The sequence below is a fragment of the Pseudomonas gorinensis genome (assembly GCF_042015035.1).
In the GTDB taxonomy this organism is placed as follows: domain Bacteria; phylum Pseudomonadota; class Gammaproteobacteria; order Pseudomonadales; family Pseudomonadaceae; genus Aquipseudomonas; species Aquipseudomonas gorinensis.
On record NZ_CP167125.1, the window covers coordinates 5,326,418 to 5,439,753 of the forward strand.

General features: G+C 61.2%; 112 protein-coding genes and 1 riboswitch (2 of these 113 running past the window's edge). Of the genes, 31 read left to right on the plus strand and 81 right to left on the minus strand.

The window, feature by feature from the left end:
• The 42 genes from AB7933_RS24040 to AB7933_RS24245 form a co-directional block, all read right to left on the minus strand.
• Positions 1-91, minus strand: the 5' portion of a protein-coding gene (locus AB7933_RS24040) for a chemotaxis response regulator CheY (protein WP_160385018.1). It extends 284 nt beyond the left edge of the window; 91 of the gene's 375 nt are visible here — the first part of the coding sequence; it begins with the start codon at positions 89-91; the stop codon falls past the left edge of the window.
• A gap of 167 nt (positions 92-258) precedes the next feature.
• Entirely contained in the window at positions 259-999 is a 741-nt protein-coding gene (gene fliA / locus AB7933_RS24045; RefSeq protein ID WP_024076694.1) for an RNA polymerase sigma factor FliA, read from the minus strand.
• Entirely contained in the window at positions 996-1,829 is an 834-nt protein-coding gene (gene fleN / locus AB7933_RS24050) for a flagellar synthesis regulator FleN (protein WP_003192912.1), read from the minus strand. The genes fliA and fleN overlap by 4 nt, the downstream gene beginning before the upstream one ends.
• Before the next feature lie 105 nt (positions 1,830-1,934).
• Positions 1,935-3,251, minus strand: a complete 1,317-nt coding sequence (gene flhF / locus AB7933_RS24055; RefSeq protein WP_024076695.1) for a flagellar biosynthesis protein FlhF — start codon at positions 3,249-3,251, stop codon at positions 1,935-1,937.
• A gap of 11 nt (positions 3,252-3,262) precedes the next feature.
• Complete coding sequence (flhA, locus tag AB7933_RS24060) at positions 3,263-5,377, minus strand: flagellar biosynthesis protein FlhA (protein WP_041160990.1); 2,115 nt, start codon at positions 5,375-5,377, stop codon at positions 3,263-3,265.
• Positions 5,378-5,846: 469 nt separating this feature from the next.
• Positions 5,847-6,050 carry a transcription antiterminator/RNA stability regulator CspE gene (cspE, locus tag AB7933_RS24065; RefSeq protein WP_024076698.1) on the minus strand — a complete coding sequence of 68 codons (204 nt, stop codon included), beginning with the start codon at positions 6,048-6,050 and terminating at the stop codon, positions 5,847-5,849.
• 44 nt (positions 6,051-6,094) lie between these two features.
• On the minus strand, positions 6,095-6,295 hold the full coding sequence (locus AB7933_RS24070) for a cold-shock protein (RefSeq protein WP_024076699.1): 201 nt from the start codon (positions 6,293-6,295) through the stop codon (positions 6,095-6,097).
• Between the two features lie 349 nt (positions 6,296-6,644).
• A complete protein-coding gene (gene flhB / locus AB7933_RS24075) occupies positions 6,645-7,781 on the minus strand; it encodes a flagellar biosynthesis protein FlhB (protein ID WP_024076700.1) in 1,137 nt (378 codons plus the stop codon).
• A 3-nt stretch (positions 7,782-7,784) separates the two neighbouring features.
• A complete protein-coding gene (fliR, locus tag AB7933_RS24080; RefSeq protein WP_024076701.1) occupies positions 7,785-8,570 on the minus strand; it encodes a flagellar biosynthetic protein FliR in 786 nt (261 codons plus the stop codon).
• 4 nt (positions 8,571-8,574) lie between these two features.
• A complete protein-coding gene (gene fliQ, locus AB7933_RS24085) occupies positions 8,575-8,844 on the minus strand; it encodes a flagellar biosynthesis protein FliQ (RefSeq protein ID WP_003214552.1) in 270 nt (89 codons plus the stop codon).
• Between the two features lie 4 nt (positions 8,845-8,848).
• On the minus strand, positions 8,849-9,592 hold the full coding sequence (gene fliP, locus AB7933_RS24090) for a flagellar type III secretion system pore protein FliP (RefSeq protein WP_024076702.1): 744 nt from the start codon (positions 9,590-9,592) through the stop codon (positions 8,849-8,851).
• Positions 9,592-10,026, minus strand: coding sequence for a flagellar biosynthetic protein FliO (gene fliO / locus AB7933_RS24095; protein ID WP_024076703.1), 435 nt, complete (start codon positions 10,024-10,026; stop codon positions 9,592-9,594). Before fliO ends, fliP begins: the two co-directional genes overlap by 1 nt.
• A 1-nt stretch (position 10,027) precedes the next feature.
• Entirely contained in the window at positions 10,028-10,495 is a 468-nt protein-coding gene (gene fliN, locus AB7933_RS24100) for a flagellar motor switch protein FliN (RefSeq protein WP_024076704.1), read from the minus strand.
• Between the two features lie 56 nt (positions 10,496-10,551).
• Positions 10,552-11,520, minus strand: coding sequence for a flagellar motor switch protein FliM (gene fliM, locus AB7933_RS24105; RefSeq protein WP_024076705.1), 969 nt, complete (start codon positions 11,518-11,520; stop codon positions 10,552-10,554).
• Positions 11,521-11,529: 9 nt separating this feature from the next.
• Entirely contained in the window at positions 11,530-12,036 is a 507-nt protein-coding gene (fliL, locus tag AB7933_RS24110; protein ID WP_024076706.1) for a flagellar basal body-associated protein FliL, read from the minus strand.
• Between the two features lie 223 nt (positions 12,037-12,259).
• Positions 12,260-13,651: a flagellar hook-length control protein FliK gene (locus AB7933_RS24115; RefSeq protein WP_024076707.1), complete on the minus strand. Its 1,392-nt coding sequence runs from the start codon at positions 13,649-13,651 to the stop codon at positions 12,260-12,262.
• 118 nt (positions 13,652-13,769) lie between these two features.
• Entirely contained in the window at positions 13,770-14,114 is a 345-nt protein-coding gene (locus AB7933_RS24120; RefSeq protein WP_024076708.1) for an Hpt domain-containing protein, read from the minus strand.
• Between the two features lie 30 nt (positions 14,115-14,144).
• Positions 14,145-15,863: an ATP-binding SpoIIE family protein phosphatase gene (locus tag AB7933_RS24125; RefSeq protein ID WP_024076709.1), complete on the minus strand. Its 1,719-nt coding sequence runs from the start codon at positions 15,861-15,863 to the stop codon at positions 14,145-14,147.
• Positions 15,860-16,165 carry an STAS domain-containing protein gene (locus AB7933_RS24130; RefSeq protein WP_024076710.1) on the minus strand — a complete coding sequence of 102 codons (306 nt, stop codon included), beginning with the start codon at positions 16,163-16,165 and terminating at the stop codon, positions 15,860-15,862. Before AB7933_RS24130 ends, AB7933_RS24125 begins: the two co-directional genes overlap by 4 nt.
• A gap of 108 nt (positions 16,166-16,273) precedes the next feature.
• On the minus strand, positions 16,274-16,723 hold the full coding sequence (gene fliJ / locus AB7933_RS24135; protein WP_024076711.1) for a flagellar export protein FliJ: 450 nt from the start codon (positions 16,721-16,723) through the stop codon (positions 16,274-16,276).
• 3 nt (positions 16,724-16,726) lie between these two features.
• The gene (gene fliI, locus AB7933_RS24140; RefSeq protein WP_024076712.1) at positions 16,727-18,085 is read right to left on the minus strand and encodes a flagellar protein export ATPase FliI; all 1,359 of its coding nucleotides are present in this window, start codon (positions 18,083-18,085) and stop codon (positions 16,727-16,729) included.
• Positions 18,075-18,839 carry a flagellar assembly protein FliH gene (gene fliH, locus AB7933_RS24145; protein WP_024076713.1) on the minus strand — a complete coding sequence of 255 codons (765 nt, stop codon included), beginning with the start codon at positions 18,837-18,839 and terminating at the stop codon, positions 18,075-18,077. The genes fliI and fliH overlap by 11 nt, the downstream gene beginning before the upstream one ends.
• Before the next feature lie 10 nt (positions 18,840-18,849).
• Positions 18,850-19,869 (minus strand): flagellar motor switch protein FliG, encoded by a 1,020-nt coding sequence (gene fliG / locus AB7933_RS24150; protein WP_010563975.1) that lies wholly within the window; start codon positions 19,867-19,869, stop codon positions 18,850-18,852.
• Entirely contained in the window at positions 19,862-21,640 is a 1,779-nt protein-coding gene (fliF, locus tag AB7933_RS24155; protein ID WP_024076714.1) for a flagellar basal-body MS-ring/collar protein FliF, read from the minus strand. Before fliF ends, fliG begins: the two co-directional genes overlap by 8 nt.
• Positions 21,641-21,656: 16 nt before the next feature.
• The gene (fliE, locus tag AB7933_RS24160; RefSeq protein WP_024076715.1) at positions 21,657-21,986 is read right to left on the minus strand and encodes a flagellar hook-basal body complex protein FliE; all 330 of its coding nucleotides are present in this window, start codon (positions 21,984-21,986) and stop codon (positions 21,657-21,659) included.
• Positions 21,987-22,114: 128 nt separating this feature from the next.
• A complete protein-coding gene (locus tag AB7933_RS24165; protein WP_024076716.1) occupies positions 22,115-23,491 on the minus strand; it encodes a sigma-54-dependent transcriptional regulator in 1,377 nt (458 codons plus the stop codon).
• A 6-nt stretch (positions 23,492-23,497) separates the two neighbouring features.
• Entirely contained in the window at positions 23,498-24,709 is a 1,212-nt protein-coding gene (locus tag AB7933_RS24170; protein ID WP_041161276.1) for a sensor histidine kinase, read from the minus strand.
• A 110-nt stretch (positions 24,710-24,819) separates the two neighbouring features.
• Positions 24,820-26,295 (minus strand): sigma-54 dependent transcriptional regulator, encoded by a 1,476-nt coding sequence (locus AB7933_RS24175; protein WP_024076718.1) that lies wholly within the window; start codon positions 26,293-26,295, stop codon positions 24,820-24,822.
• A gap of 168 nt (positions 26,296-26,463) precedes the next feature.
• Complete coding sequence (gene fliT / locus AB7933_RS24180) at positions 26,464-26,760, minus strand: flagellar protein FliT (RefSeq protein ID WP_024076719.1); 297 nt, start codon at positions 26,758-26,760, stop codon at positions 26,464-26,466.
• Between the two features lie 25 nt (positions 26,761-26,785).
• Entirely contained in the window at positions 26,786-27,190 is a 405-nt protein-coding gene (gene fliS, locus AB7933_RS24185) for a flagellar export chaperone FliS (RefSeq protein WP_024076720.1), read from the minus strand.
• A 139-nt stretch (positions 27,191-27,329) separates the two neighbouring features.
• Complete coding sequence (gene fliD / locus AB7933_RS24190) at positions 27,330-28,739, minus strand: flagellar filament capping protein FliD (protein WP_024076721.1); 1,410 nt, start codon at positions 28,737-28,739, stop codon at positions 27,330-27,332.
• An 81-nt stretch (positions 28,740-28,820) separates the two neighbouring features.
• Positions 28,821-29,171 (minus strand): flagellar protein FlaG, encoded by a 351-nt coding sequence (locus AB7933_RS24195; protein WP_024076722.1) that lies wholly within the window; start codon positions 29,169-29,171, stop codon positions 28,821-28,823.
• Between the two features lie 74 nt (positions 29,172-29,245).
• A complete protein-coding gene (locus AB7933_RS24200) occupies positions 29,246-30,661 on the minus strand; it encodes a flagellin (RefSeq protein WP_024076723.1) in 1,416 nt (471 codons plus the stop codon).
• A 274-nt stretch (positions 30,662-30,935) separates the two neighbouring features.
• Positions 30,936-31,865: a ketoacyl-ACP synthase III gene (locus tag AB7933_RS24205; RefSeq protein ID WP_024076724.1), complete on the minus strand. Its 930-nt coding sequence runs from the start codon at positions 31,863-31,865 to the stop codon at positions 30,936-30,938.
• Positions 31,866-32,142: 277 nt separating this feature from the next.
• The gene (locus tag AB7933_RS24210) at positions 32,143-33,744 is read right to left on the minus strand and encodes a flagellar hook-associated protein 3 (RefSeq protein WP_024076725.1); all 1,602 of its coding nucleotides are present in this window, start codon (positions 33,742-33,744) and stop codon (positions 32,143-32,145) included.
• 14 nt (positions 33,745-33,758) lie between these two features.
• Positions 33,759-35,804, minus strand: a complete 2,046-nt coding sequence (flgK, locus tag AB7933_RS24215; protein ID WP_024076726.1) for a flagellar hook-associated protein FlgK — start codon at positions 35,802-35,804, stop codon at positions 33,759-33,761.
• Between the two features lie 13 nt (positions 35,805-35,817).
• Positions 35,818-37,083 carry a flagellar assembly peptidoglycan hydrolase FlgJ gene (flgJ, locus tag AB7933_RS24220; RefSeq protein ID WP_024076727.1) on the minus strand — a complete coding sequence of 422 codons (1,266 nt, stop codon included), beginning with the start codon at positions 37,081-37,083 and terminating at the stop codon, positions 35,818-35,820.
• 4 nt (positions 37,084-37,087) lie between these two features.
• The gene (locus tag AB7933_RS24225; RefSeq protein WP_162163609.1) at positions 37,088-38,176 is read right to left on the minus strand and encodes a flagellar basal body P-ring protein FlgI; all 1,089 of its coding nucleotides are present in this window, start codon (positions 38,174-38,176) and stop codon (positions 37,088-37,090) included.
• A 27-nt stretch (positions 38,177-38,203) separates the two neighbouring features.
• Complete coding sequence (gene flgH, locus AB7933_RS24230; protein ID WP_024076729.1) at positions 38,204-38,899, minus strand: flagellar basal body L-ring protein FlgH; 696 nt, start codon at positions 38,897-38,899, stop codon at positions 38,204-38,206.
• Between the two features lie 53 nt (positions 38,900-38,952).
• Positions 38,953-39,738 (minus strand): flagellar basal-body rod protein FlgG, encoded by a 786-nt coding sequence (gene flgG / locus AB7933_RS24235; protein ID WP_024076730.1) that lies wholly within the window; start codon positions 39,736-39,738, stop codon positions 38,953-38,955.
• Between the two features lie 66 nt (positions 39,739-39,804).
• A complete protein-coding gene (locus AB7933_RS24240; RefSeq protein ID WP_024076731.1) occupies positions 39,805-40,545 on the minus strand; it encodes a flagellar basal body rod protein FlgF in 741 nt (246 codons plus the stop codon).
• Positions 40,546-40,773: 228 nt separating this feature from the next.
• Complete coding sequence (locus AB7933_RS24245) at positions 40,774-42,336, minus strand: sigma-54-dependent phenylalanine hydroxylase transcriptional regulator PhhR (protein WP_024076732.1); 1,563 nt, start codon at positions 42,334-42,336, stop codon at positions 40,774-40,776.
• Between the two features lie 257 nt (positions 42,337-42,593).
• On the opposite strand from AB7933_RS24245, the gene phhA reads away from it, so the two are divergent.
• The 3 genes from phhA (at position 42,594) to AB7933_RS24260 (ending at position 45,038) form a co-directional block, all read left to right on the plus strand.
• A complete protein-coding gene (phhA, locus tag AB7933_RS24250; RefSeq protein ID WP_024076733.1) occupies positions 42,594-43,385 on the plus strand; it encodes a phenylalanine 4-monooxygenase in 792 nt (263 codons plus the stop codon).
• Between the two features lie 103 nt (positions 43,386-43,488).
• Positions 43,489-43,845, plus strand: coding sequence for a 4a-hydroxytetrahydrobiopterin dehydratase (locus AB7933_RS24255; RefSeq protein WP_024076734.1), 357 nt, complete (start codon positions 43,489-43,491; stop codon positions 43,843-43,845).
• Complete coding sequence (locus AB7933_RS24260) at positions 43,845-45,038, plus strand: amino acid aminotransferase (RefSeq protein ID WP_024076735.1); 1,194 nt, start codon at positions 43,845-43,847, stop codon at positions 45,036-45,038. The genes AB7933_RS24255 and AB7933_RS24260 overlap by 1 nt, the downstream gene beginning before the upstream one ends.
• Positions 45,039-45,174: 136 nt before the next feature.
• Here AB7933_RS24260 and AB7933_RS24265 read toward each other — a convergent pair whose 3' ends face one another.
• Positions 45,175-45,984, minus strand: coding sequence for a UDP-2,3-diacylglucosamine diphosphatase (locus AB7933_RS24265; protein ID WP_024076736.1), 810 nt, complete (start codon positions 45,982-45,984; stop codon positions 45,175-45,177).
• A gap of 137 nt (positions 45,985-46,121) precedes the next feature.
• Between AB7933_RS24265 and AB7933_RS24270 the strand changes: the two genes are divergently transcribed.
• The 3 genes from AB7933_RS24270 (at position 46,122) to AB7933_RS24280 (ending at position 48,266) form a co-directional block, all read left to right on the plus strand.
• Positions 46,122-46,889: an AraC family transcriptional regulator gene (locus AB7933_RS24270; protein ID WP_024076737.1), complete on the plus strand. Its 768-nt coding sequence runs from the start codon at positions 46,122-46,124 to the stop codon at positions 46,887-46,889.
• Between the two features lie 82 nt (positions 46,890-46,971).
• Complete coding sequence (locus AB7933_RS24275) at positions 46,972-47,856, plus strand: DMT family transporter (RefSeq protein WP_024076738.1); 885 nt, start codon at positions 46,972-46,974, stop codon at positions 47,854-47,856.
• Positions 47,857-47,984: 128 nt separating this feature from the next.
• Positions 47,985-48,266 carry a hypothetical protein gene (locus tag AB7933_RS24280; RefSeq protein WP_024076740.1) on the plus strand — a complete coding sequence of 94 codons (282 nt, stop codon included), beginning with the start codon at positions 47,985-47,987 and terminating at the stop codon, positions 48,264-48,266.
• Between the two features lie 41 nt (positions 48,267-48,307).
• On the opposite strand, the gene AB7933_RS24285 is transcribed toward AB7933_RS24280, so the two are convergent.
• Complete coding sequence (locus AB7933_RS24285) at positions 48,308-48,595, minus strand: SelT/SelW/SelH family protein (protein ID WP_024076741.1); 288 nt, start codon at positions 48,593-48,595, stop codon at positions 48,308-48,310.
• 84 nt (positions 48,596-48,679) lie between these two features.
• On the opposite strand from AB7933_RS24285, the gene AB7933_RS24290 reads away from it, so the two are divergent.
• Positions 48,680-50,869 (plus strand): patatin-like phospholipase family protein, encoded by a 2,190-nt coding sequence (locus tag AB7933_RS24290; RefSeq protein ID WP_041160991.1) that lies wholly within the window; start codon positions 48,680-48,682, stop codon positions 50,867-50,869.
• A gap of 78 nt (positions 50,870-50,947) precedes the next feature.
• On the opposite strand, the gene AB7933_RS24295 is transcribed toward AB7933_RS24290, so the two are convergent.
• Both AB7933_RS24295 and recQ read right to left on the minus strand, forming a co-directional pair.
• The gene (locus AB7933_RS24295; protein WP_024076743.1) at positions 50,948-51,382 is read right to left on the minus strand and encodes a MarR family transcriptional regulator; all 435 of its coding nucleotides are present in this window, start codon (positions 51,380-51,382) and stop codon (positions 50,948-50,950) included.
• Positions 51,383-51,503: 121 nt separating this feature from the next.
• Complete coding sequence (gene recQ / locus AB7933_RS24300; RefSeq protein WP_024076744.1) at positions 51,504-53,630, minus strand: DNA helicase RecQ; 2,127 nt, start codon at positions 53,628-53,630, stop codon at positions 51,504-51,506.
• Between the two features lie 274 nt (positions 53,631-53,904).
• On the opposite strand from recQ, the gene AB7933_RS24305 reads away from it, so the two are divergent.
• From AB7933_RS24305 to AB7933_RS24315, 3 genes are all read left to right on the plus strand, one after another.
• On the plus strand, positions 53,905-54,492 hold the full coding sequence (locus tag AB7933_RS24305; protein WP_024076745.1) for a YecA family protein: 588 nt from the start codon (positions 53,905-53,907) through the stop codon (positions 54,490-54,492).
• Between the two features lie 20 nt (positions 54,493-54,512).
• A complete protein-coding gene (locus AB7933_RS24310) occupies positions 54,513-54,896 on the plus strand; it encodes a YbaN family protein (protein WP_041160992.1) in 384 nt (127 codons plus the stop codon).
• A 147-nt stretch (positions 54,897-55,043) separates the two neighbouring features.
• Positions 55,044-58,514, plus strand: a complete 3,471-nt coding sequence (locus AB7933_RS24315) for a hybrid sensor histidine kinase/response regulator (RefSeq protein ID WP_024076747.1) — start codon at positions 55,044-55,046, stop codon at positions 58,512-58,514.
• 104 nt (positions 58,515-58,618) lie between these two features.
• On the opposite strand, the gene rmuC is transcribed toward AB7933_RS24315, so the two are convergent.
• Together rmuC and AB7933_RS24325 are read right to left on the minus strand one after the other, a co-directional pair.
• Positions 58,619-59,983 (minus strand): DNA recombination protein RmuC, encoded by a 1,365-nt coding sequence (gene rmuC, locus AB7933_RS24320; RefSeq protein ID WP_168233204.1) that lies wholly within the window; start codon positions 59,981-59,983, stop codon positions 58,619-58,621.
• 174 nt (positions 59,984-60,157) lie between these two features.
• Complete coding sequence (locus AB7933_RS24325) at positions 60,158-60,481, minus strand: hypothetical protein (protein WP_024076749.1); 324 nt, start codon at positions 60,479-60,481, stop codon at positions 60,158-60,160.
• A gap of 459 nt (positions 60,482-60,940) precedes the next feature.
• Between AB7933_RS24325 and AB7933_RS24330 the strand changes: the two genes are divergently transcribed.
• The 4 genes from AB7933_RS24330 (at position 60,941) to AB7933_RS24345 (ending at position 64,106) form a co-directional block, all read left to right on the plus strand.
• The gene (locus tag AB7933_RS24330) at positions 60,941-61,246 is read left to right on the plus strand and encodes a hypothetical protein (protein WP_041161277.1); all 306 of its coding nucleotides are present in this window, start codon (positions 60,941-60,943) and stop codon (positions 61,244-61,246) included.
• Positions 61,247-61,689: 443 nt separating this feature from the next.
• Positions 61,690-61,911: a hypothetical protein gene (locus AB7933_RS24335; protein ID WP_024076751.1), complete on the plus strand. Its 222-nt coding sequence runs from the start codon at positions 61,690-61,692 to the stop codon at positions 61,909-61,911.
• Positions 61,912-62,190: 279 nt separating this feature from the next.
• Complete coding sequence (locus AB7933_RS24340) at positions 62,191-62,673, plus strand: hypothetical protein (RefSeq protein ID WP_024076752.1); 483 nt, start codon at positions 62,191-62,193, stop codon at positions 62,671-62,673.
• Positions 62,674-62,819: 146 nt separating this feature from the next.
• Positions 62,820-64,106 carry an OmpP1/FadL family transporter gene (locus AB7933_RS24345; RefSeq protein ID WP_024076753.1) on the plus strand — a complete coding sequence of 429 codons (1,287 nt, stop codon included), beginning with the start codon at positions 62,820-62,822 and terminating at the stop codon, positions 64,104-64,106.
• 64 nt (positions 64,107-64,170) lie between these two features.
• Here the strand turns inward: AB7933_RS24345 and AB7933_RS24350 are convergent, their stop codons facing one another.
• The 13 genes from AB7933_RS24350 to cobO all read right to left on the minus strand — a co-directional run bounded on the left by AB7933_RS24350 (position 64,171) and on the right by cobO (position 75,367).
• Positions 64,171-64,719, minus strand: a complete 549-nt coding sequence (locus tag AB7933_RS24350; protein WP_024076754.1) for a glutathione peroxidase — start codon at positions 64,717-64,719, stop codon at positions 64,171-64,173.
• Positions 64,720-64,869: 150 nt separating this feature from the next.
• On the minus strand, positions 64,870-66,069 hold the full coding sequence (locus AB7933_RS24355) for an MFS transporter (protein ID WP_162163611.1): 1,200 nt from the start codon (positions 66,067-66,069) through the stop codon (positions 64,870-64,872).
• A 63-nt stretch (positions 66,070-66,132) separates the two neighbouring features.
• Positions 66,133-66,537, minus strand: a complete 405-nt coding sequence (locus tag AB7933_RS24360) for a MarR family winged helix-turn-helix transcriptional regulator (protein ID WP_024076757.1) — start codon at positions 66,535-66,537, stop codon at positions 66,133-66,135.
• Positions 66,538-66,579: 42 nt separating this feature from the next.
• A complete protein-coding gene (locus tag AB7933_RS24365) occupies positions 66,580-67,308 on the minus strand; it encodes an adenosylcobinamide-GDP ribazoletransferase (RefSeq protein ID WP_024076758.1) in 729 nt (242 codons plus the stop codon).
• 2 nt (positions 67,309-67,310) lie between these two features.
• The gene (gene cobC, locus AB7933_RS24370) at positions 67,311-67,886 is read right to left on the minus strand and encodes an alpha-ribazole phosphatase family protein (RefSeq protein ID WP_024076759.1); all 576 of its coding nucleotides are present in this window, start codon (positions 67,884-67,886) and stop codon (positions 67,311-67,313) included.
• A complete protein-coding gene (gene cobT / locus AB7933_RS24375; RefSeq protein WP_024076760.1) occupies positions 67,883-68,938 on the minus strand; it encodes a nicotinate-nucleotide--dimethylbenzimidazole phosphoribosyltransferase in 1,056 nt (351 codons plus the stop codon). The genes cobC and cobT overlap by 4 nt, the downstream gene beginning before the upstream one ends.
• Positions 68,935-69,456, minus strand: coding sequence for a bifunctional adenosylcobinamide kinase/adenosylcobinamide-phosphate guanylyltransferase (cobU, locus tag AB7933_RS24380; RefSeq protein ID WP_024076761.1), 522 nt, complete (start codon positions 69,454-69,456; stop codon positions 68,935-68,937). Before cobU ends, cobT begins: the two co-directional genes overlap by 4 nt.
• Positions 69,444-70,910 (minus strand): cobyric acid synthase, encoded by a 1,467-nt coding sequence (locus tag AB7933_RS24385; RefSeq protein ID WP_024076762.1) that lies wholly within the window; start codon positions 70,908-70,910, stop codon positions 69,444-69,446. The genes cobU and AB7933_RS24385 overlap by 13 nt, the downstream gene beginning before the upstream one ends.
• Entirely contained in the window at positions 70,907-71,896 is a 990-nt protein-coding gene (gene cobD / locus AB7933_RS24390; RefSeq protein ID WP_024076763.1) for a threonine-phosphate decarboxylase CobD, read from the minus strand. Before cobD ends, AB7933_RS24385 begins: the two co-directional genes overlap by 4 nt.
• The gene (cbiB, locus tag AB7933_RS24395) at positions 71,889-72,797 is read right to left on the minus strand and encodes an adenosylcobinamide-phosphate synthase CbiB (RefSeq protein WP_024076764.1); all 909 of its coding nucleotides are present in this window, start codon (positions 72,795-72,797) and stop codon (positions 71,889-71,891) included. The genes cobD and cbiB overlap by 8 nt, the downstream gene beginning before the upstream one ends.
• The gene (gene bluB, locus AB7933_RS24400; protein ID WP_024076765.1) at positions 72,794-73,444 is read right to left on the minus strand and encodes a 5,6-dimethylbenzimidazole synthase; all 651 of its coding nucleotides are present in this window, start codon (positions 73,442-73,444) and stop codon (positions 72,794-72,796) included. The genes cbiB and bluB overlap by 4 nt, the downstream gene beginning before the upstream one ends.
• Complete coding sequence (locus AB7933_RS24405; protein WP_024076766.1) at positions 73,437-74,759, minus strand: cobyrinate a,c-diamide synthase; 1,323 nt, start codon at positions 74,757-74,759, stop codon at positions 73,437-73,439. The genes bluB and AB7933_RS24405 overlap by 8 nt, the downstream gene beginning before the upstream one ends.
• A complete protein-coding gene (gene cobO, locus AB7933_RS24410) occupies positions 74,756-75,367 on the minus strand; it encodes a cob(I)yrinic acid a,c-diamide adenosyltransferase (RefSeq protein WP_010208674.1) in 612 nt (203 codons plus the stop codon). Before cobO ends, AB7933_RS24405 begins: the two co-directional genes overlap by 4 nt.
• A 79-nt stretch (positions 75,368-75,446) precedes the next feature.
• A riboswitch (cobalamin riboswitch) is annotated at positions 75,447-75,695 on the minus strand.
• Positions 75,696-75,794: 99 nt separating this feature from the next.
• On the opposite strand from cobO, the gene AB7933_RS24415 reads away from it, so the two are divergent.
• On the plus strand, positions 75,795-77,108 hold the full coding sequence (locus AB7933_RS24415; RefSeq protein ID WP_024076767.1) for a PQQ-dependent sugar dehydrogenase: 1,314 nt from the start codon (positions 75,795-75,797) through the stop codon (positions 77,106-77,108).
• Between the two features lie 71 nt (positions 77,109-77,179).
• Here the strand turns inward: AB7933_RS24415 and AB7933_RS24420 are convergent, their stop codons facing one another.
• From AB7933_RS24420 to AB7933_RS24440, 5 genes are all read right to left on the minus strand, one after another.
• Entirely contained in the window at positions 77,180-77,722 is a 543-nt protein-coding gene (locus AB7933_RS24420) for a C40 family peptidase (RefSeq protein WP_024076768.1), read from the minus strand.
• Between the two features lie 144 nt (positions 77,723-77,866).
• Positions 77,867-78,496, minus strand: coding sequence for a C40 family peptidase (locus AB7933_RS24425; RefSeq protein WP_041160993.1), 630 nt, complete (start codon positions 78,494-78,496; stop codon positions 77,867-77,869).
• 214 nt (positions 78,497-78,710) lie between these two features.
• Positions 78,711-79,415, minus strand: a complete 705-nt coding sequence (gene hda / locus AB7933_RS24430; protein ID WP_024076770.1) for a DnaA regulatory inactivator Hda — start codon at positions 79,413-79,415, stop codon at positions 78,711-78,713.
• 204 nt (positions 79,416-79,619) lie between these two features.
• On the minus strand, positions 79,620-80,693 hold the full coding sequence (locus AB7933_RS24435; RefSeq protein WP_024076771.1) for an AI-2E family transporter: 1,074 nt from the start codon (positions 80,691-80,693) through the stop codon (positions 79,620-79,622).
• Between the two features lie 54 nt (positions 80,694-80,747).
• Positions 80,748-81,788 (minus strand): DUF2066 domain-containing protein, encoded by a 1,041-nt coding sequence (locus tag AB7933_RS24440; protein WP_024076772.1) that lies wholly within the window; start codon positions 81,786-81,788, stop codon positions 80,748-80,750.
• 356 nt (positions 81,789-82,144) lie between these two features.
• Between AB7933_RS24440 and purM the strand changes: the two genes are divergently transcribed.
• The 7 genes from purM (at position 82,145) to AB7933_RS24475 (ending at position 90,787) form a co-directional block, all read left to right on the plus strand.
• The gene (gene purM, locus AB7933_RS24445; RefSeq protein WP_024076773.1) at positions 82,145-83,203 is read left to right on the plus strand and encodes a phosphoribosylformylglycinamidine cyclo-ligase; all 1,059 of its coding nucleotides are present in this window, start codon (positions 82,145-82,147) and stop codon (positions 83,201-83,203) included.
• A complete protein-coding gene (purN, locus tag AB7933_RS24450) occupies positions 83,203-83,853 on the plus strand; it encodes a phosphoribosylglycinamide formyltransferase (protein ID WP_024076774.1) in 651 nt (216 codons plus the stop codon). Before purM ends, purN begins: the two co-directional genes overlap by 1 nt.
• A gap of 8 nt (positions 83,854-83,861) precedes the next feature.
• Entirely contained in the window at positions 83,862-84,575 is a 714-nt protein-coding gene (locus AB7933_RS24455) for a DUF3108 domain-containing protein (RefSeq protein ID WP_024076775.1), read from the plus strand.
• Between the two features lie 384 nt (positions 84,576-84,959).
• Entirely contained in the window at positions 84,960-85,148 is a 189-nt protein-coding gene (locus AB7933_RS24460) for a hypothetical protein (protein ID WP_003175379.1), read from the plus strand.
• A gap of 380 nt (positions 85,149-85,528) precedes the next feature.
• Complete coding sequence (locus AB7933_RS24465; protein ID WP_024076776.1) at positions 85,529-87,454, plus strand: IucA/IucC family protein; 1,926 nt, start codon at positions 85,529-85,531, stop codon at positions 87,452-87,454.
• On the plus strand, positions 87,444-88,655 hold the full coding sequence (locus tag AB7933_RS24470) for an MFS transporter (RefSeq protein ID WP_024076777.1): 1,212 nt from the start codon (positions 87,444-87,446) through the stop codon (positions 88,653-88,655). Before AB7933_RS24465 ends, AB7933_RS24470 begins: the two co-directional genes overlap by 11 nt.
• 11 nt (positions 88,656-88,666) lie before the next feature.
• Positions 88,667-90,787: a TonB-dependent receptor gene (locus AB7933_RS24475; protein ID WP_024076778.1), complete on the plus strand. Its 2,121-nt coding sequence runs from the start codon at positions 88,667-88,669 to the stop codon at positions 90,785-90,787.
• Between the two features lie 65 nt (positions 90,788-90,852).
• On the opposite strand, the gene AB7933_RS24480 is transcribed toward AB7933_RS24475, so the two are convergent.
• The 7 genes from AB7933_RS24480 to AB7933_RS24510 all read right to left on the minus strand — a co-directional run bounded on the left by AB7933_RS24480 (position 90,853) and on the right by AB7933_RS24510 (position 98,769).
• Positions 90,853-91,398 carry a DUF2058 domain-containing protein gene (locus tag AB7933_RS24480; protein WP_024076779.1) on the minus strand — a complete coding sequence of 182 codons (546 nt, stop codon included), beginning with the start codon at positions 91,396-91,398 and terminating at the stop codon, positions 90,853-90,855.
• Between the two features lie 25 nt (positions 91,399-91,423).
• Positions 91,424-92,257: a nucleoside triphosphate pyrophosphohydrolase gene (gene mazG, locus AB7933_RS24485; protein WP_024076780.1), complete on the minus strand. Its 834-nt coding sequence runs from the start codon at positions 92,255-92,257 to the stop codon at positions 91,424-91,426.
• Positions 92,258-92,410: 153 nt separating this feature from the next.
• Positions 92,411-94,654 (minus strand): GTP diphosphokinase, encoded by a 2,244-nt coding sequence (gene relA / locus AB7933_RS24490; RefSeq protein WP_024076781.1) that lies wholly within the window; start codon positions 94,652-94,654, stop codon positions 92,411-92,413.
• Positions 94,655-94,777: 123 nt separating this feature from the next.
• On the minus strand, positions 94,778-96,130 hold the full coding sequence (gene rlmD, locus AB7933_RS24495) for a 23S rRNA (uracil(1939)-C(5))-methyltransferase RlmD (protein WP_024076782.1): 1,353 nt from the start codon (positions 96,128-96,130) through the stop codon (positions 94,778-94,780).
• Positions 96,130-97,032, minus strand: a complete 903-nt coding sequence (gene cysM, locus AB7933_RS24500; protein WP_024076783.1) for a cysteine synthase CysM — start codon at positions 97,030-97,032, stop codon at positions 96,130-96,132. Before cysM ends, rlmD begins: the two co-directional genes overlap by 1 nt.
• 231 nt (positions 97,033-97,263) lie before the next feature.
• Entirely contained in the window at positions 97,264-97,869 is a 606-nt protein-coding gene (locus AB7933_RS24505; RefSeq protein WP_024076784.1) for a tRNA-uridine aminocarboxypropyltransferase, read from the minus strand.
• A gap of 6 nt (positions 97,870-97,875) precedes the next feature.
• On the minus strand, positions 97,876-98,769 hold the full coding sequence (locus AB7933_RS24510; RefSeq protein WP_024076785.1) for a LysR family transcriptional regulator: 894 nt from the start codon (positions 98,767-98,769) through the stop codon (positions 97,876-97,878).
• Positions 98,770-98,949: 180 nt separating this feature from the next.
• On the opposite strand from AB7933_RS24510, the gene speB reads away from it, so the two are divergent.
• The 5 genes from speB to AB7933_RS24535 all read left to right on the plus strand — a co-directional run bounded on the left by speB (position 98,950) and on the right by AB7933_RS24535 (position 103,791).
• On the plus strand, positions 98,950-99,900 hold the full coding sequence (gene speB, locus AB7933_RS24515) for an agmatinase (RefSeq protein ID WP_017845302.1): 951 nt from the start codon (positions 98,950-98,952) through the stop codon (positions 99,898-99,900).
• Complete coding sequence (locus AB7933_RS24520; RefSeq protein ID WP_024076786.1) at positions 99,900-100,322, plus strand: YybH family protein; 423 nt, start codon at positions 99,900-99,902, stop codon at positions 100,320-100,322. The genes speB and AB7933_RS24520 overlap by 1 nt, the downstream gene beginning before the upstream one ends.
• Before the next feature lie 21 nt (positions 100,323-100,343).
• Positions 100,344-101,855: a purine-cytosine permease family protein gene (locus tag AB7933_RS24525; RefSeq protein WP_024076787.1), complete on the plus strand. Its 1,512-nt coding sequence runs from the start codon at positions 100,344-100,346 to the stop codon at positions 101,853-101,855.
• Positions 101,856-101,889: 34 nt separating this feature from the next.
• The gene (locus AB7933_RS24530) at positions 101,890-103,272 is read left to right on the plus strand and encodes a sodium:solute symporter (protein WP_024076788.1); all 1,383 of its coding nucleotides are present in this window, start codon (positions 101,890-101,892) and stop codon (positions 103,270-103,272) included.
• Between the two features lie 207 nt (positions 103,273-103,479).
• Positions 103,480-103,791, plus strand: a complete 312-nt coding sequence (locus AB7933_RS24535; RefSeq protein ID WP_024076789.1) for a hypothetical protein — start codon at positions 103,480-103,482, stop codon at positions 103,789-103,791.
• A gap of 72 nt (positions 103,792-103,863) precedes the next feature.
• Here the strand turns inward: AB7933_RS24535 and AB7933_RS24540 are convergent, their stop codons facing one another.
• Positions 103,864-103,986: a PA1414 family protein gene (locus AB7933_RS24540; protein WP_003193089.1), complete on the minus strand. Its 123-nt coding sequence runs from the start codon at positions 103,984-103,986 to the stop codon at positions 103,864-103,866.
• 142 nt (positions 103,987-104,128) lie between these two features.
• Positions 104,129-105,022, minus strand: coding sequence for a putrescine utilization regulator PtrR (ptrR, locus tag AB7933_RS24545; RefSeq protein WP_024076790.1), 894 nt, complete (start codon positions 105,020-105,022; stop codon positions 104,129-104,131).
• 103 nt (positions 105,023-105,125) lie between these two features.
• Here ptrR and AB7933_RS24550 point away from each other — a divergent pair, with 103 nt between their 5' ends.
• Positions 105,126-106,334: an MFS transporter gene (locus tag AB7933_RS24550; RefSeq protein ID WP_024076791.1), complete on the plus strand. Its 1,209-nt coding sequence runs from the start codon at positions 105,126-105,128 to the stop codon at positions 106,332-106,334.
• Here the strand turns inward: AB7933_RS24550 and AB7933_RS24555 are convergent.
• The 3 genes from AB7933_RS24555 to AB7933_RS24565 form a co-directional block, all read right to left on the minus strand.
• Positions 106,246-107,688 carry an NCS1 family nucleobase:cation symporter-1 gene (locus AB7933_RS24555; protein ID WP_024076792.1) on the minus strand — a complete coding sequence of 481 codons (1,443 nt, stop codon included), beginning with the start codon at positions 107,686-107,688 and terminating at the stop codon, positions 106,246-106,248. The genes AB7933_RS24550 and AB7933_RS24555 overlap by 89 nt on opposite strands.
• Before the next feature lie 199 nt (positions 107,689-107,887).
• Positions 107,888-108,286, minus strand: coding sequence for a DUF2177 family protein (locus tag AB7933_RS24560; RefSeq protein WP_024076793.1), 399 nt, complete (start codon positions 108,284-108,286; stop codon positions 107,888-107,890).
• Positions 108,287-108,399: 113 nt separating this feature from the next.
• A complete protein-coding gene (locus AB7933_RS24565) occupies positions 108,400-109,236 on the minus strand; it encodes a CvfB family protein (RefSeq protein WP_010208634.1) in 837 nt (278 codons plus the stop codon).
• A 322-nt stretch (positions 109,237-109,558) separates the two neighbouring features.
• On the opposite strand from AB7933_RS24565, the gene AB7933_RS24570 reads away from it, so the two are divergent.
• From AB7933_RS24570 to AB7933_RS24580, 3 genes are all read left to right on the plus strand, one after another.
• The gene (locus tag AB7933_RS24570) at positions 109,559-109,738 is read left to right on the plus strand and encodes a hypothetical protein (RefSeq protein ID WP_003193095.1); all 180 of its coding nucleotides are present in this window, start codon (positions 109,559-109,561) and stop codon (positions 109,736-109,738) included.
• 206 nt (positions 109,739-109,944) lie between these two features.
• Positions 109,945-110,667 carry a TorF family putative porin gene (locus AB7933_RS24575; protein WP_024076794.1) on the plus strand — a complete coding sequence of 241 codons (723 nt, stop codon included), beginning with the start codon at positions 109,945-109,947 and terminating at the stop codon, positions 110,665-110,667.
• Between the two features lie 67 nt (positions 110,668-110,734).
• On the plus strand, positions 110,735-111,601 hold the full coding sequence (locus tag AB7933_RS24580; RefSeq protein ID WP_024076795.1) for a DUF6279 family lipoprotein: 867 nt from the start codon (positions 110,735-110,737) through the stop codon (positions 111,599-111,601).
• Here the strand turns inward: AB7933_RS24580 and copD are convergent.
• The 3 genes in view from copD to AB7933_RS24595 are tightly spaced (at most 50 nt apart) and all read right to left on the minus strand, a layout consistent with a single transcriptional unit that may run on beyond the window.
• Positions 111,598-112,479 carry a copper homeostasis membrane protein CopD gene (gene copD, locus AB7933_RS24585; RefSeq protein WP_024076796.1) on the minus strand — a complete coding sequence of 294 codons (882 nt, stop codon included), beginning with the start codon at positions 112,477-112,479 and terminating at the stop codon, positions 111,598-111,600. The genes AB7933_RS24580 and copD overlap by 4 nt on opposite strands.
• Positions 112,476-112,862 carry a copper homeostasis periplasmic binding protein CopC gene (copC, locus tag AB7933_RS24590; RefSeq protein WP_024076797.1) on the minus strand — a complete coding sequence of 129 codons (387 nt, stop codon included), beginning with the start codon at positions 112,860-112,862 and terminating at the stop codon, positions 112,476-112,478. The genes copD and copC overlap by 4 nt, the downstream gene beginning before the upstream one ends.
• Positions 112,863-112,912: 50 nt before the next feature.
• A protein-coding gene (locus AB7933_RS24595) for a copper resistance protein B (protein ID WP_041161278.1) crosses the window boundary here: on the minus strand, positions 112,913-113,336 show its 3' portion. The gene runs 404 nt beyond the window's last position; the window shows 424 of its 828 coding nt (coding positions 405-828); the start codon falls outside the window, past its right edge; it ends in the stop codon at positions 112,913-112,915.

A 113,336-nucleotide genomic window follows, 5' to 3' on the forward strand; every position in this document is an offset into this window, starting at 1 on the left:
CCTCGACCGTGTTTGTGAACCCAAGGTCACGCAACAGGTTTTTTATGATCCGCCGCATCGTTGAGAAGTCATCAACGATGAGGATTTTCATGTTCTTGTCCAATTCGACCTCCAAGCAGTCTTAAACGCGCCCAGCACCTGGACGCGCCATTTCAATCAACAGGCGTTACACAAAAAGGACTGCCCAGGGCACCACGGTTAGCCCCCGCGGCGGCCAAGGCCCTCGCGGTTGCGTCTGCAGTGTCCCCACACTGCCTGTCAGCGCGCGCGCCACTCTCCCAATCGCCCCCGCAAGCGGGCCGCGCACTGGCTGTGCAGCTGGCTGACACGCGATTCGCTGACCCCCAGGACCTCACCGATTTCCTTGAGGTTCAGCTCTTCGTCGTAGTACAGCGCCAACACCAGTCGCTCACGCTCCGGCAAATTGGCAATTGCGTCGGCCAATGCGCCCTGGAAGCGTTCATCCTCCAGGTCACGCGACGGCTCCATATGCGTACTCGCGCCGTCCTCGTGCAACCCTTCGTGTTCGCCGTCCTGCAACAGGTCGTCGAAACTGAACAGGCGGCTGCCCAAGGTATCGTTCAAAATCCCGTAATAATCGTCGAGACTCAATTGGAGTTCGGCCGCAACTTCATGATCTTTAGCGTCGCGACCGGTTTTTGCTTCAATTGACCGAATTGCGTCACTGACCATGCGCGTATTGCGGTGTACCGAACGCGGCGCCCAATCGCCTTTACGCACCTCATCGAGCATCGCGCCACGGATACGGATACCCGCATACGTCTCGAAACTCGCGCCCTTGCTCGCGTCGTATTTGGTCGACACTTCGAGAAGGCCGATCATGCCGGCCTGGATCAGGTCTTCGACCTGGACACTGGCGGGGAGGCGTGCCAGCAAGTGATAGGCGATGCGTTTGACCAAAGGCGCGTAACGCTCGATCAACTCACCCTGACTGTCACGGGCGGACTTCTTGTAGGCGTTGTAGCCGGTCGCTGTCATAGCACGGGTCCTGCGCTCGTCTGATGCACCAATCGCTCGACGAAAAACTCCAGATGCCCCCGAGGGTTAGCGGGCAACGGCCAAGTATCGACCTTCTGAGCAATAGCCTTGAACGCCAAGGCGCATTTCGAACGAGGGAACGCTTCGTAGACTGCACGCTGCTTTTGCACAGCCTTGCGCACACACTCGTCATAGGGAACTGCGCCGACGTATTGTAGGGCGACATCGAGAAAGCGATCCGTGACCTTGGTCAACTTGGCGAACAGGTTGCGGCCTTCCTGCGGGCTTTGGGCCATGTTGGCCAGCACGCGGAAGCGGTTCATGCCGTAGTCGCGGTTAAGCAGTTTGATCAGGGCATAGGCGTCGGTGATCGAGGTTGGTTCATCGCAGACCACCAGCAACACTTCCTGCGCGGCGCGCACGAAGCTGACCACCGACTCGCCGATCCCGGCGGCGGTGTCGATCACCAGCACGTCGAGGTTGTCGCCGATATCGCTGAACGCCTGGATCAGACCGGCATGCTGCGCCGGGCTCAGGTGCACCATGCTCTGGGTGCCCGAGGCGGCCGGTACGATACGGATCCCACCGGGGCCCTGGAGCAGCACATCACGCAGCTCACAGCGGCCCTCGATCACATCGGCGAGGGTATGTTTGGGCGTCAGTCCCAGCAGAACGTCGACATTCGCCAGCCCCAGGTCAGCATCCAGCAGCATGACGCGACGGCCAAGCTCTGCCAGCGCCAGGGACAAATTCACTGACACGTTAGTTTTCCCGACGCCACCTTTGCCGCCGGTCACCGCGATCACCTGTACGGGATGCATGCTGCCCATTTTATTTCTTTACCTTGTCTTGCTTAGACGCAGGCTACATGGCTTGGCCGCGTGAATCGCTTGCAGACCATCGATGTAGATACATTTCACGGTGTTCATACTGACTCAACCCACCCGTTTTGCCGGGTTGTGGTAGAGGTCAGCGAACATGTCGGCCATCGCTTCCTCGCTAGGCTCTTCTTGCATTTGCACGCTGACGGCACGGCTGACCAACTGATGACGGCGCGGCAGATGCAGGTCATCCGGGATCCGCGGCCCGTCGGTCAGGTAGGCGACCGGTAGTTCATGACTGATGGCCAGGCTCAACACCTCGCCCAGACTCGCCGTTTCATCAAGCTTAGTCAGGATGCAGCCGGCCAGCCCGCAGCGCTTGTAGCTATGGTACGCAGCGGTAAGAACTTGTTTTTGGCTGGTGGTTGCAAGCACCAGGTAATTTTTAGACTTGATGCCACGCCCGGCCAGGCTTTCCAGTTGCAGGCGCAAGGCCGGGTCGCTGGCTTGCAGCCCCGCGGTGTCGATCAGCACCACGCGTTTACGCAGCAACGGGTCGAGCGCGTTGGCCAGCGACTGGCCCGGGTCGACGTGGGTCACCGACACATTGAGGATGCGACCCAGGGTCTTGAGTTGCTCCTGGGCGCCGATACGGTAGCTGTCCATGCTCACCAGCGCGATATTCGAAGCGCCGTATTTGAGCACATAACGGGCCGCCAGCTTGGCCAGGGTGGTGGTCTTGCCCATGCCGGCAGGGCCGACCATGGCGATCACGCCGCCCTCTTCCAGGGGTTCGATTTCCGGGGTGGCGATCATCCGCGCCAGGTGGGCCAGCAACATGCGCCAGGCCTGGCGAGGTTCTTCGATTTCGGTGGTCAGCGCCAACAGGTCGCGGGACAACGGGCCAGACAGGCCGATGCGTTGCAGGCGACGCCAGAGGTTAGCCTGGTGCGGTTTGCTGCCTTGCAACTGGGTCCAGGCCAGCGAGCCCAACTGCACTTCCAGCAATTCACGCAGGCCGTTGAGTTCAAAGCGCATCGAATCGAACACGCGCTGGTCGACTGCGGCAGCCGGCGCGGGCGCTGCAGGACGTGGCGGTTCTTTGAACGTAGGTTCGACCAGCGGCTCGGCAGCGGTCAGCGGCAAGCCGGCGAACAACTGGCGATTGGTGGTGGCATCGCTGTCACCCCGCATGCTCAGCTCAGCCTGGGCCGACACAATGCGCGAGGCGGTCTTGCGCAGCTCGTCTTCGAGTTCCATGTTCGGCACGCGCGGGGCCAGCGCCGAAGGGGTGTAATCCAGGGCAGCCGTCAGCTCGACACCGCCAGCAATACGGCGGTTACCGATAATCGCAGCGTCGGCGCCCAGCTCATCACGGACCAGTTTCATGGCCTGACGCATATCGGCGGCGAAAAAACGCTTTACTTGCATAACCCACTACCTCAGCCGTTGGGCCCAACTGTCGCGACGATGGTCACTTGCTTATTGTCAGGAATTTCCTGGTAAGCCAATACGTGCAAATTCGGTACTGCCAGGCGTCCAAACCGCGACAACATCGCTCGGACCGGGCCTGCTACCAACAGAATCACCGGCTGGCCCTGCATTTCCTGGCGCTGCGCCGCGTCGATCAACGAACGCTGCAGCTTTTCAGCCATGCTCGGCTCCAGCAGGACACCCTCTTCCTGGCCAAGTCCGGCCTTCTGAATACTATTGAGCAATATTTGTTCCAACCTTGGTTCCAAGGTGATCACAGGCAGCTCGGAGTCAAGCCCCACAATGCTTTGCACGATTGCGCGGGACAATCCGACACGCACCGCAGCCACCAGCGCGGCAGTATCTTGACTCTTGGCGGCATTGTTGGCGATAGCCTCGGCGATGCTGCGAATATCGCGTACCGGCACCTGTTCGGCGAGCAACGCCTGCAGCACTTTGAGCAGCTGCGACAGCGACAGCACGCCCGGCACCAGCTCTTCGGCCAGTTTTGGCGAGGCTTTGCTGAGCAACCCCATCAATTGCTGGACTTCTTCGTGGCCGATCAGCTCGTGTGAGTGCTTGTACAGAATCTGGTTGAGGTGGGTGGCGACCACGGTGCTGGCGTCCACCACGGTGTAACCCAGCGACTGCGCCTGGCTGCGTTGGCTGATTTCGATCCACACCGCTTCCAGGCCAAAAGCCGGATCTTTGGCGGTAATGCCGTTGAGCGTGCCGAACACCTGGCCGGGGTTGATCGCCAGTTCGCGGTCGGGGTAGATCTCGGCTTCCGCGAGGATCACGCCCATCAGGGTCAGGCGGTAGGCGCTGGGGGCCAGGTCGAGGTTGTCGCGGATGTGTACGGTGGGCATCAGGAAGCCCAGGTCCTGGGACAGCTTCTTGCGCACCCCCTTGATCCGCGCGAGCAATTGCCCACCCTGGTTGCGGTCGACCAGCGGAATCAGGCGGTAGCCGACTTCCAGGCCGATCATGTCGATCGGGGTCACGTCGTCCCAGCCCAATTCCTTGGTTTCCTGGGCACGGGCCGGGGATGGCAGCAGTTCCTGCTGGCGCGCGATCTCTTGCTGGGCCTTCACCTTGATCGTGTTCTGTTTTTTCCAGAACAGGTAGGCGCCACCCGCAGCCATGGCCGCCATGCTGAGGAACGACACATGGGGCATGCCGGGCACGAGCCCCATGATCGCCATGATGCCCGCCGCCACGGCCAGCGCCTTGGGCGAGGCAAACATCTGCCGGCTGATCTGCTTGCCCATGTCTTCGGAGCCCGACGCACGGGTCACCATGATCGCCGCAGCTGTAGATAACAACAGTGATGGCAATTGCGCCACTAAACCGTCACCGATGGTCAGCAAGGCATACACCTTGCCGGCATCGCCGAAGGTCATGCCGTGCTGGAAGATCCCGACCGCCATGCCGCCGATCAGGTTGATGAACAGAATCAACAGGCCCGCGATGGCGTCACCGCGTACAAACTTACTGGCGCCGTCCATGGAGCCATAGAACTCGGCTTCCTGGGCCACTTCCAGGCGGCGCGACTTGGCCTGGTTCTGATCGATCAGGCCAGCGTTGAGGTCGGCGTCAATGGCCATTTGCTTGCCGGGCATGGCGTCGAGGGTAAAGCGCGCGCTCACCTCGGAAATCCGCCCGGCACCCTTGGTCACCACCACGAAGTTGATGATCATCAGGATCGCGAACACCACGATACCGACCACGTAGTTACCGCCGATCACCACCTCACCGAAGGCCTGGATCACCTTGCCTGCGGCAGCATGGCCGTCCTGGCCGTGGAGCATCACCACCCGCGTGGAGGCCACGTTCAGCGCCAGCCGCAGCAGGGTCGCAATCAGCAGGATCGTCGGGAACACCGCGAAATCCAGCGGCCGCAGGGCATACACGCAGACCAACAGGACGACGACGGACAAAGCGATGTTGAAGGTGAAGAACACATCGAGCAGGAACGGCGGCATCGGCAACATCATCATTGCCAGCATCACCAGCAACAACAACGGCACACCCAGGTTGCCCCGTGACAAATCAGTCAGGGTGCCACGGGCCGTGCTGAGCATTTGAGAGCGATCTACCACCGGTATTCCCCGTATCCCTTAAAGCAAACTTTTGACGCCAGTTGGCGACTTGAAGGCGGTATTGCAAGAAGCCTTCCAACTTTGCTTTTGAGGGTATGGATCGCTACAGGCGCCCGAGTTCTACCGGATATACACCGTTCAAATGTGGGAGGGGCGGTGCGACGATTCGACTTGCCCCCGATTGCAGTGTGTCAGGCCAAGAACAGGTGACTGATGCGCCGCTATCGGGGGCAAGCCCCCTCCCACCTATCGGAGGTGCATCCATCCGTTGCCACCTGGGATATGCCGGGGTCATTGAATTGGGCGGGGCAAAACGCGAAGGTGCGCTGGGCGTTGCGCAGTTGATCGGGCTGGCAAAGCTGCTGGCTGACAGAGTGCTGGAGGACAGCGAGCACTTGATGGCCTGATGGCTGATCGTTCCTGCAGCACCCTGCAGGAACGATCATCAAGCTCATAGGACACGTACGTTGGCAGCCTGCGGGCCCTTTTGGCCTTGAGTGACCTCGAACTCGACCTTTTGATTCTCCTCAAGGCTTTTGTAACCCGCAGACTGAATCGTCGAGTAGTGGACAAAAAGATCCGGACTGCCGTCGTCGGGAGTGATGAAGCCAAACCCCTTCTCTGCGTTGAACCACTTCACAGTACCCGTAGCCATAGCCGTTCTCCGAACACTTCAATTAAGGACCTGCACAGGTGTCGTCAGATCAGTTTTACGTCATAGGCATAGATGCCATCCGGTCGATGGATCATCAGGAACGAGACTTTCTGCCCCTTCGAAAGCCTGTGTCCACCCGAGCCGCGCCGATCTACTGACACGTCGTCCCCGCCTTCATCCGGCGCAATAGAGCCCTTGCCGGTCTTCTGGTTATAAGCTTTGACTCTGCCTGTAAATGGCTTCATCACTTCACATCCTGCATCTTGTTGCGCAGTGCCTGAGGCAATAGAAACGCGATAAGGCGATGGTGGCTACTGTCAAAGTTGACAGGTTGAGGGGTGTTTGCGATGAGCGGTCATAGGGGAAGGAGAGCACATTTGTGGCGAGCGGGCTTGCCCCGCGTCGGGCTGCGAAGCGGCCCCAAAAACAGACACTGAGTTGCGCCTGAAGGACTGCAGTGTTCCTGCCGGGGCTGCTTCGCAGCCCGACGCGGGGCAAGCCCGCTCGCCACAGTCAACCTGCTTGCCACAGCCAACCTGCTTGCCACGGTCAGCCTGCTTGCCACAATAGGCCGGCTTGCCACAGAGAATGTGATCAAGAATCCCGGCGCAGGTCTGGCGGGATCGGCAGGTCCTTGAGCGGATCAGGGCGCTTGCCCTTGCCTGCGCGGTATTGGCGGATCTGGTAGACATACGCCAACACCTGCGCAACGGCCAGGTACAACCCGGCGGGGATTTCCTGGTCGAGGTCGGTGGAGTAGAAGATCGACCGCGCCAGCTCCGGCGACTCCAGCAGCAGGATGTCGTTGGCCACGGCGATTTCGCGGATTTTCAGCGCGGTAAAGTCGCTGCCCTTGGCCAGCAGCATCGGCGCGCCGCCTTTCTCCGGGTCGTACTTGAGCGCGACGGCGTAGTGGGTCGGGTTGGTGATGACCACGTCGGCGTCGGGCACCGCGGCCATCATCTTGCGCTGGGACATTTCGCGTTGCAGCTGGCGAATACGTTGCTTGACCTCAGGACGGCCCTCCTGGTCCTTGTGCTCGTCGCGCACTTCCTGCTTGGTCATCAGCAGTTTCTTGTGGCTTTCCCACAACTGGATCGGCGCATCCACCGCGGCGATCAGGATCAACCCTGCGGCCATCCACAGCGCGCTCCAGCCCACCACTTGCACGCTGTGAATGATCGCGGACTCCAGCGGTTCATGAGCAATGCGCAGCAGGTCGTCGATGTCGGAGGACAATACCACCAGCGCCACGAACAGGATCAGGATGAACTTGGCCAGGGCCTTGAGCAGTTCCACCAGGGCCTTGCTGGAAAACATGCGCTTGAGCCCGGCTGCCGGGTTCATCCGGCTGAACTTGGGCGCCATGCTGCTCGCGGCGAACAGCCAGCCGCCCAGGGCGACCGGACCGATCAGCGCAGCCAGCAGCAACGTGATCAGGATCGGTTGCACCGCCAGGATCGCGATCTTCCCTGAATGCAGCAGGTATTGCCCCATGGCACCGGGGCTAAGGAGTACTTCACGGGGCAAGGTGAAGTTGAGTTTCATCAGCTCCATCAGGTCCAGCGCCAGGCCGCCGCCATAGATCAGCAAGGCGCCGGACCCGGCCATCATGGTCGCAACGGTGTTGAGCTCCTTGGAACGGGCAATCTCGCCCTTCTCCCTGGAGTCCTTTTTGCGCTTCTCCGTGGGGTCTTCTGTTTTGTCCTGGCCACTCTCGCTCTCGGCCATAGCTCAGCGCGCCCGTGCCAGATCACGTAAGAACTGCAGGGCGTCGGTCGCCAGCGGTTGATACTGATTGAGAATGTCAGCCATGCCGACCCAGAAAATCCCCATGCCCAGCACCAGGGTCAACGGGAAACCAATCGAAAAGATGTTCAGTTGCGGCGCCGCGCGGGTCATCACGCCGAACGCGATGTTGACCACCAGCAGCGCGGTGATGGCCGGCAACACCAGCAGCAGCGATGCGCCCAACACCCAGCTCAGGCGCCCCACCAGTTCCCAGAAATGATTGACCACCAACCCCGAGCCCACCGGCAAGGTGGTGAAGCTTTCGGTCAGCACCTCGAACACCACCAGGTGGCCGTTCATGGCCAGGAACAGCAAGGTCACCAGCATGGTCAGGAACTGTCCGATCACCGCCGCCGACACGCCGTTGGTGGGGTCGACCATGGAGGCGAAGCCCATGCCCATCTGGATCGAGATGATTTGCCCGGCAATCACGAACGCCTGGAAGAACAGTTGCAGGGAGAAGCCAAGCAGCGAGCCGATCAGGATCTGTTCGGCAATCAGCATCAGCGCACTGAGGTCCAACGCATTGACCGGCGGCATCGGCGGCAGGCCGGGTACCAGCACCACGGTAATCGCCACGGCGAAATACAGGCGGATGCGGCGTGGCACCAGGGTAGTCCCGAACACCGGCATGCTCATCAGCACCGCCGTGACGCGAAACAGCGGCAGGATGAAGGACGCCACCCAGGTACTGATCTGGGTATCGGTCAAGGCCAGCAGCGATTGCATGGGCTCAGCCGATCAACTGCGGAATACTGCCATACAGCTGCAGGATGTATTCCATGAAGGTTTGCACCAGCCACGGGCCGGCGACGATCAGCGTGATCAGCATCACCAGCAGGCGCGGCAGGAAGCTCAAGGTTTGTTCGTTGATCTGGGTCGCGGCCTGGAACATCGCCACCAGCAGGCCAACCAACAGGCTCGGCACGACCAGCACCGCCACCATCATGGTGGTCAGCCACAGCGCTTCACGGAACAGGTCGACCGCTACTTCTGGAGTCATGTCGCTACACTCCGCCGAAACTGCTGGCCAACGTGCCGATAATCAGCGCCCAGCCGTCCACCAGCACAAACAGCATGATCTTGAACGGCAACGAAATAATCAGCGGCGACAGCATCATCATACCCATGGCCATCAGCACGCTCGCCACCACCAGGTCGATGATCAGGAACGGGATAAAGATCATGAAGCCGATCTGGAACGCAGTCTTCAGTTCAGAGGTGACGAACGCCGGCACCAGGATGGTCAGCGGCGCCTGGTCCGGGGTGGCGATGTCGGTCCGCTTGGACAGGCGCATGAACAACTCCAGGTCGCTGGAGCGGGTCTGCGACAACATGAAGTCCTTGATCGGGCCCTGAGCCTTGTCGATCGCGTCCTGGGCGGTCATTTTCTCCGCCAGGTAGGGCTGCAGGGCTTGCTGGTTCACTTTGTCGAACACCGGGGCCATGATGAACAGCGTGAGGAACAACGCCATGCCGGTGAGGATCTGGTTCGAAGGGGTCTGCTGCAGGCCCAGGGCCTGGCGCAGGATCGAGAAGACGATGATGATCCGCGTAAAGCTGGTCATCAGCATGACAAACGCCGGGATAAAGCTCAGCGCGGTCATGATCAGCAGGATCTGCAGGCTGACCGAATACTCCTGGGCTCCGGCCGCGTTGGTACCCAGGGTGATCGCCGGGATCGACAACGGGTCGGCGGCCAACGCCAGTGGCGCGACCAGCCACAGCATGAGCGTCAATAAAACGCGCATTACTTCTTATCCTTCTGATCCTTGCCCAGCAACTCCATCAGGCGCTGGGCGAATTCTGGCGTGGCGGGCTGGGACGCGTCCACGTTCACCGGGGTCTTGAGCACATGCAGCGGGGTGATGCGGCCGGGGGTTATACCCAGCAGAATCTGCTCCTCGCCCACCTGCACCAGCACCAGCCGATCACGTGGGCCGAGGGCGCGCGAGCCGATCATCTCGATGACCTGGGCATTGCCCGGGCCGATGTTCTGCACACGGCGCATCAGCCAGGCCAGCACAAAGATCAAGCCGACCACCAGCAACAGGCCCAGCACCAGCTGGGTCAGTTGCCCGCCGACGCCACCGCCCACCGGCGCAACGGCGGCCTGGGCCACCGGCTCGGCGGCCCAGGCCGCCAATGGCAGCGCGACTAACAGTCCCACCATCAGCCGTTTCATATCAGCGCAACTTCTTGATGCGTTCGCTCGGGCTGATCACGTCGGTCAGGCGGATGCCGAACTTTTCGTTGACCACCACCACTTCGCCATGGGCGATCAGGGTGCCGTTGACCAGCACGTCCAGCGGCTCGCCGGCCAGGCGGTCCAGCTCGATCACCGAGCCCTGGTTGAGTTGCAGCAGGTTGCGGATGTTGATGTCGGTGCTGCCCACTTCCATGGAGATCGACACCGGGATATCGAGAATCACATCCAGGTTCGGGCCATCGAGGGTCACCGGCTCGTTGTTCTTCGGCACGCTGCCGAACTCTTCCATCGGCAGGCGCTTGCCGGCCGGCGCGGTGGCGGCGTCAGCGGCCAGCAATGCGTCAATATCGTCCTGGCCGACATCACCGGTTTCTTCCAGGGCCGCGGCCCATTCGTCGGCCAGGGCCTGGTCTTCGGCGGAAGTGCTTTCGTGTTCGGTAGCCATTACATGTCCTCGGCGAAGCAAACATTCATAAATGGGGGTGCATCAATCGGGGTGGCTCAGCGACGGTTGATCGCCTCGACCACTTGCAGCGCCAGGTTGCCCTTGTGGGAACCGAGCTTGACCTTGAACGACGGCACGCCATTGGCGCGCATGATCATTTCTTCCGGCAATTCCACTGGAATCACATCGCCTGGCTGCATGTGCAAAATATCGCGCAAGCGCAACTGGCGACGGGCCACGGTGGCGCTCAGGGGAACGTCGACGTCGAGCAGGTCTTCGCGCAGGGCCTTGACCCAGCGTTCGTCCTGGTCGTCCAGGTCGGACTGGAAACCGGCGTCGAGCATTTCGCGCACCGGCTCGATCATCGAGTACGGCATGGTCACGTGCAGGTCGCCGCCGCCGCCATCGAGTTCGATGTGGAAGGTGGACACCACAATGGCTTCGCTGGGGCCGACGATGTTGGCCATGGCTGGGTTCACTTCCGAGTTGATGTACTCGAAATTGACTTCCATGATCGCCTGCCAGGCTTCCTTCAAGTCGATGAAGGCTTGCTCCAGCACCATGCGCACCACCCGCAGTTCGGTCGGGGTGAATTCACGGCCTTCGATCTTGGCGTGACGGCCGTCGCCGCCGAAGAAGTTGTCCACCAGCTTGAACACCAGCTTGGCGTCGAGGATGAACAGCGCGGTGCCGCGCAACGGCTTGATCTTGACCAGGTTGAGGCTGGTGGGCACGTACAGCGAATGCACGTATTCACCGAACTTCATCACCTGCACGCCACCTACCGCCACGTCCGCCGAGCGGCGCAGCATGTTGAACATGCTGATACGTGTGTAGCGGGCAAAACGTTCGTTGATCATCTCCAGGGTCGGCATGCGTCCACGGACGATGCGATCCTGGCTGGTCAGGTCATAACTTTTGACGCTGCCGGGCTCGGCAGCCGTTTCGGTCTGTACCAGACCATCGTCCACGCCATGCAACAGCGCATCGATTTCATCCTGGGACAGCAGGTCTTGCACGGCCATGTCGTGATCCTACTGCAATACGAAATTAGTAAAGAGCGCCTGCTCGATCACCACTTTGCCGAGCTCCTTCTGGGCCACTTCCTGCACGCTGGCGGTGACCTTCTGGCGCAGCATTTCCTGGCCCACCGGGGTGGCCAGGGCGTCGAAGCTCTGCCCGGAGAACAGCATGACCAGGTTGTTGCGGATCACGGGCATGTGCACCTTGAGGGCATCCAGGTCGGCCTGGTTGCGCGCCAGCAAAGTGATGCTCACCTGCAGGTAGCGCTGACGGCCGTTCTGGTTGAAGTTGGCGACAAAGGCCGGAAGCATCGGCTCGAAGATTGCCGGTTGCTTGACGTTACTGGCGGTTTCGGCGGCGGGTGCCGGTTTGCTTGCACTGCTGTGCATGATGTACCAGGTGCCGCCCACAGAGGCGCCAATGGCCAGGAGCAGGCCCAGGACAATCACCAGGATAAGCTTGAGCTTGCCCTTACCCTTGCCTGCGGGTGCTGTTGCTGCGTCGTCGCTCTTCGCCATGCCAATAATCCGTCACTATTCGGGGATTCATAGATCTTCGGAAAGGCAAGAGCAAGTGTTATGCCAGAGTTGTCTGGCTGGACGCAGACGAGGGAACACCACAAATCAAGTGTGGGAGGGGGCTTGCCCCCGATAGCGGTGTATCAGTCAACTGATGGATGAACTGACACACCCTCATCGGGGGTAAGCCCCCTCCCACATTTTGTCCTATGCCAGACTTACATCAGGCGTAGTAATCGACGGCGCTGGAGCCGACCACGGTCTGGGTCACCGGCGCGACGGCCGCGGCCACCTCGGCGTGATCCGTCAAGTCACCGCCGTCACCCCGGCCGCCGCTGCCGCTCACGCCGCGCGCCTGGTTCTGCTGCTGTTGTTCCTGGCCCTGGCCCTGCCAGCCACGGGACTGGTCGGACACGTTGACGTCCACCTGGCCCATGCCCTGCTGGGCAAACATCTCCCGCAGACGGCCGGACTGGCTTTCCAGCGCCTCACGCACCACGGCGTGACCACTCATGAACGTCACTTGGGCCTGCTGGTCCGCCGTCATGTTGACCTTGATATCCAGGCGCCCCAGCTCAGCCGGCTGCAACTGGATTTCCGCCGACTTGAGGTTGGCGCTGGACAGGTACATCACGCGGTTGACCACTTCTTCTGTCCAGCCGCTCTGATGCATGGCCAACGGTGCGTTGGCCACCGGCGGCAAGGCGTTGGCGGTTTTCGGCGTGGCAGCCTGGGTCAGTGCGGCCAGGCGGTTGGCAAAATCATCGACACGCGTATCGCTGCTGGCGTTCTTCAGGTCCTTGAGGCCGCCTTCGATGAGCCCGCTGAAGGCTTTGTCGCCCCCCTGGTCGGTGCTGTCCTTGGTGGCTTGCTGGTCGACCATATTGGCCATGCCAGCGGCAAAGCTCTGTGCAGCGGTCGGTTGATCCTGAGTCGTAGTCGGTGCGGTTTTCGCCGGTGTCTGGCTGCTGGCCGACACATGACCGCCCTGCTCCATCGCCAGGCGCACGGCCGGCATGGCGTCGAGGGGGTCGGCTTCGGGGTCGAAAGCCGGTGGCTGGGGCTGATCGGTGGCGGCGACGGGTGCGGCGACCACGGGCTGGGCCTTGTCATCCTTGGCAGCGGCAACAGGCGCCGGTGCTGGCGTTTCCACCGGCGCCACTACCGGTACCGGCACCACAACCGGGGTGACCGTGGCGATCAAGGCCGGGTCGACCACGGGGTCGACTGGAGGCTGCTGCGCCAGTGTCGGATCAGTGGGCTTGTCGCCTTCACTGCTCGCGCTGTCACTGGACTTGGCCGGTACGCTGGCAGGCAAGGAATTGCCGCTATCGGCAACCGCTGGCGTGCTGGCGGCAGGTTTGTCGTTGTTGGCGGCAGGCTTATCGTTGTTCGCGACCGGTTTGGCGCTGTTGTCAGAAGGCTTGTCCCGCGTGGATTTTGGCGCGTTATCGTCGGCCTTGACCGTCGGTTTCGACGCCTGGCTGGCGAACACTTGAGCGAAGCCAGGGCCCTTGTCCCGTGGGTCCGCAGCCACTGCCGGTGGATTGGCGGCGGGCGCTTGAGCCTTGGCCGCAGGGGCAGCCTGTAGGAGCGAATTAGGGGCGACTGGCATAGGTAAAGGTCTCCACTGCATGGGGATCGGAGATGCAGTAAAAGACATACAGCAAGAGTCGGGCCAGGTTTGCAAAGGACGCCTTGATCGTTCCCCTCACCCTGGGCAACAACGCTCATCACATCTGAAAACGCTGGCGCTCCGACTCATACAGCGGCTTGACCAGCGCAAACTCATGATCGATCTGGTCGACCAAGGCCCCCAGGTCCGCCGCGGCCTCGACGGACTCGGCCTCCAGCCGCTGGCACAACTGCGCCAAGCGTACCGCCCCCAGGTTGCCGCTGCTGCCCTTGAAGCTGTGGGCAATGCGGCCCAATGCCTTGGCATCATCGCGTGCCTTGCGCAACGCTTCGACGCGCTTTTGCGAATCGTCAAGAAAGGTATCGAGCAGCTTGGGATAGTCGCCTTCCATGATTTCCTGCAAACCCGACAACACGTCTGGGTCCAGATGAACCTCAACCACTTGTTCGCTCCTTGATCAAGAATCGGCGGATTATGCCAGAGCCTCCCAGGAAAACTCCACGCAGACACTGCGCCCGCCATCGGACCAGCCTATCGCGCTGCTCAACTGGCGCACCAGGCTCAGGCCACGGCCAGACAGACGGTCGAAATCCAGCGGCCGCGCCAGCACCTGCTCCACATCGAACCCAGGGCCACTGTCTTCGACGCGCAGGGTCATCTTGCCCCCCGCGGCGGTGGGCGACACTTGTACATGCACACGCACGTAGCCGCTGTTGAGGTGCGCCAAGCGCTCATTGCGCTGGCGATAATACTGCGCAAACCCCTGGGCATCGCGCTTGAGCCGCGAGTCCAGGCCCAGCACGCCGTGCTCCAGTGCGTTGGAATACAACTCTGCCATCACCGTGTAAAGCGCCCCGCTCCGCTCCCGCAGGCCGTGGATCTCCAGCAACAGTTGCAGCAGATAGGGCAAGGGGTTGTAGCGCTTGAGGGTCTCGGCGCGAAATTCAAAACTCACCGACCAGTCCAACGGGCACGATTGGCCGCTGTCGGCATATAACAGCCCCGTCGCACGCAACGGCGGATCCGCTTGCAGGGTAATTTCCACCAGGCTGACGTCGTCCCGCGCCTCTCCGCGAAACGCCGCCAACGCCTGCTCGATGTCTTCGAACAGCCGCTCGGGCTCGCGATTGGACGCGAACACCTGCTGCAATCGCTCGACACCGAACAATTGTTCATTGGCATCGGCGGTATCCAGCACGCCATCCGACAGCAGAAACACGCGGTCGCCCAGGGCCATGGGCCAGACTTCAGTGCGATCATCAAACGCCTGCGCTGACAGCACCCCCAGCGGCAAATGCCGGGACAGCAGTGGCGTGCGCCGCCCAGTGGCGATGTCGTGCACATAGCCTTCGGGCATGCCGCCGTTCCACACCTCCACCGCCCGCCGCTGCGTGCTCAGGCACAACAGGGTGGCGCAGCAGAACATGTCCACCGGCAGGATGCGTTTGAGCTTGGCGTTCATCTCGCGCAGGATCTGCGCCAGGCCGTAGCCCTTGGCGGTCATGCCATAAAACACCTCGGCCAACGGCATGGCGCCCACCGCCGCCGGCAAGCCATGGCCGGTAAAGTCGCCGAGCAGCACATGCATATCACCCGACGGCGTATACGCCGCCAGCAGCAGGTCACCGTTGAACAGCGCGTAAGGCGATTGCAGGTAGCGAATATTCGGCGCGGCATTGATGCAGCCGGAATGGGCGACTTTATCGAACACCGCCTTGGCCACCCGCTGCTCGTGCAACAGGTACTCGTGGTGCCTGGCGATCAAGTCGCGCTGCTGCAACACCGTGGCTTGCAGGCGGCGCAGGCGGTCCATGGCGTTGATCTTGGCCGACAGGATCAACGGGTTGTAAGGCTTGGGCAGGAAGTCGTCGCCGCCCGCATCCAGGCACTGGGCCAGGGCTTCGCTCTGGCGCAGGGAAGTGAGGAAGATGATGGGCACCAGTGCTTCGCCGGCCAGCTGCTTGATCCGGCGCGCCGCTTCAAAGCCATCCATCACCGGCATCAGTGCATCCATCAACACCAACTGCGGGCGGTCGCGGTTAAACACCGCGACCGCTTCCTCACCATTGCTGGCCGTGAGGACTTGATGGCCCTGGCGCCGAATGATGGTCGACAGCAGCAGCAGGTCGGCGGCGCTGTCCTCGGCGATCAGGATAGTCAGCGCCTCGAGGACGGGGGCCAGGACACTCAACTGATATCGAACAGTTTGTCGAAATTGGAAATGGCGAGGATCTTGCGCACATCGGAGTTGATGTTGATCACCTGGACTTCCGCGTCGTCGCCGCCGGCATGGTCCCTGAGCAGCAGGAGCATGCCCAGTGCCGAGCTGTCCATGTAGGTGGTGTCTTTCAGGTCGACCACATACAGCTCAGGCACCTTGTAGAAACGCTCATAGGCGTCACGAAACACCTGATGGCTGCCGAAATCGAACCGGCCCTTGATAGCGATCGTCAACTTCTTCCCATCCAGGGATACTTCTGACATGACTGACATACGACTGCTTCCTTGTCATTGGCATAGACACAAGGTGTAGCAGGTGAACCGGATGTGGGCAACATTGCCAATCAAATGTAGGAGGGGGCTTGCGCCCGATGGCGACCGTCAGAATGGTGATTGGCGGGGAAGGCGCTGGGACAACTCATCGAGCAGCTTCTGCTCGCGCTTGTCTTCAATGGCCCGCGCTTCATCGATATAGCGCTGCACCAGCTTGCGCAACCCTTCTACCCGGGCATAGGCCGCTTGCCAGCTCTCGCGGGCCTTGTCGAGGTTGTTCTGGTGCCAGGCCAGGCTCTGGCGCTGCTGGCCGACGGCGGTTTCAAGCTGGTTGAGAAAGCCCTGGTAGCCCATCAGCCACTGCCCGGACACGCCCTTGGTGCCGCGCTCGATCCACTGCTGCTGGTACTCGCCGCGAAAGCGCTCCAAGTCGCCCAGTTTGCTTTCCGCCAGGCGCACCTGGCCCTGGAAGTAACCCAGGCGCTGCACGGCGGTTTTCTCGGCTTTTTCAGCCATCTCCACCACCGGGGCCAGACGTGACGAGCGACTACTGGCCATGGCTTAGCCGCCTGGCGCGGGGGCGAAGATGGATTGCAGGTGCGCTTCGCTTTCGCCCATGCTGATGTTGTCGTTGAGGCCCTGGCGCAGGTAGGTCACCAACTGCGGCTGCAGGGCGATCGCCAGGTCGGTCTCACGATCGCCGCCGGCCACGTAGGCGCCGACGCTGATCAAATCACGGCTCTGTTGATAGCGCGACCACAGTTGCTTGAACTGCTGGGCGCGCGCCATATGCTCCGGCGTGACCACCGACGGCATCACCCGGCTGATCGACGCTTCGATATCGATGGCCGGGTAGTGCCCCTCCTCCGCCAGGCGCCGCGACAGCACGATGTGGCCGTCAAGCACGCCCCGCGCCGAGTCGGCAATCGGGTCCTGCTGGTCATCGCCTTCGGACAATACGGTGTAGAACGCGGTGATTGAGCCCCCGCCCGCTTCGGCGTTACCGGCGCGCTCCACCAGCTTGGGCAGCTTGGCGAACACCGACGGCGGATACCCCTTGGTGGCCGGCGGCTCGCCGATGGCGAGGGCGATTTCCCGCTGGGCCTGGGCGAAACGTGTCAGCGAATCCATCAGCAACAGGACATTCTTGCCCTTGTCGCGAAAATACTCGGCGATGCGCGTGCAGTACATGGCGGCGCGCAAACGCATCAGCGGCGCATCGTCCGCAGGCGAGGCGACCACCACTGAGCGCTTGAGGCCCTCTTCACCGAGGCTGTGCTCGATGAACTCCTTCACTTCCCGGCCCCGCTCGCCGATCAACCCCACCACGATGATGTCGGCCTCGGTAAAGCGGGTCATCATGCCGAGCAACACCGATTTACCCACGCCGGTACCGGCGAACAGACCCAGGCGCTGGCCGCGACCGACCGTCAATAAACCGTTGATGCTGCGAATGCCCACGTCAAGCGGCTGGCTGATGGGGTTGCGGTTGAGCGGGTTGATGGTGGGGCCGTCCATCGGCACCCAGTCCTCGGCTTTCATACCGCCCTTGCCGTCCAGCGCGCGACCGGCACCGTCGAGTACGCGGCCGAGCATGCTCATGCCCATGGGCAGGCGACCGGTATCGGCCAGCGGCACCACGCGGGCGCCGGGGGCAATGCCCGCCAGGCTGCCGACAGGCATGAGGAAAATCTTGTTGCCGGAGAAGCCCATCACTTCAGCTTCGACCTGCACCGGGTGGTAGCTGTCGTCGTTGATCACCAGGCAGCGGCTACCCATGGCGGCCCGCAGGCCCTCGGCTTCGAGGGTCAGGCCGACCATGCGCAACAGGCGCCCTTCAAGGATCGGTTGGCCGGGCAACTCGGTGGCCTCGGCATAACCGCCGAGGCGCTTGGCGAAGCTGGTGCGATCAAGGCGCATCGGAGGCGTCCAGCTCAACACTCAGGTCAGGCTCGGCCGGGTGCAGGGCTTGTTCGTGGAGTTGATCGAAGAGCTTGGCCATGATCTGGCTGATGCGGGTTTCCACCGTGGCATCGATGCGGCTGTGCTCGGTCTCGACACGGCAACCACCGGGCAGCAACGCCGCATCTTCGACGATGCGCCAGGTTTCTTCGTGGCGCTCGCGCAGGGCTTTGACCTGCTCGAAATCCTGCGGGTTGATGTACAGCCGCACATTGCCGACGCCCAGGGGCAGCAGCTTGAGGGCTTCGCGCATCACACCCTCGATCTGGCTGGAGTCCAGCGCCAGTTCGCGCTGGATCACCTGGCGGGCGATGTGCTGCACCAGGCCGACCATGGCTTTTTCGATCTGCGAATCCTGCTCGGCGATGGGGTCGAACAGGCTGCCCATCAGGCGTTCCAGGCTGGTCAACTTGACGCTCAACGCGGCCTCGGCTTCCTGGCGCACCTTGAGGGTGGTGCTGCGAAAGCCGTCTTTTTCGCCGGCGGCAAAGCCTTCGTTGTAGGCTTCCTGGCGGATGCTTTCCAACTCTTCCAGGGTCAGCGGCTGGACTTCCTCCAGCGGCACTTCTTCCATTTCCGCCGGCAGTTCCTCGACCGGTTCAGGCTCGGGTTCCGGCACGTGCGGGTCGAAGCTGGGCAACGACCAGATGTCGAACCCGCCCACGTCCCGCGCGCGAATCAGATCGCTGGGCGTCTCATCTTTGCTCGACATGTGGGGCGCCTTAGATCATTTCTTCGCCGCCCTTCCCGCCGAGAACAATTTCTCCGGCTTCGGCCATACGGCGGGCAATCGTGAGGATTTCCTTCTGGGCGGTTTCCACGTCGCTGACGCGCACCGGGCCCTTGGCTTCCAGGTCGTCGCGCAACAGTTCGGAGGCGCGCTTGGACATGTTCTTGAAAATCTTCTCCTTGACGCCTTCGTCCGAGCCCTTGAGGGCCAGCACCAGCACGTCGGAGGAGACTTCACGCAGCAACGCCTGGATGCCACGGTCGTCGACATCGGAGAGGTTGTTGAACACGAACATGAGGTCTTCGATCTGGCCGGACAGGGTGTCGTCGATCTCGCGGATCGAGTCCATCAACTGGCCTTCGACCGAGCTGTCGAGGAAGTTCATGATGTCGGCCGCGCGCTTGATACCACCCAGGGTGGTGCGCGAGGCATTGGAGTTGCCCGAGAACTGCTTCTCGAGAATCGTGTTGAGTTCTTTCAGCGCCGCTGGCTGCACGGTGTTCAACGACGACACGCGCAGGATGATGTCCAGCCGGACCTTGTGGTCAAAATGGCCGAGCACTTCACCGGCCTGGTCCGGGTCGAGGTACGCCACCACGATCGCCTGGATCTGCGGGTGCTCGTAGCGGATCACGTCAGCCACGGCGCGCGGCTCCATCCACTTGAGGCTGTCGAGGCCGCTGGTGTTGCCGCCCAGCAGGATGCGGTCGATCAGGCCGTTGGCCTTGTCTTCGCCCAGGGCCGAGGTGAGCATCTTGCGGATGTAGCTGTCGGAACCGACGCCCAGGCTGGTCTGGTCGCCGACGATCTCGACAAACTCGCTCATCACCTGTTCGACTTGCTCACGGTGCACATTGCGCATCTGCGCCATGGCCACGCCCACGCGCTGAACCTCTTTGGGCCCCATGTGACGCAACACTTGGGCGGCGTCGGTTTCACCCAGGGACAGCAGCAGGACTGCGGCTTTGTCGACTTTGGTGAGCTTGGCAACGGCGGCTCGATTATCACTCATCTGCGTTAATCCACTCTTTCACGACCTGGGCCACACGGCCCGGGTCTTCTGCCACCAGACTCTTGATTGCGTTCAACTGAGCGTCATAGCCTTCGCTCGGGCTAGGCAACAGGATGCTTTGCGGGCCGCCGAGGCTGACACGGTCGTTGGCCAGTTCACCATCCAGGCCGCCCATGCCACCCAACTCGACGTCGCTGCCACCGAAGGCGGCCAGTTGTTTCTTGCCATGGCCGGTGATGTTGTTGAGCACCGGACGCAGCACACCGAACACCAGCACCAGGATGAACAGCACACCCAACACTTGCTTGACGATGTCCCAGAACCACGGCTGGGTGTAGAACGCCGGGTCGGCGATGACTTCGCCGCGCTCGGCAGAGAACGGCATGTTGATCACGCTGACGCTGTCACCCCGGCTGGCGTCGAAACCGACAGCGTCCTGCACCAGGCGAGTGAAGCGCGCCAATTCGTCGGCGCTCCACGGCGCGCGAGTCACAGCACCGTCAGCGGCGTTGACCTTGACCTGGTCATCCACGACCACCGACACCGACAGGCGATTGATCCGGCCCTGCTGTTGCTTGGTGTGGCTGATGGAGCGGTCGAGTTCGAAGTTCTTGGTGGACTGGTTACGCTTGTCCGCCGGGTAAGGCGCGAGCATTGGCTGGCCGGTGGCCGGGTCCATGATCTGTTGGCCATTGGCGTCCAGCAGTGGCTGGCCTGGGGCGATGGCGCCCGCGGTCGCCGCAGCGCCGCCCGTGGTTTGCGGCGCCGAGGCCGGGGATGGCGGTTGGTTGCTCAGGGCCCCCGGCACACCTTGCGGGCCATTGCTGGCGGTGCGTTGTTCGCTGGTGGACTGCTCGCTGCGCAGGGCCGGCTGGTCCGGGTTGAACTGCTCGGAGGTCGACTCGACGGCACTGAAGTCCACATCGGCCGACACTTCAGCCTTGTAGCGGTCGTTGCCCAGCACCGGCTGCAGAATATTGTGCACGCGCTGGGTGAGCATGCTCTCCATGCGGCGGCTGTAGTCAAACTGCTTGCCGGCCTGGGTCAGCGCGGAGTTTTCCGCCATGTCGGACAGCAGGTTGCCCTTCTGGTCCACCACGGTGATCTGCGACTTGCTCAATTCGGGAACGCTGGTGGCCACCAGGTTGATGATCGCCAGCACCTGGCCAGGCTCCAGGGAGCGGCCGGAGAACAGCTCGACCAACACCGAGGCACTGGGCTTGCGTTCGTCACGCACGAACACCGAGCTCTTCGGGATCGCCAGGTGCACGCGGGCACCCTTGACGTTATTCAGGCTGGAGATGGTACGCGCCAGCTCGCCTTCCAGGCCACGACGGTAGCGGGTGGCCTCCATGAACTGGCTGGTCCCCAGGCCCTGGTCCTTGTCGAGGATTTCAAAACCGATATTGCTGTCGGACGGGGTCACGCCGGCGGCGGCCAGCTTCATGCGCGCACGGGCCACGTCATCGGACTTGACCAGCAAGGCGCCGGAGTTGGGCTCGACGGTGTAGGCGATGTCGGCGGCGGCCAGGGTTTCCATGATCTGCTTGGAATCCATGCCGGCCAGGCTGCCATACAGCGGACGGTAATCAGGTTGCTGCGACCACAACACCACGGCAAAACCAATCGCCACGCTGGCTGCCAGGCCGACCATCAGGCCCACCTGACGCAACATGGTCATTTCGGAGAGGTTTTCCAGGAACGACAGGCCAAACAGCGGCGGTTTGCCGTCTGCCTTGGCGGGTACGTTGTCCACGACTGCTTCTGCCATGACTTAAATCTCGTCCTTAAACCGGCATCTGCATGATGTCTTGATAGGCTTGCACCAGCTTGTTACGGACCTGGGTCAACGCCTGGAACGAAACGCTGGCCTTTTGCGAGGCGACCATCACATCGGTGAGGTCCACGCCGCTCTTGCCGATCTCGAACGCGGTGGCCAACTGGTTGGAGGCTTGCTGGGTATCGCTGACTTTATTGATTGCCTTGCCGAGCATATCGGCGAAACTGCTTTGGCCCAATTCCGGCGCTGGCGCGACGGATTTCGGCTGAGCCATGGCATCCATTTGCATGGAGCGCATATCCAACATCAACCGATTGAACTCAATACCCTGGCTCATGACCTTCTCTCCGACAACCCGCAATTTTTTGACACTACGCAGCGATTACTGGGGAGGTAGCAACAAGGGTGCCAGCTCTGTAGCAACTCGTAAGAAAAGGCGACAAACCTTGTCAGTCTCGTTACGGATCAGGTGGCAAAAAGATACGCTTCCACGTCCATACCAGCATCGCGCATCTGCGCCAGCTTGTAGCGCAGGGTGCGCGGGCTGATGCCCAGGCGTTCGGCAGCCTCCTTGCGACGGCCGCGCTCGGCACGCAGGGTGTCGATGATCATCTGGAATTCGCGGCGCCGCAGGTCGTCACCCAGGGCACCGGCAGACTCGGCTTCGGCGACGACCGGAGCGGGCGCCAGGCTCGGCAGCGGCGCGGCGCCACTGCCCATGGCCAGGCAGAAATCCTGAGGCTGGATCAAGCCGCCCTGCTGCAAAATCAGCGCGCGCTGGATTGCGTTGTCCAATTCCCGCACGTTGCCGGGCCATGGGTAGCTGATCAAGCAGGCCTGGGCATCGGCCGACAGCCGCGCCTGGGCGTGCTTCATTTTTTTGACGTGGTTGTTCAGCAGCCGCTCGGCCAGCGGGAGGATGTCTGCCGGGCGTTCGCGCAACGGGCGCCAGGCCAGGGGGAACACCGAAAGCCGATAGAACAAGTCCTCACGGAAACGCCCTGCCGCCACTTCGCCCGCGAGGTCGCGGTTGGTCGTGGCGATCACACGGATATCCAGCTGGATCGGCTTGCGTGCGCCGACCCGCTCCACTTCACGCTCCTGCAACACCCGCAGCAACTTGGCTTGCAGGCCCAGGGGCATTTCGGAAATTTCGTCGAGCAGGAGGGTGCCGCCGTCGGCTTGCTCGAACTTGCCGGGCTGGGCCGCGATGGCGCCGGTGAACGAGCCTTTTTCATGGCCGAACAGCGTCGCTTCGAGCATGTTGTCGGGGATCGCGGCGCAGTTGATGGCGATAAACGGTTGCTTGGCGCGGCTGGATTGCTGGTGGATATAGCGCGCCAGTACCTCCTTGCCGGTGCCGGACTCGCCGGAAATCAACACCGTGGAGTCACTGCGCGCCACGCGGGCCGCCAGCTCCAGCAATTGGGCACTGGCCGGCTCGAAGGCAATCGGACCTTCGCCGTCGGTGGCCGGGATCACACCCAGGGCATGCCGGGCGACCAGTTCGATCAGCGCCTTGGGTTCGAATGGTTTGACCAGGTAGTCCGCCGCCCCTTGGCGCATGGCGTCCACCGCCCGCTCCACCGCGCCATGGGCGGTCATCAGCAACACCGGCAACTGCGGCTGACGCGCACGCAGCAGGCCGAGCAACTGGTGGCCATCCATGCCAGGCATGTTCACGTCGCTGACCACCAGGCTGAAGGACTCCTGCTCGACGGCCTCCAAGGCGTCCTCGGCAGAACCGACCGCCCGGTAGTCATGGCCCGCCAACAGCAGCGTGTCAGCCAATGCCTCACGCAGGGCGCGATCGTCTTCCACCAATAAAACCTTGATAGCCATTGCTCTTTACTCCGCGCTTGCCGCGCTGACAAACAGCGGCAAGGTCATCAATGCACAGGTGCCGCGCCCCAGGTGGGAACGCAGCTGCAATTCTCCCTGATGAGCCCGCGCCACTGCCTTGACCACGGTCAGGCCGAGGCCCGTGCCGTTGGTCTTGGTGGTGAAAAAAGGTTCACCCAGGCGCCGCAGCACCGCCGGCTCGATGCCACTGCCGCTGTCGCTGATACACAGGCGCAGGGTTTGCTCGCGCGTATACAAGTGCACCTTGAGCCGTGCGCCGGGGCCGCTGGCCTGGGTGGCGTTTTCGATCAAGTTGAGCAAGGCGCCCACCAGGGTGTCGCGATTGCACAGCAACTCGCCGAGGTGGCTGTCGCACTGCCAGCGCACATTGGCTTCCTGGATATGGGTGGCTGCCGCCGCCTGCAACGACTGCATCAACCCCGACGGCGTGATGCGGTCGGTCAGCGGCAATTCGCCGCGGGCAAACACCAGCATGTCGCGCACCTGGTGCTCCAGTTCATGCAAGCGTTCCTTGAGGCGCCCGGCAAAACGCTGCTGGGTGGCCGCGGGCAATTGCTCATCAGTCAAATGGCTGGCGTAGATCAACGCGGCCGACAACGGCGTACGGATCTGATGCGCCAAAGAAGCGACCATCCGCCCCAGGGACGACAACCGCTCATGCCGCGCCAACTGGTCTTGCAGGTGACGGGTTTCAGTCAGGTCGTTGAGCAGCACCAGCTGGCCGGGCTCCGCGTCCAGGGAGCGGGTGGCAATGGACAGGCGGCGCCCGTCCTTGAGGGAGATTTCATGACCGTCGTCTTCGCGCGGCGCGAAGCAGCGGGTGATCACTTCACGCCACAGCTCGCCCTCCAGCGGCAGGCCTAGCATGTCGCAGGCGGCCGGGTTGGCTTCGCGCACGCGACCCTGGTCGTCAATGACGATCACGCCGCCGGGCAACAGGTCGAGCAGGTTTTGCAGACGGTTGGCCAGGCGCTCTTTCTCGGCCAGCTCTTCCATGCGCTGGGCACTGACCACGGCCAGCTCACCCTTGAGCTCGGAGACCCGAGCCTCCAGCAGGCTGTAGGAATCAGTCAGTTGGCTGGACATCTGGTTGAACAGCGAAAACGCCTGCTCCAGGCCCTGGCGGCTCTGTTGCTCTACAGACGGGACAAGTCCCTGGAGATCAGGGACCGAAGTTAGTTGGGCGGCGTGGGGCATCATGCTCTCTCGCTTGGCTGACCGTCAGTTAAACGGAACGTTGCGAGGGCTGTAGCAATACCCGTGCCTAAAAAAAACCACCTATAAAACAGTGGCTTGAAAAACAGGCGTCAATCATCTGCCTGTTCATCACCTTCTCGACGACTCATACCGTACTTGCGCATCTTCTCCACCAGGGTGGTTCGGCGGATGCGCAGGCGCTCGGCGGCACGGGCGACGATGCCGTTGGCGTCGTCGAGGGCCTGCTGGATCAACCCTTGTTCCAGGTTGCCCAGGTAGTCCTTCAGGTCCAGGCCTTCCGGCGGCAACATGGCGGTAGCACCGAAGTCCGGGGTATGCCCGTTGATGGCGACCCGTTCTTCCAGGTCACTGCGCAGGCTGTCCACCAACTGCTCGTCTTCATCGTCGACGTAACGGAATTTTTTCGGCAGCTCGACCACGCCGATCACACCGTAGGGGTGCATGATCGCCATGCGCTCCACCAGGTTGGCCAGTTCGCGGACGTTGCCCGGCCAGCCGTGGCGGCACAGCGACATGATCGCGGCGGAGTTGAAGCGAATCGAGCCGCGCTTTTCGTGCTCCATGCGCGAGATCAGCTCGTTCATCAGCAACGGGATGTCTTCCACGCGCTCACGCAACGGGGCCATCTCGATCGGGAAGACGTTGAGGCGGTAGTACAAGTCTTCGCGGAAGCTGCCGACCTCGATCATGCTTTCGAGGTTCTTGTGGGTGGCCGCGATGATGCGCACGTCCACGCTCTGGGTCTTGTTGCTGCCAACGCGCTCGAAGGTGCGTTCTTGCAGCACGCGCAGCAGCTTGACCTGCATCGGCAGTGGCATGTCGCCGATTTCGTCAAGGAACAGGGTGCCGCCGTTGGCCAGTTCGAAACGCCCGGCACGGCTGGTGATAGCCCCTGTAAAGGCGCCCTTCTCATGGCCGAACAGTTCGCTTTCGAGCAGCTCTGCAGGAATTGCCCCGCAGTTGACCGGCACGAATGGCCCGTCGCGGCGCTTGGAGTGATAGTGCAGGTTGCGCGCGACCACTTCCTTGCCGGTGCCGGACTCGCCGAGGATCAGCACGCTGGCGTCGGTATCGGCCACTTGCTGCATCATCTGGCGCACGTGCTGGATCGCACGGCTGGTGCCGACGAGGCTGCGGAACAGGTTGGGCTCACGGTGGCGACCGCGTTCGCGGGCCTGGTCGTACATCTCGCGATAGACCTGGGCGCGGTGCAGGGAATCGAGCAATTTGCTATAGCTGGGCGGCATTTCCAGGGTGGAAAGTACACGGCGGCGCTGGTCTTCCGGCAGGTCGACAGAAGAAATATCGCCCATTAGCAACACCGGAAGGAACTCATCCCAGGTTGACAGTGTCTTTAACAAGCCCAGAACTGCACCAGGAGCGTTTACCGTCCCGATCAGCACACAAATGACTTCACGGCTCGATGACAATGAGCTGACCACCTGCTGCCAATCGTGGCTACCGCAGGGCAGATTTTCTTCGCCAAGAAAATTCAAAATCACCGCCAGGTCGCGGCGACGGACGCTATCGTCATCAATCAGCAGAATTTTGGTTTCACGCCACATGCAATAGCAACTTCCCTAGTAAACGCTCTGCCCCAGAGTGAGGGCAATCTAGACGCTTGTAAGACTTCTTACTTACTAGACGTCTGAAATCTGAAAACAGCACTAGTTAAGTCAAAAATGCTGGCACAGTCAAATATATGACGCGCCGTTCGGATTAACTGCGCCCGTTCAACCGAACAGATGGTAAACCTTTGACGCCTTTTTCGCTTGGTTGATCTGCGACATCTCTTCGAAAATCGCCTGGCGTTCGCCGGTCGTCACTTCCAGCAACTGCTGATAAACCGCGAGCAGGCTCTCCAGTTTCTCTCGCAACGCATCCTCGTCCACCGGCGCTTCGCTCAGCACCTCCTCGATCACACTGCGACAGCCCATATCCAGTTCGCCGATGGCGTCCCAGTTACGTTCCGCCAGCGCGTCGATCAAGGCGTCGCGGGTTTCATCAATGCGTTGCAGTGCTTGGCTCATGACGAGTTCCTCAAGGCCGATGGCCTTATTGTGCGGCACCCTGCGGTGCGGCAATGGCATCCCAGCCTTCTTTTACGGTAATCAGCAGACGAGCGACTTCGTCGATCATCTCGGCATCGTTGTGCAGGTTGGCCTGCATCAAGCGGTTGGTCATGTACACATACAGACCTTCCAGTTGCTGGACGTATTCCTTGTTGTCGCTTTTTTCCGCATCGAGGCCATCACGCAGGCCGATCAGGATGTCGGTGGCCTTACCCAGCATCAGGCCCTTCTGAGCGATATCGCCACGCGCCAGCGCCCCCTTGGCTTGCGCCATGCGGTCCAGGCCGCCTTCCATCAGCATCTGCACCAGGCGATGCGGGCTGGCTTCGGAGATCTGGGCATGGGAATTGACCTTCTGGTATTGGCGAAGGGCTCTCATGGGATTCATTTTCTACCTCGTGACAGGCAACAGCTGGAAGGATTGCAGTAACCATTATGTCGACCGGGTCGCAAAAAACTTTAACCCAGCGGCTCTACAAAGAACAAAGCCCAGGTCAACGGACCCGGGCTTTTTCAGGCGCAGTCAATCAACTGCTGCTGCTTTTTGAGCCACTGATTGCATTGAGCGTACCGAGAATACTGGTGCTCTGCTGACGCAACTGCGCTACCAGCGTATCCATGGCGGTGTACTTGCGGGTCAAGGCGTCCTGCATGGTGGTGAGACGGTCATCCAGATCGGTCTGCTGCTTGGTCAGGTCTTTCAGGCTGTCGGCCAACGAGGTGGTACGCGTGGCCAGAATCCCGGTGCTCGGCTTGGCATACGCGTCGGTAGCGGCCGTCAGGCGCGCCAGCAAGCCAGTCTTGCCGCTGAAGATACTGTTGATGTCAGCGGCATTGGTCAGCACCGCCTTATCCCACTGCTTGCTATCGATGCTCAGCGCGCCGGTATCCTGATCGGTTGTGACACCGAACTGCGCCAGGGACTTCAAGGTGCCGTTCCCCGAAAGCGCGTTGAACTCGTTGCGGATCGCCGACTGCAAGGTGCGCATGGTCGAGTCGCCGGTCAGGGTCGCGGCGATGGAGTTACCCGCGGCGTCCTTGGTGACCTTGGTCTCGGCGTTCATGGCCTTGAGCAGGGCGTTATAGCTGTCGACAAAGCCCTTGACCCCGGACTTCAGCGCGGTGGCGCTGGTAGTGACCGAGATGGTCATGGCGGTACGAAGCGGGTTGGTTGTATTCGGATCGTTGGCCGTGACCGTAGGCGACAGCGACAGCAACTTGATGCTTACCCCACTCACCGCATCCGTGATGCTGTTGGACTTGGACTCCGCCGCAATGCCATCGATGGTGTACTTGGCGTTCTGAGGCGCGCTGACTACCGTGTAGCCAGTATCAATCCCAGAGTTGCCCGACATCGTCAGGTCCGAACCGACCCCGCTATTGGTGGAGGTCAGGATCAGACGCGAACCGGTGGAGTCGGTGAGGATGTTGGCACTCAGGCCGGCGGTGCCGAACGTGGAGTTGATCGAATCACGCACCTGTTGCAGTGTCGCGCCTGCCGGCACACTCAAATCAAAGTTCTTGCCCGACTGCGTGATTGTCAGCGTTGTCGCCGTGGTGCCGGCGTTGACGACTGTCGACTGGCCACCGGCAAACGTTTTGGTCGATAGCTTCGAAGGCATGGCCAGCTGGTTGACGATCAGCGAGAAGCTGCCGTTCGCTGCACCTTGGTTGGCCGTCATGGTGGCGACTTTTTCATCCGAAGAGGTACCGGTCAAGCCACTGAAGCTGTTGTCGGTGCCCATGCTGGTCAGCGCACCACGGAAGGCGTCCAGGGCAGCCTGGATCTTGCCGATCGACGACAGCTGGGTAGTTGCCTTTTGCGATTGGGTATTGATCTGCGACTGTTTCGGCGCTCGCTCGGCATCTACCAGGGACTTTACAATTGCCTGGGTATCGAAGCCCGACCCCACGCCAGTAATCGTTGTACCCGCCATCATCTTTCTCCTTTTACGGTGGCTGCCGTTATCTTGACGAACAACACTTCAAGCCGTAACAGCAACAAGTTTCATGCCAGCTCAAGCCTTGTCGTCAAACAACACGTGACTGGCGCTGGACAGACTTTGTGCCAGCTTCAAGGCCGTTTCCGAGGGGATCTGGCGGATCACTTCACCGGTGTCGGTGGCAATGACCTTGACCACAACCCTATGGGTGGAAGCGTCAATGGAAAAATCCAGATTGCGCTGGGCCGCTTGTACGAATTCTTTAATATCGGTGACCGCTTTTTCCAGATCGTCCTTTTGAGACTTACCGGTGGCTGGCGCGGCCGGCTCAACCTTAGTCTTATCTTTGTCAGCAACCACAGGTGCCACAGTGCCTTGAGGGGCCTGTAGCGGATAAGACAAGTTCAGTTTTACATTCATGTCCATGCCCAATCTCCTCTGATTGGAAAAGACGAAAGGGCACGTAAACGCGCCCTCCCGTCATTTACCCAGCGCTGTGATTACTGAAGCAGCTTCAGTACAGCGGATGGCAGTTGGTTAGCCTGCGACAGGATCGCAGTGGAAGCCGACTGCAGGGTTTGCTGCTTGGTCAGTTCAGCGGCTTCGGAAGCGAAGTCGACGTCCTGAACAGTACTACGGGCAGACGTGGTGTTTTTCTGAATGTTGGTCAGGTTATCCACAGTGCTGGTCAGACGGTTCTGAACCGCACCCAGGCCCGAACGGGAGCTGGAGATGGTAGCGATAGCCTGGTCGATTACAGACACTGCGTTCTGGGCCTTGGTGGCGTCAGTCACGTCAGTCTGCGAAACCGTAACCTTGGCCGAAGCAGCCGAAGTAGCGGCGCCGAAGAGACCGGTCACACCAGCACCTTCCAGGGAGTAACCCTTGGAGGAGTTCATGTTCACAGCACCGGTAGCGATGATGCCGTCAGCCAGGGCAGTGGCAGTACCGTAGGCACCGGAACCGTCTTTGGTCGCAACAGTGATGGTACCGGCAGCGGTCGAAGCGCTGAAGGCCAGGTTTTCACCGGTGTCGGATTTAACCGACAGAGTGCCTTTGGATTCATCGTAGTTAACGCTGATACCCAGTTTGGCGGAGTTGGACTTCAGTTGCTCAGCCAAGCTGCCGGTATCGGTTACGCCGATGAACGTGGTGGCTTGGCCGCCAACGGTCATGGTGAACGAAGCCGGAGCAGCAGCAGCACCCGCGCCGACAACGAACTGAGCTTCAGTGCTGGCAGTAGCGCTCAGGCCACCGACGGCGCCATTCAGTTGGGCAGCGATGGTTTTAGCGGAAGCAGCGGCAGCTACGGTTACGTTGGTAGTCTGACCGTTACCAGTCACAGCGATTGCGCCACCAGCAACACCAGCACCAGGGGTGATGCCCAGGCTGTTGATCTGCTGCGAACCGATGTTGTTGGCAGCAACGTTGTCCAGGCTTACGTTGATGGTTTCGTTAGCGTTGGCGCCAACCTGGATAGCTTTGGTACCGTAAGAGCCGTCCAGCAGTTTCTGGCCACCGAAAGTAGTGGTTTGCGAGATACGGGTCAGTTCCGAAGTCAGAGCCTGGTATTCGTCGTTGTTCGACTTACGGTCGTCGGTGCTCAGGGAGCCAGTAGCCGAAGACAGAGCCAGGGTACGCATTTTTTGCAGAATGTCGGTCGAAGCCTGCATTGCGCCTTCAGCGGTTTGCGCGATGGAGATACCATCGTTAGCGTTCTTCACTGCTTGACCCAGGCCATTGATTTGGCTAGTCATGCGAGTAGCAATACCCAAGCCGGCAGCGTCGTCTTTAGCGCTGTTGATACGCAGGCCGGAAGACAGGCGCTGCATGGAAGTGGCCAGGGCGCCGCCAGCTTTGTTCAGGTTGCCCTGGGTAGTGATCGAAGCAATGTTGGTGTTTACTGTTAAAGCCATGACGAAATCCTCGTTGGATGGATACTGCGGCTTCCGGCCCTGGCAACCGCCGGGTGTGGCCTGAGAACCTACGTAATAGTTATCGTCGTGGTAGGCGGTTGCTTGAGCCTTTTTTTTATTTTTTTTACTGGCCTCGTGCCATCCCTTGTAATTCAAGGCTTTAGGCTGACTTTTCCCACCGGATTTTCTGGTTTTTTTGGCGCCAAATAAAAAACGCCGATGATCTTTCGATCATCGGCGTTTGCTTTTGCGGCGAACTCAGTCTACCGACGCGTCACGGACGATGCAGAATCGCCGAGCCCCACGACAGGCCCACGCCAAAACCGCTGATGGCCACGCGCTTCCAGGTAGCGTCCATCACGTGCTTCTCCAGCAGCAATGGAATACTCGACGACACGGTGTTACCGGTCTCGACCATATCCTTGATGAACTTGTCCACCGGGGCATCCTCGAAACGCCGCGCCACGGCATCGACAATCGCCGCACTGCCCTGGTGAATGCAGAACGCATCGATGTCGTCGGCCTTGAGCTGCGACTCATCGAGCAGCTCATGCAGGTGTGCCGGCACCTTGAGCAATGCGAAGTTGAACACCTGGCGGCCGTTCATGAAGAACACGCCATCACTGACCTTCAGGTGCGGCGCGCCGGAACCGTCGGTGCCGAACTTCGCCTTGCCCAGCAACCACGACGCGTCTTCGCCCATCCACGTGGCAGTGGCGGCATCGCCGAACAGCATGGTGGTGTTGCGATCTTCCGGGTCGACAATCTTGGAGTACGGATCGGCCGTGACCAGCAGGCCGTTTTTCAGGCCGGTGGCTTCCATGAAGCCTTTCATTGCGTAGATACCGTAGACGTAGCCCGAGCAGCCCAGGGAAATATCGAAGGCCGCCACGTGGGTCGGCAGGCCCAGCTTGTCCTGGACGATGGCGGCGGTGTGGGGCAAACCCTCTTCGTCGCCGTTCTGGGTGACGACGATCAGTGCGTCGATGGACTCGCGCTTCAAATCCGGGTTGTTGGCAAACAAAGCGTTGACCGCCTCGACACACAGGTCGGAGGTTTCCTGCGCAGCTTCCTTGCGCGGCAGAAACGCCGACCCGATCTTGCCAATGATGAACTCTTCATCCTTGGCGAATTTGGCACCCTGGGCGTAGTTATCGATCCCGTCTGCCGGCACGTAACTGGCGATGCTTTTTATGCCAATCATTGTGGCTTCCCAATACTAAATAGCTGGAGAACACCCCTCGGACGACGCCTGGAGTGCTGGACAATAAAGGGGATAACCCCATAAAAATCTCGCTGAAAGCCGCCCCGCAAGGACCCTGTGACGACTTATCCTTTTCACACGATACAGTGAAGATGCGCTTTATGACTCACAGGTCACTCAATTGTGTGTGCTTTGTGCAAAACCTTCAAACAATTAAACCCCAGAAACGAAAACGGCCCGCCCTGTTTCCAGAGCGGGCCGCTTGGCTAGACGCCGCTTACATCTTGTTGAACAGGCTCAACTGGGAGATTTTGACGAACGCCAATTGCGAGGCCTGCAACATGGTTTGCTGCAGCGTCAGATTGATCGCCGCCTCGCCCATATCGATGTTGGCCAGGTCACTCATGGTGCTGGTGTTGGCCAGGCCGATACTGGTGTTTTCGTCAGACTGGATGTCCAGGGCGTTGCCCCGCGCACCGATGGAACCCCGCACGTTGGTGATCTGCGACATTGAATTGGCCAGGTTGGCGATGGAAGCATCCAACACGTCCTTGAGCTTGACGGTCGCCGCCGGATTGCCGTCGGCGGGCAGCTCCAGCGCCTTGCGCAATTGGCCAAGGGTGTCCAGCGCATTCTGGGTTTTCTGGGTATTGGCCCCCACGGAAAACTGATCGCCCGCTTGCGGCGTCCCGCCGCTGATGTCAAAGGTCACCCCGGCCGCGGTCAAGGTTGTCCCGCCGCCGGTATCACCGGTGGCAATGGGCCTGCTATTGGCGGTGTAGGGCTGGGTATACATCTCATAGGCGGTGGCGCTGGTGAACTTGATCAGCGCCCCGCTGTTGGTCGGGAACGTGCTGGCATAGCCCGCCTGGCTGGACACGGTGGCATTGTTCAATTGTGCCGTGGACGCGTTGCTCGGCGTGCGCGAGATACTGAAGGTATCCGGCTTGGCTTCCAGGCTGAACGAACGATCCTTGACCAGCGCATCGGAGTTGGCGCCCGGAGCAACGTCGCCGAGGTTCATGGTGATGTCGAACTTCACCCCACGCAGCGCCACGCTGGTGCTGCCTTCCTTGGTGGCGTCGAAGGTACCGTTGCCGGCAATCTCCGAAGTCACGTCAGTGCCGTTCTTATCGGACACCTTGTATTGAGTACTGCTGGTAAAGGTCAGCTTGTACGGCTCGCCGTCGGCGAACTTACTGGCGTAGTCGGAGCTCGACGTCACCAGCCCGGCCGACAGCGCAACCTTGTTGTCATTGACCGTCGGCGGCACCGTCTGGGGCACAGGTGCAAGCCACGTGGCCTGGGTGCGACTGGAGTTGGCAGCGCCCTCCAGAACCGTCTTGCCGGTATCGCCAGCGTTGACCGTCAACGTATTCGACACTTGCAGGCTCAGCGGCGTTTCGTCGCCCTGATAGCTGTAGGTGCCATCATTGTTACGGCTGTAGGGCGGGGTCTGGGTCTTGGAACCGGAAAACAGGTAGTTGCCGGAAGAGTCCTTGCTGTTGAGCAAGCCCAGGACCTGATCCTCGATCGCCCCCACTTCACTGGCAACCGAGCGACGGTCGGCGTCGCTCAACGAACCACCGGCACGCAGGGCCAACTGAGTGGCGCGCTGCAAGGCATCGTTGATCGCGCCGAGCACGCTTTCTTCGTTGGTCAGGGAGTTTTTCAGGCTGGTGATATTGCCGTTGAACTGGCCCAGCATGTCTTTCTGCTGTTGCAGCAACAGCAAGCGCGCGGCGGCGACCGGATCATCCCCGGCGGTTTGCACACGCACACCGGAACTGGCCTGGTCCTGAGCCTTCACCACGCTGGAATAGTTGTCCGAATACTTGGCGGAACTGGTTTCGAAATATTGAGCAGTAGAAATACGCATCGTCCCAGACTCCCTTAAAGACTATTGATCAATGTACTGAAGGTTTCTTGCGCAGCCTTGATGATCTGCGACGACGCCGTGTAGTACTGCTGGAACTTGATCATGTCGCCCGCTTCTTCATCCAGGTTGACCTGAGACACCGAGTTGCGCGCGTCCTGGTTGGCCTTGAGCAATGCGCCGGTTGCCGTGGTGTCGGTAATGGCCGAAGCGGCCTTGGCACCCACGGTCGAGACCAGGCGGCTGTTGGCCGTCACCAGGCTCACACCACCGCCACTGCCATCGGCCAGGCCGACCGAGGCCTTGGTTTGCAGGTCCAGCAATGCCAGGGCATTGCGGTTATCCGAGCGGCCCGCGGCGTTGAACGAGAACGAGGTGCTGTCACCGTCGGCAGGCGAGCCGCCGACCGTAGTATCGAAACTGAAGCTCTGTGCCGGGGTGAGCAAGGTCCCGCTGGCATCCCGCATCGGTACGGCGACCGTAATCTTGTTGCCTTGGCCTGGAACGATGGTGCCGGTACCAATCGGGTTACCCTGGGCATCGTTGAGCGTGTACGGCTGAGTGCCGTCGGTGGCCGGCTTGCCGAATACCATCTTGACCGGCATCGAGTGTTCAATCCCGGTACGCAGCTGAGCGGTCGCCGCGCCGCCATCGATGTCGATCGGCACCGTCAGGCTCGGCGGGGTAAAGGTGCCAGTGCCCTGGTTGGTCTTGCTGCCCTCGCCCAGCAAAGGCCCGGCGAATGCAATTTTATTGGCGTCGGTCAGTTGGGTACCGATACCGGTGGCACCGTTGGCGGTCGGGCTGACCTTGAAAGTGTCACCCGCGGCCACTGGGCCTTTGCCGTCCAGGGCCAGGGTAAAACCATCAATCACCGGCGGCGGCGTGGTGGTGGTGTCAAACGCGCCCATGGCCTTGCCGTCGGAACGCGTCACCGTGTAGTTATTGCCACTGCTGAAGGTGACTTTATAGTCGTAGGTCGACAGCTTGCTGGTGTCGCTGATGCTGACATTCAGGTTACCGGAACCGGCGCTGTTGCCCGCCGCGCCTTGGCTGCGCTGCGAGATGGCGACAGCGCTGTTGACGTCCTTGAACAGGGACACGCCGAAGTCGCCGTTCAAATCCAGGCCTTGGCCGAGCTGGCTGTTGACGGTATCGGCGGTGGCGATGGCGATACGCCCCAAATCATTGATGGCCGGCATCAAGGCGTCACTGCGATAACGCAACAGGCCACCGATGCTACCGCCACTGAGCACATTGCCCAGGTCGATCGAGGTTCCGCCACCCGCATTGAGCTGGATGGTGTACTGGCTCGGGTCGTTTTGGCTCGGCACTGCCGAAATGGTGCTGGACTGGTCGCCCAACACCAGGGACTGCCCGGTGCCGGTACTGACGCTGAATATCCCGTTCTTTTCGCTGGCGGTGACCCCCACCAACTCATTGAGCGAACGTACCGCTTCGTTACGCGCATCCAGCAGGTTGGCCGGCGCCGTGGTGGTTGAGCCTTGGGCCTGGGTGATCTGCTTGTTGAGCGAGGCGATCGACGAGGTCAATTGGTTGACCTGATCGCTCATGGTGCCCAACTGGCCGTTGATCGATTCTTTCTGCTGGTTGAGCTGGCCGGAGATCGCGTTGAAACGGTTGCTCAGGGTCTGGGCGCTGGTCAACAGCACTTGTCGGGCAGAAACGTCGCTGGGGTTGGACGCGGCGGTCTGCACGGCGGAGAAGAACGCCCCCAGCACCGAGGACATGCCGGTGGTCTTGTCCGACAAGGTCTTGTCGATGGCGCTCGCCTGGCTCGAATAGGCCTTGGCATCGTTATTGAGTGCCGTGCTGTTCTGGTAAGCCGCGTCCAGGAATTCGTTATATACCCGACGCACATCGGCCAGGGTGGTGCCGCTACCGATGTATACGCCGCCGTAGGGGTTCGACGCGTTCGCGTTCTGGGTGGTCTGCTGACGCGAATAGCCCGAGGTGTTGGCGTTGGCGATGTTGTTACTCAAGACCGACAACGATCCTTGAGCGGCGTTAAGCCCCGACATCCCGATATTGAGCAAACTCATGGTGGTTCAGACCTTATAAATGAGTGGTCGCGCCCGCGGCAGCGTAATTCTGGTAACTGTCCATCGTTTTGGCGATCTGCGAAATCTTGCTGGCATAGGCCGGGTCGGTTGCGTATCCGGCTTTTTGCAACTCGCGTACAAACTGTTCGGGGTTATCGGCCGATTTCACAACTTCTTTATAGCGATCATTGCTTTGCAGCAACGTCACCAGGTCATGGAAGCTGTCCTGGTAGGAGTCGTAGGAACGGAACTGCGCCGTCTCCTTGACCATCGCCCCATCACGAAACTCGCTGGTGATCGCGCGGGCCTGGCCGCCCTGCCAACTCTTGCCGGCCTTGATGCCGAACAGGTTGTGGCTGCTGCTGCCGTCCTCGGCGCGCATCACCGATTTGCCCCAGCCGGTTTCCAGGGCGGCCTGGGCCACCAAGTACTTTGGATCGACGCCGATACGTGCTGCCGCGGCCTTGGCCATCGGCAACATGGTGGCGACGAATTCATCCTGGGAACTGAAGGCTTTCTTCGCCGGCGCCAACGGTGGCTGGGCCACGGCGCGACCGTAGACCTGCATGCGTCCGCTCGGTACGGCAAACGTGCGCGCGGTGCTGTTGACCACGCTGTCGTCGGCGGCACTGTTACGCAGCGGTGCGTTTTTAGCATCGATCGCGACCGGCGCGGTCGGCACGATGCCAGCGAGCAGGCGGTCGGTCAGCTTGCTTGGCAGGGCAATACGACGCTGGTTCATCAGCGCCATATCGTTGGCGTGGGCGCTGGCGCCCTCGGGCACCGCCACGCGGTACGCCCACAGCGGACGCTGGCCATTGGAGCGACCCAGCGGGCCATCGGCCTTGGTGCCAGCGGCGATTTCCGTCGGCACATCGACCTTCTTCGCCGCGTCTGCCGCCGCCGGCCCCTGCAAGGTGGCCGCCTGGGCGTCCACCGGTTTGTTCTTCTGCATCTGGCGCATCAGCACGTCGGCCAGGCCGATACCGCCACCTTCGCGGGACATGGAGACCGCCAACTGCTGGTCGTACATTTCCTGGTATTGCTTGGCGGCCGGAGTGTTCAGCGGGTTGTCCTTGCCCAGGGCCTCGGTGGCCGAGCGCATGGACTTGAGCATCTCGCTCAAGAACAACGACTCGAACTCCTGCGCCACCTTGCGCATGTTGCCTTCGCTGTTCTTGTCAGCACCGACCTTGAGCTGGTTAAGCCGGTTCAGGTCGGAGTAAGAGCCCGAGTCCGCCGTGCTGGTCAGCCCGCTTTTGCGCATATCCATGGCCATGGCCTCAGATCACGATCAGGTCGGCTTGCAAGGCGCCGGCCTGTTTCAAAGCTTCGAGGATCGCCATCAAGTCGCCGGGCGCTGCGCCCACCTGGTTCACCGCGCGGACAATCTCATCCAGGGTCGTACCAGGGCCGAACTTGAACATCGGCTTGGCTTCTTGCTGAGCGTTGACACGGGAGCGCGGCACCACGGCGGTCTGGCCGTTGGACAGCGGCCCAGGCTGGCTGACGATCGGGTCTTCGGTGATGGTCACGGTCAGGCTGCCGTGGGTCACGGCCGCTGGCGAAACCTTGACGTTCTGGCCGATCACAATCGTACCGGTACGCGAGTTGATGATGACCTTGGCCACGGCCTGGCCGGGGTCGACCTCAAGGTTTTCCAGGATCGACAGGTAGTCGACGCGCTGGCTCGGATCGAGCGGCGCAGTGACACGAATCGAACCGCCATCGATCGCCTGGGCGACGCCAGGGCCAAGCATGTCGTTGATCTTGTCGACCACGCGCTTGGCGGTGGTGAAGTCGGAACGGTTGAGGTTCAAGGTCAGGCTGTTGCCCTGGTTGAAACCACTGGGCACGGTGCGCTCAACCGTGGCGCCGCCGGGGATGCGACCGGCCGACGGCACGTTCACCGTAATCTTCGAACCATCACGCCCCTCGGCGTCGAAACCGCCAACCACCAGGTTGCCCTGGGCGATGGCGTAGACGTTGCCGTCGATACCCTTGAGGGGGGTCATCAACAAGGTGCCGCCCCGCAGGCTTTTCGAGTTACCAATGGACGACACGGTGATGTCCACCACCTGGCCTGGCTTGGAGAACGCCGGCAAGTCGGCGCTGATCGACACCGCCGCGACGTTTTTCAACTGCACGTTGCCCGAACCCGCCGGCACCTTGATGCCGAACTGCGAGAGCATGTTGTTGAAGGTCTGCAAGGTGAATGGGGTCTGGGTGGTCTGGTCACCCGTACCATTGAGCCCCACCACCAGGCCGTAGCCGATCAACTGGTTGGAACGCACGCCGGAAATGCTGGCGATGTCTTTCAGGCGCTCGGCCTGGGCGACTGCGCTCAGGCATAACAACAGTGCCGCTGCCATCAGCTGTTTGACGTTCAAAGTGGCCACCTAGAAAGGGAACAGCGGGCTAAGGAAGAAACGGTCGAACCAGCCCGGCTGACTCGCATCAGCAAACGAACCCGTACCCGAGTAGGTAATGCGCGCATCGGCAATCCGTGTCGACGGCACGGTGTTGTCGGTGGAAATATCATCGGCGCGGACCATGCCGGCAATGCGCACCAGCTCGTCGCCGGTGTTGAGGGTCATCCACTTTTCACCGCGTACGGCGATGATGCCGTTGGGCAATACATCGGCCACGGTCACGGTGATCGAACCGGTCAGGCTGTTGCCCTGCCCCGCCGAACTCTTGCCGTTGGTGGCGCGGTCACCGCTGTAGCCTGCGCTCAGGCTCAAGTCCCCGCTGCCCAGGGGGTTATTGGTGTTCGGTACAGCACCAAACAACGAAGTCAGGCCAATGCCGGTCTTGCTGGTCTTGCCCACCTGCGAGTTGGCATTCTTGCTGGCCGTGGTCTTCTCGTTGAGGGTGATGGTGATGATGTCACCGACCCGGAACGCCTTGCGGTCGCTGTACAGGTTCTGTTCGAAACCGGCCTGGTAGATCGAGCCATTATTGGCCGCAGCCGGCAGCGGCGTGCGTGGCAACACCGGCGCGTAGTACGGGTCATTGGGTTTTGGCGTCGGGGCGACACAGCCCGCGAGCACGGCAATCCCACTCAATGCCAGAACGGAAACATAGCGATTCATGACCCTAACCTCACGGTGTTGCAGGCGCTCTCAGGAGCGCCCCATAGACTTGATTACAGATTCTGCGTAACGAACGAAAGCATCTGGTCAGCGGTGGAAATCACCTTGGAGTTCATCTCGTAGGCGCGCTGAGTGGTGATCATGTTGACCATCTCTTCAACCGTGCTGACGTTGGAGGTTTCCAGGGTGCTTTGCAGCGTGGTGCCGAAACCGTTCAGGCCAGGGGTGCCGATTTGCGGCGCGCCGCTGGAGGCGGTTTCCAGGAACAGGTTGTTACCAATGGCTTGCAGGCCGGCCGGGTTGATGAAATCGGCGGTTTGCAGGTTGCCGATCACTTGCGACGCCGGGTTACCCGCCACCGTAATGGACACGGTGCCGTCGTTACCGACGGTGAACGTTTGGGCGTTGGCGGGCACGACAATCGCCGGTTCCAGGGCAAAACCGTTGGCGGTGACGACCTGGCCATTGGCGTCCAGGTGGAACGTGCCGTCTCGGGTGTAGGTGGTGGTGCCGTCCGGCTGCAGGATCTGGAAAAACCCTTTGCCGTTGATCGCCATGTCCAGCGGCTGGCCGGTTTGCTGCAAGTTACCGGCGCTGAAGTTCTTTTGGGTGCCGACGATCTGCACACCGGTACCCAGTTGCAGGCCAGACGGCAGTTCGCTGTCCTGGGTCGACTGGGCGCCAGGCTGCTTCTTGATCTGGTAGAGCAGGTCCTGGAACTCGGCGCGATCACGCTTGAAGCCCGTGGTCGACACGTTTGCCAGGTTGTTGGAAATGGTGGTCAGGTTGGTGTCCTGGGCGGACAGGCCTGTTTTGGCAACCCATAGAGCCGGAAGCATGCTGTTCTCCTTCGTGCGCCTGTTTGTTGGCGCTGTGCTGCAAAATTAGTGTGGGTGATGCCGCTATCAGCTCATCGCCAGAACGCGGGTCATGGCCTGGTCGTCTTCTTTGGCGCTGTTCATCATCTTGATGTGCAGCTCGAATTGCTTGGAAAGCGCCAGCACCGCAGTCATTTCTTCCACCGCGTTGACGTTGCTCGCTTGCAGGAAGCCCGAGGTCAGCTTGACGCTCGCATCGGCCTGGGCCGGCTGGCCATCCTTGGTGTGGATGGTGCCGTCGAGGCCTTTGGTCATGTTCTTGAGGTCCGGCTGGACCAGCTTGATGCGGTCCACTTCCGCCATCACCCGTGGGCCTTCGCCCATGGCGCGGATGCTGACGGTGCCGTCGGCGCCCACTTCGATTTTCTGCTGGGGCGGCACGGCAATCGGGCCACCGTTGCCCATGATCGGCATACCGTTGCCGGCCCGCAGCACGCCCAGCGCATCCACATTCATGCTGGCGCTGCGCACGTAGGCTTCGCCACCGTCAGGCGTTTGCACCGCCATCCAGCCGTCACCGCTGACCGCCACATCCAGGTCACGACCGGTTTCGATCATGGCGCCCGGCGAGAAGTCGGTGGCTGGCCGCTCGGTCATGGCAAAGGCCCGCGCCGGAAAGCTGTCACCGAACACCGGCATCGAACGGGCCTGCTCCAGGTCACGCTGGAAGCCGTTGGTGGAAATGTTCGCCAGATTGTTGGCATGGGCCTTCTGCGCCAGAGCATTCTGGCTGGCGCCGGTCATTGCCACATAAAGGTACTTGTCCACGCTCTATCCTCTTTCTGACGGACGCTTGCCGCCCACCGCTGTACTGATGAGGCTTAAGCAATTTGCGAACCAACTTTTGAAAAGCGGGAGAAGTGCAGGCGGGGCGGGGGTTTGGCGGCGGGCGTGAATAAATGACGTCCCGGTGGGAGTCGAAAAAACGGCGGACTTATGCCGCTTACGGCAACGCCACGGATTAAATGTGGGAGGCGTTGCCCCCTCCCGCACGGGTTATTTGTCGACCTTGAGGATTTCGTAATCGCGCAATTTATTGGCGATGGTGGTGTGAGACACGCCCAAGCGCTTACCCAGCAGTCGACTGCTAGGGTGCTCGGCGTACAGGCTTTCCAGCACTGCCTTCTCGAAGCGTCCGACGATCGCCTCCAAACCACCCTCCAGCGAGAAATCGCCAAGCGGCTGACGCACGCCATAGTCCGGCAGCCGGATATGCTCGGCCTTGACCGTGCCGCCGTCGCACAACGACACCGCCTGGAACAACACGTTTTCCAACTGCCGCACGTTACCTGGCCAGTGGTAGTGGCTCAGGCGCTCCATCGCGGCGGGCGCCAGCTTGGGCAGCGGGCAGCCGATCTGGCGGCTGGCCTGGTCGAGAAAGTGCTCCACCAACGGCGCCAGGCCATCAAGGCATTCACGCAACGGTGGGATATGCAGGGACAGCACGTTGAGGCGATGGTAGAGATCCTGGCGGAATTCACCACGGGCGCACAGCTCGGACAAATCCACCTGGGTGGCGCAGATCACCCGCACATCCAGGTACACCTCTTCATCGCTGCCGACACGCCGAAAGCAGCCGTCCTGCAAAAAGCGCAGCAATTTCACCTGCAAGCGCGCGCTCATTTCCCCGACACCATCGAGAAACAGCGTACCGCCCGCTGTCAGTTCCAGCAGCCCGAGCTTGCCTTCGGCCCGCGCGCCTTCAAAAGCGCCTGGGCCATAGCCAAACAGCTCGGTCTCGGCCATCGATTCAGGCAGGCCGGCGCAGTTGAGCGCCATCAACGGCGACTGCCCGCGTGGGCTGGCCAGGTGACAGGCACGCGCCAGCAACTCTTTACCCGTGCCGGTTTCGCCTTCTATTAATAGCGGCGCATCCAGCGGTGCCATGCGCCGCGCTTCGCGGACCACGGCAGCCATGACCATGGAGCTTTGGAAGATACTGTCGAAGCCACGCAACTCTTGCTTGCGCACGTTGTAGATGCGCTCACCGACGCGATCGGCGCGATGCAGGGTCAACACGGCGCCCGCCATCGCTTCGCTGTCATCGTGCTCGGAGGATTGCAGCGGCGCGATATCCGCCAGGAACACGTCACCCTTGACCTTGACCCGCAGGCCATTGATCCGCGACTTGCTGGCGCGCACCAGTTCCGGCAAATCGAAATCCTCGGCATAGCGCGACAGCGGAATCCCCGGCACCTCGTCCACCCGCACGCCAAGCAACTGCGCCGCGGCACGGTTGGCGGCAACGATGGAGCCGCCCATGTCGATGGACAACACCGGAAACTCCAGGGCACCAAGCAGCGCATTGAGCTCCATATGCCGGCGCTCGCTGGGCATCAGCCCTACCCTCTTTACGCCAAAAACCCCGGCAATCGCCTCGAACTGCGGACGCAATGCCTGGAACTGCATGTTCACCAGGTTCGGGCAGTACAGGTAGATGGCATTGCCGTGCTCGCCACCGACCTCGCCCTTGGCGACGTTGACGCCGTACTCCACCAGCAGGTTGAGGATGTCCCGCAGGATGCCGATGCGGTTCTGGCAATGCACTTTGATACGCATGGAAAGGCTCGAAAGGTCGGTAGGCGCTGCGTCTTTTTGTCGCTGGGCGCAGATAGTCGTCAAGATTATGTGACAGTCGCCGCGCTTTTCACAGCGTGGTGACGCCAGAATACCCAGGGTCGTAACGAAAACTTTACGAAAAACGGTAATTTTTCCTACGAACACACCTGAGCGGCAGGTGGAATCGCGCCCCAGTCGGGGTATCAATAGGGTCATCGCAGGACATAACAAGAACGAATGCCTAGCAGGAGAGCCGTATGAAGCAGACGCACTACGTGGCCCGCGAGCCCGATGCGCAAGGTTTTATCCACTACCCGCCGGAAGAACACGCGGTGTGGAACACTCTGATCACCCGTCAATTGAAAGTGATCGAGGGTCGCGCCTGCCAGGAATACCTGGACGGCATCGACAAGCTCGGCCTGCCCCTGGACCGCATTCCACAGTTGAGCGAAATCAACCAGGTGCTGGCCGACACCACGGGCTGGCAAGTTGCCCGGGTACCGGCGCTGATCCCCTTCCAGACCTTTTTCGAATTGCTCGCCAACAAGCAGTTTCCCGTGGCGACCTTTATTCGCACCCGCGAAGAACTGGACTACCTGCAAGAGCCGGATATTTTCCATGAGATCTTTGGTCACTGCCCGCTGCTGACCAACCCCTGGTTCGCCGAATTCACCCACACCTATGGCAAGCTCGGCCTGGCAGCCACCAAGGAGCAACGGGTGTACCTCGCGCGCCTCTACTGGATGACCATCGAGTTCGGCCTGGTGGATACCCCTGAAGGTCGGCGCATCTACGGTGGTGGCATTCTGTCGTCGCCCAAAGAGACGGTGTACAGCCTGTCGTCCGAGCCTGAGCACCAAGCCTTCGACCCACTGGAGGCAATGCGCACGCCGTATCGTATTGATATCCTGCAACCGCTGTACTTTGTCCTGCCCAACCTCAAGCGCCTGTTCGAAGTCGCGCAGGAAGACATCATGGGCATGGTTGAGCGCGGTATGCAGTTAGGCTTGCACGCCCCGAAATTTCCGCCAAAACCCAAAGCAGCGTGAACCTCAGGTTTTGCGGCCAGGTGAGTCTGTTCCCTGGCCCCGCGTTGCTTTAGGGTAACGCCACTGACGACCGTTTCCAGACACTCGAATTCAGGACACCCCCATGACTACCTTGAACCAAGCCCACTGCGAAGCCTGCCGCGCCGATGCCCCACAGGTCAGCGATGAAGAACTGCCGGTGCTGCTCAAGCAGATTCCCGACTGGAATATCGAAGTACGCGATGGCGTGATGCAACTGGAAAAGGTCTTCCTGTTCAAGAACTTCAAGTTCGCCCTGGCCTTTACCAACGCCATGGGTGAAATCTCCGAAGCCGAAGGCCATCACCCAGGCCTGCTCACCGAATGGGGCAAAGTCACCGTGACCTGGTGGAGCCACTCCATTAAGGGCCTGCACCGCAACGACTTCATCATGGCCGCGCGTACCGACGAAGTGGCCAAGAACGCCGAGGGCCGCAAGTAATGCATTTCGATGCCATTGGTCGCGTGCCCGGCGACCCGATTCTCGGGCTGATGGACCTGTACGCCCAAGACTCCAACCCGAACAAGTTCGACCTCGGCGTGGGCGTGTACAAGGACGACCAGGGCCTGACGCCGATTCCCCATTCGGTGAAACGCGCGGAACAGCGCCTGGTCGACACCCAGACCACCAAGACCTATATCGGCGGCCACGGCAATGCGGCCTTTGGCACATTGATCAGTGAGCTGGTACTGGGCACCGACTCGGCGCTGCTGCGCGAAGGCCGTGCCGGCGCCACCCAGACCCCAGGCGGCACCGGCGCCCTGCGCCTGAGCGCCGACTTTATCGCCCACAGCCTGCCCGGCCGTGGCGTATGGCTGAGCAACCCGACCTGGCCGATCCACGAAACCATCTTCGCCAAGGCCGGGCTCAAGGTCAGCCATTACCCTTACGTGGGGGCGGACAACCGGCTGGATGTGGCGGCAATGCTCGCCACCCTGTCCACCGTGCCCGAGGGCGATGTGGTGTTGCTGCACGCCTGCTGCCATAACCCGACCGGCTTCGACCTGTCCCAGGCGGACTGGCGCCAGGTGCTGGAAATCGTGCGCGAGCGCCGGTTGCTGCCGTTGATCGACTTTGCCTACCAGGGCTTCGGCGACGGCCTGGAACAGGACGCCTGGGCGGTACGACTAATGGCGACCGAGTTGCCAGAGGTCCTGGTCACCAGTTCCTGTTCGAAGAACTTCGGCCTGTACAGTGACCGTGTCGGCGCGTTGATTGTGTGTGCGGCGGATGCCGAGAAGCTGACCGACGTGCGCAGCCAGTTAGCGAACATCGCCCGTAACCTGTGGTCGACCCCACCGGATCATGGGGCGGCGGTGGTCGCGACCATCCTCGGCGATGCCGAGCTGAAGACGCTGTGGAGCGGCGAAGTCGAAGCCATGCGTTCACGCATCGCGCAGTTGCGTTGCGGACTGGTGGAGGCGTTGGCGCCTCACGGTTTGTCGGAGCGGTTCGCGCACATCGGCGCACAACGCGGGATGTTTTCCTACACCGGTTTGAGTGCCGAGCAGGTGAAGCAACTGCGCGAGAAGCACAGCGTGTATATGGTCAGTTCGGGGCGGGCTAACGTGGCGGGTATTGACGCGACACGCCTGACGCTCCTGGCCGAAGCCATTGCCGACGTCTCCAACTGAAGAAACACAAAACCAATTGTAGGAGCGAGCTTGCTCGCGAAGAACTCATAAGCACCGCGCCTATTCAGGCTGCACGCGTTATCGTTGACGTTTTTCGCGAGCAAGCTCGCTCCCACATCTGGACTGTGGTTGGCCTTCAGTTGGTGATCATCTCGGCCTTGAGCTGTGCCTCTTTGGCCTGCGCATCGGCCAACCGATACAACTCGATATGCCCATCCCAGTGTTCGATCAACGCCGTGCACGACTCCACCCAATCCCCGCAGTTGAGGTAATCGACCTCACCCACCTTGCGAATTTCCGCGTGATGGATATGCCCGCACACCACGCCGTGCAGTTCACGCTTGGTCACTTCATGGGCGATGGCTTCTTCAAAGTCGCTGATAAAGCTCACGGCGGTTTTCACCTTGTGCTTCAGGTACGCTGACAGCGACCAGTAGCCGTAGCCATACCGCGCGCGCCAATGATTGAGCCAACGGTTCAACGTCAGCGTGAACTCGTAGGCCGAGTCGCCGAGGAACGCCAGCCAACGGTGATAGCGGGTGATCACATCGAACTGGTCGCCATGGATCACCAGCAAGTGCCGGCCATCGGCGGTGACATGCACGGCCTCGTCCACCAGTTGGATATTGCCCAGGATCAGCGTGGAATAGCGACGCAGGAACTCATCGTGGTTGCCGGTGACGTAGATCACCTCGGTGCCGCGCTTGGCCATGGTCAGCAAGCGGCGGATCACGTTGGTGTGGGCCTGGGGCCAATACATGCCGCCACGCAGCTTCCAGCCGTCGATGATATCGCCGACCAGGTAGACCTTGTCGGCGTGGTACCCCTTGAGAAACTGCGACAGGTGTTCGGCCTGGCAATCCCGGGTGCCCAGGTGCACATCGGAAATCCACAGGGTACGCACGCGCTGCTTACGGCTGGGCGGGGTGAACTCGGCACTGGTCATGGGCATCCCTCGACGCTGTTTTTGCGAGCTTGCGCCCAGGCGGTGAATAGCCCATGACAGCTGTGCGTCAGTCTGATGACAGCGCCCACCGAGGGCGAAGCGTTGTAGACTGGCGCCCTGCTGCCCAGGAGACCGCGATGCAACCGTCCCTCACGCTCCGCCACTACCTCGAAGCGCCCATTGCCCACAGCCATGACCACGTGCAGCTGGTGTTCGGCCTGTCCGGCCATTTGGACCTGGAAGTCGATGGCCGTGGCAGCCAGGTGCATGAGAGCAGTGTGATGGTGCTGCCCTTCTCTGCGCATCACGCCTGCGGCAGCCGCGATGGCAGCCGCTGCCTGGTGCTCGACGTGCCCACCGAACACTGGGTGCTGCAATCGTTGGGCGAGCATGCCGATGCCAGCCGCCGCCTGCTCGATCAACCGGCCCGCCTGACCCTGGATACCCGGCAACACCAGTTGGTGCAATGGCTGGCGCACAGCCCGGTGAGTGACCCGCTGATCGCCCAGCAAGGCGCGGTGTTGTTACTCGCCAGCCTCAATCATCCGCAGGCGCCCCTCACGCCGGGCCGGCGCCTGCCCTACGCCGCGTTCAATGCCCATATCGAGCGGCACGCCGCCCATCCCCTGCAGGTCGCTGACCTGGCGCGCATCGCCGACCTCTCGGTGGCGCGCCTGCATGCGCGATTCATGGCCGAGTGCGGGCAGACGCCCATGGACTATATCCGCAGCCGTCGCCTGCACAGGGCACTGGGCCTGCTGCGCGACACCCCGCTGCCCATCGGCGAGATCGCCGCACGCGTCGGCTATGCCTCGCAGAGTGCGTTTGCCGCGGCAATGTTGCGTGAGTTCGGCGCCTCCCCCGGCGCCTTGCGGCGTTCGGTGCACACGCGAGTCCTGCGCTAAAAATCGCGAGCCGCACGACAGACACCCACACCGTCCACCCTCTAGACTGCGATCCTGTCACCCCGTTGGTTCAAGGATCGCAATGACTCCCCGTTCAGCCCTCGGCGCCCTGCATATCGGCGCACTGATGTTTGGCCTCACCGGCGTATTCGGCAAGCTGGCGGCCGCCTCGCCGGCCATCATCGTGTTCGGCCGCGCCGCGTTTGCGGTGTTGGCCCTGGCGGTCTTCGCGCGCTTCGCCAGCAACGCCCCCTGGAAGACGTTGCAAATGCGCGACTGGCGCCGGCTGCTGGTCAGTGGCGTGTTGCTGGCCGCACATTGGGTGACGTTCTTCATGGCGGTCAAGGTTGCTGGCGTCGCGGTGGCAACCCTGGGGTTTACCGCATTCCCGGCGTTCACTGTGATCCTCGAGGGCTTGATCTTCCGCGAGCGGATCCGCGCCAATGAAGTGCTGCTGGTCGCGCTGGTGACCGTCGGCCTGGTGCTGGTCACGCCAGACTTCAACCTCGCCAGCGAAGCCACGGGCGGCCTGCTGTGGGGGATTGTCTCGGGGCTGCTGTTTTCCTTGCTGTCGCTGAACAACCGCGCCAGCTCCGGACGGATTCCGGCGGTACAGGCGGCGCTGTGCCAGAACGTGGTGGTCGCCGTGTGCCTGTTGCCCGTGGCGGCACCAGGGCTGGCGGATGTGCGGGCCATGGACTGGCTGTGGATCGGGCTGCTTGGGGTGTTCTGTACCGGGTTGGCCCACAGCCTGTTTGTCGCCAGCCTCGCGGTGATCAAGGCGCGCACCGCCTCGGTGGTGTTCGCCATGGAACCGGTCTATGGCATCACGGTGGCGTGGCTACTGTTCGCCGAAACCCCGACCTTGCGCATGCTGCTGGGCGGCGCGCTGATCATTGTCGCCATCGTCCTCTCCGGCCTGATGGGCAGTGCCAGCCAGGCCAAACAGCCGGCAGCGACGGCCTGATCTATACTTTGCCCATCCGCAACAGTCTGTCGTCGTTCAACGGATAAAGACTCCTCGACGACAGCCATGCCCTTTGAAGTTGCTGCAAGCGAGTGGTCACTCCATTAACGCTATGCAGGAGCTTCATCATGGAAACACTCATCAGCTTGCTGGTTCAGATCATCAGCGGTGCCGTCGGCGGTAATCTGGCCGGCATGACCAAGCAGAGCCTGGGCACCGGGCTCAATACCTTTCTTGGCGGGGTCGGCGGCCTGGTGCTGGGCCAGGTGGTCTCCGCACTGACGGGCACCTCCGGTGGCGAAGCACTGGATGTGGCGGCGGTCGGCAGCAATATTGTCGGCGGTGGCATCGGTGGCCTGGTGCTGACGTGGATCGTGGGCTTCATCAAGAACCAGATGGCTGCCAAGTAGGCACGCGGCAGTGGGTCACTATCCTGCCAGGACGGTGACCTTTACTGCGTACGATCGTTGTGCCCCAGGTCACGCTGCGGGTCGATCTGGTCGCGCACACGCTGCTTGAGTACCTTGGCCTCCGGGAAGCCGCCATCGGCCTTGCGCTCCCAGATCTGCACGCCGTCGCAGGTGATGCGAAACGCCCCTCCCGTGGCGGGCGCCAGCGACACTTTGCCCAGGTCATCGGCAAAGGTGCTCAGCAGCTCCTGGGCCAGCCATGCGGCGCGAAGCAGCCATTGGCACTGGGTGCAGTAGGTGATGACGATTTCGGGTTTGCTGACGGACATAACTTGACAGGTTCCTGGCGTAACGGGCTCGGAGGGTCGAGTGGCTATAATACCGGCCTTTATCGCCCAGCCTCGAGATTCATGATGCGCCGCCTGCTGTCCTGCCTGTTACTGTGCCTTCTCCCCCTCCTCGCCCACGCCGCCGACGCGCCGCGCCCGAAAATCGGCCTGGTACTGTCCGGTGGCGCCGCGCGCGGCCTGGCCCATATCGGCGTGCTCAAGGCCCTGGAGGAACAGGGGATTCATATCGATGCGATTGCGGGTACCAGCATGGGGGCGGTGATCGGTGGGCTGTATGCGTCGGGTTACAAGATCGACGAACTGGAAAAACTGGCACTGGGCATCGACTGGCAGCAAGCCCTCTCCGACGCGCCGCCTCGCGAGGATGTGCCGTTCCGGCGCAAGCAGGATGACCGGGACTTCCTGGTCAAGCAGAAGCTCAGTTTCCGCGATGACGGCAGCCTGGGCCTGCCCCTCGGGGTGATCCAGGGACAGAACCTGGCGCTGCTGCTGGAAAGCATGTTTGCCCACACCAGTAACATCCGCAATTTCGACAAGCTCCCCATCCCGTTCCGCGCCGTAGCCACGGACATCACCACTGGCGAAAAAGTGGTGTTCCGCAAGGGCCACCTGCCCCAGGTGATCCGCGCCAGCATGTCGATCCCGGCCGTATTCGCCCCGGTCGAGTTGGATGGCCGGCTGCTGGTGGACGGCGGCATGACCGACAACATCCCCCTGGACGTGGCGCGGGAGATGGGTGTCGACATCGCCATCGTGGTCGACATCGGCACGCCGCTGCGCTCGCGCAAGCAACTGGCCACGGTGGTGGATGTGCTCAACCAGTCCATCACCCTGATGACCCGACGTAACTCCGAAGAACAACTCAAGGCCCTGCACCCCAAGGATGTGCTGATCCAACCACCACTGGCCGCCTACGGCGTGACGGACTTCGGCCGCGCCAAGGACATGATCGACGCCGGCTACCGCGCCACCCGCGCCCTCGACGTGCGCCTGGCCCACCTGCGCCCTGCCGAACCGATCGACCCGGAACTGGTCGCTGCGCGCACTCCGGGCGAACGCACGCCGGTGATCACCGCCATCACGGTGGAGAACGACTCGAAAGTCAGCGACGACGTGATCCGCTACTACATCCGCCAACCCCTGGGTGAGCCGCTGAACCTGGGCCGCCTGCAAACGGACATGGGCACCTTGTACGGCCTGGACTACTTCGAGCAGGTGCAATACCGCGTGGTCAAGAAAGGCCACGACAATACCCTGGTGATCAGCGCGCGCGGCAAACGCAGCGGCACCGATTACCTGCGCCTGGGCCTGAACCTATCGGACGACATGCGCGGCGACAGCGCTTTCAACCTCGGCGCCAGCTACCGTATGAACGGCATCAACCGCCTCGGCGCAGAATGGCTGACGCGGGTGCAGATCGGCGACCGGCAGGAACTGTACAGCGAGTTCTACCAGCCGATGGACACCGGTTCACGTTACTTCGTCGCCCCCTATCTGAGTGCCCAGGCGCAGAACGTCGAGCTGATCCTGGACAACGACCCCATCTCCGAATACCGCCTGGAACGCTATGGTTTCGGGTTGAATGTCGGGCGGCAGATCGGCAACAGCGGTGAGATCCGCTTCGGTGTCGGCGAGGCCTGGGGCAAGGCCGATGTGCGCATCGGCGACCGAGACCTGCCGAGCGTGAGCTTCAGCGAAGGCTTCTATGAGTTGAAGTACTCCTTCGACTCCCTCGACAACGTGTACTTCCCGCACAGCGGTGAAGACATCGGCCTGGCATTCCGGGAATTCGAGCCGGGGCTGGGCTCGGACCAGCGGTACCGGCAATGGGAATTCAAGCTGGACAAGGCCATGAGCAGCGGCCCAGACACCCTGGTGCTGGGCGGGCGCTACGGGCGGACCCTGGATAACTCGGATGTGGTGATTTCCAGCTTTCTGCTCGGCGGGGCGCGGCAATTGTCGGGCTTTCGCCAGGATGCGATTTCGGGGCAGAACATCAGCTTGATGCGGGCGGTGTACTACCGCCGCCTGACGCCGCGCTCATACCTGCCACTGGATTTCCCGCTATACCTGGGCGCCTCCCTGGAACGGGGCCGGGCGTGGAACAACGACAATGAATTCGACAGCGGCTATATCAATGCCGCGAGTATTTTCCTCGGGTTTGATACGCCATTGGGGCCACTGAACTTCAGCTATGGGTTCAATGATGATAGTCAGCAGGCGGTTTACTTGAACCTGGGGCAGACGTTCTGACGCATCAACCGCAGGAGCCGGCGTGTTGTGGCGAGGGTACACACTCACTCGCCACAACACGCCCTGGATCCAGCCGTGTCAGGACTTTTCCAGATTCGCCAGGATATGCCCATGCACGCGCATGCACACGCGCATATCTTCTTCATCCACGCCCACGAACAGTTCATGGCGCAAGGCAGTGGCAATGGTCTCGATCTGCTCGATCAAGGGGCGGGCGCTATCGCATAGCAGAATACGCTTGGCACGGCGGTCTTCCACCACGGCCTGGCGCTGCACCAGGCCCTGGCCTTCCAGGCTATCGAGCAAACGTGCCAGGGTCGGGCCTTCCACGCCGACGCTTTGCGCCAACTCGCGTTGCGTCGGTGCTTCTTCGAAACGAGCCAGGTGCAACAGCACCAGCCAGCGCGCCTGGGACAAGCCCAGCCCAGCCAGACGGCGGTCCAGCTCGGCGCGCCAACCTCGGGACATTTGCGCCAACTGCATGCCAAAACGGTGTTGATCGGTTAACGGCATAAAAAACTCATGGGTTAGACTGAAAATAAAGTATGGCTAATTATTAGTCAGCTAAGCATGAGCCATGTCAGTAGGCAAGGTCTGCTATGTACTGATTCGTTACATTGTCGTAATTGGCACACTAAATTTCGAATTCCGACTGCAATGCCGCCCGAACACAGTACAAAACACCCTCAGGCACACGCCCGGTAAACAGCGGCGCAATCTCCGAAACGGCTGGCAATTCGCCTTCTCCATCGAGGAAGGCGTCTTGGATTTCGCCGAGCAAATCTTCCGGCAAATCAAGGGCCTGCTCCAGGGACAGCTGTTGCTTGCCGATGGATTCAGCCAACAGGGTGTAGACGTTTTTCTCCGAACATTGCAGTTGGCCGGCGATCTGAATCGGGGTCATGCCGGCGCGTGCCAGGCTGATCAATTCATGGCGAATATCGGCGACTTCCTTCGGCGCCTCGGCCTGGCCGCCGAGCACTTCGAGGAAGGCTTGGCCATAACGCTCCAGCTTGCGCGCACCCACGCCGCTGACCCGGGCCATCTCGGCCAGGGTGGTGGGTTGCTCGCGCAGCATCTCCAACAGGGTCGAGTCGGGGAAGATGACGTAAGGCGGCACGCTGTGTTCCTGTGCCAGTTTGCGCCGCAGGGTGCGCAAGGCTTCCCACTGCTCGCGTTCTTCGCCACGCACCAGTTGGCTGGCCTGGCTGGTGCTGCTCTTGGCGGTGGTTTGCGGCTTGAGGTCGCGACGCAGTTCCAGGCTCACTTCGCCCTTGAGCAGCGGCCGGCAACTGTCGTTCAGGCGCAGGCCGCCGTAGCCCTCGATGTCGATATCAACCAGGCCGCGCGCGACCATCTGTCGGAACAGTGAACGCCACTCGCCTTCGGCCCGTGCCTTGCCGACGCCATAGACCGAGAGTTTTTCGTGACCGAAGCTGCGCACTTTTTCGTTGTCTTTGCCCAGCAATACGTCCACCAGATGGCCCACGCCATAACGCTGGCCAGTACGGTAGATCGCTGACAACCCCTGGCGTGCCGGTTCGGTGGCGTCCCAGGTCTGTACGCCGTCGACGCAATTGTCACAGTGACCGCACGGCTCGGGCATGTCTTCGTCGAAGTACGCCAACAGGGTCTGGCGGCGGCAGCGCGTCTCTTCGCACAGCGACAACATGGCGTCGAGCTTGTGCTGTTCCAGGCGCTTGTGGCGTTCGTCACCCTCGGAGTTCTGCAGCATCTGCTTGAGCATCACCACGTCTTGCAGGCCGTAGACCATCCAGGCATCCGCTGGCAGGCCGTCACGGCCGGCACGCCCAGTTTCCTGGTAGTAAGCCTCGAGGGACTTGGGCAGGTCCATATGCGCCACGAAGCGCACGTTGGACTTGTCGATCCCCATGCCGAAGGCGATGGTTGCCACCATGATCAGGCCTTCCTCGTTGAGGAAGCGTTTCTGGTGGGCGGAGCGCGTTTCATTGGGCAGGCCGGCGTGGTACGGCAGCGCCGGGTAACCCTGCTCGCACAGGAAGGCGGCCACTTCATCGACTTTCTTGCGCGACAGGCAATAGACAATGCCCGCATCGCTGCGCCGCTCGGACAGGAACGCCAGCAACTGCTTGCGTGGCTGCTCCTTGGGCACGATGCGGTAGAAAATATTCGGTCGGTCGAAGCTCGACAGGAAGCGCTCGGCATTCTGTAAATGCAGGCGCTCGACAATCTCTTCGCGGGTGCGCTTGTCGGCGGTGGCGGTCAGCGCGATGCGCGGGACGTCGGGGAACAACTCTGCCAACTGGCCCAATTGCAGGTATTCGCGACGGAAATCGTGCCCCCATTGCGAAACGCAGTGGGCTTCGTCGATGGCGAACAGGGCGATTTCCAGGCTTTGCAGGAAGGCCAGCATGCGTGGCTGCACCAGGCGCTCTGGGGCGAGGTAGAGCATTTTCACTTCGCCGCGCTTGATGCGCGCGGCCAGGTCGCGCTGCTGTTCGGCGCTGAGGGTGGAGTTCAATGACGCGGCCGCCACACCGAGTTCCTCCAGGGTCGCCACCTGGTCGTCCATCAACGCAATCAACGGCGACACCACCACGGCCAGGCCGTTACGCAGCAAGGCGGGCACCTGGAAACACAACGACTTGCCGCCGCCGGTAGGCATCAGGACCAGGGCATCACCGCCACTGGCCACGCGCTCAATGATCGCACCCTGGCGGCCACGAAAACTGTCGTAGCCGAAGATGTCCTTGAGGACGCGTTGAGCCTGCTCGAGCATGTAAAACTCCAAAAAAGTGCCGAAACCCTCAGTACAGGCTGGCCGAAAAAACGCGGTTTCACGGAAAATAATCCGTAAACGAAGTTTTCTCGGCCTGGTGCCTGGCCTGCGGGGCATCACAAAACGCGGCAGTATACCCGAGGGTCATCCGGCAAAGGGCGCGACTGACGAATAGACGTCCGTCTCTAAAACCTGGCAAATATGCAGTGCGGCTGGCCTGGGCGCTCAAGAAAGCCTAGAATTCAGCATCGTTTATTCCCAAGGTAGTCCTTCAATGTCCTTCGCTGAGCAACTAACCCGCCTGCAAGCCTTCCTCGACGCCGATGAGCTGCATGACGAGGCGCTGGACTATGTGGCCGCCCACGGCTACCTGACCGCCTTGTCGATCTCCTCCGACATCGTGCCGGACCGTGAGTGGATCGACGCCTTGTTCGCCGAAGAGCCGCACTACGCCGACGCCGCCCAGCGTGAAGAAATCGAAGCCACCCTGGTGGCCCTGAAGGCCCACATCGGTCGCCAACTGGCCTCCGATGAAGAGTTCGAACTGCCGTGTGACCTCGACCTGGGTGAAGAGCCGGACGACTCCGACCTGCGCGGCTGGTGCATCGGCTTCATGGAAGGCGTATTCCTGCGTGAAGCCGCCTGGTTCGAAACCGCCGAGGAAGAAGTCAGCGAAATGCTGCTGCCCATCATGGTCGGTTCGGGCCTGTTCGACGACCAGCCGGAGTTCTCCGACATCGCCGCCGACGCCAACCTGATGGACGACATGATCGTACAGATTCCGGAAGCGCTCACCGCCCTGTACCTGCTGTGCAACGCCCCTGACGAAAAACCGGCGATCCTCAAGCCACGCCACCACTGAGTCGTTTGCCCGTGACACCCATGGGCAACCGCTCGTTGCTCCTGCGCTACGTGCTGCTGGCCATCGGCTGGTTGAGCGTGGCGCTGGGGGTCATCGGTATTTTCCTGCCGGTCTTGCCGACCACGCCCTTTCTCCTGCTCGCCGCCGCCTGCTTCGCACGCAGCTCCCCGCGTTTCTACCGCTGGCTGGTGGAGCACCCGCGCCTGGGCCCTTGGATTCGCGACTATCTCGACGGCAATGGCATCCCGCTCAAGGGCAAGGTCTACGCCATCGGCCTGATGTGGTTGAGCATCGGTTTCTCCTGCTACCTGGTCCCCCTGCCCTGGGCGCGCGGCTTCATGCTGACCAGCGCCGTGCTGGTGACGATCTACATCCTGCGCCAGAAAACCCTGCCACCGAGGTAAGTGCGTGTCTCTGCCAGCAGTCAATATCAGCGGGCATGCGACATAAGATCCCACACGACCTTGGTCGACACTGACTAACCCCATGCATCATGCGAGACTGTCCAACCGGGCCCGGAATGCCTGGGTGTTCTTCTGTCCGGAGTTACCATGACGCTGTCCAGCGGGCTGATCGCCGCCGTTGCCCTGGCCTATATGGCCATTATGTTTGCCATCGCTTTTTACGGTGACCGCCGCCACGCGCCGCTGCCACCGCGTATGCGCGCGTGGGTCTATAGCCTGTCGCTGGCCGTGTATTGCACCAGTTGGACGTTCTTCGGCGCCGTAGGCCAGGCCGCCGAACAACTGTGGGCATTTTTACCGATCTACCTGGGGCCGGTGCTATTGCTTGTGTTTGCACCGTGGGTCCTGCAAAAGATGGTGCTGATCAGCAAGCAGGAAAACATCACCTCCATCGCCGACTTTATCGCCGCTCGCTACGGCAAATCCCAATCGCTGGCCGTGGTGGTCGCGCTGATCTGCCTGGTGGGCGTACTGCCCTATATCGCTCTGCAGCTCAAAGGCATTGTGCTGGGCGTGAACCTGCTGATCGGTTCGGGCGCCGACACCACCGGCACCCGCGCCCAGGACACCGCGTTGATCGTGTCACTGGTGCTCGCGCTGTTCACTATCGTATTCGGTACCCGCAACCTCGACGCCACCGAACACCACCGCGGCATGGTGCTGGCGATTGCCTTTGAGTCGTTGGTCAAGCTGTTCGCGTTTCTCGCCGTCGGCGCGTTTGTCACCTACGGCCTGTACGACGGTTTCGGCGACCTGTTCAGCCAGGCGATGCTCGCGCCCCGCCTGGAGGAATACTGGAAAGAAACCGTCAACTGGCCTTCGATGGTGGTGCAGACCGGCGTGGCCATGATGGCCATCATCTGCCTGCCGCGGCAGTTTCACGTCACCGTGGTGGAAAACATCGACCCTCAGGATCTACGCCTGGCCAAATGGGTATTCCCCGCCTACCTGATCCTTGCCGCGCTGTTTGTCGTGCCGATTGCCCTGGGCGGCAAAATGCTCCTGCCCGGTTCGGTGCTGCCCGACTCTTATGTGATCAGCCTGCCCTTGGCCGAAGCCCATCCGGCCCTTGCCGTACTCGCCTTTATCGGCGGTGCATCGGCCGCCACCGGCATGGTGATTGTCGCCAGCATCGCGTTGTCGACCATGGTCTCCAACGACATGCTGCTGCCCTGGTTATTGCGCCGCTCCAGTGCCGAGCGCCCTTTCGAAGTGTTCCGCCACTGGATGCTGTCGGTACGTCGGGTCAGCATTGTGATCATTCTGTTGCTGGCCTACGTCAGCTATCGCCTGCTCGGCTCCACGGCGAGCCTGGCGACCATCGGCCAGATCGCCTTCGCCGCTGTGACGCAACTGGCACCCGCCATGCTTGGCGCACTGTATTGGAAGCAGGCCAACCGGCGGGGGGTGTTTGCCGGCTTGGCCGCCGGTACGTTCCTGTGGTTCTACACCTTGGTCCTACCGGTTACAGCGAAAAGTCTCGGCTGGTCCTTCAGCCTATTCCCTGGCTTGACCTGGCTGCATTCGCACCCACTGGGCTTCTCGGTCACGTCGCTGACCCTGGGCACCGTGTTCTCCCTGGCGGGTAATTTCACCTTGTTCGTCTGGGTTTCGATGCTGTCGCGTACACGCGTCTCCGAGCACTGGCAGGCCGGGCGCTTCATCGGCCAGGAAACCAGCCAGCGCGCCAGCGCCCGCTCGATGCTGTCGGTACAGATCAGCGACCTGCTCAGCCTCGCGGCACGCTTTGTCGGCGAGGAACGCGCCCAGCAGAGTTTTATCCGCTTTGCCTATCGCCAAGGCAAGGGCTTCAACCCCAACCAGAATGCCGACAACGATTGGATCGCGCACACCGAGCGTCTGTTGGCCGGTGTACTCGGTGCGTCTTCGACACGTGCGGTGGTGAAAGCGGCGATTGAAGGCCGGGAAATGCAGCTGGAAGACGTCGTGCGGATCGCCGACGAAGCCTCCGAGGTGTTGCAGTTCAACCGGGCCTTGCTGCAAGGCGCGATCGAAAACATCACCCAAGGCATCAGCGTGGTAGACCAGTCACTCAAGCTGGTGGCCTGGAACCGCCGTTACCTGGAACTGTTCAACTACCCCGAAGGCTTGATCAGCGTCGGCCGACCGATTGCCGACATCATTCGCTACAACGCCGAACGCGGCCTGTGCGGGCCAGGTGAAGCCGAGGTCCACGTGGCCCGCCGCCTGCATTGGATGCGCCAGGGCCGCGCGCACACCTCAGAGCGCCTGTTCCCGAATGGGCGAGTGATCGAGTTGATCGGCAACCCGATGCCGGGCGGCGGCTTTGTCATGAGCTTCACCGACATCACCGCGTTCCGCGAAGCCGAGCAGGCATTGACCGAGGCCAATGAGGGCCTGGAGCGGCGGGTCACCGAGCGCACCCATGAGCTGTCGCAACTCAATGTGGCACTGACCGATGCCAAGGGCGCGGCCGAGTCCGCCAGCCAGTCGAAGACCCGCTTCCTGGCGGCTGTCAGCCATGACCTGATGCAACCGTTGAATGCCGCACGCCTGTTCTCAGCCGCCCTTTCCCACCAGAACGACGGCCTGTCGAACGAAGCCCGGCAACTGGTGCAGCACCTGGACAGTTCGCTGCGTTCGGCCGAAGACCTGATCAGCGACCTGTTGGATATTTCGCGCTTGGAAAACGGCAAGATCAATCCGCAGCGCCAACCCTTTGTACTCAACGAGCTGTTCGACACACTGGGCGCCGAATTCAAGGCGTTGGCGCAGGAACAAGGCTTGCGCTTCCGCCTGCGCGGCAGTCGCTTGCGGGTCGACAGTGATATCAAGTTGCTGCGCAGGATCCTGCAGAATTTCCTCACCAATGCCTTCCGTTATGCCGACGGCCCGGTGCTGCTGGGCGTACGTCGACGCCAGGGCGAACTGTGCCTGGAAGTCTGGGACCGCGGCCCTGGCATCCCGCTGGATAAACAGCAGGTGATCTTCGAAGAATTCAAGCGCCTGGACAGCCACCAGACCCGCGCGGAAAAAGGCCTGGGCCTGGGCCTGGCGATCGCTGACGGACTGTGCCGCGTGCTGGGCCATCGCCTCAGCGTGCGCTCATGGCCGGGCAAGGGCAGCGTGTTCAGTGTGCGCGTGCCACTGGCGCGCATCCAGACCAGCCCGCAGGTCAAGGTGCCGCAGGAAAGTGGCCTGCCATTGAGCGGCGCGCAAGTCCTGTGCGTGGATAACGAAGAAAGCATCCTGATCGGTATGCGCAGCCTGCTGACCCGCTGGGGCTGTGAGGTCTGGACCGCCACCGACCAGGCGCAATGCGCGGCGCTCCTGGCCGAGGGCATACGCCCGCAACTGGCGTTGGTGGATTACCACTTGGACCACGGCGAAACCGGCACCGAGCTGATGGGCTGGCTGCGGGCGCAGTTGGCAGAACCGATTCCCGGTGTGGTCATCAGCGCCGACGGCCGCCCGGAAATGGTGGCCGAGGTGCATGCAGCGGGGCTGGATTACTTGGCCAAGCCGGTGAAGCCGGCGGCGTTGCGGGCGTTGCTGAGTCGGCATTTGCCGCTTTAAAAATGTGGCGGGGGCTTGCTCCCGATAGCGGAGCCTCAGTCACACCCTCCGTGCCTGATCCCACGCCATCGGGAGCAAGCCCCCTCCCACATTTCGGATGACGTTTATTCGGGAAGGTGCGCTACGCCGTCGGAGTCGGTCATCGCGCGCTCCAGCAAATCCGCCGGCAGGCTTTTGCTGGCGCGGGCACCGAGCAATCTTAATTGCTCGGTGCGACTGACCAGATTGCCGCGCCCATCTGTCAGCTTGTTGCGCGCCGCACTGTAAGCCTTATCCAACTGCTGCAACCGACTCCCTACTTCGTCCAGGTCCTGGATGAACAGTACGAACTTGTCGTAAAGCCAGCCGGCACGCTCGGCGATTTCCCGCGCGTTCTGGCTCTGGCGCTCCTGCTTCCACAGGCTGTCGATCACCCGCAGGGTGGCGAGCAAGGTGGTGGGGCTGACGATGACAATATGGCGGTCGAATGCCTCCTGGAACAGGTTCGGCTCGGCCTGCAATGCCGCTGAAAACGCCGCTTCGATCGGCACGAACAGCAAGACGAAATCCAGGCTGTGCAAGCCTTCCAGGCGTTTGTAATCCTTGCCGGCCAAGCCCTTGACGTGATTGCGCAGGGACAGCACATGCTGCTTCAACGCCGCCTGGCCAATCACCTCGTCATCCGCCGCCACGTATTGTTGATAGGCCGTCAGGCTGACCTTGGAGTCCACCACCACCTGCTTATCGCCGGGCAACATGATCAGCACGTCCGGCTGGAAGCGCTCGCCGTCCGGGCCCTTGAGGCTGACCTGGGTCTGGTACTCGCGGCCCTTCTCCAGGCCGGCATGCTCCAGCACGCGCTCAAGGATCAGCTCACCCCAGTTACCCTGGGTTTTCTGGCCCTTGAGGGCGCGGGTCAGGTTTGTCGCTTCGTCCGACAGACGCAGGTTCAGTTGTTGCAGGCGCTCAAGCTCCTTGGCCAGGGAAAAGCGTTCGCGGGCCTCGTTCTGATAGCTTTCTTCGACGCGTTTTTCGAAGGACTGGATGCGCTCCTTGAGTGGATCGAGCAACTGGCCCAGACGTTCCTGGCTGGTTTCGGCAAAGCGCTGCTCGCGCTCGTCGAAGATCTTGCCGGCCAGTTCGGCGAACTGCGCGCGCAGCTCATCTCGCGAACCCTGTAGATCAGCGAGGCGCTGCTGATGGCTGTCCTGCTGCTCGCGCAGTTCGGCGCGCAGGGCAGCCGACAAAGCGTCGAGACGGCGCAGTTCGGTTTCCTTGGCGCTGCGGTCGAGGTTCCAGGCGTGGGCGGCGTCACGGGCGTTGTCGCGATCGATCTGCAACAACTCGACTTCGCGGCGCACGGCAGCCAGGTCAGCTTGCTTGGCGGCATTGGCTTGGCTCAGGTCGCTGATCTCGTCGCGGCTGGCATCCAGTTGAGCCGCGAGGCCTTCCTGGGCCAGTTGCGCGGTGGCCAGGCGCTCTTCGAGCAATTCCCAACCGGCCATGCGCGCGACCAACCGCCGCTGGAGCTGCCAGCACACGGCCAATAGCGGCACTGCGGCCCCGGCGAGGCCCAGGGCAATACTGGTCCAGTCAAAAGCCATAGCCATTCCTGTCATTACCGAAAAGAGGAAGGTTAACCAAGCGCAGGGCCGGAAGACAGCTCAGTCTTTGAGCTGACCCAATTCGCGTTGGGCGCGCCGGTCCCCGGCACGCGCAGCCAGGCGCAAGAGGTCATGGCCGATACGGCGGTCACGGGCGCTGCCGCATTCGCGACACATCAGTTGGCCCAGACGGCTTTGCGCAACCACCACGCCATCTCGCGCAGGTTGTTTCAGCAGACGTCCGGCAAAATGCTTGACGTTAGTGCTGTGCCCCAGCCGTGGGCTATCGAGCAGCCACAAGGCGACCTTCAAGGAAAAACGCTTGGGTGCGGTAACAGTCGGGGGCGTGCTGGTAACAGAAGGTGATACTGAGCGAAACTTCATAAAGCACTGTGGGACAAACCGGAGGGCGCGCCACTCTACTCTTTTTTTCGTACACGTAAAGCTGAAAAAACTCTGCACGCCCGTGCTAGAGCAAGCGCTCGGGACAATCCACAGAAGCTGTGGATAACTCAGTGGACAACCCATCTTTAACTCGCGCAAAGGCCCATGGAACGGGGGCCGCAGTCAAACTGACGATTTTTTCACCAATAAAAAAAAGCGATATTTTTCATTGACTTAAATTTTCATCCCAGGCAAATGGCGGCGCAGCAAGACACTTGACAGCCAGGTTACACATCACGCAACCAATGTGCACAAGTACACATCCATTGGTTATATCGCCTGTTTTTTTGATTCGATCTCGCCCAGAACTGTTACCGCTGCGACAACCCAAGGGACTTTTCAAAATCATCCGCGGTCGCCACACTCCCCCACACCTAAAGCGCAGCCGTGTACGAACCGATGAAAGGAATTCTGTTGTTCGCCTTACTGTTACTGACCATTTGCGCGACGTCGCTTGGGATCAACGCAGCGCTGCCCTCCCCGGATGGCGCACTGTTTGCCATCGCGATCCTGTTGTCGGCGGCGTTTACGGCAGTGAGTCTGTGCATCGAATTGGGTGAAGGCCGGATCAACGATATGCGCGATGTGATGAAGGTGGTGGAAACCGGCAAGTCCCTGCGCCTGACGCTGGCCACCTATGCCCTGGGATGCTCGCTGGCCGCCGCGGTTACCGTGCTGGTATATCGCGGGCTGCTGGGCGGCTGATTAAAGTTTTTTCGCTAGCACACTTCCTTTCCCTGTTTCAATCCGTTACTATCCGCGGCGTTAGTACCAAGCTGAAAGTCAATTCTGGTCGAACAACTCCCCTGTACAACACGGGATCGACCACCTCGATGGTTTCCAGGTATTCCTTGCGACGACACGGCCTTTGAACAAGCAAAGGGTGTCGCGAAGACTCAATACTCTGACCGAACCAGCCTGCAAATTGATCAGGATCTTCACCCTGGGCCCAGAACCTTTGCCCCTGTTGTGTTGCCTGCCCTCCTAAGTACCTACCTGCCAGCCCAAGCGCGCCTAACTTATTAGCGCTTCAAACTGGCTGCTTTGTTCCAGTCGGGTTCTTCGTTCGATCAATGGTGATCAACGTCACTGGAACGTTTTAACGTTGCACGGTTCTTAACCGTGTCATTTGTAGGAACACCAATAATATGTCCACTATCCATACTCAGGATGCCATTCGCACCCTTACCAACGCTTTTGCTCCAATGAACTGCCTGATCATGGCCGCTCGCAAAGGCTGCTTCAGCTTCACCCTGGTCAACGAACACGGTATCGCTCGTCACAGCGAACGCCTGTACCCCGATCAATACTCCAGCGCAGAGCCGCTGCAGGCCGTGATCGAGCGTACCCGTCAGGCACTGGTTGCCTGATCGACCCGAGTCGCTGAAATACAAAAACCCTGTCTAAAACACAGGGTTTTTTATTGCCCGGAATTCGAACCCGACGCTCGCGGATTAAGCTCAAATAGATATAACCGTTATAACTGATTAGAGAAGATGTTTTAAAAACAGTCTTTTACATCACGAATATGACACTACACTTCAACTCAAGCGGCATGATCCGCTTACGACGAGCCTGGGATCCGATTCACTGCTGCCAAGCCCCCCCTTCCCAGGCATCGTCGACCACTTTCACGGATTGAGGCTTGTATGGGTATCGCCGCCAGTGAATTGTGTCGTTATGTGATCAGGCCGACGTTATTTTATCTTGGCCACCCTCACCCGAGCGCTGAATCCCTTCTGCTGGGGATTGCCGCCAGCCAGTCGGAATTGGGTTCCGCCCTGCATGATCGACGCGGCCATGGCCTGTACAGCATCACCGAAACCCGCCACCGCGCGCTCTGGGACGACTACCTGGCGCTGGACCCCGAACGCGCCAGCCTCGTACGCGGGCTGGCCAGTCAACATGCGTTCCTCAGTGCGCCCCAGTTGGAATTGACGGTCAACCTGCGTTACGCCACCGCCATCGCCTGGCTGCTGGTGGAACAACATCGCCCAGCCTTACCACCGCCCGGCGATGTGCTGGGAATGGCACGTATCTGGAAAGAAATATTTCACCCTCAAGGAAGGCTGCGCGATTTCGCCCAAGCCTGGCAAACCTGTGTTTCACCCATGAATCACGTGGCCTGCTGACCGGGCAATTTGCAAGATTCGGCAAAAAACCGGAATTTTGGTCGGATTGTCCTACAAAACGGCTCTATCTCCTGCATTACAGCCTATAGCGCGATGTTAATTTTATTGATACTTTCCGCAGCGGTGATCACCACGGAGTTCTAATAATGAAAAAAGTAATGCTCAAGACCACACTTAGCCTCGCCGTTGCCATGGCCTCTTCCCACGTCTTCGCAAGTGGCTTTGCCCTTAACGAACAAGACGTCGCAGGAATGGGGACAGGTTTCGCAGGACGTTCCTCCTCTGCCGAAAACGCAAGCACTGTCTTTGGTAACCCTGCCGGTATGGCCCGCCTTGAAGGCCAGCAAATTACCGGTGGTGTTGCAGCGATCGATGCTTCGACCGATATCAAAAATACCGGCGGCCGCTCCAGCGGGTCCAACAAAGGCGACATGGTGCCTTTTACTGCCGTGCCATTCGGTTTCTACACCAACAAACTTAACGATCAATGGGCTATCGGCTTCGGGGTGTATGCACCGTTCGGGCTCAAGACCGACTACGAAAGCGGTTTCCAAGGTCGTGGCTTTGGCAACAAGAGCGAAGTGTCGGTTATCACCTTCCAACCGACCGTCAGCTACGCCTTCAACGACAAAGTTTCCATCGGTTTTGGTCCGACCATCAACCGCATCGACGGCACCCTGGAATCGCAGCCAAGCCTGGCCGGCCTGGGCTTCCCGGGCGACAACAGAGTCAAAGTCAAAGGCGACGATACCGCCCTGGGCTTTAACGCCGGTATCCTGGTGCAAGCCACTGATACCACGCGCGTTGGCCTGACCTATCACTCGAAAGTGAAGTACAAGCTCGAAGGCCACACCGAAGTCACCAAGGCTGCCACAGTGCCATCGGTCGTACTGGCCAACAACCGTTACGATGCGTCGTTGAAAGTGGATACCCCGGAATCCTGGGACCTGTCGGTCACTCAAGACCTCAATGACGCCTGGAAGCTGTATGCGGGTACGACCTGGACTCGTTGGAGTCGCTTGAAAGACATCACCATCAACAACGAAGGTGTGACAGCGGCCAGCGGTGGCATAGCTGCACCTACGCTCGTCAGAACGATCACTGAACCGCAGAACTGGCACGACACCTGGGCCTACGCCGTGGGCACCTCGTACCAGGTCACCAAGCAGGTGGTACTGCGTACCGGCCTGACCTTCGACCAGTCGCCAACCAACAACACCGACCGTTCACCACGCATCCCAACCGGCGACCGGACTATCTTCAGTGTTGGCCTGGGTTACGCGGTGATGGATAACATGACCGTTGACCTGGCTTACTCCTACCTCAAGGAAGAGCCGGTCAAAGTGAATAAATCCAACCAGCTGGGCTCCTACAGCGCCAAGTACGAAAACAGCGCCAACGGTTTCGGCCTGGGTGTGACGTACAAGTTCTGATCTAACGCTCATTAAAAAGCCCCGCTCTCCTGCAAAGGAGGCGGGGCTTTTTACTGGGCAATGCTCAGGGTTTCGACGCCAGCGCCTCTTCCACTGCCTTGATCAACTCCGGACTGTCCGGCTTGGTCAGGCTGGAAAAGCTGGCAATCACCTTGCCCTGGCGATCCACCACATACTTGTAGAAATTCCACTTCGGCGCGTTGGTCTGTTGCGCCAGCACCTTGAACAGGTGCACCGCATCCGGCCCCTTGACCTTCTGCGGCTCGGTCATGGTGAAGGTCACGCCGTAATTCACGTAGCAGACCTTGGCGGTCTCTTCGCCGGTCTTGGCTTCCTGCTTGAAGTCATCGGACGGCACGCCAATCACTTCCAGCCCTTGGCCCTTGTAGCGTTGGTACAACGCTTCGAGGCCTTTGAACTGCGGGGCGAACCCGCAGAAGCTGGCGGTGTTGACGATCACCAGGGGCTTGCCGGCAAAGCGCTGGCACAGGTCGATGGATTCCTTGGCGCGCAGCTTGGGCAACTGGCCTTCCAGCAGCGGCGGACAACTGGCAGCCAGGGCGGCACTGCCAATGGCCATCAGGACGGGTACAGCGAGCCAACGCATCTGCATGTCGTGTGTCCTTAAAAATATTCAGACCACGAACTTAACAGATCGCCATACCCAGTTGCATCAACGCCAGCCCGCCATGCTGCCAGCCCCACCAGGCCAGCAGCACCAGGATCAACCCCGCGACGAGGATCAGACCACGTAACGCTACACTCATGCCGCCTCCATCTGCGCCTGCAAGCGCGCCACCGGCCGCTCGCGTACCGGCCAGTTCAGGGCGGCGGCGAGCAGGCTCAACAGAATCGCCACCTGCCAGATCAAATCGTAGTTGCCGGTTCGATCATAGACCACCCCGCCCAGCCAGCCACCGAGGAACGAACCGAGCTGGTGGAACAGGAACACGATCCCGCCGAGCATGGAGAGATTTCGCACACCGAACAACGTCGCCACCGTGCCATTGGTCAGCGGTACGGTCGACAGCCACAAAAAGCCCATGGCCATGCCGAACAGGTAGGCCGTGATTTCCGTCACCGGCGCCCACAGGAACAGCATGATCACCACCGCGCGTAACAGGTACAGCCCCGTCAATAAGCGCGGCTTGGACATGCGCCCACCGAGCCAACCGGCGGTGTAGGTGCCAAAGATATTAAACAGGCCGATCAACGCCAGTACCGTCGTACCGACCGTGGCGGGCAGGTGCTGGTCCACCAGGTACGCCGGCAGATGCACACCAATAAACACCACCTGGAAACCACAGACGAAAAAACCGAACGCCAGCAGCCAGAATCCGGAATGGGAACAGGCTTCCTTCAACGCTTCCCGCAAGGTTTGCTGGCCCGCCAGGGTCGGCAGTGGACGGTCCTTGAGCATGGCCACCAGCGGCAGGATCAACGCGACCATCAAGCCCAACGCCAGCAAGGCTACTGACCAGCCCAGCCAACTGATCAAGCCCAGGGTACCCGGCACCATGGCGAACTGGCCGAAAGACCCCGCGGCGCTGGCAATGCCCATGGCCATGCTGCGTTTCTCCGGCGGTACGGCGCGGCCCACCACCCCAAGAATCACCGAGAATGATGTGCCGGATAGACCAATACCGATCAATAACCCCGCACTCAGCGACAGCGACCATGCCGAATCGGACATGCCCATCAACACCAGCCCCGCGGCGTACAGCACCCCGCCGATGAACACAGCCTTGGTCGCGCCAAAGCGGTCGGCCAGGGCCCCGGTAAAGGGTTGCGCCAGGCCCCAGATCAGGTTCTGCAAGGCGATGGCAAAGGCAAAGGTCTCACGACCCCAGCCGAATTCGGCGCTCATCGGCGCCAGGAAAAGCCCGAAGCCATGCCGCACGCCCAAGGACAACGCCAGGATCAGCGCACTCCCAACAAGAATCCAGCCACTGGTGCGCCACATCGAGGTCATTTCTTATTCTCCGCTCGCGGGTATATACCCGCTTATAGTCGAACAAACCCGCGTTCAGGCGAGCTCATCCAGCAAGGCCAACAGGGTTTCGCGTTTTTCCGCGCCCAATTGATCGATCAGTTTTTGCTGTGCCGCTTCCCAGGCCGGCAAGGCGGCGGCCAATCGTGCTTCACCCGCTTCGGTCAACAACACCAGGCGGTTGCGCTGGTCATCCCCTTCGATCAACCGTACCAGGCCCTCGCCTTCCAACACCCGCAGGTTACGCCCCAACGTGCTGCGATCCAGGCCCATGGCTTCGGCCAGACTGGAAATACTCGGTTGATCCAGGCGCTGCAAGTTACACAGCAAAGAATACTGGGCAACGTTGATCCCGAAGCCGTCGAGAGCGCCGTCGTAATGCCTGCTGACGCCACGGGCGGCGCGTCGCAGGTTGGTGCATAAACATTGGGAGGCAAGCATGGAGCGTGTATATACCCGCGATTAACGAAATGCAAGAAAGTGTTACAGCGCCAGGCCAACCAAGACGACCACTTCCAGCAGCTCCAACAGGGCACCTGCGGTGTCGCCGGTGGTTCCGCCCAGGCGCTTGACCATCAGGTGGCGCAGGCCCACGAAGCAGAGCGCCGCCAGCAGCACGGCGATCCCACCGTTGAAGCCGCCGATCAGGATGCAGGCCAGGCCACTGAGGATCAGCACCTGCTGGCCGACCACCCTGGGCAGATGATCCGACAGCGCCTGGCCCAAGCCACCGGCGCGCACATAGCGCGTGGTCAGGAACAGCGCCAGCATCGAGGCCCGCCCGATCAGCGGTGCCAGGATCAGCGCCGCGCCATTGTGCTGCTCGATCAGCGCCACCAGCGCAGCGAATTTAAGCAGCAACACCAAGCCCAGCGTGACCACGGCGATCGGCCCGCTGCGGGGGTCCTTCATGATCGTCAACGTGCGCTCGCGATCGCCGAAACCACCGAGCCAGGCGTCCGCGCTGTCCGCCAGGCCATCCAAGTGCAAACCACCACTGAGCAGCACCCAGGCGGTCAGCAACAGCGCGGCATGCAGCAACAAGGGGGCCCCGGCCAATGCCACATTCAGGGCCCATAGCAGCAACCCGAACAACAAGCCAACCACCGGGTAAAACAGCAACGATCGCCCCAATTCCTGCGGCTGCGGCATACCCGGCAGGCGAACCGGCAAGCTGCTGAGGAACTGCAGGGCGATCCAGAACGGCAGCATCTTCAGGTACCTTCCTTCAACGCGCCGTCGGCGCCGACCTGCAGGCTGAACAGGCCACCGTGCGCGACCTCGACGTTCAACAGTTGCTCACGTGGCAGGCCACGCGCGCGCGCCAACAATAAACGCATCACACCGCCATGACTGATCAACAGCACGCGCTGGCCGGCATACGCCTGATGCAAGCGTGAGATGGCGCCCAGGACCCGCGCAGAAAAGTCACTGACGGGCTCGCCATCAGGCGGCGTAAAGCGGTAAGGGTCGGCCCAAAACAATCCCAGCCCTTCGGCATCGGTCTCCATCAACGCCGCCGCGCTCTGCCCTTCCCAGGCGCCGAAATGCAGTTCCTGCAGATCTTTTTCCAGGCTCACCGGCAGGTTAAGCGTCGCACCCAATTGCTGGGCAAAACGCGCACAGCGTTGCAGCGGCGAACTGATCACGCGGTCCCACGGCCCCTGACCCAGCACCGCGGCGTGCATCTGCGCCCACCCCTGATCGGTGAGCGCATCATCGAGGCTGCCGCGCAGGCCGCCACCCAATTCGGTTTCGCCGTGGCGCAGCAGGTCCAGGTGCAAGGTCATGCCGGGCGGTCTGCCACAGCGGCTTCGGCGAATGTCGCCATCTGCCCGTGCAACGCACAGGCCAGGCGCAGTAACGGCACCGCCAGCGCCGCACCGCTGCCTTCGCCCAAGCGCAGGCCGAGGTCCAGCAACGGCTGCGCCTCGAGGCGTTGCAACACATGGCGATGGCCGGGCTCGGCGCCACGATGGCCAAACACCAGCCACTCGCGGCAGGCCGGGTTCATGCGCGTGGCGACCAGCGCGGCGACGCTGCAGATAAACCCGTCCACCAGCACCACGATGCCGGCCTGGGCACACGCCAGGTAGGCCCCGACCAGCGCCGCGATCTCAAAACCACCGAGGTTGAACAGGGTGTGCAATGCATCATCGCGCTGCCCGGCATGCCGGGCCAGGGCGCGCTCGATGACCGCCACTTTGTGGCTCACGCCTTGGGCATTCAAGCCCGTCCCCGGACCGGTCAGGTCACTCACCGGGCAATCGAGCAAGGCGCAGGCCAACGCACTGGCAGCGGTGGTGTTGCCGATGCCCATCTCGCCGCCGATAAACAGCTGGGTGCCGTGCTCCACGGCGCGCTGGACGCTATCCCGCCCGGCTTGCAGCGCCAGGCGCCCCTGCGCTTCAGTCATCGCCGGGGCGTTGACGAAGTTGGCGGTGCCCGCACCGATATTCAAGTGACGCACGCCGGGCAGTGCCAGCGACGTCGTCACGGTACCCAGGTCGATCACTTCCAACTGCGCATCCAGCTGCCGCGCCAACACACTAATCGCCGCGCCGCCGCTGACAAAGTTATGCAGCATCTGGCCGGTAACGGCCTGGGGATAGGCCGACACGCCCTCCGCCACCACGCCGTGGTCGCCGGCAAAGATGGCGATCCACAGGTGTTCGACCGACGGCTTGACTCGGCCTTGCAGGCCCGCCAACTGCACGGCCAGCGCTTCCAGCTGGCCCAGGGAACCGGCCGGCTTGGTCAATTGCTGCTGGCGTGCCAGTGCTTGTTCGTATGCTTGAGCGTCAATCGCCTTACAGGGATTAAGCCACCAGGTGTCAGTCATAACGCAGTACCTTTCAACGTCAGGGGCAGGCCGGCCACCGTCAGGACAACACGCTGACAACGCTCGGCCAAGGCTTGATGCAGCCAACCGGCTTCATCCACATAGCGGCGAGTCAATTCGCCCAGCGGCACGACACCCAAACCGGTCTCGTTGCTGACAAAAATGATTTCACCTGGCAGCGAGGCCAGGGTGTCCAGCAGTTGGTCGCGTTCCAAGACCAGGCGCTCGGGGTTGTCGAGCATCAGCAGGTTGGTCAGCCAGAGCGTGAGGCAATCGACCAGCAGGCAGCGGCCGGGCGCGGCGTTGTCGCGCAGCACCCGGGCCAGTTCGAGTGGTTCCTCGATCAGCCCCCAGGTGTCGGGGCGACGCTGGCGATGCAGGGCGACGCGGTCGTGCATTTCGCCGTCCAAGGGTTGGCTGGTGGCGATATAGAGGACAGGCAGGCCGCTGTCGCTGGCGAGTTTTTCAGCCAGGCGGCTTTTGCCGGAGCGCGCACCGCCGAGAATCAGTTGACGCATGGCGCGACTCCACATAAACGGCGCAATAACCCGGTATCCAGGTGATGCTCCACCAAGTCCGCCAATCGCTCGATATCGCGCTCGCGCAACGCGTGGTAATCCACGGCCTGTACCGCCTGCAAACCGGCCCAACGCAACAAGGCACTGCAGGCGGCGGGCGTCTCGAACACGCCATGCAGATAGGTGCCGAGGATTTGTCCGTCCGCGCTCTGGGCACCGTCGCAGCGGCCATCCTCCAGGCGTACCGCGGCGCGCTCCAGCGCACTGCCCGACGTCACGCCTGCGTGGATCTCATAGCCACTGACTTCGGCATCCTCCAGCAGCAGGCGCCCGCGCACATTGCGCAGTTGTTTCTCTGCTTCCAGGGTCGTACTGAACGCCAGCAACCCCAGACCGTCACTGGAACCGGGAAGCCCTTCCAGGCCCAGTGGGTCGTGGACCTGCTCGCCGAGCATTTGCAAACCGCCGCATATCCCCAGCACCTTCCCGCCATAGCGCAAGTGCCGTGTCACGGCGGCGTCCCAGCCGTTGGCGCGCAGGTAGGCCAAGTCGCTGCGAACGCTTTTCGAGCCCGGCAGGATGATCAGGTCGGCCGGCGGAATCGCCTGGCCCGGGCGGACAAACTGCAAATCCACCTGGGGATGCAGGCGCAACGGATCGAAATCGGTGTGGTTGCTGATGCGCGGCAGCACCGGCACCACCACCCTGAGCACCTGCGCCGCCTTGTCGATCTGGCGCTGGTCGATGCCGTCCTCGGCCTCCAGGTGCAGGTCCATCACATAGGGCAAGACGCCCACGACCGGTTTGCCGGTGCGTGCTTCCAGCCAGTCCAGCCCTGGTTGCAGCAACGCGATATCGCCGCGAAAACGGTTGATGATAAAACCCTGGACCCTGGCCTGTTCGCTGGGCGACAGCAATTCGAGGGTGCCGACCAGGTGGGCGAACACTCCACCCCGATTAATGTCGGCGATCAGCAGCACCGGGCAATCCACCGCCTCGGCAAAGCCCATGTTGGCGATGTCATTGGCGCGCAGGTTGATCTCTGCCGGGGAGCCCGCGCCTTCCACCATCACCACCGGGTAGGCTGCGCTCAACCGCGCATGGGAGGCCAATACTGCCTGCATCGCGATGGCTTTGTAGTCGTGATAGGCCACCGCGTTCATGCTGGTCACCGCGCGCCCATGGATGATGACCTGGGAGCCGGTGTCGCTGTTGGGCTTGAGCAGCACCGGGTTCATGTCGGTGTGGGGCGCCAGGTTCGCCGCCTGGGCCTGCACCGCCTGGGCGCGACCGATCTCGCCGCCTTCGGCCGTCACGGCACTGTTGAGGGCCATGTTCTGCGGCTTGAACGGCACGACCGCCACGCCCTGGCGCACCAGCCAGCGGCATAGCGCGGTCACCAAGGTACTTTTGCCGGCATCGGAGGTGGTGCCCTGCACCATCAGCGTACTCATGCAACGTCCTTATAGGCGGTCAGCGCTTCATCCAGGCGCAGCCAATCTGCTTCCGTGTCTGGCAGGCCGAAGCGCAGGCTGCTGTCGTGTACGAACAGACGCAGCAGGATGCCGCGCTGGGCCATGAATTCGTGCAGCCGTTCGGCGTGCGGGGTGATCAACCACTGGAACAGGGCGCAACCGCCCTGGGGCTGAAAACCATGCCGCTCCAACAATGCGAACAAGCGCTGGCCGGCTTCAATGCAACGCGCGCGCTGTTGAACCTGCCCGGCGGTGTCGCGCAGGCAGGCCTGGCCCAGTGCTCGCGTCGGACCGCTGACGGCCCAAGGTCCGACCTGTTCGGCCAATAGCTTGAGCAACTTGCGTTCGGCCAGCACAAAACCCAGTCGAACGCCGGCCAGGCCGAAGAATTTACCGAACGAGCGCAGCACGATCAGGCCGACCTGATGGGCCTGGCCCGCCAGGCTCAACTGCGGGGTCACGTCCATAAAGGCTTCGTCCACCACCAGCCAACCGCCACGCTGGGCCAGCCGTGTATGCCAGTCGAGCAGGCGTTGCGGCGCCAGGCTCAGGCCCGTGGGGTTGTTAGGGTTGACCACCACCAGCACATCAAGGCTGTCGAGAAAGAAATCGACCTCTTGTTCCTGCACTTCGCGCACCACGTAACCCGCGCGGCGCCAGGCCTCGGCGTGCTCGGCATAACACGGCGACAGCACGCCGACCTTGCCGGCACGCCGCAGGCGCGGCAGCAGCTGGATTGCCGCCTGGGAACCCGCCACCGGCAATACGTGCGCCACCCCGTAATATTCGCTCGCGGCCTGCTCCAGACCGTCGTCGGTTTCCGGCAAGCGTGCCCAGGCCCGCTGTGGGATCTCGGGGATCGGCCACGGCCATGGCGCCAGGCCACTGGACAGGTCGAGCCAATCGGCTTCGGCAATGCCGTATTGAATCGCCGCCTTGCGCAGGCGGCCGCCGTGTTCAAGCATAGAATTGCGCCCCTGCACATAGGATCAGCAACCACAACCATACGCCGCGTTGCACCAGTTGCCAGCCACGGTCGATGGCGTCGGCATCGGCCGGTGGACCTTCTCCCAACTGAGGGCGCTGGTGCACCTCACCATGATAAATCGCCGCACCGCCCAACTCGACGCCCAAGGCGCCTGCGCCAGCGGCCATCACCGGCCCGGCATTCGGGCTGTCCCAGGTCGGCCCCTGGGTGCGCCAGCATTTGAGCGCCAGTCGAGTCTTGCCCAGCAACGCGTAGGTCAAGGCCACCAGGCGCGCAGGCACATAGTTGAGTACATCGTCGATCTTCGCCGCGGCCCAGCCGAAGCGTTCGAAGCGTTCGTTGCGATAGCCCCACATCGCGTCGAGGGTGTTGCTCAGGCGGTAGAGCACCACACCCGGCACGCCGGCCACCACGAACCAGAACAGCGCAGCAAATACTGCGTCGCTGCCATTCTCCAGCACCGACTCGGTGGCGGCACGGGCGACTTCAGTACGGTCCAGTTCGCTGGTCTGGCGGCTGACCAGGTAGCTCACGCGCTTGCGGGCCTCATCCAGGTCATCGCTGCGCAGGGCCTGGGCCACCGGAATCACATGCTCGCCAAGGCTGCGCATGCCGAGGGCGCAGTACAGTGCGAGCACCTCCAACACCCAACCGATATAGGGTGCCCACGACAACGCGGTGGCCAACAGCGTCAACGGCACCACCGCAATCACCCACGCGGTCACGCCGTGGCTGCGCCAGCCACGGCCACCGCTATTGAAACGTTGCTCGATGCGTCCGGCGAAATTGCCAAACGCCACCAGCGGATGCCAGCGCCTGGGTTCACCCAGCAGCGCATCCAGCGCCACCGCGGCGACACACAGCAAGGCCACACTCATTGACTTGCTCCCCACACATTCTCATACAACATGTCACTCAGCGGACGCGGTTCGGTCCAGCCTTCGAGCTGCAGCATCGGGGCCGGGTAGAAGGCGTCGACCGGCCCCAGGCACAGCACCGCCAGGGGTTTCGCGCCAGGCGGCAAACCCAGCAGGTCGGCCAGGGCCCGGGGTTCGAACAGCGAGACCCAGCCCATGCCCAAGCCCTCGACGCGCGCGGCCAGCCACAGATTCTGAATCGCGCAGGCCAGGGAGGCCATGTCCATTTCCGGCAAGGTACGTCGCCCGAAGATATGCCGCTCGCGATCGTCCATCAGCGCCGCCACCAGCACTTCGGCGCAGTCATGGATGCCTTCGACCTTGAGCTTCATGAATTCATCGGAGCGCTCGCCCAAGGCTTCGGCGGTGCGTATACGTTCTTCCTCCACCAGTTGCTGGATCTGCCCTCGTAACTGGCGGTCGCTGATGCGGATAAAGCGCCAGGGCTGCATCAGGCCGACGCTGGGCGCCTGGTGCGCGGCCTGGAGCAGGCGATGCAGCAAGTGCGGGGCCACCGTGCCGCCGGTGAAATGGCGCATGTCGCGGCGTTCGGCGATGGCGCGGTAAACGGCGTCGCGCTCGGCCGGGGGGAAAGCGTTGTCACTCATGGGACTGGGCTGACTCAAGGTCGGGCGCAAACAGCGCAGCAACCGCACGGGGATTGGAGGGGAAGTAGAAGTGCACGTAGGAAGCGGTCATCCGCCCTTGCCGATACACCGCCTCGGCACCCCGCCCGCCGTTGGGGCTCAAGCCACGGGCGATCGGTTGCCAGTCGGTGCTGGTCAGGGAATGGTGGTAGGTGTGCCCGCGCAATACGCCTTCCGGCAACTCGACGCTTTGCAGGGCAAGGGCCGCCAGTTTCTTCTGCATCACCGCATCCCCCTGCAACAGGCCGACCAGCTCGGCACGGGTGCCGTCGACATCGGTGAGCGAGTCCAGCAGGTAGAGCATGCCGCCACACTCGGCAAGCAAGGGTTTACCGGCAGCATGATGGGCACGGATGGCATCGAGCATCGAGGTGTTTTCCGCCAGCGCCTGGTGATGCAGCTCCGGGTACCCGCCTGGCAGATAGAGGCTGTCGGCCTCGGGCACTTGGCGATCATGAATCGGTGAGAAAAAGCGCAACTCGGCCCCCATCGCCCGCAATAGATCCAGGCTGGCGCCATAGGTGAAGGCAAAGGCTTCGTCACGGGCCACGGCGATGCGCACACCGGCGAGCAGCGGTTCGGCTTCGATCACTTCAGGCGCGGCGAAGGTCACCGGCGGCGGCAAGGCAACTTCACAACTGTTGCCCAGGGCCTGGGCAGCGGCGTCCAGGCGTACGTCGAGGTCATTCAGTTCGCTGGCTTGCACCAGGCCAAGATGGCGGCTGGGCAACTCAATCCCGGTTTCACGGGACAACGCGCCGTACCAGCGCAGGCCTTCGGTGAGGCTCCCTTCGAGCAGTTGCGCATGGCGCAAGGTGCCGACACGGTTGGCCAACACACCGGCAAACGGCAAGTCCGGCTGATAACGCGCCAGGCCCAGGGCCAGGGCACCGAAGGTCTGGGCCATGGCGGTGCCGTCGATCACCGCCAGCACCGGCACACCGAAGTGCCGCGCCAGGTCGGCGCTGGACGGCGTACCGTCAAACAGGCCCATGACGCCTTCGATCAGGATCAGGTCGGCCTCCCCTGCCGCTTCCCACAGCAAGCGACGACTTTCCTGCTCGCCAACCATCCACATATCCAACTGATACACCGGCGCACCGCTGGCGCGTTCGTGGATCATCGGGTCGAGGAAGTCCGGGCCGCATTTGAACACGCGTACTTTGCGCCCCAGGTTGCGGTGCAAACGGGCCAGCGCAGCGGTGACCGTGGTTTTGCCCTGGCCGGACGCCGGTGCGGCGATCAGTACGGCCGGACAATGACGGGGCTGATTCAAAGTTCGACGCCCTTCTGTGCCTTGATACCGGCCTGGAACGCGTGCTTGAGCATGCCCATTTCGGTGACGGTGTCACCCATCTCGATCAACTCCGGCTTGGCGCCACGGCCGGTAACCACCACGTGCTGCATCGGCGGACGGGCTTGCAGGTCGCTCAATACCTGGTCCAGGTCGAGGTAGCCATGCTTGAGGGCGATGTTCAGCTCATCCAGCACCACTAGGCCGATGCTCGGGTCTTGCAGCAGTTCGCGAGACACGGCCCAGGCGGCCTCGGCGGCGGCGATGTCGCGCTGGCGGTCCTGGGTTTCCCAGGTGAAGCCTTCGCCCATGACGTGAAAGCGCACTTGTTCGGGGAAGCGCCGGAAGAACAATTCTTCGCCGGTGCTGTTACGGCCTTTGATGAACTGCACCACGCCGCACTGCATGCCGTGGCCCATGGCGCGCGCGAGCATGCCGAACGCAGAGCTGCTTTTGCCTTTGCCGTTGCCGGTCAGCACCAGCAGCAAACCGCATTCGTTCGGGGAATTGGCAATGCGCTCGTCAATCACGGCTTTTTTGCGCAGCATGCGCGCCAGGTGGCGTTCGTCGCGGTCGGGGGAATCGGTCATGGCAGCTCTCCGTTGGGGCTGGACAAAAACGGCGGGCAGGAAAAAACAAAAACAGACAGCCAAGCATCGCCCACCGTGATGCTGTTGGATGATCCAGGCCGGTCTCCGGACTCATGAGTGGCTCGCTTTATAGAAAGCAGGCCGACGCTGCGCCTTCCCATATCGCAGCGCGATACAGTGGCCAATAGCACCGTCTTGACTCATTTACCGTTGCGGGGGCAGCGCCGGAATTGCGGCAACACTGTGTACAAGTGCGCTCACTCACCGGCTTCCCTGTTTCACTCAGTCGACCCTTGGGTCACAGAGCACCTGAAACAAGTCGCGAAGGTTAGTGGGTTGGGGGGGGAGCGTCAATTAAAGCTGGCCTTGCACTTGAACCATCGTGCCGCAGCACTCCTCTACCCTTACAGGCATTCAGGAGAAAACCATGCATAAAACAAGACTCACCCTACTGATCATGGTCGCAGGCACCCTCGCTGCCTGCGGAGAAAGCTCGACCTTGAAGGTATCGGATGGCACCGGCCCTTCGCCCCAACTGCCAGAGCCCAACAAGACCCTGATCCCCACCGTGAATATCGCCCCAGCCATTGGCTGGCCTGCTGGCATGAAGCCAACCGCCGCCGCGGGCACCCAGGTGACAGCGTTCGCCGAAGGCCTGGATCACCCTCGCTGGCTGTATGTGCTACCCAATGGCGATGTGTTGGTGGCCGAAACCAATGCGCCGCCCAAGCCGGACGACGCCAAGGGTATTCGCGGCTGGGTAATGGAAAAGGTCATGGGCCGCGCCGGTGCCGGTGTGCCCAGCCCGAACCGCATCACCTTGCTGCGCGATGCCGATCACGATGGCGTCGCCGAGACCCGCACGGTCTTCCTGGAGAATCTCAACTCGCCGTTCGGCATGACCCTGGTGGGCAACGACCTCTACGTGGCCGACTCAGACAAGCTGCTGCGCTTTCCCTATCAACCGGGCGAAACCGCAATCACGCAGGCCGGCACCACGGTGGTCGACCTGCCGGGCGGCAGCATCAACCACCACTGGACGAAAAACGTGGTGGCCAGCAAGGACGGCAGCAAGTTGTATGTGAGCGTCGGTTCCAACAGCAACGTCGGCGAGAACGGCCTGGAAGCGGAACAAGGTCGGGCGGCGATCTGGGAAGTCGATCGCGCCAGTGGCCAGCACCGGATTTTCACTTCGGGCCTGCGCAACCCCAACGGCATGGCCTGGGAACCGCAGAGCGGCAAGCTGTGGACCGCGGTCAACGAGCGCGATGAGATCGGCAGCGACCTGGTGCCGGACTACATCACCTCGGTCAAGGATGGCGCGTTTTATGGCTGGCCATTCAGCTACTACGGGCAACATGTGGATGTGCGTGTCACACCACAGGACCCGGCCCTGGTCGCCAAGGCGGTCGCGCCAGACTACGCCGTCGGCCCGCATACCGCTTCGCTGGGGCTGACCTTCGCCGAAGGCAGCAAATTACCTGCACCGTTCGTCAACGGCGCCTTTATCGGCCAGCACGGGTCATGGAACCGCAAGCCGCACAGTGGCTACAAGGTGATCTTTGTGCCGTTCGAAGGTGGCAAACCCAAGGGGCAGCCAGTGGACGTGCTGACCGGGTTCCTCGACAAGGATGAGAACGCTATGGGCCGGCCGGTGGGTGTGGTGATCGATCAGCAGGGGGACCTGCTGGTGGCGGATGATGTGGGGAATAAGGTGTGGCGGGTGTCTGCAGTTAAGTAACTTTTCTCAAGACCACCACAAAAAATATGGGAGGGAGCTTGCTGCCTCCCACATTGGGTTCGGTTTCTGGCTTAGGGATTGCGGGCCAAGTGCTCAGCCGGCAACACGCGCTTGGCACTCAGGTAGGCGTTCTGCCAATAGGCTTTGGACAAGGTGTCCAGCTTCACCGTACCGCCCGTTTGTGGCGCATGCACAAAGCGCCCTTCGCCTACATAGATCCCGGCATGACTGACCTGTGATCCACCACCGGTGGCGAAGAACAGCAAGTCACCGGTCTGCAGGTTTTCTTCGCTGACATCCTGGGCGCGCATCACGATCAATTCGCGAGTGGTGCGCGGCAGGGAGATGCCAGCGGCATCGCGGTAGACGAAGCCGATCAAGCCACTGCAATCAAAACCCGAATCCGGCGTATTGCCGCCCCATCGGTAAGGCGTGCCGACCAGGCCCAGCGCGCGGAAGAGCACATCTTCAGCAGCAGGCGAGAAACTTTGGCTGGAATAGTTGAACACCGGCTTAGGCTTGGCCGCTACGTGAGCGGGTGGCGGTGTGCGGCTTGCGCAGGCGCTGAGGAGCGCGGCGCAAACAATAAGAATCAGGCGGGCCGAGGTCGACATGTGCAGAACAATCCTGGTCTGGATGCGGCTTTCGCTGCCGAACGCTGAAAACCAGAACGCGCAAGCAAAGCTTGCGCGAACGGATTACAACAATATCCAGGGATTCTAGCGCTTACACGTCAAACTTCAAGTATCACTTTAACTTTACTTGCTAGCGGTAACCGTTGTCGGGGCCATGGCGAGTGCGCGCTTGGCTTCGATAAAGGTTTTGCTCCAGTAGCTGTCACCCAGGTTGTCGACTCGAACACCGCCACTGCGACGGCTGCTGGAGTGGATAAACTGGTTATCGCCCAGGTAGATACCGGCGTGACTGACACGACCACGACCTGCCGTACTGAAGAAAAGCAGATCACCGGGCTTGAGGTTGTTGCGCGCGACCAACGGTGCTTTCACGTTGATCATTTCGCGAGTGGAGCGTGGCAGGTTCATGCCAGCTTCTTCACGAAACAGGTAGCCGATGAAACCGCTGCAGTCGAAACCGGCTTCAGAGGTACCGCCGAAACGGTAACGGGTACCGATCAGGGACATGCCGCGTTCGAGGATGCTGTCGGCCAGCACGGGCAGCTGATAAGGCTTGTTGCCGGCAAAGTCGGCCAATTCCTTCTCGGTTGCCACTTCTTCTTCGTAAACGGTAGAAGACTGTGCAGCAACAAATTTTGCCTGGGATTGCTGTTGGGTTTTGTGCTGCTCAGCCACTTGTTGAGGGTGGGAGGCGCAACCAAACAACAGGGTAACGAGTGCGAGAGGCACGAGGGGTGCGAAGCGATTTAGCATGGGCACGACCGTGGCTGATGTGTAAAGAAGTCGAGACTATGCCCTCTATCACATCGATTTGCAAATTCAATCGCGCTCTATGTGACTTACTGTTTGCGCCATGACATCTAAGCCCTTAATACCCTATACGTGCCTTTTGCGTGGCCAAACCGGCCAAAACGCAGGTTTTCTGGCGCCTGGAATTTGCCGAAAGCCCCGAAAAAACAAGGGCTGACTACCAGCCGAGGGTTTCTTTCAGGAAGGGAATGGTCAGCTTGCGCTGGGCCTGCAAAGAGGCCTGGTCGAGCTGTTCGAGCAGATCGAACAATGCGCTCATGCTGCGCGTGCCACGGGTGAGGATAAAGTGCCCCACCTCATCGGTCAGGTGCAGGCCGCGACGGGACGCGCGCAATTGCAGGGCTCGCAACTTGTCTTCGTCGGACAGGGGGCGCATCTGGAAGATCAGTGCCAGGGTCAGGCGCGATTTCAGGTCGGCCAGCTTGACCGGTAGCTCACGGGGCGAGGTGGACGCGGCAATCAGCAGGCGGCGGCCGCTGTCGCGCAGGCGGTTGAACAGATGAAACAGCGCCTCTTCCCAATCAGCTTTGCCGGCAACCGCCTGCAGGTCATCCAGGCACACCAGCTCATACTGCTCAAGGTTGTCGAATATCGTGATACCGCGGTCCATCAACTCGGCCAAGGGCAGGTAAACCGCCGGCTCGCCCATTTGCTCGAAGCGCAGGCATGCGGCTTGCAACAGGTGGGTCCGCCCCACGCCATGCTTGCCCCACAGATAGATCAGGCTTTCAGTCCACCCGGCGTCGGCTTCGCAGAGCCGCTCGACATAGCCGAGTGCAGCGGCATTGGCGCCTGGGTAGTAATTGATAAAGGTGGCGTCATCACGCAGACGCACACCTAGGGGCAGCTGAATCGGTTTCATGCTGACTGAACGGCTCCAATCGAACCGTTAGTGGCCTCTGTGTAAAGTTTGCAAAGTTTATACCCGTGACGCCGGGCGCACAATGCAACAGACCACAAGCAAAATCAAAGGTTTGCGTTAACTTGCTGGATTCAAGCGGAATATTTGACACGCAGGCGCCAGAAACAACAAACCCGGCCATCGACCGGGTTTGTGACACTGCAATTACAACTCGGGGTCTTCGACACCCGTATACACATCCGAATCCTTGTACAGATCATGCAGATGGCGCACCAGGACCATGATCACCGCCGCCACCGGCAACGCCAGCAGGATGCCGGTAAAACCGAACAACTCACCGCCCGCCAGGATCGCAAAGATCACCGCCACCGGGTGCAGGCCGATACGGTCCCCCACCAGCAGCGGCGTGAGCACCATGCCTTCCAGGGCCTGGCCGACCATGAATACCGCGACAATCCCCAGCATCGGGTACAAATCGCCGCCAAACTGGAACAACCCGGCCACCAGCGCCGCGCCGATACCAATCACGAAGCCCATGTAGGGCACGATCGCGGCGAGCCCGGCGATCAAGCCGATCAACAGGCCCAGCTCCAGGCCGATCGCCATCAATCCGGCGGCGTAGATAACCCCCAGGGCCAGCATCACCAGTAACTGGCCACGCACGAACGCGCCAAGCACCTCGTGGCACTCCCCGGCCAGGGACACAATGCGCTCCTCGCGGTCGCGCGGCAGCAGGCTGCGGATCTTGGCCATCATGATGTCCCAGTCCCGCAACAGGTAGAACGCCACCACCGGGATCAACACCAGGTTGGTCAGCCAGCCGATCAGCGCCAAGCTGGAAGCCGTCGCCTGGCTGAGCACGACACCGACGATATCGGTGGTCTGGCCCATATGCTCGCTGATCGCCGCCTTGACCTTGTCGAACTTCCAGAAGCCATCCGCCAGGCCGAGCTTGGCCTGGGCCCACGGCATCGCCGTGTGCTGCAGCCAGTCGAGCATCTGCGGCGCCAACTCATAAAGGCGAAACAGTTGCTTGGCCAGCATCGGCACCAGCACCAACACCAGCGCGGTAATGATCAACGTAAACAGCGCAAACACCGCTACCACGCCCAAGGTGCGTGACAGCCCGGCTTTCTCCAGGCGATCCACCACCGGATCGAACAGGTAAGCGAGCAATAACGCCACCAGGAAAGGCGTCAGGATCGAATGCAGCAGGAACACAAAAACGCACAGCAGGACGATCCCGCCAAGCCACACCCAACGACGCGCATCCGCCATAAACCACTCCATCTGTCATTTGCTTCCTGCTTCTATATAGAGCAGGAAGAACATTTACCAACGAAAACGCAGTTGCGCCTGAGGCTGGGCTGCCACAGCCGGCCGGGTACCATCTGCCACGGGCTGCTGAACCGGCGACTCTCCAGCAGGAATCTCCTGCAACTTGGCCAGGCTCAACTGGGTACGCAATTGATCGGCGCTGCCGTTGACGCGATACACAATACGATTGCCGTCAACGAGCTGCGGCTGGCCGCCGAACGGCTCCAGCAGATGCCCCAGGGCGGCATACCGCTCCAGGTTCATTCCCTGCACTTCCAACAATTGTTCTGTGCTGACACCCGGCTTGACCGCAAAGCGTGGAGCCAGTTTTTGGCTCACGGCCAGCATCACGGCATCGGCGACGGCGGCGGTATCGGCCCCTTGCGCGGTGCCCTGCTCGCTCTTGTCGCCCAGCCACAGGCGCCATTTGGCTTGCCACTGGTTGCCGTCCTGACGCGCATGCACCGCCAGCAAAGCGTCGGCGCCATAGCGTTCGGAGGCCGCGCGCAGGGGGGTGGCATCGGCACTTTCGAGATTCGGCGCAGTGGCGACGACCTGCTCATCCAGATCGCCCAGCGGCAGGCGCAATGGCAAGCCACGATGTTGGGCCGCACGGCGTAGCGCTTGGGCGACGGCCTGACCATCGCCCACCAGGCTGCTGCCGTCGGTGGAGTCGTTCAACCACCAGCCGAGGATCGATGGCCGGTTGCTGCCCCAGATCGGCAGGCCGGCTTCACGCAAGGCGCGATCAGTGCTGACCGGGTCGAAATCCACTTGCAGGCTTTCCGGTGGGCCGGCGTCGTAGCCATACTGGCTGATGATTTGCTGCGGGTCCTTGCGCACCGCCGCCAGGCTCGGGCCGTCGGCGGCCTTGGCATCACCGGTGAGGCGGATGACCAAGGTCTGCACGGCGCGCTGGGTCGCCTGGTCACGCTCTTGCGGGGACTGACTGCTGACCGGTTCAAGTACTTGATACAGGCCATTGAGGGTTTCGGCATGACTCGCCAGGCTGGCCAATGACAGGCAGCCTACAAAAAAGAATTTACACAGACGCATGGAAGATTCCCGAACGACAAATTTAGCGGCTGGAACAGACCGCGCGAACCCGGTTTCCCAAGGCTGTGACCACAGCGACCGGTAAAACATTCACGGAGTCTCGGTAAGTTTTCGTACTGTCATAACGATAGCGAGTTAAAGGCTATACCTTAATACGTGCCTGGGCAGGCGCGGTTAGCATTTTTTTAACCCGCTTTTTTTATCTATGTGGCCCTGCCCGTCGGCCCGAGGATGGCCGCTGCCCCTCAAGCCTGATAAAATCGCGCGCCTTCGCAGACCGTCAACGGCTGGGCCTCTTCATGAAAGCCTTCGCCAGCTCGGTCGTTACCCCTGAATCCCCCCTAAAGGCCTGGATCATGAGCAAGCAACCCTCCCTGAGCTACAAGGACGCCGGTGTAGACATCGACGCCGGTGAAGCATTGGTCGAACGCATCAAGAGCGTCGCCAAGCGCACTGCGCGCCCCGAAGTCATGGGCGGCCTGGGCGGTTTTGGCGCCCTCTGCGAGATCCCGGCCGGCTACAAGCAGCCCGTGCTGGTCTCCGGCACTGACGGCGTGGGCACCAAGCTGCGCCTGGCACTGAACCTGAACAAGCACGACACCATCGGCATCGACCTGGTCGCCATGTGCGTCAACGACCTGGTGGTGTGCGGCGCCGAACCGCTGTTCTTCCTCGACTACTATGCCACTGGCAAGCTGAACGTAGACACCGCTGCACAAGTGGTGACCGGTATCGGCGCCGGCTGCGAACTGTCAGGTTGCTCCCTGGTCGGCGGCGAAACCGCTGAAATGCCGGGCATGTACGAAGGCGAAGACTACGACCTGGCCGGCTTCTGCGTTGGCGTGGTAGAAAAGGCCGAGATCATCGACGGCTCCAAAGTGGCTGCCGGCGACGCCCTGCTCGCCCTGCCATCGTCCGGCCCGCACTCCAACGGCTACTCGCTGATCCGCAAGATCATCGAAGTGTCCGGCGCCGACATCGAGAACATCCAGCTCGACGGCAAACCGCTGACCGACCTGCTGATGGCTCCGACACGCATCTACGTCAAGCCACTGCTCAAGCTGATCAAGGACACCGGCGCGGTCAAGGCCATGGCCCACATCACCGGTGGCGGCCTGCTGGACAACATCCCGCGCGTACTGCCCAAAGGCGCCCAGGCGATTGTCGACGTGGCCAGCTGGCAGCGTCCGGCGGTCTTCGACTGGCTGCAAGAGAAAGGCAACGTCAATGAAACCGAAATGCACCGCGTACTGAACTGCGGCGTCGGCATGGTGATCTGCGTGGCGCAAGAGCACGTTGAAACCGCGCTGAACGTTCTGCGTGAAGCGGGCGAGCAGCCTTGGGTCATCGGCCAGATCGCCACCGCCCCTGAAGGCGCTGCGCAGGTTGAACTGAAGAACCTCAAGGCTCACTGATGTCCCAGACCTGTGATGTCGTGGTGCTGCTTTCCGGCACCGGCAGTAACTTGCAGGCCCTGATCGACAGCACGCGTACCGGCGATAGCCCGGTGCGCATCGCTGCGGTGATCTCCAACCGCAGCGACGCCTACGGCCTGCAACGCGCCAGGGATGCGGGCATTGAAACCCGCACCCTGGATCACAAGGCTTTCGAAGGTCGCGAGGCCTTCGACAGCGCCTTGATCGAACTGATCGATACCTTCAACCCTGAACTCGTGGTCCTTGCCGGCTTCATGCGCATCCTCAGCGCTGACTTCGTGCGGCACTATGCAGGGCGCCTGCTGAATATCCACCCTTCCCTGCTGCCCAAGTACAAAGGTATGCACACCCACCAACGCGCCCTCGACGCCGGCGACAGCGAGCATGGCTGCAGCGTGCACTTTGTCACCGAGGAACTCGATGGCGGGCCTCTGGTCGTACAGGCAGTGGTTCCGGTAGAGTCTGACGACTCGGCGCAGACGCTTGCGCAACGGGTTCATACCCAGGAACACAGGATTTACCCGCTGGCTGTTCGCTGGTTTGCCGAGGGGCGGTTGATTCTTGGTGACCAGGGTGCATTATTGGACGGCCAGTTACTTGCGGCCAGCGGCCACTTGATTCGAACCTAGGAGATTTTATGCGTCGCGCCTTGCTCTTCGCTTTTGCGCTGTTCGCCTTGCCCGCCGTGCAAGCGGCAGACCTACACCCGTTCTCCGCCAGCTACACCGCCGACTGGAAACAGTTGCCCATGAGTGGTTCGGCCGAACGCAGCCTGACCAAGAACGGCGACGGCTCCTGGACCTTGAACTTCAAGGCGTCCATGATGATCGCCAGCCTGACCGAGACCAGCGTGATCCTGTTTGACAAGGACACCCTGCAACCCAAGAGCTACACCTTCGAACGGGGTGGCTTGGGCAGGGCGAAGAAGATCAACCTGGACTTCGACCAGACGACCAAGAAAGTCACCGGTTTTGAAAACAAGGACCCGGTCAACGTGCCCCTGCAAAGCGGCATGCTTGATAAGTCGACCTACCAGTTGGCCCTGCAGCGGGATGTCGCTGCCGGCAAGAAAAGCATGAGCTACAACGTGGTTGAAGGCACCGATGTCGACACCTACGACTTCCGCGTGATCGGCCCGGAAAAAGTCCAGACCAAAGCCGGCTCCATCGACGCGATCAAGGTCGAGCGAGTGCGTGACCCAACCCAAAGCAAGCGCATCACCCAGATGTGGTTCGCCAAGGACTGGGGCGGCCTTCTGGTCGCCCTGCGCCAGGTGGAAACCGACGGCAAGGAATACAACATCATGCTGCAAGATGGCACCGTTGACGGCAAGTCTGTCAAAGGCAGCTGATGAGCTGATGTTCAATAAAGGAGCCTCGCTGATGCGGGGCTTTTTTTCGCCTGGCTTTTCACGCCGGGCCGCTATCGCCATCGGGGGCAAGCGCCCGCCCCCCCTCCCCCACTGGGAACGCATTCCAAATGTGGGAGGGGGCTTGCCTCCGATGGCGGGCGGCTGGGTCAATAAAGCAGTCAAAGCCTGACCCAGACATGAAACTTTTGTCATAAAACCCAGCGCCCTGCGACGCAATGTCGCGGTTTACGGGGCCTGCGGGATTGTTGCGTTTCCTGCAATTAATTGTTGCAGGGAAAATCAGTTTACTTAGCAAGCTAACAAAACATATAACAAAGGCCTGCGACGACTTGCCGCAGATCAACCAGAGATTGGAGCAAGCAGATGACTGTAAAAGTGACTGAACGCGACGACGAACATATGTCCCACGAAGCGCTGGGCCATGGGATTCACATCTGGGATGTCCACCAACAAGACCTGCTGGTCGGCATGTTTCACAACGAGAGCGACGCTCATAACTATAAAAACGAGCTCGAATCGCTTGAAATGAAACGCCAGGCCCAGAGCTCCTGAAACACTGAAATCAAGTAGGCGCCGGCCCACGCAGCCAGGCCGTCTACACACGACAGACCCCGTCATTGAGCGGGGTTTGCCGTTTTTAATCGTGACCGTCTTTGCCTCAGCCTCGACAACTGTATCGAAAAATACATATTTCACGCCGCCCCAGCCCACCTCCCGCCCCCCCTATCACAACGTTGAAGCAGCCCTTTACACAGGCCTCGACGCCCCTTGCCGTGCTTTTGACCACCCGAATCGTTCGCGCCCCACCTCTCCCCCCGAGCCTCTGAATAAACCTTTCAGCAAAAAGGTAACAATAAATAGACAATTGGTAATAGTTCTCGATAACATTCAGCCGCTTTTCACTCAGGCTCACGGACAGGGAACTCCACTTGATGCGCGGACACAGCCGTACCCCAGAACAATTGTTGCTTGAACGTTGGAGCGAAGCACTTGCTACCCCGCAATTTCAGGCTAACAACATCACCCTCGACGCTCTGATCAACGCCCTGGCCCCCGCCGCCGAGCGTAGCTTTCAACGTTTGATCCAAGCACTGTTTCGTGAAGGCCTGCTGGCCCCCAGCACCCGCACCTATGACGAACACGGACACTGCTGGCTCGCGCTGCCTGACCAGAGCCGCCTGCGTTTCGATCACCTGCTCCCCGGCCGCATGGCCAGCTGGGACGTGCGTGGCCGGGTCACCCTGCTGCGTGATGATCATCCTGACCGGAATATTCAGTTCCCGTCGCAGCTACTGACGCTGCTCAACAGCAGTCTCGAATCACCTGCCGACCCGGACGTCCTGGGCCGCCTCAACACCGAAATCGACGACAGCTTTGTCAACGATACGCTGTGCCTCGCCTTTCATGAGCAATGGACACTCAAGCTCCATGCGGCAATGGACCCGATGCACCAAAGCAACCTTTTGAGCCACCTCAAGCATGACCCCAGTGTGACCAATCCGACCTCTACGCTTGAGCAATGGGGCACGCTGGGCCATCCCTGGCACCCCAATTACAAGACCAAACTGGGTTTGAATACCCACCAGGTCATCGATTTCTCACCGGAATTCGAAGCCCGTTTTCCGGTGTTCCTGTGCGCCCTGCATCGCCAATTCGCCCATGTGGAAAGGCTGGCGGGCACCGCGGATTACTGGCAATGGTGGCAACATCATTTCCCCCAGGCCGCCCGGCAGCTGACGGCGCAGTTGACCGCTCAAGGCCTTGAGGCTGGCGATTATCTGCCGCTGCCGGCTCACCCTTGGCAGGCCCGCCAAGAGTTACCGCAATTGTTCGCCAACGAAATTGGAGACCGGTTGTTGGTGCTGACCGATATCGTTGCGTTCACCGCCCACCCGACCATGTCGTTCAGGACCGTGCTGCCTGAAGGCCGGTGTGATGCACCGATGGTGAAACTCCCGGTTTCACTGCGCCTGACCAGTGTGCAGCGCACTGTTTCGCCACGTTCGGCGCGCATGGGCCCGCGGATCAGCCACCTGCTGCTGGCGATCCTCGAGCGCGAGCCTTCGATCCAGCAGATCCTCAGCATCGTCCCCGAGCGGATCGGCGTGCATTTCAAGCCGCAACCGGCCAATGATGAACACTCCCGCCACCTGGCCGTACTGTACCGTGACGCCCCCCAGAGCCTGCTCCAACCGGGTGAAATGGCCGTGCCGGTCGGCAGTCTGTTCGCGATCGACCAGCACGGGCAGCCGCTGCTGCGCCAATGGGTGCGACTGAGCCAAGGCAAGGACGACACAGCTGCCCTGCTCGCGTTCTTTCGGGACTACGCCGCGATTGCCGTACCGGCGCTGCTGGGCATGTATTTACGTTATGGCGTGGCCTTCGAAGCTCATCAGCAGAACTCCTTCATGGTCATGGCGGCTGACGGGCAGTTGAGCCGCCTGCTCTTGCGTGATTTCGGTGATATCCGGATCGACCGCAAGGCCTTGCACGCCCATGGCCTGGACATCGAACTGCACGATCCCAAAATGACCCTGTACGACGATGCCGGGTTCGTGCGCGACAAACTGCTGCACACCGTATTCATGTGCCACCTGGGCGAACTCGTGTTGCTCAGCGCACGCCACTTCGACGTGCCCCAAGTGCTGCTCTGGAACGAACTGTCGACACAGGTCAGCCAGTGCTTCGACGACTTGCGCAACGAGGTCGAACCACAGCGCTGGGAGACCGAGCGCAAAGCGTTGCTGGAGCAGGACTGGCCAGCCAAGTCGTTCATGCGCATGCGTCTGCTGGAGAGCCATGCCGATATCGTCGGGCGTTTGCCGAACCCGCTGAGCGCCGCCGCCAATGCCGGCTAACAACACCGCACTGCGGCTGCTGGTAGTGATTCAGTTGGTGTCGATGGGCGCCATGGAAATGAGTGGACCTTTCTGGCCGCTGCAAATCCAGAAGCTGCTCGGCGTCGCCAATGCCCAATACACCGGCCTGCTGTCCTCGCTGGTGTACGCAGGGCCGATGATGGCGGCGATGATCCTGACCCCCATGTGGGGGCGACTGGGTGACCACACCGGGCACAAGCCAATGATCATCCGGGCGTTGCTGGCGTTGGCGGTGTGCCAGGGCCTGGCCGCCGTGACCTTCGATCCTTGGCTGCTCGTGGCAATCAGGGTCGCGCAAGGGGCACTGGCCGGTTTTATCGCCGCGGCGCAAGCCTATGCACTGGCCTGCTGCGGCGACGGCGGGCGCGGGCACATTCTGGCTCGACTGCAATCGGCGACTGCCGTGGGCTCGCTGGCCGGACCGGTGTTGGGCGGCTGGTTGATGGATGTCTCGGGCTTTGCACTGCTGTGCTACAGCGCCACGGCGGTGTGCGTGTTGTGCGCGGTGATCAGCCTGTTCTTGCCCACCGACGCACCACGATCACGACCAACACGCAGCGCAACGCCGACCGCGCTGCCCAAAGGCTGGCTCGGTGCGATGCTGGGAATCATCGTGTTGATCCAGGCGGCCAAGATGATGCCCCAGCCGTTTTACGCCTTGTACGTCGCCGACGTGCTACACGCTCCTGCGTGGCTGATCGGCGCCAGCTATGCCGCCAGCGCACTGACCCTGGCGCTGTCCGCACCGTTATGGGGGCGCCTGTTCGACCGCCATCAACCGGCGCACACGCTGCGCATCATCGAGTGGGTCACGTGGTCCTGTGCCTTGACGCTGGCGTTTACGGCACTGGCCAGCGAATGGCTGGGATTCCTCGCCAGCCGGCTCCTGTGGGGCGTTTGGCAGGGTGCATTGCTGCCAGTCGCCTACACATTGATCGCCAACACCGTTGCGCCCAGCCAGCAGGGCTTTGCCCTGGGCCTGGGCAACAGCGCCGCCAAAGCCGGTGCGCTGTGTGGCGCGCTGATCGGCGGTATCGGCATGGGCATCGTGGGCCTGGCGCACAGCTTCTGGCTGGTGGCACTCACGTACGCCTTGGCCGCCCTGGGCATCCGCGCGATTCGTTCGTTCACCCGAACACCCGAGACATCCGGTTTTTCTGTCAATACTTCTAACAACTGAAAGGCAAGGTCATGAACAAATCGCAACTGGCAGTTCTGCTGCCGCTTCTAGGGTCGATAAGCGTGCCCGCCTGGGCCGATGAGAGCGAAGGTACGCAAGCCGCACCCACCAACCTGCAACTGCAGGCCACGGTCGTGTCGGCCACCCGCAGTGAAACCAGCATCGCGGCGATTCCAGGCTCGGTGCAGGTGATCAGCGAAGAGCAGATCCGCCAGCAAGCGGGTGCCGGTCGCCGGGTTGCAGACATCCTCGGGCAATTGGTACCAGGCATCGCCCCTTCCAGCGGCGGCATGAGCAACTTCGGCCAGACGCTTCGTGGGCGCAATACCCTGATCCTGATCGACGGGGTATCCCAGAACGCCACACGTGACAACTTCCGCCAGCTCAACAGCGTCGCGCCGGAAAGCATCGAGCGTATCGAAGTCATTTCCGGTGCCAGCAGTGTCTACGGTGCGGGCGCGTCAGGCGGCATCATCAACATCATCACCAAGCGCAACAAAGGTGAAGAGCTGGCGTTGAGCAGCAAGATCGGCATGACCACCGGCAACAACTTCAGCCATAAAGGTTTCTCCTACGAAGCGTTCCAAAGCGCCACGGGCCGCAGTGGCCCGGTGGATTGGTATCTCTCGGCCAACGCTGTGCAACGCAACGACCAGTTCGACGGTAACGGCAAGCGCATTCCCCAGGACACGTCCCAGGGCAGCAACATGGACACCGACACCTACGACCTGCAAGGTCGCTTCGGCTACGAGCTGGATGACGACAAGAAAATCACGCTGTCCCTGCAAGACTACAAGGACGAACAAGACACGCGTTACACCAAGAATCCACGCGTCACCAACACCGCAGTCGCGGTAAAAGGCCTGGACCTGGACGATCAACCGTTCACCCACAACCAGGCAGTAAACCTCAATTACGCCGATCAGGATTTCTACGGCCAAAGCCTGCAGGTCGAAAGTTATTGGCGGCGTGCCGACGCGCTGTTCTTCCCCGACCTGTCCAGGGGCCGCGCGGGCGTGTCCGACAACAACAGCGTGCAAGATGTTTACGGCCTGCGAGCGGCCATCGACACGCCAATGCCGGACATTGGCACGGCGACCGGCAACCTGGTGTGGGGTGCCGATTATGATCATGAAACCTCACGTCAGCGTGGGGACCAGTACCGGGTCAACGGCCTCACCTACACCAAGACCGGTACCACGTTCGAACTGGGGCCGGACATCCAGACCACCACCAAAGCTATTTTTGGCCAACTGTCCTACGACATCGATGACTGGACCCTGCGTGGCGGTGTACGTCGCGAGTGGATCGAAAGCGACATTGCCGACAGCATTGCATACGGCGAAATCGTCCAGACCGGTAATCGCGCGACCCTGCCAGGGGGCACTCTCAAATACGATGACACCCTCTACAACCTCGGGGCGGTGTACCACCTGAGCGAAAACCAGGATGTATTCGTCAACTTCAGCCAGGGCTTTTCCCTGCCGGACATCCAGCGCTTCCTGCGCGACGTCAGCAGCACTTACGACATTCAAAAACTGAATGCCCAGGCCCTGAAGGTCGACAGCTACGAGCTGGGCTGGCGTGGGAATTGGGACAAGTGGCTGGCGAACGTCACCGCGTATGAAAACACCTCGGATGTCACTCAGTTCTACGATGCCAATGATCGTGTGTTGCGCCTGGTGAACCAGAAAGAGCGCGTGCGCGGCATCGAAACCAGCCTGACGTACAACGTCACCGATCAATGGTCGGTGGGTGGGACTTACGCTTACGCCAAAGGCGAAACCCGCCAGAACGGACAATGGATCGACTTGCCGGCGACACGTATTGCCCCCGCCAAGACGACGGCCTTTGTTGGCTATGACCGCGGCGACTACAGCGTGCGCTTGCAAGGCATGCGCCTGGCCGACTACGACGCGGCGTTCAAAGACAACAACGGCCGCGATATCCAAGGCTACACGCTGGTCGACCTGTTGGGTTCCGTGAGACTGCCGGTGGGTCGCCTGGAAGGTGCGGTGTACAACCTCAGCAACCGCAACTACCAGAACATGTTCGCCCAGGCCAACGCCCGCGCGCCTTACCCGAATGCCGAGGGTCGCACCTTCAGCATGAGTTACGCCGTGGATTGGTAACCACCTGACGCTGCGCGCTAAAACACAAACCCCGCCTTTTGAGCGGGGTTTGTTGTTTTACTGCCTTACCACATCAGATCGTCAGGAATCTGATAGGCCGCATACGGATCGTCCTCGTCCGGCACCTGGCTTTCGGTGAGGATATTGAGCTGCACGATACGCTCCGGCGCGCGCTCCTGGATCTTCAGCGCCGCTTCGCGCGGGATCACCTCGTAGCCGCCACCGTGATGCACGATCGCCAGGGAACCGTTGCTCAGCTTGTTGCGCATCAACGTATTGACCGACAGGCGCTTGACCTTCTTGTCATCCACGAAGTTGTAGTAGTCCTCGGTGGTCAGCTTGGGCAGGCGCGAGGTCTCGATCAGTTGCTTGACCTGGGCCGTACGGGCCTTGGCCTCGGCTTTTTCCTGTTGCTGACGGTTCAACTCCTGGTCACGCTTGACCTTCTCGGCCATCGCTTCCTGGGCCAGGCGCGCCTGGGTGTCATCGGCCTCGGCCTGCCCCTTGTGGACCAGGCGCTGCTGTTTCTGTTTCTCTTTGCCGACCTGCTTGGCCTGCTTTTGGTTGACCAGACCTGCTTTAAGCAACTGGTCGCGAAGGGAAAGGCTCATGGTGCTTACTCACTTAGGCAACTGCTCAACCGCAGCTGGACACGTTCTTTTCCTGGCGTTTGGCTTCGCCCCACAGGGCGTCCAACTCTTCGAGGGTGCAATCTTCCATGGATTGGCGCGTATCGCGCAATGCCTGTTCGATAAATCGGAAACGTCGCTCGAATTTGGCATTGGCGCCGCGCAAGGCGGTTTCCGGGTCGACCTTGAGGTGACGAGCCAGGTTGACCGCCGCAAACAGCAGGTCACCGACTTCATCGGCGATGGCCACCGGATCGTTATCGGCCATGGCTTCGAGCACTTCGTCCAACTCTTCGCGCACGTTATCCACCACCGGCAAGGCCGCCGGCCAGTCGAAACCGACCTGGCTGGCGCGCTTCTGCAATTTGGCGGCACGGGACAAGGACGGCAAGGCCGTCGGCACATCGTCGAGTAAGGACAGTTGCTCTGGCGCGTCGGATTTTTCCGCACGCTCCTCGGCCTTGATCTGCTCCCAGCGTTCCTTTACCTGTTCTTCGCTCAGTTGAGGAATATCCAGTGGCGCATACAGATCGCCGGTCGGGAACACATGGGGATGACGGCGAATCAGCTTGCGCGTGATGCTGTCGATCACCCCGGCAAATTCGAAGCGCCCCTCTTCCCGCGCCAGTTGGCTGTAATACACCACCTGGAACAACAGGTCGCCCAACTCACCTTGCAGATGATCGAAATCGCCGCGCTCGATGGCGTCGGCCACTTCGTAGGCCTCTTCCAGGGTGTGCGGGACAATGGTGGCGTAGGTTTGCTTGATATCCCACGGGCACCCGTATTGCGGGTCTCGCAGGCGGCTCATCAGGTGCAGCAGGTCTTCAAGTGAATACATCATTCTATTTCCGATCAGGTATGAACACCGCCGATCAAATGTGGGAGGGGGCTTGCCCCCGATTGCGGTGGGTCAACCAAGAATCTGGTACCTGACACTCCGCTTTCGGGGGCAAGCTCCCTCCCACATTTCAGACTGTGTTCATCCAGACGTTCATGGGGTACGGTTGCGCCGCGTCTCAATGATGTTCGGCAACTGGGAAATCCGCCCCAGCAACCGCCCCAACGCGTCCAGCCCCGGGATCTCGATGGTCAGGGACATCAACGCCGTGTTGTCCTCTTTATTCGAGCGGGTGTTGACCGCCAGCACGTTGATCCGCTCGTTGAGCAGCACTTGCGAGACGTCACGCAGCAAACCGGAACGGTCGTAGGCGCGGATGATGATGTCCACCGGGTAGGTGAGCACCGGCACCGGGCCCCAACTGACCTGGATAATCCGCTCCGGCTCGCGCCCACCCAGTTGCAGCACCGAAGCGCAGTCCTGGCGGTGAATGCTCACGCCACGGCCCTGGGTGATGTAGCCGACGATGGCGTCACCCGGCAGAGGCTGGCAGCAACCGGCAATTTGCGTCAGCAGGTTGCCCACGCCCTGGATCTGGATATCGCCGCGCTTGCCAGGCTTGTAGCCGGTGGCCTTGCGCGGGATGAGTTCCAGTTGCTCGTTGCCACGCTCCGGCTCCACCAACTGCTGGGCCAGGTTGACCAGTTGCGCCAGGCGCAGGTCGCCGGCACCGAGGGCGGCGAACATGTCTTCGGCGACCTTCATGTTGGCCTTCTCGGCCAGCTTGTCGAAGTCCACCTGGGGCAGGCCGAGGCGCGCCAATTCACGTTCGAGCAGGGTCTTGCCGGCGGCGACGTTCTGGTCGCGCGCCTGCAATTTGAACCAGTGGACGATCTTCGCCCGCGCCCGCGACGTGGTGATGTAGCCCAGGTTCGGGTTCAGCCAGTCGCGGCTCGGCGTACCGTGCTTGCTGGTGATGATCTCGACCTGTTCACCGGTCTGCAGGCTGTAGTTGAGCGGTACGATGCGCCCGTTGATCTTGGCGCCACGGCAGTTGTGGCCGATTTCGGTGTGTACGCGGTAGGCAAAGTCCAGCGGCGTGGCGCCTTTGGGCAAGTCAATGGCGTGGCCGTCGGGGGTGAAGATATAGACCCGGTCCGGCTCGATATCCACGCGCAGCTGTTCGGCCAGGCCGCCGATATCGCCGAGTTCTTCGTGCCACTCCAGCACTTGGCGCAGCCAGGAGATTTTCTCCTCGTACTGGTTGGACCCGGCCTTGACGTCGGTGCCCTTGTAGCGCCAATGCGCGCACACACCCAGCTCTGCCTCTTCGTGCATGGCGTGGGTGCGGATCTGCACTTCCAGCACCTTGCCCTCGGGACCAATCACCGCCGTATGCAGCGAGCGATAACCGTTTTCCTTGGGGTTGGCGATGTAGTCGTCGAATTCCTTGGGGATGTGCCGCCACAGGGTGTGGACGATCCCCAGCGCGGTGTAGCAATCGCGCATTTCCGGCACCAGCACGCGCACTGCACGCACATCGTAGATCTGGCTGAAGGCCAGGCCCTTGCGCTGCATTTTGCGCCAGATCGAATAGATATGCTTGGCGCGGCCACTGATGTCGGCATCCACACCCGTGGCCTGCAACTCGGCCCGCAATTGGCCCATTACGTCGGTGATGAAGCGCTCACGGTCGAGCCGCCGCTCATGCAGCAGGGTAGCAATTTGTTTGTATTGGTCGGGCTCAAGGTAGCGAAAGGACAAATCCTCCAGCTCCCACTTGATATGGCCGATACCCAGGCGGTGGGCCAGGGGCGCGTAGATGTCGAAGACTTCGCGGGCGACGCGGTTGCGCTTCTCGTCATCAGCGGTCTTCACCGCACGGATCGCGCAGGTACGTTCGGCCAGCTTGATCAGCGCGACACGCACGTCGTCGACCATCGCCACCAGCATCTTGCGCAGGTTTTCCACCTGGCCCTGGGTGCCCAGCACCATCGATTGGCGCGGGCTGAGGCTGGCACTGATGGCGGCCATGCGCAGCACGCCGTCGATCAGCTTGGCCACCACCGAACCAAAGCGCTGGCCAACGGTAGCCAACGGGATGTGCCCTTCACGCACGCCGCGATAGAGCACGGCGGCGATCAGCGAATCCTGGTCCAGCTTGAGATCGGCGAGGATCTCAGCGATTTCCAACCCGGTACGAAAGCTGGAAGTGCCCTCCGCCCACAGGTTCTTGGCCGCATTGTCTTGCTGTTCAGACTCACGAGCGAACTCGCAGGCTGCTTTCAAGGCTTCACGGTCCAGTGCCGGGTCGACACTGACGGCATGATCCAGCCATGCCTCGAGATTGATACTGCCGTCGGTGTTGATCGGCTGGTGTGCTCTCACCTGTACCATCTTGCTTACCTTCCCTACGACGCACCTTCGATGCGCCAGAATCATCGCCGACCTTTTTACTGCGAACTCCGTGGCAGGTCATAGGCCTTGGAGATCGCAGGCCAGTCGGATTAAACGGGCATCCTAGCCCGCTTCAAATAACGCCATGGCCTCGACATGCGCTGTCTGCGGAAACATGTCGAGGATCCCGGCACGTTTTAGCCGGTAGCCTTGCTTGACCAGCTCAACCGTGTCCCGCGCCAGCGTCGCCGGGTTACAGGACACATACACCAGGCGCTTGGCCCCCAGGGTGGCGAGCTTGCGCACAACCTCCAGGGCACCATCGCGGGGTGGGTCCAAGAGTACCGCAGAAAAGCCCTGTTTGGCCCATTCCACGTCATTCAAAGGCTGGGACAAATCGGCCTGAAAAAACTGCACATTATGCAAATTGTTGCTGATGGCGTTCCGTGCAGCCCGGTCCACCATGGCCTGCACGCCTTCCACCGCCACCACTTCGCGCACCTGTTTCGCCAGCGGCAGGGCGAAGTTGCCCAGGCCGCAAAACAGGTCCAGCACCCGCTCATCGGGTTGTGGTGCCAGCCAGTTCAGGGCCTGGGCAACCATCGCCTCGTTGACCCCGGCGTTGACCTGGACAAAATCCCCTGGTCGGTACGCCAACTCCAAGTCCCATGCGTCCAATCGAAAACCCAGCGACTGATCAGGCTCGACAGGCTCCGGCTGGCCTTCGCCATGCAGCCACAACTGGGCTTCATGGAAGTTACAAAATTCTTTCAGGATCAGCAGGTCCGCATCCGACAACGGCGCCATATGCCGCAGCAACACGGCGCTGGACGACCCGCTGAACACCTCCACATGCCCCAATGCCTGAGGCTTGCTCAAGCGACGCAGCATGTTCGGCAGACGCTGCATGATCGGTTGCAAGGCCTGTACCAGCACCGGGCAATCGTCGATGGCGACAATGTCCTGGCTGGCCACGGCGCGGAAACCGACTTCCAGTTTCCTGGCCTTGGCATCCCAACGCACGGCCACTCGGGCGCGACGCCGATAGCCAAACTCCGGCCCGCTCAACGGCGCGGCCCATTCTTGCGGTTCGACACCGGCCACACGGGACAGTTGCTCGGCGAGCATGCGCTGTTTCAGGGCGAGTTGTTCGTCATGGGGCAAGTGCTGCACGCTGCAACCGCCGCAGCGGCCAAAGTGCGCGCACGGTGCCGGGCGGCGTAATTCGCTGGCCTTGAACACCCGCTCGGTACGCGCCTCGACCACCTTACCGTGGGCGCCCAGCACCCGCGCTTCCACCTCTTCGCCGGCCAACGCGCCGTTGACGAACCAGGTGCGCCCCTCAAAGAACACGATGCCACGGCCATCATTGGCCAGGCGCTCGATGGTCAGGCGCTGCTTCTTGCCTACAGGAATCTGCGGGGCCCGGCTGCCGCCCGTCGGTTGGAAGCGCAGGCCTCTCTCGTGCTTGGCCATCAGTTGGGTTCGTCGAAAATGCCGGTCGACAAGTAACGGTCGCCTCGGTCACAGATGATCGCGACGATCACCGCGTTTTCCACTTCCTTGGACAGGCGCAGCATGCCAGCCACGGCCCCACCGGACGACACGCCGCAGAAGATACCTTCTTCACGGGCCAGGCGACGGGTGGTGTCTTCGGCTTCACGCTGGGCCATGTCGATGATGCGATCCACCCGCGAGGCGTTGTAGATCTTCGGCAGATACTCCTCGGGCCAGCGCCGGATACCGGGGATCGCCGCGCCTTCCATCGGTTGCAGGCCGATGATCTGGATCGCAGGATTCTGCTCCTTGAGGTAGCGCGAGTTGCCCATGATGGTGCCGGTAGTGCCCATGGAACTGACGAAATGGGTAATCGTGCCTTGGGTCTGGCGCCAGATTTCCGGGCCGGTGGTGGTGTAGTGCGCTTCGGGGTTATCACCGTTGGCGAACTGGTCCAGTACCTGGCCACGGCCTTCGGCGGCCATGCGCTCGGCAAGGTCGCGGGCACCTTCCATGCCTTCTTCCTGGGTGACCAGCACCAGCTCGGCGCCATAGGCGGTCATCGCCGCCTTGCGCTCGGCGCTGCCGTTGTCGGGCATGATCAGCACCATTTTGTAGCCCTTGATCGCCGCGGCCATGGCCAGGGCAATCCCGGTGTTACCCGAGGTGGCTTCGATCAGGGTATCGCCCGGCTTGATCTGCCCGCGCAGCTCGGCGCGAGTGATCATCGACAACGCCGGGCGGTCCTTGACCGAACCAGCCGGGTTGTTCCCTTCGAGCTTGAGCAACAGGGTATTGCTGGTTTCACCCGCCATGCGTTGCAAGCGGACCAGGGGCGTATTGCCGACGCAATCGGCGATTGTAGGGTACTGCAAGGTCATGGCGTATTCGCAATCCAGACTGCGGGGGCGAACATCATACCGGGAAAGCCAGGCGCGCCATATCACGCAAAGTGTGGTGCTTATGGCTTATAGGAATAAGCGAGGGAGGTGGCGGCTGGGTGGACGCTATCGGGGGCAAGCCCCCTCCCACACTGGACCGAGTTCCAGCATGAGAATGCGGTCGAATGTGGGAGGGGGCTTGCCCCCGATAGCCGCACCTCGATAACCCGCCTAGCCCAAATACCCGTCGCCATGATTTTTCTGAAAGACCTCCTCTCCCATCGCCGCAATCTGCCCTTCGATCAATGCATCAAACGGCTTGAGCAACGGCTCAAACGAAACCGGCGCCTCCAGCACTTGCAACGCCTGCACGATCGCTTCGACCGTCGACAATGCCCCCGGCCCCGGCGCCTTGCGCAGCCGATAACGCGACACGCCACCCTCGGCCAGGGCCACCCGGGGCAACGCCGCCAATAAAGGGTTGAGGTGCAGCAGTTTGCGCGCCTTGCGCCAGGTGCCATCGGGCACCACCAGCAACAGCGGCTGATCGTCGGGCGCATAGGCTTGCAGCGGCTGGGCGTCGTCGGCGGGGAACAACAGCCGCGCCTGATAGCCTGGCGGGTTCAATAGCGTCGGCAGATCATCAAAGACCTCCCCCACCACCAGTTGCGCATTGTTCAAACCCAACGCCGCCAGCCGCGCGGTATTGAGCGCATGGTTGACCTCGCTCGGATGCTGCAACAGCAACACACGGGTACGGCTGTCGAGGCTGGGGATCAGCGCGCACAGGCAATGGACAGCGGGCCTGTGACAGCGGGAACATTGGGGTCGGGACATGGTTCTTCAGGCCTGGTTGAGCTGGGCTTTGAGTAAATCGCGGAAGGTCTGGATCAGCGGTTCGCGACTGCGGCCACGGCGCATGATCATCGAGAACGGCGCCTGGTAGCCGAAGGTCGCCGGCAGCAATACGCGCAGGTCACCCTTGTCAGCCCAGGCCTGGGCGTAGTGCTCGGGCAGGTAGCCGATATAGGCGCCGGACAGCACCAGGATCAACTGTGCCTCCATACTTTCCACCGTGGCGGCGCTGTGCTTGAAACCATGGCGCGCCAGTTCCGCCTGGCTCCAGTAGCCGCGCCCGACCATGCGTTGCTGGGTAATCACTTGTTCGGGGATACGCCGCTCGTTGAACAGTGGGTGGCGAGTGCTGCAATACAGCCAGTGTTGCTCGCGGTACAGCGGCATGTAGACCAGCCCGCTCATGCGATTGGAGAAGGCACCGATGGCCAGGTCGAGGCGATTGTCCTGCACGCCCAGTTGCAGTTCGTACGGGCTCATCACCGACAAATGCAAATGCACCGCCGGGTGTTCCAGGCTATAGGCGCCGATGACTTCGGCGAACGGCAGGGCCTTGTCGCTGACGGTAGAGTCGAGCACGCCGAGCTTGAGGGTACCGCGCAACTCACCCTTCAATGCGGCGGCGTATTGCTCGAAGCCTTCCAGTTCGCCGAGCAGGCGCAGGGTTTCCTGGTGGAACAACTCGCCCTTGCTGGTCAGGCTGAACCCGCCCCGGCCGCGATGACACAGCACCAGGCCCAACGCCGACTCCAACTGGCTCATATAGGTGCTGATGGCCGAGGTGGACAGGTTGAGTTCGTGCTGGGCATTGGCGAACCCCTGGTGGCGCACGACGCTGACGAAGATGCGCAGGAGTTTCAGGTCGGGCAAGGCGTTGGCCATCGGGCCTCCAAAAACGCGGTAACTGTAGGAGCAATCTCGCGCCTACAAGAATCGTCAGAGTCTACCTCAGCCATTAGTTTAGAAAAATCTGAACTAAGTATTTGCCCCTGGCGATTCTTCCCTCCCCTGGCTTTTCGCAGAATCGACCCCTAATAAACAAAACAACGCTGAGGCAATCCTGTGGACAAGATTTTCCACCAACCACTGGGCGGCAACGAAATGCCGCGCTTCGCCGGCATCGCCACCATGATGCGACTACCCCACCTACAGTCGGCCAAGGGCCTGGACGCCGCGTTTATCGGCGTACCGCTGGACATCGGCACGTCGTTGCGCGCCGGCACCCGCTTCGGGCCGCGTGAAATCCGCGCCGAATCGGTGATGATCCGTCCTTACAACATGGCCACCGGCGCCGCACCGTTCGATTCGTTGTCGGTGGCCGACATCGGCGACGTGGCGATCAACACCTTCAACCTGCTCGACGCCGTGCGCATCATCGAAGAAGCCTACGACGAAATCCTCGAACACAACGTGATCCCCATGACCCTGGGTGGCGACCACACCATCACCCTGCCGATCCTGCGGGCGATCCACAAGAAACACGGCAAGGTCGGGCTGGTGCACATCGATGCCCACGCTGACGTCAATGACCACATGTTCGGCGAGAAAATCGCCCACGGCACCACCTTCCGCCGCGCGGTGGAAGAAGGCCTGCTCGATTGTGACCGTGTGGTGCAGATCGGCCTGCGTGCCCAGGGCTACACCGCCGAAGACTTCAACTGGAGCCGCAAGCAGGGCTTCCGGGTGGTCCAGGCCGAAGAATGCTGGCACCACTCCCTCGCACCGTTGATGGCCGAAGTACGCGAAAAAGTCGGTGGCGGCCCGGTGTACCTGAGTTTCGACATCGACGGTATCGACCCAGCCTGGGCACCTGGCACCGGCACCCCAGAAATTGGTGGGCTGACCACGATCCAGGCAATCGAGATCATCCGTGGTTGCCAGGGCCTCGACCTGATTGGTTGCGATCTGGTCGAGGTTTCGCCGCCCTACGACACCACCGGCAACACCTCGCTGCTGGGCGCCAACCTGCTGTACGAAATGCTCTGCGTACTGCCCGGCGTAGCCCATCGCTGATGAGCGCCCATGAGGTGTTGAAAGCTGCGGCCGACTTGGTGTCAGCCTTCGCGCGCAATGATCGCGAGGCTTACTTCGGCGCGTTCAGCGCCGATGCCAGCTTCGTGTTCTACACCCTCCCCCAGCCGCTGCTCAGTCGCGATGCCTACCAGGCGTTGTGGGACAGTTGGCGGCGGGACGAGGGATTCGAAGTGCTGTCCTGCACCTCGAGCAATGCCTTTGTCAGCCTGCAAGGCGACGTGGCGATTTTCATGCATGACGTAGCCACCGAGCTGCGCATGAACGGGGAGCAATTTTTTAGCCAGGAACGCGAGACCATTGTCTTCAAACGGCAAGGGCTGCGCGCAGAACAACAAGAAGGCCTATGGCTGGCCTGTCACGAACATTTGTCCGCTATGCCGGAAGGGCTGCCGCCCCCTTAGCCAATGTGATCGGAGCTGATCATGAATAATAAAAACAACGACAACAGTATTCGCAAAATAGAAACCAACGGGGTCGAACAGATCCCGGACCACGAACGTACCGCGGGGCCCAAGGATCTGTTTCGCCTGATCTTCGGCGGTGCCAATACCTTTGCCACCGCCGTGCTGGGTTCCTTTCCGGTGTTGTTCGGCTTGTCGTTCCAGGCTGGGGTCTGGGCGATTGTGCTGGGCGTGCTGGTGGGGGCCGTGATTTTGGCGCCCATGGGCCTGTTCGGGCCGATCAATGGCACCAATAACGCCGTGTCTTCCGGCGCGCACTTTGGCGTGCATGGGCGAATTGTCGGTTCGTTTTTGTCATTGCTGACCGCGATTGCGTTCTTCTCACTGTCGGTGTGGAGTTCCGGCGATGCCCTGGTCGGCGGTGCGAAACGCCTGATCGGCCTGCCGGAAACCGACCTGACCCTGGGCCTGGCCTACGGCGTATTCGCGATTCTCGTGCTGACGGTGTGCATCTACGGCTTTCGTTTCATGCTGTGGGTCAACCGCATTGCCGTGTGGGCGGCAAGCCTGCTGTTCCTGCTGGGCATCTTCGCGTTCGCGCCAACCTTCGACAGCCACTTCGCCGGCACCGTCGCGATGGGCCAGAGCGGTTTCTGGGCGGCCTTTATCGGCGCCGCGCTGGTGGCCATGAGCAACCCGATTTCCTTCGGTGCGTTCCTGGGTGACTGGTCGCGCTATATCCCGCGGGAAACCCCGAAGGGCCGGATCATGCTGGCCGTGGTCCTGGCGCAGGTCGCCACCTTGATTCCGTTCCTGTTCGGCCTGGCTACCGCCACCATCGTGGCGATCAAGGCGCCGGACTACATCGCGGCCAACAACTATGTCGGCGGCTTGCTGGCGGTGGCACCTAGCTGGTTCTTCCTGCCGGTGTGCCTGATTGCAGTGATCGGCGGCATGTCCACCGGCACCACGTCGCTGTATGGCACCGGGCTGGACATGTCCAGCGTGTTTCCGCGCGTTTTGTCGCGGGTCAAGGCCACGCTGCTGATCGGGGTGATGTCGATTGCCTTCATCTTTATCGGACGTTTCGCCGCCAACCTGGTGCAAAGCGTGTCGACCTTCGCCGTGCTGATCATCACCTGCACCACGCCGTGGATGGTGATGATGATCATCGGCCTGATCGTACGCCGAGGCTTCTACTGCCCGGATGACCTGCAGGTGTTCACCCGCGGCGAAACCGGTGGCCGCTACTGGTTCAGCCATGGCTGGAACTGGCGCGGGCTGGGGGCCTGGATCCCGAGTGCGCTGGTGGGCCTGTGCTTCGTCAACTTGCCTGGGCAGTTTGTCGGGCCGCTGGGCAACTTGGCCGAGGGTATCGATATCAGCCTGCCGGTGACGCTGGGGCTGGCCTCGGTGGTGTACCTGACCTTGCTTCGCATGTTCCCGGAACCGGCTGCCGTCTATGGGCCAACGGACCCTCGCAGCCAGCGCACTGACGCGCGCGCGCAATCAGTGCAGCAACAGACCGCCTGACCCCAATAAAAAAGATAATCGGAGACTCGCCGTCATGGCTTTGGATTTATTCGTCGTACTCATCTACGCCGCCGGCATGCTTGTGCTCGGCTACTACGGCATGCGCCGCGCCAAGACTCACGAAGACTACCTGGTGGCCGGGCGTAACCTGGGGCCATCGCTGTACATGGGCACCATGGCCGCCACGGTACTGGGCGGCGCGTCCACCGTCGGTACCGTGCGCCTGGGCTATGTGCACGGCATCTCTGGCTTCTGGCTGTGTGCCGCATTGGGCATGGGGATCATCGCGCTGAACCTGTTTTTGGCCAAGCCGCTGTTGAAGCTGAAGATCTTCACCGTGACCCAGGTCCTGGAAAAACGCTACAACCCCATGGCTCGCCAGGCGAGTGCGGTGATCATGCTGGCCTACGCGCTGATGATCGGCGTGACCTCGATCCTGGCCATCGGCACGGTGCTGCAAGTGCTGTTTGGCCTGCCGTTCTGGATCTCGGTGGTGTTGGGCGGTGGCGTGGTAGTGGTGTATTCGACCATCGGCGGCATGTGGTCGCTGACCCTCACCGACATCGTGCAGTTCGTGATCAAGACCGTCGGCCTGATGTTTATCCTGCTGCCGATCTGCCTGTACCGCGTGGGCGGCTGGGATGAGCTGGTGGCCAAGCTGCCAGCATCGAGCTTCAGCTTCACCGCGATCGGCTGGGACACGATCATCACCTACTTCATGATCTACTTCTTCGGCATCCTGATTGGCCAGGACATCTGGCAGCGGGTGTTCACCGCCCGGGATGAAAAGGTCGCCCAGTACGCAGGCACTTTCGCTGGTTTCTATTGCATCCTCTATGGCCTGGCGTGTGCCTTGATCGGCATGGCGGCGCACGTGCTGATCCCGGATCTGGATAACGTCAATAACGCGTTTGCGGCGATCGTCAAAGCGTCGCTGCCGGATGGGATTCGCGGGCTGGTGATTGCGGCGGCACTGGCGGCGATGATGTCCACCGCCAGCGCGGGCTTGCTGGCGGCGGCCACCGTATTGACCGAAGACCTGCTGCCACGTTTACGCGGTGGTAAACAATCGAGCCTGGCAATCAACCGCCTGTTCACAATGTTGACCGGTATCGTCGTGCTGGGTATCGCACTGGTGGTAAATGACGTGATCAGCGCCCTGACCCTGGCCTACAACCTGCTGGTGGGTGGCATGCTGATCCCGCTGATCGGCGCGATCTTCTGGAAGCGGGCAACCACATCGGGGGCTATCACGTCCATGACCCTGGGCTTCGTGACGGCGCTGGTGTTCATGTTCAAGGATGGGCTGGATGCGAACACGCCGATCTACTACAGCCTGGCGGTGGCGTTGGTGAGCTTTGTGCTGGTGAGCTTGCTGTCGCGCCAGCCGGAGGCGGAGGTGGCTCGGGCGTTGTAAGAAATAACGGGTTTAGAGCGGTTTCTTCAGCGGGTGCGACGTCGGATGTCGCACCCGTTTTTTTTGCGTGGATTTTGGAGTTTCCGTTGGTCTGGACTGGTATTTCTGACAGTAGATATGAGGCTGAACGCAGCATTAGCTTGACACTGCAATGTCAAGCTGGAAACAGCTGGGCTTATAGTTACCTTTACGGAACGAGGTGTTGAAATGAAAAATCCAAAAGCTTCACATCCACCCGGACCTACAGTACCCGCCAACTTGCAAACCGGTGACAGGGTGCATCTGAACGGAAAAAATGTGGAGGTCTACTCCGGCCTATGTAGGCTCCTATTCAATAACGCAACAGGAAGCCTCGCTTTTCCTCTGTCTATAAGCCGCAACTACGCTCATGAAATTTACTTTCAAGTCGATCCCAATTACACCGGCGAGTTTTCCGTCGTTGGAGAGTACGCCCCAAACAGCCCGGTTAATGAGGATGATCGCAGCTTCGGGAAGACAAAAATCACCCGCTCTAAATAACACCTATACAGACCTTTACTCCGCAACGCTCACACAGCTCATAACGTGCTTCGTGTGAGCGCTTCCCAAGTCTTACCGACGACGCGGCCGACGCTGCTCGTCATCAGTACGAATCGGCACCGGTTGCAGCGGTGGCTCGATCAAGCCCAGTGCAACGCCGAGGTCGTGGAGCCAATTTTGGATTTTCTCTTTCATGGTTGCCCCCTTTGAGGGTAATGCGGGTAGGCGCAAATTCTGTCGCCCTTTCCTACATTGATAGTAGCCCTAAGTCCTACGTATTGCTTGAACGAAACCACAACGAACTATTACCGAATCGATCCCAATCCTGACGGATCGCTCAAGCAATCGCGCGCGTGCCTGGCAGGGACTCGGCCTTGCCCTCTTGCTGCAGGTCGATCCATGCATTGAGGTTAGCGCCGAGCATACCCTTTCGCCACATCAGCCAGGTGGTCGCAGTGGCAAAATGCCCTGTCAACGGATGAACGGACACACCGTCCTTGCCCGGCAGGCTGTCGAGCATGGATTCAGACATCAAGGCCACACCAGAACCGGCGATGACGCAGGCGAGCATGCCCTGGTAAGACTCGATCTCAATCGCCCGGCCCATGGCGACGTGCTCGTGGGAAAACCAGGTTTCCAGGCGCGTGCGATAGGCGCAGCTGCGTCGGAAAGTGAACACCGAACGGCCAGCAACGTCCTGGGGGCCGCGCACCGGCGGGTGATCGGCTTCGCATATCAGCACCAGGCGTTCTTCGCACAGGGCTAAACCGTCCAACGAGGCGATGGTGATGGGCCCGTCCACAAAAGCAGCATCCAGGCGACCGGTAATCAACCCTTCGAGCAATTCACCGCTGGGCGCCGATTGCACCTGCAAGTTCACCATCGGGTACGCCTTGTGATAACGCGCCAACAGCTTCGGCAAGTGCACCGCCGCCGTGCTGTACATGCTGCCCAGTACAAAGTCGCCGGCCGGTTGCCCGCCTTGCACGGCGCCATGGGCTTCATCGTGCAGCGCCAGCAGACGGGTGCTGTAGTCCAGCAACACCTTGCCCGCCGGAGAAAGCTGCAAACGCTGGCGTTCGCGCACAAACAGCTCGACGCCGAGCTGTTCCTCCATCTGCCTGAGCCGGGTCGACAGGTTCGATGGCACACGGTGCAGGCGCTCGGCAGCGCGGGTGATGGAGCCCTCTTCCGCCACGGCCTGGAAAATGCGCAATTGACTGAACTCCACACCTTTCTCCAAAACTGAACAAGTTACTCACTATTATTCATTTTTACAGAAAGTCAATCCGCTTTAGCCTACAGGCATTCGCTTTCGTCCAGGACGCCTGCCCATGTCTGCGCTGATCCGCTTACTCGCCAGCTTTATCGCCCTGATGATGGCCATGGGCATTGGCCGCTTCGCCCTCACCCCGCAAATGCCCCATCTGCTCAGCGAAGGCCAGATCGACCTGACCGGCGCCGGGCTGATCGCCGCCGCCAATTACCTGGGTTACTTCGTGGGAGCGGTGGACTCGATCTTCGCCCGTAGCCATCACCATGTGCGTGGTCGCCTGTATGGCGGGCTGTGGTTGTGCGCGCTGCTGACCCTGGCCTCGTACTGGGCCCATGGGTTCTGGCCGCACCTGCTGTTGCGCTTCGGTACCGGCGTTGCAAGTGCCTGGGTATTGGTGATGATCACCAGCCTGAGCCAGCCACTGGCGATTGCCGCTGGACGTGCACGCCTGGGGGCGCTGGTGTTCGCCGCGCCAGGGCTGGGGATTCTGTTGACCGGATTGCTGGCGTTGGGCTCCAACCTGTTGGGCCAAAGCTCTGCAACGTTGTGGCTGGTCTATGGCGTCGTGGCGCTGGTGATGCTGCTGGCAATCTTGCCATGCTTGCCCCAGCCGTCCGCCGTCACTGCGCCTGTTGCAAGCCACGCCGACACAGCCAGCAACGGCAGCATTACCCACCTGTGCTGGATCTATGTGTTGTTCGGCCTGGGCTACATCATTCCGGCGACGTTCCTGTCACAGATGGCCAGCGCGCAATTCAAGGGCGCCTGGCAGGCCGATCTGTTCTGGCCCTGCTTTGGTTTGGCGGCGGCGATTGGCGTGGTGGTCGCAAGCCTGCGGCGCAAGGACCCGGACACCACCCGCCGCTGGCTGATGAGCACGTTGTGGCTGCAAGCAGCCGGCGTATTTGCCTGCCTGCTGGGTAACGGTTGGGGTCTGGCGCTGGGGGTGTTGCTGTGCGGCGGGCCCTTCCTGGCCTGCATGCAGTTAGTGATGGCGCGCCTGCGGGACGTTGCACCCCACGGCTATCGGCGCAACACCGGGCTGCTGACCGCCAGCTTTGCCATCGGCCAATTGAGTGGGCCGTTGCTGGCGTCGGTGAGCAGCCACCTGAGCGGTGGCCTGCAACCCGCGTTGCTGATCGCCGGTGCAGGCCTGTTAGTGGCGGGAGGGGTGTTGGTCAGCCCGCGACCAACGGTGCCGGCGCACGAACCTGCTCACGCCGCGCCAGCACCAGGAAAAACAGCCCACCCAGGAAGCAGCCGGTAAACCAGGCGAAGTTGGCCATGCCCTGCAAGGCTGGGGTAAAAGTGATCGCGACACCCACCAGCGTCGCGGGCAACAGGGCCTTGACCGCTGTCCAATTCACACCGCCGTCGAAGTAATAGCGCCCGCTGGGGCTGTCATCGAATAGCGCATCCACATCGATCTTCTGCTTTTTGATCAGGTAGAAGTCCACCAGCAGAATCCCGAACAGCGGCCCGATGAATGCCGCGAGGATGTCGAGGGTGTAGTGGATCATCAGCGGGTTATTGAACAAGTTCCACGGCGTAATGAAGATCGACGCCACCGCCGCGATCATCCCGCCGGCACGCCAGCTGATCTTGCTTGGCGCGACGTTGGCAAAGTCAAAGGCCGGGGACACGAAGTTGGCAACGATGTTGATGCCAATGGTCGCCGTCACAAAGGCAAAGGCCCCCAGCAACACGGCCATGCTGTTATCGATTCGCGACACGGTGGCGATCGGGTCATGCAGCATTTCGCCAAACACCGGCAAGGTGCCCGAGACGATCACCACGGTGACCAGGGAGAACGCCAGGAAATTCACCGGCAACCCCCAGAAATTACCGCGCCGCACATCACGCATACTGCGGCAGTAGCGGCTGAAGTCGCCGAAATTCAGGGTCGGCCCGGAGAAATACGAGACCACCAGCGCCGTCGCCACAATGACCTGGCCAAACGCCTGCCAGCCCGACAGGGATTTCTCCGACAGGGTAAAGCTGATATTCGCCCAACCCGCCTTCCACACAATCCAACCCGCCAGGACGAACATCACCGCGTAGACCACCGGCCCGGCCCAGTCGATAAAACGGCGGATGGATTCCATGCCGGCCCAGAACACGGCCGCCTGCAGCACCCACAGGCTCAGAAAACCCAACCAGCCAAGGTAGGACAGGCCTGCGAAGTGAGGCTCTGCATACACGGCCATCTGCGGGAAAAAGCGCAGCACCACAATGATCAGGGCACTGGACGCCAGATAAGTCTGAATGCCATACCACGCCACGGCGATCAGGCCGCGAATCACCGCAGGAATATTCGCACCGAACACGCCAAACGCCAGCCGGCAGATGACCGGATAAGGCACCGCTGCTTGCTGACTGGGCTTGGCCACCAGGTTGGCAATCAATTGCACGATGCAAATACCCGCGAGCAAGGCGATTAACACCTGCCAACTGGCTAACCCGAGGGCGAACAGGCTGGCGGCGAATACATAGCCACCGACGCTGTGCACGTCGCTCATCCAGAACGCGAAGATGTTGTACCAGGTCCACTTCTGCGGCTGCGGGCCCAGGTCCTGGTTATACAGGCGGGGGCTGTAGCCTTTGGGCAATTGTTCGGTCATCGCTGGGCTCCTCGAAATACCGGCCTGCGCTGCCGTAACGGGATGCATACGGGAGGCGGCATGGTTTGTATACGATAGAGTCAGCAGAATGCGTGCCAATAGCACACAATCCCCCTGCAGCGGGGGTTGCAAAGGTATTTATGCTTGGCTAGAGGCTGGCAAGACGCTCAGCAACGGTGCACATAAATCCTGTACACAATCACCGGTGCACTCGATGTGCACACAAGTGCCCGACCGTGCAGCACGCCGCGGTCAGAAGAGTGCCCCACGCCATGTCCATCACCGCCAAGCCGGCCGACCAGCCTTGCAAAGTGGCCCAATTGCTCAGGTCATAGGTGCCATAGGCCACCAGGCCGAGCAAAGCACCCAGGCGCGCCGCGCGTTGCCAGCTTGCGCTGGGAAGGACCACCAAGACCACGCAACCGATGGCGTACAGGAGATAGAACAGCACGGCGGGCAACAGGCGAGGCTGATCAAGCATCAGTGGGCCCAGCAGGGATTTGTAGGTCGGGCCCATAAGGACGCCGAGCCAGAGGCCGTCGAGCACCAGAAAGGCGAACAAGGTGCCGAGGTAGGCGAAGACAGACGTCTTGGACATTGATACAACCTCTGTAGGAGCGAGCTTGCTCGCGAATGTATTCCAAGCGCATCGCTGCGTCGGATGTACCTTTTTCGCGAGCACGCTCGCTCCTACCAGAGAGCCAAGCGAACTCAGCTTAGTTCAATGCGATCCGCGTGAATCACAATCTGGCCCTGCTTGTAGAGTGCACCAATGGCTTTCTTGAAGTTGCCCTTGCTCACGCCAAACAAGTTGCTGATCACCGCCGGGTCGCTCTTGTCGCTGACCGGCAGGCTGCCGTTGTTTTCACGCAACTTGGCGAGGATCTTCGAGTTCAGGCTGGAGGCCGCTTCCTGGCCAACCGGCTGCAGGCTCAGGCTGATATTGCCATCGGCGCGGATCTCCTTGATAAAGCCCTTCTCTTCCTTGCCCGGGCGCAGGAACTTGAACACTTCGTTCTTGTGAATCAAGCCCCAGTGCTTGTTGTTGATAATCGCCTTGAAACCCATGTCGGTGGCTTCGGCCACCAGCAGATCGACCTCCTGGCCCACCTGGTAGTTGGCCGGCGTCTTGTCCAGGTAACGATCCAGGCGTGCAGTCGCCGTGATGCGCTTGGTGTGCTTATCGAGGTAGACGTGCACCACGCAATATTCACCGGCGCTCAACTGGCGCTTTTCTTCCGAATACGGCAGCAACAGGTCCTTGGGCAAGCCCCAATCAAGGAACACACCAATACTGTTGACTTCGACGACTTTCAAACTGGCAAATTCGCCGACTTGAACTTTCGGTTTTTCGGTGGTGGCGATAAGTTTGTCATCGCTGTCCAGATAGATGAAAACGTTAAGCCAGTCTTCATCTTCACTGGGAATATCTTTGGGGATGTAACGATTAGGCAAGAGGATTTCACCATCTTGCGCACCATCCAAGTACAAACCAAAGTTAGTGTGTTTAACCACTTGCAAGCTGTTGTAGCGCCCGACTAAAGCCATTTCCAATACCCTCATTGCGTGGGCGGCATTCTACCCGAGTTGCGTGCAGCACGCGCGCGCGCCTGAAAAATCGCGGCTGGCATGGCGTTCTACTGGCAGCGCCCCGCTCGTCAGATCAAACGGCTCGATTGCTCCACGGCACAACGGCCATTTCACCCCCAGCGTTACGAGTTAAAACAGTCAGTTAGGCGCTTATTGCAAAGTTAAAACCAGCTGATTTTCCAGCCCACTTATAATTTCAGGGGGATATTTACCAAGCAATTGTCAAGTATTTCCTGTACGATGCCTGGCCAAGTTAATTTTCTACAGGTTAGTGGCCGCCATGCGCGTAAAAGCATCCAACAGCAAAGCAAAGCCAGCTCCCGCCGTTGAAACCAGCGAATCGATCAACAGCCAGATTGCTGCGTTCCTCAAATCCGGTGGCGAAATCCAGCAGATTGCCAAGGGCGTGAGCGGCCAGACTTTCGGCCCGTCCAAGCAAATCAGCCTGGGCAAGAAGTAACCCCCGCGCAACGCACCTGGTCCCTAAGCGTCTTGCCTTCAAGGCGCTAGGACTAGAGCCCGAAATACCCGCCTGCCTGATCCTCTAATACGTTAATCGACGAACGGGACTCATCGCCTGGCATTCGCCGGTATGCTTGCACACGTCTAGCACGGGCATCTGCCCGATTTTTCCGTCACTGCTCCTCGCTTTTCATGGAGTGAAGCATGCTCAAACCCTACATCTTCCTCGTCAGTGCCTTGGCCGCCAGCCCGCTTGCCCAAGCGCAGATCTTCCAGCGCGAATTGGGCGACTTCGACCTTAAATTGGGCACCACCCCCAGCCGCAGCATGGCCCAGGGCCTGGTCAAGCCGACATCGCCCGGCAGTGATTCATTCCATGGCGGCCTGGACCTCAGTCACGACAGCGGCCTGTACATCGGCCAGTTTTCCCCGAACATGGGCCTGTCATCGACCAGCAACCTCGAGGTCGATTCCTACATGGGCTTCAAACATCCTTTCGACCAGACCCTCGGCTACGAAGTAGGGCTGATCCACTACAGCTACCCCACGCTCAGCCTCAGGAACAGCCAGGAGTTCTACGGCGGCCTGAACCTGTTGGGCAACCGCTTCGGTGCATCCTTCAGCAACGACCCCGACCGCCAGGACAGCACGCTGTTTGCCGACCTCAGCGGCACCCAGCCTTTCGGCATTGGTGTCAGCATGAAGTACACCACCCATCAACTGGGTACGCCAGCGTCGGTGGAAGGCGGCTCCATCAGCAGTTTCAGCGACTGGTCGGTGCAGTTTTCCCGCGCCTGGAAAGGCATTGACCTAGACCTGATCTACAGCGGCTCCAGCCTCACCGGCAGCGACTGCTCGGCCTACTCCGGACACAATTCGCAATGCGATGGCCTGTTGACCTTGAAGGCCGCGCGGTCGTTTTATTGATGGGCTGAACTGTGGTGCCTGCCGCGGGTTCACATGCACTAACCCCCTCCCGCGCAAGGACCCGCCCATGCTGCAACGGCTCAAACTTCTGCTGGTATTGCTGGCCCTGAGCCTGGTGCTCGCCGGCTGCAATCGCGTAGGCCTGGCCTACCGTAATCTCGACGTCATCATCCCCTGGACCCTCAGTGACTACCTGGACATGACCCCCGGGCAAAAGACCTGGTTCAACGACACACTCAAGGAACACCTGGCCTGGCACTGCACCACACAACTGCCGGGTTATCTGGATTGGCTCGACCGCCTGCAACAGATGGTCGACAACCACCAGGTCACCGACGCCGCACTACAGACCCGCACCGTCGAAGCCAAACAGGCGATTGCCGAGATTGCGCAACAGGTCACCCCGTCAGCGATCCAATTGCTGCAAGGCCTGGACGACCAACAGGTCAAGGACATGAACCAAGCCCTGGCCAAAGACCTGCGCAAACGCCAGGACGAATACCTCAAGCCGCCCCTCCCCCAGCAGATCAAGGAACGCGCCGAGCGCATGAACAAGCGCCTGGAGACCTGGATGGGCCCGCTCAGCGCCAGCCAGCAGAACCGCGTGATGACCTGGTCAATCGACCTGGGTGAACAGAACCAGCAGTGGATCGGCAACCGCGCCCGCTGGCAGGCGCAATTTATCGAAGCGGTGCAACACCGTGACGGCGCCGATTTCCCGCAGAAAATCGAGCAATTGCTGGTGAACCGCGAAAGCCTATGGACTCCAGAGTATCGCGTCGCCTACGCCCAGACTGAAACAGCTGCCCGTAGCCTGCTCGTGGATCTGACGGCTGAAAGCACAGTGCAGCAACGGTTGAAACTCTCGCAAAAAATCGACAAGGTCCGCAGTGACTTCCAGGCGCTCAAGTGCCTGAAAAGCGTGCAACCCTAGCCCGGCGCCAAGGTTCCCAGCCAAGCCACCAGCCCCAGGATCAATACCACCGCGCCGAACTCCAGGGCCATGCTGCGCCGCAGCACGCGGCCCGCAGCGGCAGTGTCGCCCGCCGCCAGGGACCGTTGCAGAAACGGAACCAGATGGAAACGATTGAGTGCCGCCAGCCCCAGCATCAAGCTAAAAACGCCGAGCTTCAGGCCCAACAGGATCGCGTAGACACTGCCGTTGATGCCGTCCAGGTTCGGCCCCACCACCAACAGATAATTGACCCCACCGGTGACGATCAGCACCGCGACGAATCCCGCGCCGATACGCTCAAACCCTGCAAGTGCCCCGGCCAACACCTCGACGCGATAACGGTCCCGAAACAATGCGCGCCTCAACAACAGCCCAAACGCCGCCAACGCCCCGACCCAGCCTCCCGCAGCCAGCAGATGTGCCGCGTCGCTGATGATGTGCCAGGCGCCCAGCATCCCTTCGTGCATCACGCCGTGCCCACTCCAGACCAGTGTCACGAGCGCGACGCCCCCCAACACCGTGGCCGGCAGCAAGCGGGTAGTACACCCTGCCAGGACCAGCGCCACGATACGCAGGCACCAGGCCACACCCAGGTCGGTCTGCCAGAGCATCATCTGCAAATGTGGCCATAACGCCTGCCAATCGCTGGCACCACTCATGGCCTGGGTCATGGACAGCAGCGACGCCACGGACAACAACATCCCCAGGCCCGCCGTCCACCCCATCAGCCTCTTGAAGTTCAGTAGCGTGCGCTGCGAGGCGTTCAGCCCGTAAAGCCCAAAGAGCCCGAAGCCAAACAACAACATCAGGTCAAGATAGAGGGCAAACCGCAGGGCGACTTGGCTCAATTCACTCATGGCTGAACGTTGAATACTACGTTACCGGTGATCGGGTGCGTATCGGACGACACCGCGCGCCAGTCAACCCGATAGGTACCGGTGCTCAGCACGGAAGCCGGCTTGATCAACATCACTTTGGGATCGGTGCTCGCTGCCACACTGGCCTTGACCGGCATCGGCGAGTTGGGCATGCCGGGCATATCGGTCATGGTCAGCTTGGCGCCGGAAAACTGCGTCAGCAGGTTCTCCGAGAAGCGCAGCTCTATGACCGCGGGCGGCGTGCCCTGGGTGCCAGCGGCTGGAATGGACGAGAGCAATTTCGGATGGGCCGCGGCCGGCAGGCTGAGGATTAATCCGGCCCACAGCGCACCACCCGCTAACGCAGTTTTCAACAGAGACATGCAAGGCTCCAGGCCGCTCAAGGCGGCGAGTTATAGGTATAGGAAAAGTGTCAAAACCATAGGCGCACACCGACCAGCCAGCGCAGTTGGCTGACGTCTTCATCCTCCGCGCGGGCGTACTGTGCTGTCTGCCCATAGGTGCGGTTCCAACTGACCCCCACGTAAGGCGCAAACTCTCGGCGTACCTCGTAGCGCAACCGCAGGCCCAATTCGCTTTCCGCAAGGCCTGAGCCCACGCGGCGCTGCGGATCGTTTTGCGCATAAAAGTTGAGTTCCGCGGTCGGCTGCAGGATCAGGCGGTTGGTCAACAGAATGTCGTAGTCGCCTTCCAGCCGGGCCGCGGTGCGGCCCGACTCGCCAACAAACAGCGTCGCCTCGGCCTCAAAGTTGTAGAGCGCCATGCCCTGGATGCCAAAGGCTGCCCAGCTCTGGCTGTGACCGGGTTTGAAATCCTGCCGCACACCGCCAACCAAG

What these genes read in the sequence shown, in the direction of transcription:
- fliA (WP_024076694.1), bottom strand. Translation starts at nt 999, where the DNA reads ATGACAGCGACCGGCTACAACGCCTACAAGAAGTCCGCCCGTGACAGT.
- fleN (WP_003192912.1), bottom strand. Translation starts at nt 1,829, where the DNA reads ATGGGCAGCATGCATCCCGTACAGGTGATCGCGGTGACCGGCGGCAAA.
- flhF (WP_024076695.1), bottom strand. Translation starts at nt 3,251, where the DNA reads ATGCAAGTAAAGCGTTTTTTCGCCGCCGATATGCGTCAGGCCATGAAA.
- flhA (WP_041160990.1), bottom strand. Translation starts at nt 5,377, where the DNA reads ATGCTCAGCACGGCCCGTGGCACCCTGACTGATTTGTCACGGGGCAAC.
- cspE (WP_024076698.1), bottom strand. Translation starts at nt 6,050, where the DNA reads ATGGCTACGGGTACTGTGAAGTGGTTCAACGCAGAGAAGGGGTTTGGC.
- AB7933_RS24070 (WP_024076699.1), bottom strand. Translation starts at nt 6,295, where the DNA reads ATGAAGCCATTTACAGGCAGAGTCAAAGCTTATAACCAGAAGACCGGC.
- flhB (WP_024076700.1), bottom strand. Translation starts at nt 7,781, where the DNA reads ATGGCCGAGAGCGAGAGTGGCCAGGACAAAACAGAAGACCCCACGGAG.
- fliR (WP_024076701.1), bottom strand. Translation starts at nt 8,570, where the DNA reads ATGCAATCGCTGCTGGCCTTGACCGATACCCAGATCAGTACCTGGGTG.
- fliQ (WP_003214552.1), bottom strand. Translation starts at nt 8,844, where the DNA reads ATGACTCCAGAAGTAGCGGTCGACCTGTTCCGTGAAGCGCTGTGGCTG.
- fliP (WP_024076702.1), bottom strand. Translation starts at nt 9,592, where the DNA reads ATGCGCGTTTTATTGACGCTCATGCTGTGGCTGGTCGCGCCACTGGCG.
- fliO (WP_024076703.1), bottom strand. Translation starts at nt 10,026, where the DNA reads ATGAAACGGCTGATGGTGGGACTGTTAGTCGCGCTGCCATTGGCGGCC.
- fliN (WP_024076704.1), bottom strand. Translation starts at nt 10,495, where the DNA reads ATGGCTACCGAACACGAAAGCACTTCCGCCGAAGACCAGGCCCTGGCC.
- fliM (WP_024076705.1), bottom strand. Translation starts at nt 11,520, where the DNA reads ATGGCCGTGCAAGACCTGCTGTCCCAGGATGAAATCGATGCGCTGTTG.
- fliL (WP_024076706.1), bottom strand. Translation starts at nt 12,036, where the DNA reads ATGGCGAAGAGCGACGACGCAGCAACAGCACCCGCAGGCAAGGGTAAG.
- AB7933_RS24115 (WP_024076707.1), bottom strand. Translation starts at nt 13,651, where the DNA reads ATGCCAGTCGCCCCTAATTCGCTCCTACAGGCTGCCCCTGCGGCCAAG.
- AB7933_RS24130 (WP_024076710.1), bottom strand. Translation starts at nt 16,165, where the DNA reads ATGTCAGTCATGTCAGAAGTATCCCTGGATGGGAAGAAGTTGACGATC.
- fliJ (WP_024076711.1), bottom strand. Translation starts at nt 16,723, where the DNA reads ATGGCCAGTAGTCGCTCGTCACGTCTGGCCCCGGTGGTGGAGATGGCT.
- fliI (WP_024076712.1), bottom strand. Translation starts at nt 18,085, where the DNA reads ATGCGCCTTGATCGCACCAGCTTCGCCAAGCGCCTCGGCGGTTATGCC.
- fliH (WP_024076713.1), bottom strand. Translation starts at nt 18,839, where the DNA reads ATGTCGAGCAAAGATGAGACGCCCAGCGATCTGATTCGCGCGCGGGAC.
- fliG (WP_010563975.1), bottom strand. Translation starts at nt 19,869, where the DNA reads ATGAGTGATAATCGAGCCGCCGTTGCCAAGCTCACCAAAGTCGACAAA.
- fliF (WP_024076714.1), bottom strand. Translation starts at nt 21,640, where the DNA reads ATGGCAGAAGCAGTCGTGGACAACGTACCCGCCAAGGCAGACGGCAAA.
- fliE (WP_024076715.1), bottom strand. Translation starts at nt 21,986, where the DNA reads ATGAGCCAGGGTATTGAGTTCAATCGGTTGATGTTGGATATGCGCTCC.
- AB7933_RS24165 (WP_024076716.1), bottom strand. Translation starts at nt 23,491, where the DNA reads ATGGCTATCAAGGTTTTATTGGTGGAAGACGATCGCGCCCTGCGTGAG.
- AB7933_RS24170 (WP_041161276.1), bottom strand. Translation starts at nt 24,709, where the DNA reads ATGCCCCACGCCGCCCAACTAACTTCGGTCCCTGATCTCCAGGGACTT.
- AB7933_RS24175 (WP_024076718.1), bottom strand. Translation starts at nt 26,295, where the DNA reads ATGTGGCGTGAAACCAAAATTCTGCTGATTGATGACGATAGCGTCCGT.
- fliT (WP_024076719.1), bottom strand. Translation starts at nt 26,760, where the DNA reads ATGAGCCAAGCACTGCAACGCATTGATGAAACCCGCGACGCCTTGATC.
- fliS (WP_024076720.1), bottom strand. Translation starts at nt 27,190, where the DNA reads ATGAATCCCATGAGAGCCCTTCGCCAATACCAGAAGGTCAATTCCCAT.
- fliD (WP_024076721.1), bottom strand. Translation starts at nt 28,739, where the DNA reads ATGGCGGGTACAACGATTACTGGCGTGGGGTCGGGCTTCGATACCCAG.
- AB7933_RS24195 (WP_024076722.1), bottom strand. Translation starts at nt 29,171, where the DNA reads ATGGACATGAATGTAAAACTGAACTTGTCTTATCCGCTACAGGCCCCT.
- AB7933_RS24200 (WP_024076723.1), bottom strand. Translation starts at nt 30,661, where the DNA reads ATGGCTTTAACAGTAAACACCAACATTGCTTCGATCACTACCCAGGGC.
- AB7933_RS24205 (WP_024076724.1), bottom strand. Translation starts at nt 31,865, where the DNA reads ATGATTGGCATAAAAAGCATCGCCAGTTACGTGCCGGCAGACGGGATC.
- AB7933_RS24210 (WP_024076725.1), bottom strand. Translation starts at nt 33,744, where the DNA reads ATGCGTATTTCTACTGCTCAATATTTCGAAACCAGTTCCGCCAAGTAT.
- flgK (WP_024076726.1), bottom strand. Translation starts at nt 35,804, where the DNA reads ATGAGTTTGCTCAATATCGGGATGTCGGGGCTTAACGCCGCTCAAGGA.
- flgJ (WP_024076727.1), bottom strand. Translation starts at nt 37,083, where the DNA reads ATGGCCATGGATATGCGCAAAAGCGGGCTGACCAGCACGGCGGACTCG.
- AB7933_RS24225 (WP_162163609.1), bottom strand. Translation starts at nt 38,176, where the DNA reads ATGGCAGCGGCACTGTTGTTATGCCTGAGCGCAGTCGCCCAGGCCGAG.
- flgH (WP_024076729.1), bottom strand. Translation starts at nt 38,899, where the DNA reads ATGAATCGCTATGTTTCCGTTCTGGCATTGAGTGGGATTGCCGTGCTC.
- flgG (WP_024076730.1), bottom strand. Translation starts at nt 39,738, where the DNA reads ATGCTTCCGGCTCTATGGGTTGCCAAAACAGGCCTGTCCGCCCAGGAC.
- AB7933_RS24245 (WP_024076732.1), bottom strand. Translation starts at nt 42,336, where the DNA reads ATGCGTATCAAAGTGCATTGCCAGAACCGCATCGGCATCCTGCGGGAC.
- phhA (WP_024076733.1), top strand. Translation starts at nt 42,594, where the DNA reads ATGAAGCAGACGCACTACGTGGCCCGCGAGCCCGATGCGCAAGGTTTT.
- AB7933_RS24255 (WP_024076734.1), top strand. Translation starts at nt 43,489, where the DNA reads ATGACTACCTTGAACCAAGCCCACTGCGAAGCCTGCCGCGCCGATGCC.
- AB7933_RS24260 (WP_024076735.1), top strand. Translation starts at nt 43,845, where the DNA reads ATGCATTTCGATGCCATTGGTCGCGTGCCCGGCGACCCGATTCTCGGG.
- AB7933_RS24265 (WP_024076736.1), bottom strand. Translation starts at nt 45,984, where the DNA reads ATGACCAGTGCCGAGTTCACCCCGCCCAGCCGTAAGCAGCGCGTGCGT.
- AB7933_RS24270 (WP_024076737.1), top strand. Translation starts at nt 46,122, where the DNA reads ATGCAACCGTCCCTCACGCTCCGCCACTACCTCGAAGCGCCCATTGCC.
- AB7933_RS24275 (WP_024076738.1), top strand. Translation starts at nt 46,972, where the DNA reads ATGACTCCCCGTTCAGCCCTCGGCGCCCTGCATATCGGCGCACTGATG.
- AB7933_RS24280 (WP_024076740.1), top strand. Translation starts at nt 47,985, where the DNA reads ATGGAAACACTCATCAGCTTGCTGGTTCAGATCATCAGCGGTGCCGTC.
- AB7933_RS24285 (WP_024076741.1), bottom strand. Translation starts at nt 48,595, where the DNA reads ATGTCCGTCAGCAAACCCGAAATCGTCATCACCTACTGCACCCAGTGC.
- AB7933_RS24290 (WP_041160991.1), top strand. Translation starts at nt 48,680, where the DNA reads ATGCGCCGCCTGCTGTCCTGCCTGTTACTGTGCCTTCTCCCCCTCCTC.
- AB7933_RS24295 (WP_024076743.1), bottom strand. Translation starts at nt 51,382, where the DNA reads ATGCCGTTAACCGATCAACACCGTTTTGGCATGCAGTTGGCGCAAATG.
- recQ (WP_024076744.1), bottom strand. Translation starts at nt 53,630, where the DNA reads ATGCTCGAGCAGGCTCAACGCGTCCTCAAGGACATCTTCGGCTACGAC.
- AB7933_RS24305 (WP_024076745.1), top strand. Translation starts at nt 53,905, where the DNA reads ATGTCCTTCGCTGAGCAACTAACCCGCCTGCAAGCCTTCCTCGACGCC.
- AB7933_RS24310 (WP_041160992.1), top strand. Translation starts at nt 54,513, where the DNA reads ATGGGCAACCGCTCGTTGCTCCTGCGCTACGTGCTGCTGGCCATCGGC.
- AB7933_RS24315 (WP_024076747.1), top strand. Translation starts at nt 55,044, where the DNA reads ATGACGCTGTCCAGCGGGCTGATCGCCGCCGTTGCCCTGGCCTATATG.
- AB7933_RS24325 (WP_024076749.1), bottom strand. Translation starts at nt 60,481, where the DNA reads ATGAAGTTTCGCTCAGTATCACCTTCTGTTACCAGCACGCCCCCGACT.
- AB7933_RS24330 (WP_041161277.1), top strand. Translation starts at nt 60,941, where the DNA reads ATGAAAGGAATTCTGTTGTTCGCCTTACTGTTACTGACCATTTGCGCG.
- AB7933_RS24335 (WP_024076751.1), top strand. Translation starts at nt 61,690, where the DNA reads ATGTCCACTATCCATACTCAGGATGCCATTCGCACCCTTACCAACGCT.
- AB7933_RS24340 (WP_024076752.1), top strand. Translation starts at nt 62,191, where the DNA reads ATGGGTATCGCCGCCAGTGAATTGTGTCGTTATGTGATCAGGCCGACG.
- AB7933_RS24345 (WP_024076753.1), top strand. Translation starts at nt 62,820, where the DNA reads ATGAAAAAAGTAATGCTCAAGACCACACTTAGCCTCGCCGTTGCCATG.
- AB7933_RS24350 (WP_024076754.1), bottom strand. Translation starts at nt 64,719, where the DNA reads ATGCAGATGCGTTGGCTCGCTGTACCCGTCCTGATGGCCATTGGCAGT.
- AB7933_RS24355 (WP_162163611.1), bottom strand. Translation starts at nt 66,069, where the DNA reads ATGTGGCGCACCAGTGGCTGGATTCTTGTTGGGAGTGCGCTGATCCTG.
- AB7933_RS24360 (WP_024076757.1), bottom strand. Translation starts at nt 66,537, where the DNA reads ATGCTTGCCTCCCAATGTTTATGCACCAACCTGCGACGCGCCGCCCGT.
- AB7933_RS24365 (WP_024076758.1), bottom strand. Translation starts at nt 67,308, where the DNA reads ATGCTGCCGTTCTGGATCGCCCTGCAGTTCCTCAGCAGCTTGCCGGTT.
- cobC (WP_024076759.1), bottom strand. Translation starts at nt 67,886, where the DNA reads ATGACCTTGCACCTGGACCTGCTGCGCCACGGCGAAACCGAATTGGGT.
- cobT (WP_024076760.1), bottom strand. Translation starts at nt 68,938, where the DNA reads ATGACTGACACCTGGTGGCTTAATCCCTGTAAGGCGATTGACGCTCAA.
- cobU (WP_024076761.1), bottom strand. Translation starts at nt 69,456, where the DNA reads ATGCGTCAACTGATTCTCGGCGGTGCGCGCTCCGGCAAAAGCCGCCTG.
- AB7933_RS24385 (WP_024076762.1), bottom strand. Translation starts at nt 70,910, where the DNA reads ATGAGTACGCTGATGGTGCAGGGCACCACCTCCGATGCCGGCAAAAGT.
- cobD (WP_024076763.1), bottom strand. Translation starts at nt 71,896, where the DNA reads ATGCTTGAACACGGCGGCCGCCTGCGCAAGGCGGCGATTCAATACGGC.
- cbiB (WP_024076764.1), bottom strand. Translation starts at nt 72,797, where the DNA reads ATGAGTGTGGCCTTGCTGTGTGTCGCCGCGGTGGCGCTGGATGCGCTG.
- bluB (WP_024076765.1), bottom strand. Translation starts at nt 73,444, where the DNA reads ATGAGTGACAACGCTTTCCCCCCGGCCGAGCGCGACGCCGTTTACCGC.
- cobO (WP_010208674.1), bottom strand. Translation starts at nt 75,367, where the DNA reads ATGACCGATTCCCCCGACCGCGACGAACGCCACCTGGCGCGCATGCTG.
- AB7933_RS24415 (WP_024076767.1), top strand. Translation starts at nt 75,795, where the DNA reads ATGCATAAAACAAGACTCACCCTACTGATCATGGTCGCAGGCACCCTC.
- AB7933_RS24420 (WP_024076768.1), bottom strand. Translation starts at nt 77,722, where the DNA reads ATGTCGACCTCGGCCCGCCTGATTCTTATTGTTTGCGCCGCGCTCCTC.
- AB7933_RS24425 (WP_041160993.1), bottom strand. Translation starts at nt 78,496, where the DNA reads ATGCTAAATCGCTTCGCACCCCTCGTGCCTCTCGCACTCGTTACCCTG.
- hda (WP_024076770.1), bottom strand. Translation starts at nt 79,415, where the DNA reads ATGAAACCGATTCAGCTGCCCCTAGGTGTGCGTCTGCGTGATGACGCC.
- AB7933_RS24435 (WP_024076771.1), bottom strand. Translation starts at nt 80,693, where the DNA reads ATGGCGGATGCGCGTCGTTGGGTGTGGCTTGGCGGGATCGTCCTGCTG.
- AB7933_RS24440 (WP_024076772.1), bottom strand. Translation starts at nt 81,788, where the DNA reads ATGCGTCTGTGTAAATTCTTTTTTGTAGGCTGCCTGTCATTGGCCAGC.
- purM (WP_024076773.1), top strand. Translation starts at nt 82,145, where the DNA reads ATGAGCAAGCAACCCTCCCTGAGCTACAAGGACGCCGGTGTAGACATC.
- purN (WP_024076774.1), top strand. Translation starts at nt 83,203, where the DNA reads ATGTCCCAGACCTGTGATGTCGTGGTGCTGCTTTCCGGCACCGGCAGT.
- AB7933_RS24455 (WP_024076775.1), top strand. Translation starts at nt 83,862, where the DNA reads ATGCGTCGCGCCTTGCTCTTCGCTTTTGCGCTGTTCGCCTTGCCCGCC.
- AB7933_RS24460 (WP_003175379.1), top strand. Translation starts at nt 84,960, where the DNA reads ATGACTGTAAAAGTGACTGAACGCGACGACGAACATATGTCCCACGAA.
- AB7933_RS24465 (WP_024076776.1), top strand. Translation starts at nt 85,529, where the DNA reads ATGCGCGGACACAGCCGTACCCCAGAACAATTGTTGCTTGAACGTTGG.
- AB7933_RS24470 (WP_024076777.1), top strand. Translation starts at nt 87,444, where the DNA reads ATGCCGGCTAACAACACCGCACTGCGGCTGCTGGTAGTGATTCAGTTG.
- AB7933_RS24475 (WP_024076778.1), top strand. Translation starts at nt 88,667, where the DNA reads ATGAACAAATCGCAACTGGCAGTTCTGCTGCCGCTTCTAGGGTCGATA.
- AB7933_RS24480 (WP_024076779.1), bottom strand. Translation starts at nt 91,398, where the DNA reads ATGAGCCTTTCCCTTCGCGACCAGTTGCTTAAAGCAGGTCTGGTCAAC.
- mazG (WP_024076780.1), bottom strand. Translation starts at nt 92,257, where the DNA reads ATGTATTCACTTGAAGACCTGCTGCACCTGATGAGCCGCCTGCGAGAC.
- relA (WP_024076781.1), bottom strand. Translation starts at nt 94,654, where the DNA reads ATGGTACAGGTGAGAGCACACCAGCCGATCAACACCGACGGCAGTATC.
- rlmD (WP_024076782.1), bottom strand. Translation starts at nt 96,130, where the DNA reads ATGGCCAAGCACGAGAGAGGCCTGCGCTTCCAACCGACGGGCGGCAGC.
- cysM (WP_024076783.1), bottom strand. Translation starts at nt 97,032, where the DNA reads ATGACCTTGCAGTACCCTACAATCGCCGATTGCGTCGGCAATACGCCC.
- AB7933_RS24505 (WP_024076784.1), bottom strand. Translation starts at nt 97,869, where the DNA reads ATGTCCCGACCCCAATGTTCCCGCTGTCACAGGCCCGCTGTCCATTGC.
- AB7933_RS24510 (WP_024076785.1), bottom strand. Translation starts at nt 98,769, where the DNA reads ATGGCCAACGCCTTGCCCGACCTGAAACTCCTGCGCATCTTCGTCAGC.
- AB7933_RS24520 (WP_024076786.1), top strand. Translation starts at nt 99,900, where the DNA reads ATGAGCGCCCATGAGGTGTTGAAAGCTGCGGCCGACTTGGTGTCAGCC.
- AB7933_RS24525 (WP_024076787.1), top strand. Translation starts at nt 100,344, where the DNA reads ATGAATAATAAAAACAACGACAACAGTATTCGCAAAATAGAAACCAAC.
- AB7933_RS24530 (WP_024076788.1), top strand. Translation starts at nt 101,890, where the DNA reads ATGGCTTTGGATTTATTCGTCGTACTCATCTACGCCGCCGGCATGCTT.
- AB7933_RS24535 (WP_024076789.1), top strand. Translation starts at nt 103,480, where the DNA reads ATGAAAAATCCAAAAGCTTCACATCCACCCGGACCTACAGTACCCGCC.
- AB7933_RS24540 (WP_003193089.1), bottom strand. Translation starts at nt 103,986, where the DNA reads ATGAAAGAGAAAATCCAAAATTGGCTCCACGACCTCGGCGTTGCACTG.
- AB7933_RS24550 (WP_024076791.1), top strand. Translation starts at nt 105,126, where the DNA reads ATGTCTGCGCTGATCCGCTTACTCGCCAGCTTTATCGCCCTGATGATG.
- AB7933_RS24555 (WP_024076792.1), bottom strand. Translation starts at nt 107,688, where the DNA reads ATGACCGAACAATTGCCCAAAGGCTACAGCCCCCGCCTGTATAACCAG.
- AB7933_RS24560 (WP_024076793.1), bottom strand. Translation starts at nt 108,286, where the DNA reads ATGTCCAAGACGTCTGTCTTCGCCTACCTCGGCACCTTGTTCGCCTTT.
- AB7933_RS24565 (WP_010208634.1), bottom strand. Translation starts at nt 109,236, where the DNA reads ATGGCTTTAGTCGGGCGCTACAACAGCTTGCAAGTGGTTAAACACACT.
- AB7933_RS24570 (WP_003193095.1), top strand. Translation starts at nt 109,559, where the DNA reads ATGCGCGTAAAAGCATCCAACAGCAAAGCAAAGCCAGCTCCCGCCGTT.
- AB7933_RS24575 (WP_024076794.1), top strand. Translation starts at nt 109,945, where the DNA reads ATGCTCAAACCCTACATCTTCCTCGTCAGTGCCTTGGCCGCCAGCCCG.
- AB7933_RS24580 (WP_024076795.1), top strand. Translation starts at nt 110,735, where the DNA reads ATGCTGCAACGGCTCAAACTTCTGCTGGTATTGCTGGCCCTGAGCCTG.
- copD (WP_024076796.1), bottom strand. Translation starts at nt 112,479, where the DNA reads ATGAGTGAATTGAGCCAAGTCGCCCTGCGGTTTGCCCTCTATCTTGAC.
- copC (WP_024076797.1), bottom strand. Translation starts at nt 112,862, where the DNA reads ATGTCTCTGTTGAAAACTGCGTTAGCGGGTGGTGCGCTGTGGGCCGGA.